This is a genomic window from Labilibacter marinus, assembly GCF_001659685.2.
Lineage (GTDB): Bacteria > Bacteroidota > Bacteroidia > Bacteroidales > Marinilabiliaceae > Saccharicrinis > Saccharicrinis marinus.
The window spans coordinates 1-82741 of sequence record NZ_LXYE02000052.1 but is presented as its reverse complement, the minus strand read 5'-3'; the positions used below and the strand labels follow the sequence as shown (position 1 = coordinate 82741).

General features: G+C 35.9%; 64 protein-coding genes and 2 tRNA genes. 23 read left to right on the top strand and 43 right to left on the bottom strand.

Annotated features, from left to right (window positions below; all coding sequences use genetic code 11):
• Positions 1–455: 455 nt before the first annotated feature.
• From A8L32_RS20290 to A8L32_RS20270, 5 genes are all read right to left on the bottom strand, one after another.
• Positions 456–3377 carry an Ig-like domain-containing protein gene (locus tag A8L32_RS20290; protein ID WP_143525180.1) on the bottom strand — a complete coding sequence of 974 codons (2922 nt, stop codon included), beginning with the start codon at positions 3375–3377 and terminating at the stop codon, positions 456–458.
• Between the two features lie 409 nt (positions 3378–3786).
• The gene (locus A8L32_RS20285) at positions 3787–7875 is read right to left on the bottom strand and encodes a hybrid sensor histidine kinase/response regulator transcription factor (protein WP_071797489.1); all 4089 of its coding nucleotides are present in this window, start codon (positions 7873–7875) and stop codon (positions 3787–3789) included.
• A gap of 80 nt (positions 7876–7955) precedes the next feature.
• On the bottom strand, positions 7956–11321 hold the full coding sequence (locus A8L32_RS20280) for a sensor histidine kinase (protein ID WP_083631431.1): 3366 nt from the start codon (positions 11319–11321) through the stop codon (positions 7956–7958).
• 197 nt (positions 11322–11518) lie between these two features.
• A tRNA-Asn gene (locus A8L32_RS20275) sits at positions 11519–11592 on the bottom strand.
• A gap of 47 nt (positions 11593–11639) precedes the next feature.
• Positions 11640–11713, bottom strand: a tRNA-Asn gene (locus A8L32_RS20270).
• A gap of 198 nt (positions 11714–11911) precedes the next feature.
• Between A8L32_RS20270 and A8L32_RS20265 the strand changes: the two genes are divergently transcribed.
• Entirely contained in the window at positions 11912–12889 is a 978-nt protein-coding gene (locus A8L32_RS20265; protein WP_066632938.1) for an adenosine kinase, read from the top strand.
• A 114-nt stretch (positions 12890–13003) separates the two neighbouring features.
• Here A8L32_RS20265 and A8L32_RS20260 read toward each other — a convergent pair whose 3' ends face one another.
• The 4 genes from A8L32_RS20260 to A8L32_RS23565 all read right to left on the bottom strand — a co-directional run bounded on the left by A8L32_RS20260 (position 13004) and on the right by A8L32_RS23565 (position 16104).
• Complete coding sequence (locus A8L32_RS20260) at positions 13004–14275, bottom strand: NAD(P)/FAD-dependent oxidoreductase (protein ID WP_066632935.1); 1272 nt, start codon at positions 14273–14275, stop codon at positions 13004–13006.
• 389 nt (positions 14276–14664) lie between these two features.
• Positions 14665–15075 (bottom strand): DUF3574 domain-containing protein, encoded by a 411-nt coding sequence (locus tag A8L32_RS20255; RefSeq protein ID WP_066632932.1) that lies wholly within the window; start codon positions 15073–15075, stop codon positions 14665–14667.
• A 221-nt stretch (positions 15076–15296) separates the two neighbouring features.
• On the bottom strand, positions 15297–15851 hold the full coding sequence (locus A8L32_RS20250; RefSeq protein ID WP_066632930.1) for a hypothetical protein: 555 nt from the start codon (positions 15849–15851) through the stop codon (positions 15297–15299).
• A gap of 100 nt (positions 15852–15951) precedes the next feature.
• The gene (locus tag A8L32_RS23565; RefSeq protein WP_158027269.1) at positions 15952–16104 is read right to left on the bottom strand and encodes a hypothetical protein; all 153 of its coding nucleotides are present in this window, start codon (positions 16102–16104) and stop codon (positions 15952–15954) included.
• A 722-nt stretch (positions 16105–16826) separates the two neighbouring features.
• On the opposite strand from A8L32_RS23565, the gene A8L32_RS20245 reads away from it, so the two are divergent.
• From A8L32_RS20245 to A8L32_RS20215, 7 genes are all read left to right on the top strand, one after another.
• Positions 16827–17672 carry a DUF695 domain-containing protein gene (locus A8L32_RS20245; RefSeq protein ID WP_066632928.1) on the top strand — a complete coding sequence of 282 codons (846 nt, stop codon included), beginning with the start codon at positions 16827–16829 and terminating at the stop codon, positions 17670–17672.
• Positions 17673–17942: 270 nt separating this feature from the next.
• Entirely contained in the window at positions 17943–18134 is a 192-nt protein-coding gene (locus A8L32_RS20240) for a hypothetical protein (RefSeq protein WP_066632926.1), read from the top strand.
• Between the two features lie 125 nt (positions 18135–18259).
• On the top strand, positions 18260–19075 hold the full coding sequence (locus A8L32_RS20235; RefSeq protein ID WP_066632924.1) for a hypothetical protein: 816 nt from the start codon (positions 18260–18262) through the stop codon (positions 19073–19075).
• A gap of 12 nt (positions 19076–19087) precedes the next feature.
• The gene (locus A8L32_RS20230) at positions 19088–19648 is read left to right on the top strand and encodes a hypothetical protein (protein ID WP_066632922.1); all 561 of its coding nucleotides are present in this window, start codon (positions 19088–19090) and stop codon (positions 19646–19648) included.
• A 187-nt stretch (positions 19649–19835) separates the two neighbouring features.
• The gene (locus tag A8L32_RS20225; protein ID WP_066632920.1) at positions 19836–20195 is read left to right on the top strand and encodes a VOC family protein; all 360 of its coding nucleotides are present in this window, start codon (positions 19836–19838) and stop codon (positions 20193–20195) included.
• A 296-nt stretch (positions 20196–20491) separates the two neighbouring features.
• Positions 20492–21301 carry an AraC family transcriptional regulator gene (locus A8L32_RS20220; protein ID WP_066632919.1) on the top strand — a complete coding sequence of 270 codons (810 nt, stop codon included), beginning with the start codon at positions 20492–20494 and terminating at the stop codon, positions 21299–21301.
• Positions 21302–21553: 252 nt separating this feature from the next.
• The gene (locus A8L32_RS20215; protein ID WP_083631430.1) at positions 21554–23509 is read left to right on the top strand and encodes a sulfatase-like hydrolase/transferase; all 1956 of its coding nucleotides are present in this window, start codon (positions 21554–21556) and stop codon (positions 23507–23509) included.
• A gap of 147 nt (positions 23510–23656) precedes the next feature.
• On the opposite strand, the gene A8L32_RS20210 is transcribed toward A8L32_RS20215, so the two are convergent.
• The 5 genes from A8L32_RS20210 to A8L32_RS20190 form a co-directional block, all read right to left on the bottom strand.
• Positions 23657–24616 carry an AEC family transporter gene (locus A8L32_RS20210; RefSeq protein ID WP_066632905.1) on the bottom strand — a complete coding sequence of 320 codons (960 nt, stop codon included), beginning with the start codon at positions 24614–24616 and terminating at the stop codon, positions 23657–23659.
• Between the two features lie 43 nt (positions 24617–24659).
• Positions 24660–26600, bottom strand: coding sequence for a sensor histidine kinase (locus A8L32_RS20205; RefSeq protein ID WP_066632903.1), 1941 nt, complete (start codon positions 26598–26600; stop codon positions 24660–24662).
• 85 nt (positions 26601–26685) lie between these two features.
• The gene (locus tag A8L32_RS20200) at positions 26686–28932 is read right to left on the bottom strand and encodes a CAP domain-containing protein (RefSeq protein WP_066632902.1); all 2247 of its coding nucleotides are present in this window, start codon (positions 28930–28932) and stop codon (positions 26686–26688) included.
• Between the two features lie 80 nt (positions 28933–29012).
• On the bottom strand, positions 29013–29699 hold the full coding sequence (locus A8L32_RS20195) for an FkbM family methyltransferase (protein ID WP_066632900.1): 687 nt from the start codon (positions 29697–29699) through the stop codon (positions 29013–29015).
• A gap of 7 nt (positions 29700–29706) precedes the next feature.
• On the bottom strand, positions 29707–30636 hold the full coding sequence (locus tag A8L32_RS20190) for an alpha/beta hydrolase (RefSeq protein WP_066632897.1): 930 nt from the start codon (positions 30634–30636) through the stop codon (positions 29707–29709).
• Positions 30637–31037: 401 nt separating this feature from the next.
• Between A8L32_RS20190 and A8L32_RS20185 the strand changes: the two genes are divergently transcribed.
• Positions 31038–31664, top strand: coding sequence for a hypothetical protein (locus tag A8L32_RS20185; protein ID WP_066632894.1), 627 nt, complete (start codon positions 31038–31040; stop codon positions 31662–31664).
• Positions 31665–31771: 107 nt separating this feature from the next.
• Here A8L32_RS20185 and A8L32_RS20180 read toward each other — a convergent pair whose 3' ends face one another.
• The 3 genes from A8L32_RS20180 to A8L32_RS20170 form a co-directional block, all read right to left on the bottom strand.
• Positions 31772–32473, bottom strand: coding sequence for a head GIN domain-containing protein (locus tag A8L32_RS20180; protein WP_066632891.1), 702 nt, complete (start codon positions 32471–32473; stop codon positions 31772–31774).
• Between the two features lie 193 nt (positions 32474–32666).
• The gene (locus A8L32_RS20175; RefSeq protein WP_066632889.1) at positions 32667–33683 is read right to left on the bottom strand and encodes a 2-oxoacid:ferredoxin oxidoreductase subunit beta; all 1017 of its coding nucleotides are present in this window, start codon (positions 33681–33683) and stop codon (positions 32667–32669) included.
• A gap of 2 nt (positions 33684–33685) precedes the next feature.
• Positions 33686–35536: a 2-oxoacid:acceptor oxidoreductase subunit alpha gene (locus tag A8L32_RS20170; protein ID WP_066632887.1), complete on the bottom strand. Its 1851-nt coding sequence runs from the start codon at positions 35534–35536 to the stop codon at positions 33686–33688.
• Between the two features lie 334 nt (positions 35537–35870).
• Here A8L32_RS20170 and A8L32_RS20165 point away from each other — a divergent pair, with 334 nt between their 5' ends.
• The gene (locus A8L32_RS20165) at positions 35871–36383 is read left to right on the top strand and encodes a gamma carbonic anhydrase family protein (RefSeq protein ID WP_066632884.1); all 513 of its coding nucleotides are present in this window, start codon (positions 35871–35873) and stop codon (positions 36381–36383) included.
• Between the two features lie 78 nt (positions 36384–36461).
• Here A8L32_RS20165 and murI read toward each other — a convergent pair whose 3' ends face one another.
• The 7 genes from murI to porG all read right to left on the bottom strand — a co-directional run bounded on the left by murI (position 36462) and on the right by porG (position 43282).
• Positions 36462–37289, bottom strand: a complete 828-nt coding sequence (murI, locus tag A8L32_RS20160) for a glutamate racemase (RefSeq protein ID WP_066632882.1) — start codon at positions 37287–37289, stop codon at positions 36462–36464.
• Positions 37290–37383: 94 nt separating this feature from the next.
• Positions 37384–37902 (bottom strand): OmpH family outer membrane protein, encoded by a 519-nt coding sequence (locus A8L32_RS20155; RefSeq protein WP_066632880.1) that lies wholly within the window; start codon positions 37900–37902, stop codon positions 37384–37386.
• A gap of 36 nt (positions 37903–37938) precedes the next feature.
• Entirely contained in the window at positions 37939–38463 is a 525-nt protein-coding gene (locus A8L32_RS20150) for an OmpH family outer membrane protein (protein ID WP_066632878.1), read from the bottom strand.
• A gap of 54 nt (positions 38464–38517) precedes the next feature.
• A complete protein-coding gene (locus A8L32_RS20145; RefSeq protein ID WP_066632872.1) occupies positions 38518–39030 on the bottom strand; it encodes an OmpH family outer membrane protein in 513 nt (170 codons plus the stop codon).
• 61 nt (positions 39031–39091) lie between these two features.
• On the bottom strand, positions 39092–41734 hold the full coding sequence (locus tag A8L32_RS20140) for a BamA/OMP85 family outer membrane protein (RefSeq protein ID WP_066632869.1): 2643 nt from the start codon (positions 41732–41734) through the stop codon (positions 39092–39094).
• 20 nt (positions 41735–41754) lie between these two features.
• Positions 41755–42498, bottom strand: coding sequence for an isoprenyl transferase (locus tag A8L32_RS20135; RefSeq protein WP_066632867.1), 744 nt, complete (start codon positions 42496–42498; stop codon positions 41755–41757).
• A gap of 25 nt (positions 42499–42523) precedes the next feature.
• Positions 42524–43282, bottom strand: a complete 759-nt coding sequence (gene porG / locus A8L32_RS20130) for a type IX secretion system protein PorG (RefSeq protein ID WP_083631428.1) — start codon at positions 43280–43282, stop codon at positions 42524–42526.
• A gap of 256 nt (positions 43283–43538) precedes the next feature.
• Here porG and A8L32_RS20125 point away from each other — a divergent pair, with 256 nt between their 5' ends.
• Positions 43539–43787, top strand: coding sequence for a hypothetical protein (locus A8L32_RS20125; protein WP_066632865.1), 249 nt, complete (start codon positions 43539–43541; stop codon positions 43785–43787).
• 227 nt (positions 43788–44014) lie between these two features.
• Here the strand turns inward: A8L32_RS20125 and A8L32_RS20120 are convergent, their stop codons facing one another.
• From A8L32_RS20120 to A8L32_RS20105, 4 genes are all read right to left on the bottom strand, one after another.
• The gene (locus A8L32_RS20120) at positions 44015–45274 is read right to left on the bottom strand and encodes a T9SS type A sorting domain-containing protein (RefSeq protein ID WP_066632863.1); all 1260 of its coding nucleotides are present in this window, start codon (positions 45272–45274) and stop codon (positions 44015–44017) included.
• A 329-nt stretch (positions 45275–45603) separates the two neighbouring features.
• Positions 45604–46902 (bottom strand): IS1380 family transposase, encoded by a 1299-nt coding sequence (locus A8L32_RS20115; protein WP_066632861.1) that lies wholly within the window; start codon positions 46900–46902, stop codon positions 45604–45606.
• A 176-nt stretch (positions 46903–47078) separates the two neighbouring features.
• A complete protein-coding gene (locus A8L32_RS20110; protein ID WP_066632859.1) occupies positions 47079–48482 on the bottom strand; it encodes a receptor L domain-containing protein in 1404 nt (467 codons plus the stop codon).
• Positions 48483–49351: 869 nt separating this feature from the next.
• Positions 49352–51238, bottom strand: a complete 1887-nt coding sequence (locus A8L32_RS20105; RefSeq protein ID WP_066632856.1) for a carboxypeptidase-like regulatory domain-containing protein — start codon at positions 51236–51238, stop codon at positions 49352–49354.
• Positions 51239–51636: 398 nt separating this feature from the next.
• On the opposite strand from A8L32_RS20105, the gene kbl reads away from it, so the two are divergent.
• Positions 51637–52824, top strand: a complete 1188-nt coding sequence (gene kbl, locus A8L32_RS20100) for a glycine C-acetyltransferase (RefSeq protein ID WP_066632853.1) — start codon at positions 51637–51639, stop codon at positions 52822–52824.
• A gap of 223 nt (positions 52825–53047) precedes the next feature.
• Here kbl and dnaJ read toward each other — a convergent pair whose 3' ends face one another.
• The 7 genes from dnaJ to A8L32_RS20065 all read right to left on the bottom strand — a co-directional run bounded on the left by dnaJ (position 53048) and on the right by A8L32_RS20065 (position 61171).
• Positions 53048–54217 carry a molecular chaperone DnaJ gene (dnaJ, locus tag A8L32_RS20095; RefSeq protein ID WP_066632851.1) on the bottom strand — a complete coding sequence of 390 codons (1170 nt, stop codon included), beginning with the start codon at positions 54215–54217 and terminating at the stop codon, positions 53048–53050.
• A 24-nt stretch (positions 54218–54241) separates the two neighbouring features.
• The gene (locus A8L32_RS20090) at positions 54242–54835 is read right to left on the bottom strand and encodes a nucleotide exchange factor GrpE (protein ID WP_066632950.1); all 594 of its coding nucleotides are present in this window, start codon (positions 54833–54835) and stop codon (positions 54242–54244) included.
• Positions 54836–55017: 182 nt separating this feature from the next.
• A complete protein-coding gene (locus A8L32_RS20085; protein ID WP_066632849.1) occupies positions 55018–55560 on the bottom strand; it encodes a TlpA family protein disulfide reductase in 543 nt (180 codons plus the stop codon).
• Between the two features lie 238 nt (positions 55561–55798).
• The gene (locus tag A8L32_RS20080) at positions 55799–56329 is read right to left on the bottom strand and encodes a TlpA family protein disulfide reductase (protein ID WP_066632847.1); all 531 of its coding nucleotides are present in this window, start codon (positions 56327–56329) and stop codon (positions 55799–55801) included.
• 410 nt (positions 56330–56739) lie between these two features.
• Positions 56740–58044, bottom strand: a complete 1305-nt coding sequence (gene murA / locus A8L32_RS20075) for a UDP-N-acetylglucosamine 1-carboxyvinyltransferase (protein ID WP_066632844.1) — start codon at positions 58042–58044, stop codon at positions 56740–56742.
• Between the two features lie 26 nt (positions 58045–58070).
• Complete coding sequence (locus A8L32_RS20070; RefSeq protein WP_066632841.1) at positions 58071–58709, bottom strand: DUF4290 domain-containing protein; 639 nt, start codon at positions 58707–58709, stop codon at positions 58071–58073.
• Between the two features lie 167 nt (positions 58710–58876).
• The gene (locus tag A8L32_RS20065; protein ID WP_066632838.1) at positions 58877–61171 is read right to left on the bottom strand and encodes an ATP-dependent helicase; all 2295 of its coding nucleotides are present in this window, start codon (positions 61169–61171) and stop codon (positions 58877–58879) included.
• Between the two features lie 148 nt (positions 61172–61319).
• Between A8L32_RS20065 and A8L32_RS20060 the strand changes: the two genes are divergently transcribed.
• The 7 genes from A8L32_RS20060 (at position 61320) to A8L32_RS20030 (ending at position 68243) form a co-directional block, all read left to right on the top strand.
• Positions 61320–62060 carry an energy transducer TonB gene (locus tag A8L32_RS20060; protein WP_066632836.1) on the top strand — a complete coding sequence of 247 codons (741 nt, stop codon included), beginning with the start codon at positions 61320–61322 and terminating at the stop codon, positions 62058–62060.
• A gap of 187 nt (positions 62061–62247) precedes the next feature.
• Entirely contained in the window at positions 62248–63030 is a 783-nt protein-coding gene (locus tag A8L32_RS20055; RefSeq protein WP_066632835.1) for a LuxR C-terminal-related transcriptional regulator, read from the top strand.
• Positions 63031–63264: 234 nt separating this feature from the next.
• The gene (locus tag A8L32_RS20050; protein WP_066632832.1) at positions 63265–63990 is read left to right on the top strand and encodes an energy transducer TonB; all 726 of its coding nucleotides are present in this window, start codon (positions 63265–63267) and stop codon (positions 63988–63990) included.
• 208 nt (positions 63991–64198) lie between these two features.
• Entirely contained in the window at positions 64199–64942 is a 744-nt protein-coding gene (locus A8L32_RS20045; RefSeq protein WP_066632830.1) for a LuxR C-terminal-related transcriptional regulator, read from the top strand.
• Between the two features lie 125 nt (positions 64943–65067).
• Positions 65068–66324, top strand: a complete 1257-nt coding sequence (locus tag A8L32_RS20040) for a gliding motility-associated C-terminal domain-containing protein (protein WP_066632827.1) — start codon at positions 65068–65070, stop codon at positions 66322–66324.
• Between the two features lie 31 nt (positions 66325–66355).
• Positions 66356–67483 carry an acyloxyacyl hydrolase gene (locus tag A8L32_RS20035; protein ID WP_143525179.1) on the top strand — a complete coding sequence of 376 codons (1128 nt, stop codon included), beginning with the start codon at positions 66356–66358 and terminating at the stop codon, positions 67481–67483.
• A complete protein-coding gene (locus tag A8L32_RS20030; protein ID WP_066632824.1) occupies positions 67473–68243 on the top strand; it encodes a GIN domain-containing protein in 771 nt (256 codons plus the stop codon). The genes A8L32_RS20035 and A8L32_RS20030 overlap by 11 nt, the downstream gene beginning before the upstream one ends.
• Positions 68244–68252: 9 nt before the next feature.
• Here A8L32_RS20030 and A8L32_RS20025 read toward each other — a convergent pair whose 3' ends face one another.
• Positions 68253–69428 carry a putative Ig domain-containing protein gene (locus A8L32_RS20025; protein ID WP_066632821.1) on the bottom strand — a complete coding sequence of 392 codons (1176 nt, stop codon included), beginning with the start codon at positions 69426–69428 and terminating at the stop codon, positions 68253–68255.
• 206 nt (positions 69429–69634) lie between these two features.
• Positions 69635–71791 (bottom strand): elongation factor G, encoded by a 2157-nt coding sequence (locus A8L32_RS20020; RefSeq protein WP_066632819.1) that lies wholly within the window; start codon positions 71789–71791, stop codon positions 69635–69637.
• A 413-nt stretch (positions 71792–72204) separates the two neighbouring features.
• On the opposite strand from A8L32_RS20020, the gene A8L32_RS20015 reads away from it, so the two are divergent.
• Both A8L32_RS20015 and A8L32_RS20010 read left to right on the top strand, forming a co-directional pair.
• On the top strand, positions 72205–72573 hold the full coding sequence (locus A8L32_RS20015) for a DUF190 domain-containing protein (RefSeq protein ID WP_066632817.1): 369 nt from the start codon (positions 72205–72207) through the stop codon (positions 72571–72573).
• Between the two features lie 64 nt (positions 72574–72637).
• Entirely contained in the window at positions 72638–74230 is a 1593-nt protein-coding gene (locus tag A8L32_RS20010; RefSeq protein WP_066632814.1) for an alkaline phosphatase family protein, read from the top strand.
• Here A8L32_RS20010 and A8L32_RS20005 read toward each other — a convergent pair whose 3' ends face one another.
• From A8L32_RS20005 to mutY, 6 genes are all read right to left on the bottom strand, one after another.
• Entirely contained in the window at positions 74231–74962 is a 732-nt protein-coding gene (locus tag A8L32_RS20005; RefSeq protein ID WP_066632811.1) for a geranylgeranylglyceryl/heptaprenylglyceryl phosphate synthase, read from the bottom strand.
• 45 nt (positions 74963–75007) lie between these two features.
• The gene (locus A8L32_RS20000; RefSeq protein ID WP_066632808.1) at positions 75008–75634 is read right to left on the bottom strand and encodes a 4'-phosphopantetheinyl transferase family protein; all 627 of its coding nucleotides are present in this window, start codon (positions 75632–75634) and stop codon (positions 75008–75010) included.
• Between the two features lie 6 nt (positions 75635–75640).
• Positions 75641–76225: a gliding motility lipoprotein GldD gene (gene gldD, locus A8L32_RS19995; protein ID WP_066632806.1), complete on the bottom strand. Its 585-nt coding sequence runs from the start codon at positions 76223–76225 to the stop codon at positions 75641–75643.
• Positions 76226–76231: 6 nt separating this feature from the next.
• Positions 76232–77566: a gliding motility-associated protein GldE gene (gene gldE, locus A8L32_RS19990; protein ID WP_233145512.1), complete on the bottom strand. Its 1335-nt coding sequence runs from the start codon at positions 77564–77566 to the stop codon at positions 76232–76234.
• A 21-nt stretch (positions 77567–77587) separates the two neighbouring features.
• Positions 77588–78091 carry a single-stranded DNA-binding protein gene (locus tag A8L32_RS19985; RefSeq protein ID WP_066632801.1) on the bottom strand — a complete coding sequence of 168 codons (504 nt, stop codon included), beginning with the start codon at positions 78089–78091 and terminating at the stop codon, positions 77588–77590.
• Positions 78092–78328: 237 nt separating this feature from the next.
• The gene (gene mutY / locus A8L32_RS19980; RefSeq protein WP_066632799.1) at positions 78329–79384 is read right to left on the bottom strand and encodes an A/G-specific adenine glycosylase; all 1056 of its coding nucleotides are present in this window, start codon (positions 79382–79384) and stop codon (positions 78329–78331) included.
• Between the two features lie 123 nt (positions 79385–79507).
• Here mutY and A8L32_RS19975 point away from each other — a divergent pair, with 123 nt between their 5' ends.
• Positions 79508–79792: an HU family DNA-binding protein gene (locus A8L32_RS19975; protein ID WP_066632791.1), complete on the top strand. Its 285-nt coding sequence runs from the start codon at positions 79508–79510 to the stop codon at positions 79790–79792.
• 269 nt (positions 79793–80061) lie between these two features.
• Positions 80062–81612, top strand: coding sequence for an Rne/Rng family ribonuclease (locus A8L32_RS19970; protein ID WP_066632946.1), 1551 nt, complete (start codon positions 80062–80064; stop codon positions 81610–81612).
• The last annotated feature ends 1129 nt before the right edge of the window (positions 81613–82741 follow it).

Genomic DNA, 82741 nt, shown 5'->3' with positions numbered 1-82741 from the left:
AATAAATGTCTTCATATATATACCAGGCATCACAAAAAAAAGACGATTCTCTTTGTCATGCGGTGGTTGATAGTTACCAATAAGCCTTTAGAGGGTGTCGTTGTTAATATCTATCATAAGATGACCTTCTTGGTGATGAGGAGTTGACGGTACAGCGTATTGATTCTATAGCTTGAGTATAACTGGTAATTATTTGAGTTCTATTCTGAGATTAGAAATTAACCATTATGGCTATTTACCATATAGTTATTCATCTAGTTCCTGACTGAATCCTTCCCTTTCTTTAAAAAGAGTTGGTTAATTTACAGCTTTTTACTCAACACCAATACTTTAAACTATAAAAAATAGGATGCCAATACTGACATCCTATTCGTTTGGGATTTACTCATTCTTAGGTTAAGTTACTATTTCCCGTTTATGTAATTATTGCCCTAAAAAAAGCAAAAGCCGAGGAATTATTTCTTAATCACCTTTTGTACAATTATTTCACCAGATTTCATTTTAAGATTTAGCAAATATAGGCCTGCTTGTACATGACTGGTTTCAAGGATATCACTTTGCTGATTAACCATTTTTTTTGTGATGCTGGCACCACTGATACTGAACAGCTGTACGCTTGCAATTTCGCTATCGCTTTTAATGTTAATGTGGTTCGTAAAAACGGTTGGATATACCTTAGTATTACTTGAAACGCTGTTTATATCGGTTGTTTCAGATACGGAAAAAGGAAGCTTGATTGGGTCATACTGATTTTGCCAGTTTCCACCTGGAGGCAAAAAATAAATGACCCATCTATAACTTTCAGCCACATCTAATCCCGGATTAATAGGTACGGTAATATTAATCGTTCCGTTAGTAGCAGGTTGAATACCGTTTATACGTTTAAAACCATTGGTTTCGTTTCCCGCTCCAACTATTTTATGAATGGTTGTTACAAAGTCAACTGCTGTAGCACTGGTATAAATTACCTGAATGGTCATTTCTGTGGCCGATGGGTCAACTATAGTGGGTGCATTATGGCTAATGATTACAGGTTCTTCTACAGGTTCTGGCTCTTCACCGCCATTATCGGGGTTAGGGTTTGCATTGGCCGAACAAATATTTAGGCTTACCCAACGTCCGCGGGCAGTAGCAAAACCATCTCCTTCAGGAACTAAATTATTAGAAACCTGATTTGAAGTTACTCTGATGATATCCCCATTCTGAATAGCTACAGGCTCATCGTTGATCACTAAATCTTCGTATGTATAAGGAGCTGTAGCTGTACCATGAATTCTTGAGGCCTGCTTTTCTCCCACTTTTGTTCCGTTAATAAAAACAGCATAAGTACATTCTCCATCGGGTTCGCCAACCGCTTTAACTGTAAATGTAACATCTCCATCGGTTCCCGTGTAAGGCTCTTCAGCCGCAATATCTTGATTTATACCATTAGTACCGCCACAACCAATCACTTGTTCGCCTTTGTTAATACCATCGGCAGGACTATTAGGAATAGTTCCCTTAGCAGCAGGATCGTAACCACTAACAGAAGTCACATCAAAATCGTGCGCATTAATGGCAGCACAAATCTCTACAGGAACACCACCTGGCCTCATGTATATAGGAGAATTAGTTGCCAAGTCTTTTCTCTCGCCAACCGTAACAGCTGCGCCTTCTTTGTAAAATAGATAGTAATCTACACAAGTGCGTTGCGCTCTACCGCTTACTGAGAATGTATATTCAACACCAGCTTTAAGTGCATATTTCATGGTTTTCTTTGGCGAGCCATGATGCGGCTCTCCTTTTACAAACTGTCCCCAATCGCCTTTTAATGGGGTGCCTCCATCGTGTCCTCTACCATAAAACTTACACCATGTTGTTAGCTCATCTTTAGTCGCTCCACCTGTTACAGCATCAAAATCACCAGCCATTTTCACATAAATATCGTTGCATTTATCCCATTTGGCTCCTTGTAAATTCTGAGCCATTCGACCCGTTAAGTAGTATATACCAGTAGATCTGGGCGTAAACTTATACACCAAAATGTCTTGTCCCGATCCATTGCCATCTTCGGTACCGCCAGTATACTCAAGGTAGGTGTTGTTTATAGGATTTGGCGATGCGGCATCCTTAATAGGTAATACGTATTGCGACCATTCAGGCGTTCTTAGTACCCATTTTTGTAGCGGTGAGTTGGTTGATTCAGCTTCAAAACAAACATAGTCTTCTCCAGCATAATAATCTGCTGCTTCAACAACGCCAATCTGAAATTCGGCTCTTGCTGTTTTGTTTCCTTCAACAGTAGTGGCTGTAATAGTTGCATAACCAAGCTTTTTGCCCGTCACCAAACCAGTGTTACTTACTGTTGCTACTGTGCTATTGCTAGAACTCCACGTTACATTTTTGTTAATCGCTGTTTCTGGCAGAACCGTAGCAGTAAGTTGAAAAGTCCCATCAATTTCTTCAATATGGTATGATGTTTCGTTTAAACTAACACTCATGGGTTTGGTTGGATCGATAACAACCGGGATAACATCTGGGCCAATGTAGTCCTTTAGTTTCACTGGATTCCCCATTTCGTCACCTGTTACTAAATAAAAAGACATTCCAGCATCGGAATAATCAGCGGCGGAGTTGGCGCCTTTGCCTGTATGGTTTTGGTATACCCAATTTACATTAGGATCCTGGTGTGTATTCATCCAATTCCAATCGGCCATAGTGGATGCTTTAAACTTATCGTTTGAAGAATATACGTTAGGAGGCGTTCCGTTTTGGTCGCTTATTCTTTTAAAATTCACCTTGCTACCAAATGAAGTATTCATCATGTTCCATGTCCAACCATCATGATCGGTAGTTTCAGGATCTTTGTGCGATTGGCCATGATTATTGTTCCAGTCCGAGTGAGAGATGACGGTTACATAATTTAGAGCATCAGGATTTGTTCCGTTAGCAATGCGTAAGCCTTCACCAATTACATGCATAGGTCCAGCTCCAATAATAAATAATGGATCGGTTGCTGTAGATTTGGCAATTTCGGCTGCCATGGCAGCATAAGCTGCAGCTGGATCTTCCACTGCTGCCATAAAAGTGGCGTCCTGAAATCCAAATTTTTGTTGTCCTCCAAGCGCAACAGTATGCATTCTGTCCAATTGGTCGGAAGTAGTTTGGTTACTGCCCCAAATATGATCGGCATAAGTATAAAGCACTACTTTATCTTGTAAGCCAGCTTTGGCCAAAATCATCAATGCCATTTTGGTGGCATTAATATCATCGTGATCATGCTCATTTCCATCCGAGCTTAAGGCAATTCGTCCTATTCCTTGCCAGGTATTTGTGCCGCCAGCAAACACCTGGGTCATGATTGCCATACATAACATGAGTAGTAAAGTCTTCTTCATTTTTTCTGTTGTTTTAGTAAATGGATTTTTAAGGGTGAGTAATGAAACGTATAGGTCTGCTTACCTTTAAAATAATCTGCTTGTCGGAATGCAGATGAGATACATCAACCTTGAGTTAGTTTCAAGAACTCTGAGAGCCAAATGTATTTTTTACCAAGAGAACTAACCAACGGTAAATTCCTGTAAACACCAAGGGTTATTTTGTAATACATTGATATGCAGCAGTTAGACTATAGGGGATGTTTTATCGTTATTTAGAGCGGTAATTTACAGGAGGGTTTTTAAATGGTATTTAATACTTTAATTATGTCTTATGAAAATTAAACATTGTGGGTTCTAAGATAACTTAATGATATCGCTTGCCTTACATTGGATTTGGATGCAATGCTTAGGTATCAAAAAAAGATGCTTAATTATTATGTTGTTTTTTGTAAGCAGAAGGTGATAGTGAAAACTCTTTTTTAAAGTGCTCACGAAAATGCTGAAGGTCGGAATAACCCACTTCGTAAGTAACATCAGATACTCTGTTGTGTGGACTCTTTAATAATAAAGCTGCTTTTCGTAAACGCACCAAACGAATAAATTGCACGCATGTTTTTCCCGTAAGGGCTTTTATTTTTTTATTGAGATTGTCTTGAGAGATTTCATATAAAGCAGCCAATTGCTCAACAGTAAAACCCGCATTCGACATATTAGCTTCAATTAGTGAGGTTATCTTATTCAGGAAATCTTCATCGCGTGTGGTAAAAGTTACTTCAGAGGTTTTAAAGAATGGGTTTTCACCAATGTGTTTCCATATTTTTTCTCTGGTTTTTAATATAGCTACACATTGAGCTACCAGTATATCTAACTCAAAAGGTTTTTTAATATAGGCATCAGCTCCCAGTTGAAGACCTTGTAATTTGGATGCTGAATTGCTTTTTGCTGTTAGTAAAACCACAGGAGTGTGACTAATACTTTCGCTGTTTTTAATAGAGTGGCAAAGTTCGTAACCATCCATCATTGGCATCATAATGTCGCTAATCACCAAATCGGGCAAGAGTTCTTCGCATTTTAATAGGCCTTCTTTTCCATTGGCAGCAGCTTCTACTTTAAAAAAAGCACTCAATTTTTCTTCTAAAAAAGTACGAAGGTCTTTATTATCTTCAACTATTAAAATTAATTTTTCTTTGCAATCTATACTCGATTTATCTTCTAGCTTTATGGGTGAACAGTTATTATCTATATCTTCATCTCCATCAACATTTTCTTCAATCGTTTCAGTAATTATCTCGTTGGGTTTATCGTTAACAAAGTGTGCATTCCCTTTTTTAAAGTGCAAAACAAAGCTCGACCCTTCTCCAACTTTACTATTGACTTCTATGCTACCTTTGTGCAGACTGACCAAGCCTTTGCATAAGCTTAAGCCTATCCCCGTACTTTGGATGGTGTTAGAAGTAATATCATCGACTTGATAAAAGCGTTTAAATATGCTCTTTTTATCCTCTTCGGGAATACCTATACCATTATCACTTACTTCAATTTTCACTTCTTCTTGAAGTTCGCTAATAGAAATATTTACTTGGCCTCCCTCATCGGTGTATTTAATGGCATTAGATAGGAGGTTACTGATGATTTTCCCCATCTTATCCGCATCAAACCAGAGCAATACCGAATCTGACTCATGTGTAAATTGAAGATTTATTTTTTTGTTATCTGCTAATAGTTGAAATGAAGTTGTGATGGTTTCGGTAAATACAATAATATCACCTTGCTTTGGTAAGAGTTTCATTTTGTGCTGTTCCAACTTTCTAAAATCCAGAATTTGCCCGAGTAATCGAAGTAAGTTGTCTACATTTCTACCAATAACAGCAAAGTCACTATTAACTTTATCTTTGGGCAAAGTGTCCCATTGCGGAATAACATGATCGAAGTACCCCTTAATAATGGTAAGCGGTGTTCTTAATTCGTGTGATATATTTGTAAAAAAACGGAGTTTTACCTGAGTCAATTCTTTTTCTTTTTGCTTTTCAAAACGCTCCATCAAAAGCTCCTGCTTCATTTTGTTTCGGATTAACGAATAGCGCTTTGAGAAATACACTAAAGTAAGAATCAACAAGGAATAAGCGAAAAAAGCAAGTGACGTTTTATACCAGGGTTTATTGATTTTTATTTTTAACGCTAAGGGTTTTTGAGGCCAAATGCCATCCCTGTTACTGGCTATCACCTCTAAGGTATACTCGCCTGGATGCAGATTCGTATATTTAGCAAAGCGCGACTGTGCATTTATTTGAGTCCATTTTTCCTCGAATCCCGTCAATCGATATTTATATTGTATTTTTTCAGGAGCCTGATAATGCAGTGCCGAAAAGTACGCGGTAAAACTATTTTGTTGGTACGACCTAGTAATGGCTTCATCTAAGTTTTGGTAATTTAATAGTTGTGCTCGATTTAATACAACATCCTCATAATTCGGCGAACCCGCTAATATCATTTGCGTAAAGACTACCTCAGAGATTGTTGTATCGGTTTTTAGTTGCTCAGGATAAAAAGAATTAAATCCATTGTTTCCTCCAAATAGTAATTCTCCCGATTTTCTTCTGGTAGCAGCCAATTCTCTGAACTCGTTATCCTGCAAACCATCAGACGTGCTATAGTTGGATATTTTTTGAGTAGAAGGATTTAAAGAGCTGATGCCTTTATTGGTAGATACCCATATTTGATGAGCTTTGTCCTCAACTATACTTTTAATGTTGTTGTTGGGCAGGCCATCTTTGGTGGTCCAATGTAAAAACGAATCACTCTCTTCTTGGTATTTATTAAGACCTCCACCAAGCGTTCCTATCCAAATTTCTTTGTTTTTCGTTTCAAGAATGGGTAATATATAATCGTAACTCAAACTTGTACTATCCTTTTGACTATGCGTATATAGCTTAAACTTAGGAAGTGCTTTATGGCGTTGTTCAGGGCTAAGCATATTCAAACCCCTATTGGTTCCAATCCAAACTCTTTTTTTTGAATCAACACAAATGCTTCGAATTAGGTTACTGGCCAGTGTAGGAATTTGCTTGGTTAGAAAGCGCTTAAAAACATCATGCATATAATCATATCTGATAAGGCCTCCTTCGCTGGTGCCTAGCCATAGATATTGCTCATCTGAATCAATAGTATGAATAGGATGGGTAATTTTGCCGAATACCTTTTCCAAATTTTTAAGGTATACCCTTTGGCCATTGAGTGTGTATGTTTGTACATTTATTGGGTAAGCAGTACTAGCAATAATGTAAATACTATCGCCCATCTCAAACTCATGAAAACAATTGATGTTGTTTATAGTTTTTTTATCATCGGCTATTTCAAGAGGGATTTTGTTATAATCTGTTATGTTGGAGGAGAAATAACTGATGCCGCCACCATCTGTTCCCATCCATAGGTTGTTTTTTGAATCCTCAAAGAAACATTTGATATGATTGCTCTTAAGGTTGTTGCTGGTCAGTTGCTTTTTATAGAGTTTAAATTTATTGAGTTGATGACTTAGCTTTATAACTCCACTGTTAGCAGAGCCTAGCCAAAGCATTCCCATTTTATCTTTAAATATGCACTTTATAATATTACTGGCGAGCTGATCGTTGGTGTTTTCTTTGGTATAAGTGGTTACTTTTTTAAATTCAAGGGAATTTTCGTCCAGCTCTACATAATGAAGGCCGTTTTTGCTAGCTCCCCAAATATGTGTATCGTCCTCAACTAACAAAAAAGAGTATTGAGTAAAAGCTATTCTTCTTAATTTAAACTTTTTGTTTAGGTAAAACAATTTACCCAAACAAGAAATCAGATATCCTTCTTTAAAGGGTTTTATATCACTTACATTCAGCCATTTTTTAACTTCACTAAATTCCACTTTGTTTTCTAGGAGGTTGAGTTTAATATGTGTTAGGCTATTTGAAGTACCCATGAGGTATTCACTGTTAGATATCTTTTGAAAACAATTGATGGCAAAAGCATTTGTGTCTATACGGTAATTATCTCCTATTTTAATAGGTTCAAAACCTGATTCTGAAATCCGTAAAAGAAAGATGCATTCCTTAGTAAAGATGATGGCTTTATCATCGAAAAAGTCGATTCCAATAATTTTTTCTTTTTCAATAAGGTTAATGGAATCCTCGTTAATGGTAATGTTTTCTATATTTTCGCTTTTGTAACGTATGATGTTTAAACCTCTATCCGAAGTGCCCACCCAAATGTTTTTAAATTTATCTTCGGCAATGCATTGTATCAAATTGCTGTTTAGGGCCGCACCCTTTTCGGTACTTAAATGGTACGATTTAAAATCGTAACCATCATACCTATTGAGTCCATCGTAAGTGCCTAGCCACATAAAACCTTGGCTGTCTTGTAATATGCAGTTGACATCGTTTTGTGATAGGCCGTCTTTAGCAGAAATGCTTTTAAAAGCAACTTCTTGCGAGAAGCCTGAAAAGGTGCTGAAAAGGATTAATATGAGAAGAAAACATCTTGTCATTCAAACATTTCTTTATCAGATTGAGATTTCTTTGTTATTTACAAGTATAACAAGAAAATATTGAAAGTGTGACAGAGGAGTTAACTATCAGACTTTAATTCTTTAGGCAAGTAGAAGAAAAATTGAGTACCTTTGCCAGGTTCTGATTCAATCCATATTTTACCGCCTAAAATTCCAATAAGTTGCTTTACAATACTTAACCCAAGGCCAATGCCTTCGTGAAATTCTTTGCCTTCTTGTATTTTTTGAAATGGGGAGAAAATGTGTTCGTGATGTTTTTTGTCAATTCCAATTCCTGTGTCTTCAACGATAAATAAGTAGTATTCATTTGGCAATATTGAATCCTCTGTTGGTCTGCCTTCCAAGTGCATATGAGCATCCTCTTGCGAAAGCACCTTTAATATTACATGTCCTTTTTCAGTAAACTTTATGGCATTATTTAGTAGGTTAATAAAAATCTGTTTTAATCGTTCAGGATCTGAATGTATCAGGCAATCCCCATCCACAGAACCGGTATCAATTTTATAGTTTACGGCTTTATTAGTTGTTTTAAACGAAAGTGTTTTAAACGCAGTTTGACATAAATCTGAAATGCAAAAATCATGAAGCGTAAGTTGTATTTCACCTGCTTCAATACGTGATATATCAATAATATCATCAATGAGTACCAATAGGCTATCACTACTTTTTTGCACCATAGATGCGAATTCGGCTCGCTCTTTAGCACTGAACTCATCGCTGACCAGTAATGTTGAAAAACCAACAATAGAATTCATCGGTGTGCGTATTTCATGGGATAGGTTTGCCAAAAAAGCTGATTTTAATCGATCAGAGGATTCTGCCTTTTCCTTGGCTTTTTCTAAGTCCACTGTTCTGTCCCAAACTAGGTCTTCTAGGTAAAGTTTGTGTCTTTCAAGCTCCGATTTTTGTACAATAACTTCCTCACGACTTTCTTCTAATTCGGCATTGACTTCCTGAAGTTGTTGTGTTCTTTCAGAAACACTTTGTTCGAGTTGTTGTTTGTGTCTAATTAAATATCGGGTTCTTGCTAAAAAGATTAAATAAAGAACTAATAATGGGATAAAAATAAGCAGCAGTTTAAAGACAATACTGTCTCTAAAAGTGGGTTTGACTACTATAAATAATTTATCCTCTCTGTTGCTCCATACCTGGTCATTGTTACAAGCTTTGGCTTTAAGTGTATATTTACCAGCAGGCAACTCACTGAAAAATTTATAATCGTAAGCATAAAGAGTGTCCCATTTTTCTTCAAGACCATCCAGTTTCCATGCAACCATATTCTTCTCAGGACTAATATAATTTAGCGCTGAACAATAAAATGAAATTTGTTTTTGACTTGTATTTAGTTGGAGGGTATCTCCAGGAATATATTCAAGTTTATACTGTTCATCTGGATTACTCGATCCACTTTCGTTATCGACATAGAAAGAATTTATATCGGTAAATGGCTTAGTTTTATTGTAATTAAAATGATTGACATTAAACTCAATAAATCCACCAAAACCACCCAGTAAAACATGGCCATTATTACTACAAAACGAAGCTCCATCATTAAATTCTCGACAGAACGTACCATCCAATCTTCCGTATATTAAGGCTCTGTTTTTATCAGCATCGTAACGTACTATCTTATTATTGGTGTTCATCCAGTAATAACCTTCATTGTCTTTTATGATTTTGTACACATTTGAATTAAGGTTTTCATTGGAAGATACTGCGGATATTTTTTTAGACTGAAGATTGAACTTAAGTAAACCTGCACCATAGGTTCCTAACCAAAGTTCATCATTGCTATGTGGATAAATATCAATAACTAGGTTGTGTCTTAGAACATTGCCTACAGCTACTTTTACTGTAGTAGAGTATCTATTAAACGCCCCACTTTTGGGGTTTAATGATATTAAATAGCCATTTCTATCGCCAATCCAAATGCCTCCTTTTTTATCAAATTCAATACATGAGGTGCGAATTCTTCCATTGGTTTTATAATTCTCAGGAAAAGGAAATACTTTTCTCTCTTTTGTAGTTTCGTTATAACAAATGATACCTGCTCCTGTTGCAAACCATAAGTCACTATTATGCTGAGTTATGCCTGTTATAAAATCGTAGTTTTTATCAGAGAAGTTATCATCTCTAAAGCTAGTTGTTTTAATCTCATGATTTTGAGGATTGATTTTAATTAATCCTTTATTACTGCATAGTAAAATCTGTTTCTCTTTGTTTTCGATACCAGCCCATATGTTTCCATAGTTTTTAGGAAGCTTTTCAAATAACTTAAAATTTTTTCCTGTTTTTGAATAAAACAAACCTCTGTGCGACCAATACCAGTATGTATTATTGGAATGTTTTAATAAAAAGAAGAGATTATCTGTGCTATTGTCTTTACCTGTTTCTGCAGAAAAATGCTTAAAATGGGATGTAGAATAATCAATCATGGACAAGCCATCTTTGGTACCAGCCCAAATTAAAGGTTGATTTTTGGATCCACATAATGAGCTAACCGAATTGTTAACCAGTGATTTTTTATTTCCTTCTCCAATAAAGTGTTTTAATATCTCGCCTTTGAGATTAAGTATATAAATGCCTTTGCCATTGGTGCCTACCCAAATATTTTGATGGGCATCAACCAAATGAGATCTAATTATAGCGGGCTTAAACTGATCATCTACAATTACTTGTTTGCTATTTTTGGATGAATCAAAAAGTGTTATTCGCCTGTTTGTACAATATAAAATGGAAGTGTCGCTAATTGCAGAGAATGAGATAACTTTATCTGTGCTTACATAATGGCGTAATTCTAGCTCTTCAATTTTTGAATCATTAATAACGGATATATCGCATTGATACATGCCTTTAGAGGTCGCTAGTAGTATTTTTGAACCAACTTTTTTTATGTCTTCAACAGCATAGTTTGAAGATCCTTTCATCAGGACATCGGTATATTCATTGGTGTTTAGATTGAGAACCTGCAAGCCTTTGTTTCGAGTTCCAATAAATATATAGTTTTTGTACCGTAGTAGGCAGTGCACGGCTGACATACCTTGATGATGTTCTTCGTCGTTCCTTCGTTGATAATTGGTAGACTTAAAGGAGGAGGTGTTAAATTGGCTAATGCTACCGAAGTCTGTACCCACCCATAGAATCTTTTTATTGGGATCGACATATAGGGCTGTGATATTATCCTCAGCAATGGAGGTGGAGTCGGAGGCGTCGTAATTAAATACATCGAAGTACTGACCATCATACCAATATAAACCATGGTTGGTTCCTATCCACATATATCCTGTCGAATCTTGCACAATGCATTGTACCAAAGGGTTTGTTAAACCTTCGTATTCTCCAAAATTAGTAAAGTTAAACTGTTGCGATTCTGTATAGGGTAAATACAAGCAACATATTAAAAGTCCAAGTAACAGTTTTTTCAATGTCAGGGATTTTACTATTTATCAACCAAGTGACCGTATTTATCTCCGTAACGGCAATATTTACTTAAGGTTACATCTTAAATAATAAAGACCCACTACAGGCCTTTAATTTACGAATTTTAAGTTGAAAATAATAGGAGGGCTAAACATCAAAGAACAAAAAAAGCCATCCGAAATAAATCGAATGGCTTTTAACGCTCCTCCTTCAGGACTCGAACCTGAGACCCTCTGATTAACAGTCAGATGCTCTAACCAGCTGAGCTAAGGAGGAATGAGTACTTTACCTAAGTAAAGTAGTAATATATATGTTTGTTATAGCTCCTCCTTCAGGACTCGAACCTGAGACCCTCTGATTAACAGTCAGATGCTCTAACCAGCTGAGCTAAGGAGGAGTATATTCTAATATACATGTTTCAATATAATCAGTTTCTCTTCGGTTAAAGAGAAATCTTCTACACTTGAATAGTAGCCTCGTTTGACGTACCGTTTTTTTCAAATGCGGAGCAAAAGTAATAGGATTTTTGAAAGTATGCAATATCTTTGTGAAAAAAATTACAAAAAAATAACGAATCAATATTAGATAGCTGATTATGAGTAAAGTTCTGGGAATGGGAAATGCACTTGTTGATATTTTAGCAAGGATGAAAAGCGATGATTTACTGGGAAAACTAAATTTACCGAAAGGAAGCATGCAATTGGTAGATGCAGAGACGTCTTCGAAAGTTCTGGAAGAAATAGCTGATTATACCAAAGAACAAGCTTCGGGAGGTTCCGCTGCTAACACCATTCATGGTTTATCTTGTTTAGGTGTTGATACCGGATTCTTTGGAAAAGTTGGTAAAGACGAGTTGGGTGCATTCTTTAAAAAGGATATGAGCGAAAACAACATTGAGCCTAAGCTTTTAGAAAGTGATAATGATTCTGGTAAGGCTGTTGCTTTAATTAGTCCTGATTCTGAAAGAACTTTTGCCACCTACCTTGGTGCTGCTGTAGAACTTAATGCCGATGAAGTAACAGAGGAGTTATTTAAAGGGTATTCTCACTTTCATATTGAAGGGTATTTGGTATACAATCAACCACTTATTGAAAAGGCTTTACAGTGTGCTAAAGAGGCTAAACTAATTGTTTCTTTAGACTTGGCTAGTTTTAATGTGGTAGAGGATAATTTGGCCTTTTTAAAGGACATGGTGGCTAAGTATGTAGATATTCTTTTTGCCAACGAAGAGGAAGCTAAAGCGTTTACCAATAAAGAAGGCCAGGCCGCTGTTGACCAAATGGCTGAGGACTGTAATATTGCCGTGCTTAAACTAGGTAAAGAGGGGTCGCTTATTAAGCACTTAGGCGAAACCTTTGAAGTGGGTATTATTGAGGCCGATAGTATTGATACTACGGGAGCTGGCGATTTATATGCGGCTGGTTTTATTTACGGACTTGTAAACTTTATGCCATTAAATAAATGTGGTGAAATAGGTGCCTTGCTATCGGGTAACGTAATTGAAGTGGTTGGACCTAAAATGAATAAGGAACGTTGGGATAAAATCCGTATAGAATTAGCGAAGATAAAATAAGCTTATAAAGGTTGAAAAGTATCTAAATAATATAGGCTTAATGAGCTATTAAAGGCAGAAGTGAAATCACTTCTGCCTTTCTTTTTATCCTTAATTCGACTATAAAATTAATACCTACTGTTTTTTAAATGGTCTGATTAATACTCTTAAAGATTGGTCGCGAGAGAAGTAACCTGAGGCCCAATTGATAAGAATAAACAAACGGTTTTTAACACCTACAATGGCCATTAGGTGAACCAACAGCCACATAAACCAAGCTATAACACCCGAGAAACTAAAGGAAGGTAGATCAACAACCGCCATATTACGACCAATGGTGGCCATAGATCCTTTGTCTTTATATTCGAATGGTATTTCAGTCTCTTTTATAAGATTTTTAGATAGGTGTACGGCCTGCTGAATAGCCACCTGTGCTACCTGCGGATGACCACGTTCAAATTTCTCAGTCTCCATATACGAAATATCACCCACTGCATAAATATCATCCTGTCCTTTAATTTGGTTGGTTCTATCCACAGCTAAACGATTACCTCGCACATAACAAGAATCATCAATACCATTGATGCGCTTGCCTCCTACCCCTGCAGTCCACACTAGGTTTTGCACCTTATATACAGAACCATCTTCCAGCGTCATATCTTCTCCATCGTAATCTAATATCTTGGTATTTAGATGAACTTCAACACCTAGCTTAGTTAAAAATTTATAGGCATCCTCACTGGCTTTATCGCTCATTACACTCAGCAGTTTGGGTGCAGCCTCGTATAGGCGAATTTTCATTCTACTGAAATCCAACTCTGGATAATCTTTGGGTAATACATAGCTTTTTAATTCGGCAATGGCACCCGAAAGCTCCACGCCTGTCGGACCTCCTCCAACAATTACCATAGAAAGCTGCTTGGCTTGCTCTTTTCTGTCATCGGTTAAGATGGCTGCTTCAAAGCTTTCTAAAATTCGATTACGAAGATTGATAGCCTGGGCGGTAGATTTCATTGAGATACTATTCTCCTCAATATTTTTATTACCAAAGTAATTCGTATCCACCCCAGTGCTTATTACCAACTTATCGTAAGTTAGCTCTCCTGCACTGGTAACAATTGTTTTAATATCGGAACGTACTTCTAACAACTCTGTGTTACGAAAGTGTAAGTTGGCGTGTTCGTGAAACACTTTACGGATGGGAAATGAAATATTACTTGGTTCCAATCCTGAAGTGGCTACCTGATAAAAGAGGGGTTGAAACTGATGAAAATTCCTTTTGTCAATCATCACTACCTGAAAGGCTGATTTAGCCAAGTTTCGGGCAAGCTTTAAGCCTGCAAATCCTGCTCCAATAATAATGACCCTTTTCTTTCCGTTGTTCGGCAAATTAAAACTGTTCTCCATGTGTCTAAGCTTTTCTCTCAATATTATCCGGTCATAATAACTAGATAATATACACTAATATTTGTCTGCGTTTTTTTGTAATATCAACAGAACTAACAAGGAAAGAAATTGTTTTATCAATTAGAGAAATTTTTCGTTAATTAAAGTTAAGGGAGGAAAAAGGAACTTGGAAGATGGAAAAAAAGAAAGGAAAGAAAGAAACAAAGTGTGCAAAATTAGTGACATAAAAACGCAGTAAATCAAATAGCTAAAGATTTAAAATATGGTGAATATTGGCATGTTAGGTCAATAGGAGAGTGATTTAAACGCGGCAAAACACAAGGGTAAAAGGCAGATTATTAAGCCCTCCTTTATGTAACGATAGGTATTATGACGGTCACTACTTATTCTTACTCACTATAATCTCTGATAATTTTATGATGTACTTCGAGTACACTCTCCTGATTAAATTGTGTTTTGTAGATATGGATAATGGAATCGAGTTTGTTGAATTCTGCTGAGCTATCCTCGTGAATGTAAATAATGAGTTTAGAGTTTTCGCGATATTTTTCGCCACTTGCGCTTTGCCAATAGCCCTGAGCATCTACCTGCGTATAGCCACTTAATGCCTCATCTAAAGTTTGCGTTTTAAAACTATTCCATTGGTCTGGAGTAATCTCGTCTGTTTTTGTGGACAGACCAAAATATAAATCGGTTTGTATATGTTGGTGCTGCGTGCAACTTGATATCAGCAGAGGTAGAATAGCTACGCCAATCAATAGCTTATTTTTTATCCTAGCCCATGTTTTCTTTTTAATCATCTTAGCATTTATGTGTTTCGCTTTAACATTTATCCAATACCGATTGTTTACGGACTTTTACAAGGCTATATCAATCTAATTCATTTTTTCAGCTATCTGTGTCAGATGACTAGCTAAGTGTGTCTTTTTCCAGCTAAGCTTGTCAGAAAGCCATCTATGTGTGTCAAATTAGCTTCTATCCATGTCAAATCTTTATCTAAGTATGTTATTGGCTCAACTACTTATTCTTGTATCTGCTCCAAATAAATCATTCTGGATTCGTCTATTTGCTTGCTGCTCCATTCTTTAAACAGGGCTGTTTCTTGCACGGAGAAAGCCATAAACATACTATCACTTTTGGCAAGCTCCATTTCGGCTCGCATAAATAAACTGGACATGGATATTCTATCATTCCGAAAACTCCAACACATTGAAAACATTTTTGGCGACACCCTATAGATATCTCCTTGACGAATGGGAGCACTTATGCCAAACCAACTTTTAGGCACCCAAACATCATCTATACCTAACATTAACTGGCCATTGCCTTCAATGCTATTGTACATCTCATCAATATCCTTGGCGCAGGTAAAAGTATTAATGCCTGTAATAATGGCTTCGAGATGAAGCATGATACAAGGGTAATTTATTTCGTCGAGTTCTATATTCCAATCGTTAAGCGGATCCTTAAATTGTACCGAAAAATATAAACATCGCATCATGGTATGATTATCTATTACTTGTTCGGCATCTATCATTAAGGGTATTAAACCTGTTGAATAAGGTATGTGACTCATGTTTTTAAATAAAATACATTGGTTTACGAAAAAAATAAACCGCCGGCAGCCTTCCCCATCCATTGGTTACCATTCTGCCAGCGGTTTTTCTCACGGGTAGTTATACTTCGGTATTTTCTTTGGCTGCTTTTTTAGATACGCCCATTTGAGCCACTACTTTAGAAAAAGTAAATTGCTCCTTTAGGGCTTGTGCAATAGTTTTGGATGCCAATAACATGTCTACATCCTTGTAGTTGTAATTACGAGTTGACATAGTTTTAATAAAATGCGATTTCAATTTTTCTTAGGTAGCTATTGAGTATTCCAAAGTTACGGACAGTCTCAATACATTAAGAGCGCTTCGTTTTAACGAAGAGGGATTTCTTTCTGTTTTTTATAGTTGAATGAAGTAAAAAACAGCACCGGTTTTTTACTTTGTTTTTAGATGTATTATCATTTCATATTGTTTTGGGTTTTGTTTAGGCTACTTCTAATATAGATATATTATTGTATAATACAAAAAGTAAAAACAAAATACTTCATCACCCTTCAGCAAGCAACATATTAAAAAACGAGCCCTGATAAGGGTTAAATGTAAGTTACAGCTCATTGATATAACGTATACAAAATATAACATGCATCTTATTTATTTTCAGTCTTTATAAAACTATTAAAGCCTACTTAAAATCGCCCACGGCTTATTATTACTATGGATAGATTAACTATTATAGTAGCTTTTACCAAAGGAATAAGTGCGATAGCCTACCATTTAAGGGTATTAACAATAATATTAATTGTATATTGAAATTTTAGAGCAAGAAGAGGAGTTGAAGGAGGAGATTGGGATGAAATGTAGGACTAATTAAGAATGAAAGATATTCCTTGCCGTAAGTTTCAACCTTGCGGCAGTTTTCTTTATAAAACACAGTTTCCTTATAAATGTAATATCAAATTATTTTATCTTGCAGCAATTATAGTAACTAAACTTAAACCATTATGCATAAACTATTACTACTTGTAATTCCTGTACTATTATACAGTTGTTCATCGAAATCGCAACAACAACAACAACAACAACAACAAGTTGCCAACAAAGAATACTGGGACGTGTATATGGCGGAGTACGAAAAAGGTACTGGATCCGTAACCTTAAATATGGGATTGATAAACAATGTTCCCATTAAAGATTTACCCTTTGTTTTAATTACGGGGGTTACATTTAACGATTGTAACAGTGATGGTTTCCCTAGTAAATCTGAGTATAATAATTTATCTCAGATTTCTGACGATGTTCAGGCATTAACTTCTACTTTAAGTAAAAACAACCTAGTTGGTACTTTTACTTACCAATGCGAAAGACTCGATTATATATACCTAAATGATACTTCTAATATTAGAGAGAAGCTAACTGCACTATATACGACCAAATATAAAGGATACAAGTATTATATTAATATAAGACATGATTACAAGTGGGAAGGGTATTTAGAATTTTTATATCCTAATGAAGAAATCCGAGAGGATATGTCGAACATGCAAATTATTCAGCAACTGTTAGCTTCAGGCGATGATTTAAGCAAGGCCAGACAGGTGGATCATTGGGTATATTTTTCAAGTTCGAAAGACAGAGATAATTACGAAAAAAGCATGCTCAACAATGGTTTTAAGGTTGAAGAAAAAAAGAAACTTGATGACTATGATTTACCATATAGTCTGCAATTTTCAAGAACTGACTTTGTTGACCCGCAAACTATTAATAAAATAACCCGAGAATTAAGAACACTAGCCTCAAAGTTAAACGGTAACTATGATGGATGGGAAACCTTTGTTATAAAAGAATAAGATAAACTATTGCGAGAAACCAAGCGCAGATATGTGCTAATACATTATCTATAATATAGGTCCATTAAAGTATCCTTTTGTCATCCGTTAAAGCCTGATATTATAAGATCTGGCATCAATCGAAACGTATATGGAATCATTTGAAGATTTACAAGATCAAATAGTCTTGAATTAAAACTGAAGGACTGTAGGTCTGCTTTAAAAAAGGATAGAGAAAGAATTGACTATTATATCACTCGGTTTCAAAGACCCCAAATAGTCTTTTATAATGTGTTTTTACATCATCCAGAAAGTAAAACTGGGTATGGTAACCTTAGAATTGTTTTTAAAGATCAGGATGATTTTTTAATTGACGATTGGATATACCTACCAGAAGTGGAAATAGAAGAGGATGATTTTGATGAGATGGAAATAACACCCATTTCGATGACGCTGGAAAAGGAAAGTAAAAAAATGCAATAGGATAATTCAAACAATAAATATAAACCACCTCCCCTCTCCTACGTCGAGGTACTCCTCCTTTAAAAGGAGTAGAGCTATTTAACTTAGAGAAAAAAGACTATAAAGACTAATAAATAAGATTAGGTATGTTATATGTTGCAATAGTTATATATGTTTTATTGGTTCAAGGGCCACGATTGGTTTTAAAAAGTCAATATAAAGAATGGCAAAATAATTTCAGTTGGAACATTCCTATATTAAAATTAACGCCGCTATTAATTAGTTTCTGTATCGCTTTTTTAATGATATACGCTCTTACCAAAACTACAAAACTCACTTACATACAAAATAAAGATGCCATTTATGGTTTAAGCTTTAATAGTGCCATGAAGGATATTGGATTTCGAGATGGCATGCAAGTAATTACGCTTGAGGGCAAAAATGTCGTTCGTATTTCCGACATTGTAGCAGGTATACTTTTACACGATGGAGATGTAAATATTGAAGTAGTAAAAGATGCAACAAATCAGACTATAATTATTAAACAGAAGGATAAGTTAAAAATGCTATCTCACCCTAGCAAGGATTTCGTTTCACCCATAAAAAGTGATCAAGTAAAAATTACTGAAGAAAAATTAGGGTTATCTGATGCGATAAATGGTTTTGGGTCAATATGGCAACATTCTCTTCTTATAATCAATCCAACACCTGTAAACTATCAGCAAATTGGAGGATTTGGCACAATACATAGAGGTAGCACTATTTCGCATATTACCATGCTTTTAGTGCAAGGACTATTAATTCTCGTTATTCTAAACCTTTTGCCTTTTCCTGGTTTTAGCATGGGCAATTTTATTATTTCATCCATCGAAACTAAAAGAAAGAAGGAATATAGCATTGTTTTGAAAAATACTTCAGCCGTGATTTCTATAATTATAGTTGTACTATGTATTTATTTATAATAATTTAAGAAGATGATAGAAAGAGTTCCCATACGACGAGATGAAACCAGCATATACTACCATCATAATGTAAGGTTGGCTGAAGAATGGGAAAAGTTTGCTCAGAAAATGAATGGAACGATTACAGGATTAGTAAATGGGCAAACCCTTGAATTAGAACTTAATTTCAGGCACAAAAATGCTGATATAATAGTTAATGCATCACGACAAATTACTAGTATATCTGGAGGGACTACTCCAAAATCTAATCTATCAAAACATACTTTTATACTTTTCAAGGGACTAAATATGGGAGATTGTTCTTGGAAGATATATCCTAAGCATAAATTATTCCACTTTATTTTAGGTTTATTTACTCATGTTTCATCATTGCCTTACAACAATAACTATTCGCTACTAGGTAGCAAAACATATGAGTTCAACAGAGTTTTACCAAAACCTCTCTTTACAACAATTGATGAAGTCACCGATTTAAGAAGTATTCATGGAAGCAGTGGCTCATTGAAAATTGCATACTTTAATATGATAGGTGTAGCCAACTTACAAAAACTAATAAAAGCTATTTTAGAATAAGACAAACTGAGGACATGTAAAAAGGTGCAAGTGTAAAGATATAAACAGGAAAATACCAGGCCACATCATGACAAATTGAATAGCTCTTTCCTATCCTATATTCTTAACAATGTCGCAATTCTACAATTTTAGGAAGTGAGCTCGCCATACATTTGTATTATTAATTATTCACTTAATAAACGATGCAATGACAAAACTAATTTCGTGGGTCGAAATCCCTTGCGTAAACTTTAATCAGGCAGTAAGTTTTTATAGCAAAGTGTTAAAGGTAGATCTTCAAGTTGTTGAATGCGAACAGGAAAAGATGGCTTGCTTTCCTGGTGGTGAGGGCGCTATTTCTTATGCACCTAACTTTAAGCCCAGTAAAAACGGGGCTTTGGTCAGTTTTAATGTTGAAGATGATATGGACAGAGCATTACAACGAATAAGTGATCATGGTGGCAGTATTATTCAAGGTAAAACTAAAATTGAAGCTGAAGGTCGTGGCTACTTTGCCATCTTTATAGATAGCGAAGGAAACCGGGTTGGCCTTTATGGTAATGCCTAGTGTTTGCCTTTAAAGTCAACACTTGGTTATGCCTGCCATAAAAACATTATTTTAAGAAAGTAAAAGTCAAACTTTGCTTGCTTTTACTTTCTTCCTATAGCCGAAGAAAGGTAAACAAAGAAGCCCACCGCTTACCCACTAGTTCTTAATTTTTAATGGGCCGAAGCTAGCTTAGTGATGTCGAAAAATCGATCTGCAAGCTTTCATGGTTAAATACATTTACCTTGCTGCATTAAGCTTTACGAATACCGCGTTATATCAAAATCATTAAATTTGTAATTCATATTTAATTCGCCATGCAATACAACATCTCTAAACCATCTCCATATCTCTCTCAATACGTTAAGCAGTATTGGAGTTTAGATAGTAATGTTGTAACAGGGGAATCACATATTCAACGCATTGTGCCCAGCGGTTTATTTGAACTCATCTTTTATTTAAACGACAGACCTGAGGCCAGCGACCACAAAAAATCAATTACCGAAAATGTAATTATCACAGGTCAGCTCAAAACACATCACGATTTAAAAATAGTCGGTCGCTTGTCTCTTTTTGCCATTTACTTTCTGCCCCAAGGGTTATCAATGTTTTTAAACCTTCCTATTAAGGCGCTTTTTAACCAAAGCGTACCATTAAAGGATGTAATGAAAGAGGTAGTAAATCAATTAGAAGATGAGTTATATGCAGCACCAACATTTAAAGGTCAAATTGCAGTGGCCGAAAAATTCTTAATCAAACGACTACAGCAAAAAGAGAGAGAGTACAAATACGATAGAATTAGATATGTAGTTAACGAAATTAATAAAACTAAAGGCCTGGTGGAGATTAACGAATTGGCTGAACAGACTTTTTTAAGCAGAAAGCAATTTGAACGTACCTTCTCCGATATAATAGGAAGCTCGCCAAAGCAGTTTAAAAAAATCGTTCGTTTCCAAAATGCCATTCACATAAAATCAAAAAACAAAAATTTAAGCCTGACCGAAATTGCCCATCAGTGCGGATATTTCGATCAATCACATATGATTAATGATTTTAAATCCTTATCAGGTATGTCACCCAAGCAATTTTTTACAAATGAAGAACCTTTTTCGGATTATTTTAATTGAAGAAACACGTAATTGTGCAATTTTTCTCTTTTCGTACACTCAACGCTTGATTTGCATTAATCACTAAAAAATACCGCCCTCGATACCCCAACTCAACTATAAAACATCCCTACCTCACCCTACTTAACAAAACAACAAAGGGTAAAATAGTGGATTGACCAGGTAAGTTTCAGGATATTATCCATTTGCTTATGCGCTATTATTGTAGCGGTAAAAAACATTTGGAAAACATTTCTTGAAATTTCAATTCCTATGAATCTAAAATTAAGCACATTCATTGTATTGTTGATGTCAGCCATTACGCTGACGACAGCACAAACGGCTGGAACACGCCCTAACATTTTAATAATTTTAGCCGACGATTTAGGTTATGCTGATGTAGGTTTTAACCGCGACGCCAGCTATCCCGAAGATAGAGGAGTAATTCCTACACCGCATCTGGATGCTTTGGCAGATTATAGTATAATTTGTAGCAATGCGCATGTGGCACACCCTTTTTGTGGCCCCAGTAGAGCAGCTATTATGACAGGAATGTATCCGCATAGAATTGGTGCTCAATATAACTTACCTAACGATATTACCGACGATAAAGGCATACCTGTAAGCGAAACTTACTTTTCTACTTTAATTGATGAAACAGGTTATAATACCGCTGCATTTGGCAAATGGCACCTAGGTTTTGAAGAAGGAAAATATCAACCAATGGATAGAGGTTTTGACGAGTTTTTTGGGTTCTTAGGTGGTGGCAAGGCGTATTTTCAAAGTGAATACGATAATATCTGGTACAAGTGGAGTAACAGCAACGCGAATCACGCCGTCCAATATAACGACCCGAATCAATGGAATACCGCCAAAGGAACAGTAAAAAACGAATACCAAGATCCTTTGCAAAGAAACCGAGAATACGTAGATAGAAAAGAGTTTGCTTTGGATGAATACCTAACGGATATATTAACAGATGAAGCCATTGATTTTATCAACAGGAAAGCTGCCGATGCCGATCCTTTTATGATGTACTTGGCATACAATGCGCCACATACACCTCTAGAGGCTCCTCAAGAAGAGATTGACGCTTTTAAATTAGCTAACCCAAACTTTGAGAGCTTGATTAGAAACAGTACTTACATTACAGCATCTACCCCAGTGACTAAAGAAACCGATCCGGTTAAAAAGCAAGCTCTCATTGATAAGTTTGTAGATGCTCGTATTACCTACGCTACCATGGTGACCAACATGGATACCAACATAGGAAGAATAGTGGCTAAGCTAAACGAAACTGGCGAAATGGATAATACAGTTATCGTATTTTTTAGTGATAACGGTGGTTATACTTATAGTAAAGGCGCAGTTAACTATCCACTTGCAGCTTTAAAAGGAAGTGTTGATGAAGGTGGACATAGAGTTCCATTCTTTGTACATTGGCCCAATAAAATAACGGAACAAGCTCATTATCCTTATCAAATAAGCTCAATGGATTTATACCCTACTTTGGTGAGTTTGGCTGGAGGAACAGTTCCTGCAACTAAAACCATTGATGGGGTAAACTTTATGGATAAGATGATTGCAGGTGAAGATGCTCGTCCTGGAGAAGTATTACATGTGTTACGTCCTCAAAACGGTTTTCATAATGCTGCTATCATTTCGTACCCATACCGTATTGTGCGCAAAGGCGGAAATGGCCAATGGAAATTATACCACGTAGATGTGAACCCAGAACAACAGTTGACTGGTGTGGTGGATAATACAACTGCCGATGCTATTATTGCCGAACTTGAGCGCAAAGGTGCTGATTGGGTAAGAGAATTTGCAGATGTAAAACCTGCTTGGTTCGATCATGATCGTGGTGATGGTCATCCACATCGTATACATTGGTTTGGCGAAGATTTAGCCGGTAATACTGCCGATCCTATTTTCCCAGGTTTCCACAATACCTATAACGACCCTACTTTAGATGTTGAAGACATTATTACTTCTTTATACCACATTTATCCAAACCCAAGTAACGATAGCTTTCATATTACATTTGATACTTCCATCAATAACTTGGAGCTTTCTCTTTATACTACTTCAGGTAAATTAATTAAAAAGATAGAATCGTCTTATGTGCAAGAAACAAGCGTTGATGCTACTGAACTCAAAAGCGGCATGTACATTTTAAAAGTTAAAGCCGATGATAATTTAACGATTGAGAAAGTGATTAAGATTTAAGCGTTTTGGTGCTTATGGAGAAGGACGAAACGCTAATCGTGATACTTCCTAGATACTGAACACGAAAAAACTATATCCTAAATAGGCTTCCCTTTGTTTTTATGAGCAAGGGGAAGTCTGCATGTATATTTACACTATGTTCGTATATCACAACAAAAACAATAACCAAAGCGGTATGGTTATTAAAGAGATAAGATGAGATAGTAAAACAGTACCGCTCATGAGTTTTTGATCGGCTCCGTATAGCTCACCCAATACTAAGCTAGATATAGAGTTGGGCATTACAGCAACAATTAACATGACGTTTAAATACGGATGGGATGGAAACAAATATTGGAGAATAACTACTCCTAATAAGGGAATAATCAAAAGGCGAAATAACATCACCGACCAGTAGTCAACCTGCAATAACTCCTTAAACTTTATTTTGCCCATTCGTCCACCTACCATAATTAAAGAAATAGGAATAGCAGCCTGTCCTAATTGGTAAATGGTTTTTTGGGTGTAATTAATAAATACACTTTTCTCTAATACTTCAGGTAAGGTGAGATTAAAATAATGCAATATTAATAACACTACTAAAGAAAAGTAAATACTAATTAAGGGAGGAGATAAAAGGTGTTTCAAGTTTTCGAGCTTAAAACCTTCCTCCTTTTTGTTTAGGATAGACATACCAATGGTCCATACCGAAATTTCTGCACCCAAGGTAGATAATATCAGTGCAGCCATATGTTGCTCGTCGTATAACTTGGCTATTATAGCCAAAGGTAAAAACGAAAAATTATTGATGGTCATCTGAAACAAAATAGCCTTACGCCTTTGTAAATCTTTGTGCTTAAAGAAACCTAAGAATATCAGCCCTACCACATAACCAATAACACATAAAATAAAAACAGACACAGGTAATTGCCACGACTCAAGCACTTTTTCAATACTATACCCTTTGGTAATAGAACTAAAAATTAGCGCAGGGTACAACACCTTAATAATAATCTGACTAAGATCTTTAAGTGTAGCCTCGCTAATAATATTTTTACGAATGAGAAGATAACCTGGGATGATCATCAGGAAAACCGTAAAAACATTTAAAAATAAAGTTTGAAACATGAAATTACCTTTTTGCCCTGCAAAGGTATAAGAATATACTTAGCTAATGAGCAATTGCAGGAACATATGGCAATTGAAAGTAAAATGTAGTACCAACGTCAGACTGCGATTCAAGCCATATTTTACCACCCATCATTTCTACAAACGATTTTGAAATAGCTAAGCCCAAACCTATTCCTTCCTCATAAGCTAAGGTGTGATCTTCTACTTTTCGGAAGCGTTCAAAAATAACTTTCATCGCCTCCTCACTAATACCTATACCAGTATCCGTTACATAAAACATCAATTTAGCATCATCCATGTCGTAGCCAAATTTAACCCCGCCCTCTTTAGTAAACTTCATGGCATTTTTTATCAGATTCATTAAAATCTGCTCCACCTTAACCGTATCCATTAATATATGTGCCTCCAAGTCGTTTAAGCCTTTATGCAGGTTAAATTCCAGCTTCTTACTTTTGGCGGTTAAATGAAAAAAATTGAAGATGCCATCCAGAATCTGATTTAATTTAACTGCCTTAGCATGCACCTCTACCAGCCCAGCCTCAATCTTTGAAATATCTACCAACTCTTCTATAATAGAGAGCATTCGTTTTCCACTATTTTCAACTACTTGAATATATTCTTGCTGCAACGGTTGTGGTAGGTTTTCATGCTTTAATAAATCCGCAAATCCCATAATGCCGTTCATGGGCGTTCTAATTTCGTGACTTAGGTTTGCCAAGAAAACGGATTTTAGTTTATCACTCTTTTCCGCTTTATTCTTTGCTTCTGCCAATAGTAGGTTTGTTTCTCGCAATACCTCATCTGTTATAATCAATTCGTCGTAACTGGCCTGCAGCTTTTCCTCTGCTACTTTCCTTCGTCTAATAGAATAGAGTAATAGCAGTATAACGACTACAAGAGCCGCAAACACAACGCCCATACTCATAAAGGTATTCTTATGGGTCACAAAAACTGAAATATTCTGGTTTATGATGACACGGTTTTTAGGTAGAACATCTTTATCAATATTAAATTTGATTAATTGTTGCTCGTCAAATTTAAAAATCATCGGGCTATTTTTAATCGGAATGTCCTTAGCCTTTGTTCCGTTTAAAAATGAGCTAACCAATTGAGCAGACTCTTGCCCTTGAAATTGCGGACTTGTTACTTTACCTCCAACCACACCCATTCCTACTACATCCCAAACACAATATACAGGCAAGCTCGTAAAACTGGTTACTAAATCTATACTTTCCTCTGGCGAAAAAACGGTTTCATCTGGCATTCGTAAATACATGGACCAGATAACAACGGTGTTTTTAGCTAAGCTATTTAATTGCTCCTTTAATTTTTCAGGAGACAAGTTTGTGAGGTAACTAATCTTTAAATCAGTATCCTCATACTTTTTAACACGTTGTATTTTATTTAAGAATTTAATTCCCGATAAGGTACTATCTGAGATAAATGCAATGTTTTTTGCTTTTGGATGATTCTGTAAAACCATATCTACAGTTCCTTCAATATCATAGGATTCGTAGATTCCTGTATAATCCTTTTCTAAAACTAAACGATCTTCTACAAAATCGTTAATGCCACAAAAAGCTACTGGTACATTGGGGAAGAGTTCTTGCTTATATTGAACTAAAAAGTTGAGTGCATGATCGTCTGACGAGATAATAGCATCAAACTTTATCTTTTCATATTTATGTTTTAATTGCTCTTTATACTGCTTAAAATAAATACTGTCGGACACTGTTTTGGTATCCATATAATTAACATACAAAAGCACATCATCTCTATCTTTAAAACCTTGCTTAATACCATCCATAATTCTATCCGTCCAATGAAAACCTGGATGGTATGCATGCAAAACAAGAATGCGTTTTTTGCTTTTTATATTCGTGATATCCTGTGATGAAGTAGCGCTTAACAAAACGCTCTGATCAAAACATAATACGCAAAAACACATCAAGATGAAAACCGATATAATACGCTTAATCATATATTAATATTCCTGTTTTAATTTCGGAAGATAGCAAATTACGGATAGTTTACTTGAAACGCAATGAAAATTAGTTCATGCGATATTACTTGTTGCATTCTTTACAATAAATTTCTTTCATCTTAGGATACCTTAAGTTCTGAAAATTAAGATCTACCCACGTGCACCAACGTTTTTTATTAAAGCGAAATGCGCGACTCATTATCTTATTTAACTCCTCCTCTTTTAGTCGGGATGGATAGGCCATACTGGTTTGAGCTAGAATAAAGGCCGCCTCCTCATTAAATCCCTTTTGCTTAGATCGCTTTAAAAGCATTTCAATGGTTAAATCATATCGACTCCAACTATTATAAAACAAACACAAATCTATTTCATCCTGTATATCAAGTGCCATTTGTTTAAAATATTTCTCTATGAAACCGAATGAATAGTTTAGTCCCTTAGCGTCATTATTCTGTCCAAAATACTTTATGGCAGTTAAGTGATAATTTAAAATCAATTGATTAAAAGCCTGGATGCCCTGAAATTCGCTAATGATATCTTCAATTTTATGCGGGTTCACAATTTTCTCAAACACTTTGTTACTCACATCCCAATCGTGCAATATGTAAGAGACTACCTGACAATATAAAATGCTTAAATTGTATTTAGCATCTTGGGTTAAATCGTCTGGATGGTTGAGCCAATGTCGTAAAAACAAAACGCTCTGCTCTAAATCAAAATCATATATTTTAGATAAAATGGCAGCCGTATTCTGCACCAATTCAGGTTTAGATAAAATAAATTCCATTTCCGACGGATGGAACAAATAGAAATGAAGACTATTGTTTTTATAAATTTCGGCCAATGCTCGATTGCTTATACCAACGTTTGATTTATGGATACCCGAATGGAAATTCTGTTGATAATACAAACTATCGGAAGGATTTAACTTGCCTTCGTAAAATATGGTAGCGTATGACCTGCGTTGAATATACAAAAGAGAGTCCCAATTATGAAGGGTATCTATACTCACAAATTTTCGTAGCTCTTCATGGCTCTTTTTTCGCATATCATTTAAAGCCATAAGTTCCAACTGAAAATCCATCGTCTCCCAGTTTTCCTTGGCTTTTACTGTAGTCGGTACGTTATCAGAACCGAATAAATCTTTTAAATAGTTTTTAATGTAGGATGCTCTTTCTTGCTGCAGTATGCTGTTTTTAACAGAATCACCCTCAATAGAACTATAACTAACTATTTCAACTTCTTTTAGCTTTCCCTCTAAAGCAAGGCTTTCATTTTCTCTAACAGGGGAAGTCATACCTCTATCAAAATCAAAATACATGGTTTCGCTATTAACAATGCCCCATTTTAATAAAGGGTATTGTTTGGAGTGCATAATTCGGGGTTCTATCTCTTGCAAAGAATATCGGCCACGAGGGATAGTTATGGGTTGATTATATCTACATACTTTTCCATTAATAATATATATCAAATTAGGCTTATAGTCTTTTTCATGAAACTCATCAGGAATGGTACCTACTTCTGAAATAAATCTAAATTTACTTTCTGCGGTATTATTTTTAAACAACTCATCTCTGTAAACAGGTTTCAGCATTACGCCATCATACACAGGAGAAAAGTCGATGATATTTTCACTTTTGCATGTAAACTGGTCGCGAGTAACCAAATCAATGGCAATACCATCTTTGGCATTGGGTATCATCTCATCAATCAAACTTTTGGAATGGTAATACATCTCTACCTTGTTTCCATAGGTTTGTAATGAGTTACCCATATTAATCACAAAATTATCCCTCGATTGCAGAAACTTATTACAGCTGTTATCTGCAGGCTTTACTCCAAACGCATTATCCGATTTCTGTCCGTTAATAACAATTCCTTTAGTAGCCATAACATGGGTGGCATATAACATCCCTCGCGTACTTCGAGCAAAACCAAATCCACCTAACTCATAATTGGGGTGGGTCATATTAGCATAATGGCCAGGAGATTCTTTCCAACCAGTAAACATTTCTTGAGCCAAAGCATCCATCATATCATCCTTTAGGTGCTTCTTCTTATTTTGTACGTATAGAATATTTTCTCCTACGAGTTCAAAATTGCTGGCAAATTTCTTTACTCGTAAACTTGGCGTACGAAGCTTTGATGATGATTCTTTATGCGAGAGGCGATTTACCCGAGCCATATAGCTTGAATGAAGTTGAGCAGCTTTAATAAGGTTGCTATCCTCAGTCAACACTTCCAGTTTTTTGCTAACTCGTAATTCATTTACCTTATTAAAAAGTGCATCGGAAAGGTAATTTTGTTCGTGCGTAGATAACTGAGCCATAACACTTACCTTTATTAACAGTAAGCAAACAATAAATAGAGTCCTCATTAATGTGATGTTTGGGAAGGTAGAGAAATCAATTACTTTTTAATAAAAGACACTTCTTCAAAAATATCGGAGATACCAAATATATGATAATCCTTGGCTTTCATTTTTTCAATTAACTCAATGGTTCTTTGTTTTCCATCTTCAAAGAAACGCTCATGAAACTCAATGGCTATTTGTTTAATATCAATGTTGGCATTCAAAACGCCATCAATTACATCGTACTCGGCACCTTCAATATCCATCTTTAAAAAATCGATGCATGTGTGTCCTAGCTCCTGAGTAATATCAATAAATGACTTCATTTGTACATCAATCATATCCGTATCTGAAACCGCATTATTCTGATGCAGACTGCCCGAAACATGTTCTTTGTTTTTAGGTAGATGAAATTGCATGGTACCCGACTCTTGAGCTATTCCATATTCATTCAAAGAAAATTCCTTAGGTAATTCTTGTTTTTTGCACCAATTGATAGACTTTGGGGTAGGGTCAAATGCAAACACTTTGCAACCGTGCTCTTCAATCATCTTACGGTCGAAGGTAATATCCTCTCCAACACCAAAAGAGTACACTATAGAATCTGGATTTAATAAACGATGTGCCACATAAAAACCGCCACCTCTGTTTCCATACCACTTTTTAGGTACTCGTGCCGACCTTTTAATATGACTATATTTTCCTTTTAATATAAAGTATAAACGTGTAAGTTTTGAATTCATGCTCCGATTAGTTTAAAACAAAACTAACAATTATTGGCAGTAATTCTGGATGCAAGGCTAAATTTGCTTTGCTGTATGTCTGCATGTTCTTCATTCTATCTAACTCAGCAGGCTTTAATATATGATTCATTCCTTCAATAATGGCTATTTGCGCCTTAGGTTGTGCCTGGTAAAGCATTTCTGCATCTTTCACGTCAACCTGTAAATCTGTAGTTCCCTGAACAATTAAAACAGGCTTATTTAATTTAGCAAGCTCTTTAGAAGGATTATATTTAAACCAAGAAATGAGATAAGGCTGAACGGAAGCACGGAATAAATTAAACAGCATGGGCGGTATTGAATCTACAGTTTGTCCATTTTCTAAATCCACTAATATAGTATCTACTTGGGCAGATAACATAGGTGCCTGACTTGCTACTTGTTTGCTTATAGTATTTGAAGCCATACCTCCAATTCCTGCCAAGGAAATAAATTTATCAACCTCTTTATTTTGTGCGCTTAACATTCCTATTAACGAGCCCTCACTATGCCCAGCTATCAATATATCTCCAAAGCGTTCATCGCTTTTATATTTATCCACCCATGCCGAGGCATCTTTTACAAAATCCTCAAACCTTAAATCTTTTTCGGTAATTACAGCGTCTTTACTTGCTGCCACTCCTCTTTTATCAAACCTTAAACTAGCAATCCCTTTATCCATTAGTCCCTCTGCCAACATTTTTAGGGAGTTATTCATCATCATAGGATTATTACCATTTCTATCGGTTGGACCCGAACCTGCAATAATAATTACCAATGGAGGTTGTTTTGCTTTCTCAGGAATCAGTAGCGTGCCTTTTAAATCGCCTTTGGAAGTGTTTAAGCTTACTTCGTTTTGTGCTATAGCAGAAAAACTAAATAATAGGGCGATACAAAAGCTTAAGAATATCTTTTTCATGAGGAACGTATGGTTTGTGTTAATTTATAAACAGGGGTTTAAAACATGAAAATTAATTAATTGTAACAATATAACTACAAATATTAAGGCTTTCTTCCAACACTCATTAACATTTTGAACAAATGCCCCTAAATTTTTAACAACTTAAAGTTGAATCTCTAATCATTTGTTAAAACTAGGCCGTTTTGTTAATCTCTGTTCTCAATGTTAATTTAATGTTATCTGTATGTTTCCTTTTTATTAATTAAGGACGTTTTTATCTTAATCCCTTAAATAAAATTAAAAGCACTAGTCCACACCCCCTTATTTTGCAATCACCTCAAACTGAATATCTACTTTTGAAATGTCAAACGGAAGTAATGCTTGACACAAACAAGTTTAATAAATAAAAATCATATATAATGAAAACAACAAATTTTGTAAAAAGACTAGCATTGGGAGTAATGTTTGTTTTTGTATTAGGTTCAGTAGCATTTGCAGGTGAAGGTGAAAAAGGAAAAAGCGATATGCAAATAGCTCCTTATTTAAATACTGATTATTCAGTAATCTCATTATCTAACAAAACAGATAAAACAGCGGTTTTTAAAATTGTTGATGACAATGGCGAAGTTTATTACAAAGAGTGGGTTAAAAAAGATGGTTTATCTCAAAAAGTACTTGACTTTGCTCATGCAGAAGACGGAACTTACAGAGCTATTCTTAAAGTAAATGGTAGCGATGATTTAACTGAGACCTTTATTATTAAGAATCATAAATTAGTTACACCAAAACAAGAAGTTAGCGAAGAGGAATTAAGAGCATTCTTTAACCTTGTTGAAAACACACTTTACGTAAGTCACATTACTTTTGGAAGTAACTCTTTTGGTATTTCAATTGCTGATTCTAACCGCGAAGATGTATTTGTAAAAAGCGTTGAAGGAAACTCTACTTACTCAGGAAAATTTGATATCTCTGCTTTACCAATCGGGCAGTATACTGTAAGTATTAACTCAGGAGATTCAAAGTATAGCTATGAGTTCCAGAAGTAGTCTGCAGGAAATTAGAAAGTTTATATCCCCCAACAAACTTTATTATATATGTGTATCTCTTTTTAATTAGAGATACACATTTTTTTTGCTTCTTACTTTAGCGAAGATTAAAATCGAGAGACATCACCACCACCAGATTCGCTAATCTTTTTATCCTTTGGCGAACCAGTATAATTAACATCACCACCACCACTGGCTTTAGCAGTCAACGATTCCGATGCATAAACATCTACATCTCCACCACCGCTGGCAGAAGCTGTAACATGTTTTGCTTTGAGTTTTTTGGCATTAATATCGGCTCCTCCAGAAGCTGATGCAGTCATTGTTTCTGTGGTTCCCTCCACCATAATATCAGCACCACCACTACAGTTCATTTTCAAAGTAGTGGTTGCTACAGAAAGGTAAATATCTCCACCACCGTTTGAATTTAACGTTAGCAAGTCTGCCTTGATGGGTGAATTACCTCTAATGTCGGCGCCGCCACTAGCTTTAAGATGTTTATATTCCGGTGCACTCACATATACTTTACGTACATCTTTTCCGTTCCATCTAAAATTACCTTTTACGTATACCTTCAACGTTCCTCCTTCAACCTCAGTTATAATTCTATGAATTTGGTCTTTGGAAGCTTCCACTTCTACACTCACTTGATCTCCTTGAGTCAAGTATACATTCACTCCCGAAGAAGCTGAAACAGAATGAAAGGATTCTACTTTACGAACTTCTCTTTCTGTATTTTGATTACCTGCAAACAGGTTAAGTCCAATAAGAACTGCAAAGGCGGATATTACTAATTTAGCTTTTGTCATAACGATATTATTAAAATAAGTCTTTCTATTACATGTGACGCTCCGATAAAATGAAAAGTTACAACAAAACTTTTTTTAAATGAAAAAAGGATTGCTCATTAGAACAATCCTTCATGTATACCTATTGTATAGTTATACCGCATGAGCTATATAGAATTAGTTATAAACTCATGAAATTTAATACTCCTCTTTACTATTTCACCTCCCAAACATCTCCAGCATTAACCAATTCTTCAAAAGATGAAATATTGGTTTGAGCTTGTACTTCTTTTAACTGAAGTTCTACACTCTGATCGTAACTTAAGCCCTCTACCGAGCGAATAACGCCCAGCGCCACGGGTAATTCAGGATAATCCATATTGGCCAACTTACGATGCATCGAAACATGATAACTCTCTGCATCATGAACCAAAATATCTTCTAAAGTATAACCATCTTCTCCAATAGTTACCGCTTTGATATCCATACCATCTAAAACTAAACCTTTGTCTTTATTAGCACCAAAAACCATTTTCTCGCCATGGTGTAAAACAATTGTCCTGTCGGCTTTATGCTTTTTATCAGTAATGGCCTCGTGGGTTTTATCGTTATAGATAACGCAATTCTGCAATACCTCCACAATAGAGGTTCCTTTATGCTTTGCAGCTTCTTGCATCACTTCTATGGATAATTTCAACTCCTTATCCACGGTACGTGCAAAAAACTGACTCCTGGCTCCTAGGGCTAATTCACCTGGACGAAAAGGGTCTTCAACTGTACCAAAAGGCGATGTTTTTGAAATAAATCCACGCTTAGAAGTAGGTGAATATTGCCCCTTGGTTAAACCATAAATCTGGTTATTAAAAAGAATGACATTAATATCTATATTTCTACGGATAAGATGGATAAAATGGTTTCCTCCAATAGCCAAAGCATCTCCATCGCCTGTAATTTGCCAAACATGTAAGTTTGGATTGGCTACCTTAACTCCTGACGCCACCGCTGCTGCCCTACCATGAATGGTATGAAACCCATAGGTGTTCATGTAATAAGGAAAACGAGAAGAACAACCAATTCCTGAAATAACGGCTACTTCGTGCGGCAGCACTTTTAAGTTAGCCATAGCTTTTTGAACCGCATTAAGAATGGCATGGTCTCCACATCCTGGGCACCATCTTACACTTAAATCACTTTTAAAGTCGGTATATTTTAATTCGCAATGTTCGCTCATGACTATTCCTCCAATAATTTTTTAACATGATCCTTAATTTCAACCACTGTAAATGGTAACCCTTGCACTTTATTAAATTGTTTGTAATCAATATCAGGGAAATTCATTCGTAAATAGTTGACAAACTGCCCCAGATTTAATTCACACACTACAATCTTTTTGTATCGCTTAAGAATGTCATAAGTGTTTCGTGGTAATGGATTAATATAATTAAAGTGAGCCAAAGCTACTCCTACGCCTTCCTCTTCCAGCTCTTCAACCGCTGTAAATAAATGACCAAATGTTCCACCCCAACCAACAACTAGCAAGTCACTTTCGGGAGTTCCTAATACATCTTGCTCAATAATATGGTCTTCAATCTTTTTAATTTTATTCTGACGATAGTCAACCATCTTTTGGTGGCTCATGGCATCATAAGAAACCCCTCCTGTATTTTCGTCTTTCTCTAAACCGCCAATACGATGCATCAAATCAGGTGTTCCAATAGGCACCCAACTTCTTACTAAGCTTTCTGGGTCTCTATGGTAAGGCATCCAGGTATCCTTTTTATCTTCAGCTACTCGCTTGGGTTTAATGGTAGGATAGTCTTTTAAATCAGGAATCTTCCATGGCTGGGTACCATTGGCTAAAAATCCATCAGTCAATAAAATTACAGGCGTCATATGTTCCACTGCTATTTTGGCTGCATAAAAGGCATACTCAAAACAGTTAATGGGCGAAGATGCGGCTATCACCACACAAGGACTTTCCCCATTTCTACCATACAGTGCTTGCATTAAATCACTTTGCTCCGTTTTGGTAGGCAATCCTGTAGAAGGACCTCCACGTTGAACATTTACAATAACCAATGGTAATTCTGCTATTATAGCCAAACCAATGGCTTCACCTTTTAATGCTAACCCAGGACCAGATGTAGTCGTCACAGCTAAATCGCCGGCAAAACTTGCTCCAATAGCTGTACAAATACCTGCAATCTCATCCTCTGCCTGAAAAACTTTTACTCCTAAATCTTTTCTGGCAGATAGCTCTTGCAGAATCTCCGTAGCTGGCGTAATAGGATAAGAACCTAAAAACAACTCCAAACTTGCCTTTTGAGCTGCAGCTATTAATCCCCAAGCAACAGCCACATTACCATTTAAATTACGGTACTTCCCTTTTTTAATCGATGCTGGGTTTATATGAAAAGAAGGCGTTACGGCCTGTATAATTACACCATAGTCGTAACCTTCCTTTAATACTTTCAGATTAGCTTCCACCACAATGGGGTTTTTAGCAAATTTCTTTTTAATAAACTCTTTAGTATGCTCCAATGGGCGATCGAATAACCAATACACCAAACCTAAAGCATACATATTTTTACTTCGCAGAATACTCTTCTTATCCAGACCCATATCCTTTAAACTTATTTTGGTAAGCTCAGTAATAGGTGCCTTTATAATATTATAGTCTCCTAATTTATCCTCTGTAATTGGATCATCCGTTTGATAACCTGCCTTTTCCAGATTTCGATCATCAAAACTATCCACATCCATAATGATAGTACCTCCAGGTTTAACCCACTTAGAGTTTGCTCGCAGTGCTGCTGGATTCATCGCCACCAAAACATCAGCATAATCTCCAGGAGTATATACTTCCGTATGTCCAAAATGAACTTGAAAGCCAGATACACCTCCAATGGTTCCTTGAGGGGCTCTAATTTCCGCAGGGTAATCTGGAAATGTAGAAATATCGTTGCCAAAAACCGCTGAGGTATTTGAAAACAGGGTGCCGGTCAGCTGCATGCCGTCTCCGGAGTCGCCCGAAAACCGAACAACAACCTCGTCCCGTTCGATTACTTTTGAACTTCTGCCCATAATGATTATAAAACTTTTTCAGGATTTTTTCATTCAATCTTCAAGTGAATCTTACTTCACTAAAAACTGATTTGCGTTAACTACCAGTAAAGGTAATGGCTATAAAACAACAAAAGCTTGACAGACGTCAGTATTTATCGGTGAAAACCAATATTTTATGATTTTATTTGAGTAACAAATACAATTCCAAATCATCTTATAGCAAGAAAATTAGTAGGATATAGGTTTATTAATACCTAAAATAAAAAGTGAAGGAGTGTTAAGGAACATATTATTTGCCTGTAAAAACACTAATTTTGCCACACTATCAATTAAAAAACTAATAACATATATAATGGCTTTAATTAAAGAAGTAAGAGGGTTTACGCCAAAATTTGGCGAGAATGTTTTTTTAGCAGAAAATGCAACCATTGTGGGTGACGTAGAAATGGGCAATGACTGTAGTATTTGGTTTAATGCAGTTTTACGCGGTGATGTAAACTCTATTAAAATTGGTAATAAGGTTAATATTCAGGATGGATCAGTTTTACATACGCTTTACCAAAAATCAACCATCGAAATTGGCGACAATGTATCTATCGGTCATAACGTAACTATACACGGTGCTAAAATTAAAAATGATGTATTGGTAGGTATGGGAGCAACTGTGCTTGATGATGCTGTAATTGGAGAGAACTCTATTATTGCTGCTAATTCACTTATTTTAAGTGGAACCCAAGTAGAACCTAATAGCATTTATGCTGGTGTTCCTGCTAAAAAAGTAAAAGACATTGAGCCTAACCAAACCAAGGAAATGATTAACAAAATAGCCAACAACTACCTGATGTATTCAAGTTGGTACAAATAGTTATTGGTCATTAGTCATTAGTCATTGGTCATTAGTAATTTCATAACCATTTTACTATTGACCATTGGCAAGTGACTATTACAGATGAATATGTTTTACTTCAATATCTTCTTTTAAAAAGTACCCTGCCGTTTGTTTAAACTTGTCCACATTCTCTGTAGTATAAAAAGTTAGCTCGCCATTTTTTCTACAACGTTCGTCCATTTCTGGATGACGCTTTAAATAATCAACCAGACTAGTAGCTACAATATCACCTTGCGAAAGAATAGTTGTATCTTTAGGCATATAAGCCTTAATTTTATCTTTTAATAGAGGATAATGAGTACATCCTAGGATGACAGTATCTATATCTTTATTTTGGCTAATTAGGCCTTCTATATTCTTTTTAATAAAATAATCTGTTCCCTCAGAATTTGCTTCTCCATTTTCTACCAAAGGTACCCACATCGGGCAAGCCTCTTGATACACAGTAATAGCAGCTGACTGCTTCTCTATTTCCATGGGATAAGATAAAGACTGAACCGTACCAATAGTACCTAAAACACCCACTTTATTCGTTTTTGTATATGAAGAAATCACCTCTGCACTGGGTCGAATAACACCTAACACTCTTTTTTGGGGATCAATCAAAGGAAGATCTTTTTGCTGAATAGTTCTTAATGCCTTTGCAGATGCCGTATTACATGCTAAAATAATTAAATGGACCCCCATAGAAAAGAGCTTTTTAACCGCCTCCAAAGTGTATTGATAAACCACATCAAAAGAACGCGTACCATATGGTGTACGTGCATTATCTCCCAGGTATATAAAATCGTAATCTGGCATTTGCTTACGAAGTTTATCTAGCACTGTAAGGCCACCGTACCCAGAGTCAAAAACAGCTATTGGTCCTATATTATTATTCATTTCAATTATAAGTTGAAAGTCTATTTTTAAAGCACAAAAAAAGGATGGCTATAAATAACCATCCTTCAAATATATAAATTTTATTTGCTGCTACTTATAATGCAGGTGTCGCTAATTTAGCTTTTACTAACTCGGCAACATCTGTACTTTTTTCTGAATGATAAATAACCACTCTAGAACTTACATCAAAAATATAGATAAATCCATTTTCTGAACCTACTTCATCAATCGCTTTTTGTACTTTTTGAATGATTGGTTGAAGTAGTTGCTGTTCTTGTTGTTGTAAGTTTTGTTGCGCTAGCATTTGAAAGTTTTGTAAACGCTGACTAATTTCTTGAATCTCTTTTTCTTTTGTTGCACGAATTAACTCAGGTAAAGAATCTCTTTTTTCCATGTAATCTGTGTACTTAGAATCTAATTCTTCGTTCATCACTTTAAGGTTTTGCTCTAATTTTTGAGCTTCATCCTGAAGTTTTTTATCTGCCTCAAGTTTTGCTGGTAATGCAGCAACTAATTCTTGAATGTTTACGTGACCGAATTTTAAATCCTGCGCAAATACGCTTGAGCTAACAACAACAGCCGCTATAACTAATAGTAATTTTATCGATTTCATATTCTTAGTTTTTTAAATTCCTAGATTAATAATTGATTATTGAAGACCTAACTTTGCCTTAACTAATGCAGACACATCAACGCTTTTTTCAGACTTGTATACTGTAAGTCCACCTACTTCTTCAAATATATATAGAAAACCATTTTCGGCTCCTACTTCCTGAATAGCGTTACTAACCTTATCAAATACAGGTTTTTTAAGCTCTTGTTCCTTTTGCTTCAACGCTTGCTGAGAACTTTGGTAAAAGTTTTGAACCTTACCGTTACCTTCTTGAATTTGCGTTTCTAAAGCAGTACGCTCTTGCGGAGTTAAAGCACCACTTTGCATTTTAGTTAGATAATCGGTTTGAAGTGCCTTAAGGCTTTCTTGCATATCCGTTAATTGCCCCTCTAACGTTTCATATTCAGCCTTTAGCTGAGTATCAATCGTCTGCAATTCAGGCATGGTTGATAGGATAGCTTGTGTGTTCACGTGCCCAAATTTAAGCGCTGTTTGCGCCGAAACTGCCATGGTTGAACCCATAAGAGCTAAGCCAATAAATAAATGTTTAAGAATTTTCATATAGTTTGTATTAGTATTGCATCAGTGATAAAATAAAGCATCACCCACAATCATCTATTTTTTATATCCAAGTTTTTCTAGTACGTCGTCGCTAATATCGTATTTTGCATCGGAAAATAAAACTACTCCACCAGAAGCTTTATCAAAAATGGCTGCGTAGCCATCATCCTCAACCATTTCACGAATGGCATTATAAATGTCATCCTGAATAGGTTTAACCAGCGCTTCTCTTTTTTTACCCAGCTCTCCTTCTGGTCCAAAGTATCTGGTTTGTAATTGTCTTGCTTGTTTTTCCTTTGCTACAATTTCTTCTTCCTTTTTAATTTTCATCTCGTTAGATAAAAATACACTTTCGGTTTGGTAATTCTGGTACATGGTTTCTACCTCGGCATAAACGGCTTCAATTTCTTTTTGCCATTTTTGCGATGCTTGGTTTAACTGATCATTAGCCGCTTCGAATGCAGGAATATTTTTTAAGATATACTCTGTATCTACAAAGGCATATTTTTGCGCTTTTAAGCCTAGGCCTACAAACATTACTATCGCAATTAAAGCTATCTTTTTCATGTGTCTTAATTTTTTGGTTAAACAATAAGTTCAACCCTATATCTCAAAAATCAAACCATTTTTAAAACTGCTGTCCCATTACAAAGTGGAACTGACTTCCATTCACTTTACTATTCGTATTAGAAACATCATCAAATCCATAACCCCAATCAATTCCCATCAATCCAAAAATTGGTAAGAATATACGAACTCCAACACCTGCTGAACGTTTTAAATCAAATGGACTATAATCTCTAAAATCGCTCCATGCGTTACCTGCCTCAAGGAAAGCTAAACAATATACCTGAGCCGATGGCTGTAGCGTAAGAGGGTAACGCATTTCAAAGGTTAATTTGTTATACATGTTACCATCATAACTACCGTACTCATCCCTTGGCGTCAGTGAGGAGTTCTCATAACCTCTTAATCCTATAGTTTGACTACCATACATACTATAACCAGACATTCCATCACCACCAAGCATAAATTTCTCATACGGAGAACGAACGTACTCATTGTAATATCCTAAGAAACCCATTTCGTATTTACCCATGATAACTAACTTCTGGCTTTTATCAAGTGCTTTAAAAATTGATCCTTGAGTAGTCCACTTATGATATTCAATTAAATCATATAATTGTCCTTGCGCTTCTGCTCTTTCATCCGCGTCTGTTGATTTAGTCATTTCATATAATCCTTCATAATCCTTATCTAACCACATAGAATATGGTGGAGTAAACTCAAGCCCAATGGAAAAATTAGATCCACTACGTGTATATAAAGGGTTATCAATAGAATTACGCGATAACATCAGTTTGAAATGCAGATTCTGCGATATTCCATTCTGCATCACAAAACTTTGCCAATTTTGAATATCGTAATGCTGATAACTTACTTCTGTATAAAGTGAGAACCAGTCATCTGGCCATGTTAAACGCTTACCAAAACCAACAGATACACCAGATATTTTCATATGCATATCTATCTCGGAATCATCATAAGTTACACTCTGACCATAACCACCACCATAGCCTCCACCGTAACCACCGCCATAACCACCACCGTAACCATAACCATTATAGTTATTAAAGTTGTTTTGGTATTGATTAGAAACACTTGATTGAATAGAGCGATATGCAGAAACAGTTAAAGAGTTAGGACGCTTACCTCCTAGCCACGGCTCCGTGAATGAAAGACTATATGATTGATAGTACTTACCATTGGTTTGAGCTCGTAAAGATAAAGTTTGTCCATCACCAGTAGGTAAAGGTTTCCATGCTTCTTTATTAAAGATGTTACGCATCGAGAAGTTAGAAAACTTAAGTCCTACAGAACCTACAAACATACCTGCTCCCCAACCTCCAGAAAGCTCAATCTGGTCGTTTGCTTTTTCTTCTAGATTATATACTAAATCTACCGTTCCATCTTCTGGGTTTGGCTGAACATCGGGCTGAATATTCTCTGGGTTAAAGTGCCCCAATTGAGACAGCTCACGTACCGTACGAATTAATTCAGCTTTGCTAAATAACTGTCCTGGTTTTGTTCTTATCTCACGACGAACTACATGTTCGTGTGTTTTGGTGTTACCATTAATAACAATATTACTAATGGTTGCTTTTTTTCCTTCGTAAATACGCATCTCTAAATCAATGGTATCTCCGTAAACTTTTATTTCGATAGGTTGAATATTAGAGAAAAGATAACCATGGTTCATATACAAGTTATGTACCGCATCATCATCCTGATACAAACGCTCATCTAATAACTTTTGGTTAAAGATATCTCCTTTTTCAAGTCGTAAAACCGCACCTAAGTATTCTCCAGGGTAAATACTATTACCAATCCAGCTAATATCACCTAAATAATACTGGCGTCCTTCTTCAATGCCAATTTTAATATCAACGGTATTATCATCATTCCGGGCTATTGAGTCATACTCAATAACCATATCACGATAACCTTGTTCGTTATACTTATCAATTAAAGCTATTAAATCCTCTTTGTAGGTTTCGTCAATAAACTTTTTGGTACGGAAGAAGTTTACAACTTTACCTTTTGCATTGGTTTTTTTCATGGCACGATTTAAGCTTTGGTCAGTAAAAACCGTATTGCCAACAAAATCCAAACTGCTTACTTTTACTTTCTCTTTTTTATCTACTGTAATATCCAGATATACGTGATTTATCTTAGTAGTATCATCTTTTTGAACTACATGAACTTCCGTATTATAAAAACCTTTACCCACAAAATAATCCGTAATATACTTCTCTGATCGGGTAATTAAATAAGGTGTTACCTGGCTACCTTTCATCATGGCTACTTTTTCAGCAACCGTTTCCATCTCTGATTTTTTTAAACCATAATAATTGATTTCCGATAAGCGAGGACGTTCTTCCAGTTCAATTTCAATCCATATTTTCCCAGACTCAATTTTTGTCGCTTTAACTTTTACGTCAGAAAATAGTCCATGATTCCAGAATTTTCTAATAGACTCTGAGATCTCTTCGCCAGGAACCGTAATTTTTTGTCCTACGGCTAAACCAGAAAGGTTAGCCAATATTTTAGGGTCATAATTTTGTATACCTGTTACATTAATCTCGGCTATTTCGTATTTTCGGGGAGTTCCGGAATAGCTGATTACAGGTACACTCTCTTGACTCTGAGCAAATGATATTGTGGGGAATATGGTGAGAATGATTAAGAAAAGTGTAAAGTGCTTCAACATTATATGGTTTCTAAATTGTTCTATTTCTTTAATTGTTCGCTTGTTTTGCCAAAGCGTCTTTCTCTCGACTGAAAGTCCATTAAGGCCTCATAAAAATCTTCTTTCTGAAAATCGGGCCATAAGGTATCACAGAAATACAACTCTGCATAGGCCAATTGCCACAGTAAAAAGTTACTTATTCTTAACTCGCCGCTGGTTCTAATCATTAACTCAGGATCAGGAATATTAGCTGTTGTTAAGTTGTTAGAAATAGTTTCCGCATCAATCGCATCCACATCTAACTCATTATTTTTTACTTGTTCTGCTATCTTTTTAACCGCATCAGTAATCTCCCATCTAGCGCTATAACTTATAGCAAGGTTTAAAGTAAGACCTGAATTTTGGGAAGTTTTTTCGATACATTCTACCAGTTTTCTTTTTACTTCTTTAGGCAAAGTATCAATACATCCAATCACACTCAAACGTACATTGTTTTTCATGAATGTTTTTGTTTCAGAAGTAATTGTGGAAACCAAAAGAGCCATCAATGCATCCACTTCTAACTTGGGCCTTTTCCAATTTTCAGTTGAAAAAGCGTAAAGAGTAATGTATCCAATCTCTAATTCACCTGCTGCCTCAAGTACAGCACGAACAGCCTTAACGCCACTCCTGTGTCCAAAAACCCTGGAATTACCTCTCTTTTTTGCCCATCTCCCATTACCATCCATAATAATGGCAACATGCTCTGGCAGTCTTTCTTTTATCAGTTGGTTCTTTACTGACATATATTTTTTGTCTTTGCCTTTTTTTTTAATATCCTCCGTTACACTGGCCCTTTTTCCTAAACAAGCTAAACGTAACCATTACTGATGCAACAGAATACATATCTGTATTGTGAATTTTACCTGAGTTATTAAAACCATAAGGATCACTTGGATTAGGAATACCAGGACCAAATCCTGCTTGTTCTTCAATATCCAAATCATCCACAAAAGTTTTGCGAAAACTCCATTCCGCACCCACTCTTATCCACTTGTTTAGTTTATACTTGGCACCAATACCGAATGGCAAAGATAATATAAAAACCGTTTGATTTGTATCATTTCCACTTTCTGTAGAAATTCTTTTATAAACCGTTGTACCTAAGCCCAATAAAAGATATGGGGTAAACCTGGTATCGCTTACAAAAGCATGATCGTAAGATTTAAAATTAAACTCCATTTGCACGGTACCATCCACCAAAAAATTATTGAATGAATAAGGTACATCCCCTTCTGGAAAAAAGGCTTTATCTGATGGATAACTACCTTTAATTCTACAAGCTCCGAGCGTTCCCTTCACTGCATACCTATCCGTAAGCACATATCGTCCTACGCCTCCAAAAGCAAAACTGGGCTGATAAAATTGAGTTTGCGGATTCAGATCTCCTAAATAATAAGAAGTTCCTAAATACCCACCCAACTCTAATTTATCTTGAGCCTTGCTAAAAGTAAGCGTAACAAACAGACTCGCAAAAATAGCGACAGCCTTTAACCTAAGTTTAACTTTATAAATTGACTTCTTACACATGCTTATAACACGCTTAATTATTATAGTTTATGTACTAAAAACACCAAAGATGGCAAATGTAATATTAATATTAAACCTGAGAATTAATATTTACACAAAAAAAGGCCTTTAGAACATTCTAAAAGCCAGCTTACAGTATATAACCTGTTTTTTGTGTTTTTATTGTAAGAAGGAATGGTAAACTGGAAAATGGGAGCAACGGTAGTTAAAATGTTACACGAAAGATTGGTGCGACAGCGGCGGGGCTTTATCATTTATGGTAAAAGCCAACGAGTATTTTATTCCTTTAGGAGATTTAATTGATGTAGATGCAGAAATTAAACGTTTAGAAGAGGAATTAAAGTACAATAAAGGTTTCCTTATTTCGGTAAGCAAGAAGCTAAGCAACGAACGTTTTGTAAACAATGCACCAGAAAAAGTGGTAGCCATTGAAAAACAAAAACAAGCCGATGCCGAAGCTAAAATCAAAGCTTTAGAAGAAAGCATCGCTAACTTGAAAGGGTAGTTTTAAGACACAAGTATCAAGTAGGAAGTTTCAAGACTGCTACAGCATAAATATAAAACACAAAGGCCGCATTTTGCGGCCTTTGTTGTATCATGTACGTACTTTCTCCTCCTTTAAAAGGAGGAGTACCTCGACGTAGGAGAGGGGAGGTGGTTGAAATGAATCTCGCAGTCTGAGGTGTGACTATAAGCAAGCTGTAAATGTCACCCTTTGACTACAAACGAATATTATTTCTTAATAATTTTTTGACTAGATAATATATAGTTGTTTCTAGATATAACAACTATATATATACCTTTATTCAAACTGCTGATATTATATTGATACTCAGAATTAATTTCTGAGCTTTTAAAAACGGGAATTCCTGATAAATCATAAATACTAATGTATGATCCAATTAAATCTTTTCCTTCAAGCCAAAAATAATCTTTTGTACTTGTAGGGTATATACGAATATCTGTAGCTTTTTTGGTTTTAACATAGGTGTACTCTGTTATACTCTCATAGTTTAATCTTGGTCTAAAAGTATCATCCCAAGCGTTTTTCCCTATCTTCCATATGTTTTCAAAATCCCAAGTTGGAAAGTTGCTTTTTCTTACAAATCCTGAAGTATTTATGTCTTTAGACTTATCAGCATTACGAGGTATAGCTCCAGCAGTAGAAACCCCGGAGGTTTCGCTATCCCAAAAACAATCAGAAACATCCATGCCGTAGGATCCAGCTACACCTATTAAGGCTCCTGAGTATTGGTATGCGGTTACCTGACTACTAGAATAACAATTACTCATGGTTAAGTCTAAACTCGCCATACCAACAACCCCTCCAATGTATCTAGTACCAGAAACATTAGTTGAAGAGTAACAATTGGAGATATTCACTCCTCTGGCATGTCCAACAACCCCTCCAATATTTTCATCTCCAGTTATACTTCCTCCTGTTACAAAGCAATTTCTTACAGTAGCCACACGCTCATTATACCCATAGGCAAATCCAATTAAGGCACCAACTGAGTTACTTTTATATTCCCCTCCAATAATTTTAGGGTTAACAATGCCAAGGTTCTCAATTGTTGACTTCAAATAAACCTCACCAAATAATCCTAATATATCATCATCACTTTTGATGTACAAGTTTGATATAATGTGACCATTCCCATTAAATGTCCCATAAAAAGGATTATTTCCAATACCTATAGGCGAAAAACCACTGCCTCCATTATTATAATCAGGATTGGTTTCTGTTTCTGCTGCATCAATATCTGCAGTAAGGATAAAGTGCTCTTTCCAGAAAGAATGGTTTTTAGAAAGATAGTGTAAGTCAGCTAAATCCGCTATTTGGTATGGATCACCTTCCGTACCATTACCATAATTATTGCTTTGGTCTGCAAAATTTCCGGCAAAAGTTGCCGTGGTTTGTAAAGAGATTGATAATATTAAGATAGAAAATACTCGCTTAGTGTATATTCGAAAGGTTTGATTGTAGTTCATAACTTAATAATGATGTTTAGATAATTAATTTTGTGCAATTATAATTAATATTTTCGGATTCATTAACTGTTTGCTTTCTCTAACGCCGGTGCGCGATTCCACCTAAAATCCGCATGCCAAAATTCGCATACTGATTTTCTACAATCTATCGTGCTTTTAAATTTTTTAGCGGCTCTCCGCTATCAATCTCAATCCAACTCCAGTCAATACTCAACTGAAATTATGAATTTAGGCTGCTTGGGTGAGCTCAACGGCATAGTATTCCCTTTAGGGCTTAAGCCTATTACCTTTCTCTATTTAAAATTTGCCCTGTTCATGTTTGATTTATTTTAAGTTTTAAATCCAGTTGAGCCATACAGTCTCAATTTTCTTGTTCTGCCTGAGCAAACCCATTTGCCAGGCACGCATATAAATCTGAAGATGAATTTCTTGATCCTGAAGTGCGGTGACAAAACCTTCGTTAGACCAGAAAATTTCTCGATCATATGTACATATAGGTTCTTGCACATGGCCATGACTATCAAGAATACCGAATTCTGTTCCAGTTTTGAAAAAGGCATTCTGTCCCAGCCAAAATCATTCTTCAATACATCAAATTCTCTTTCACGCGCTCCTCTGGCATTGTAAAAAAACACTACTTCGTCATCTGTCATCTCAAAGTCGTTGGTCATAATTGCGCTATAGTTATATGCTTCGCCCGTGAACAGGTTCAGTTGCCCATCCCGTCTGGCTTCTTTGGTGACCACAATCCTATATTCCTTTAATGAGTTCGTTTTCTCTTTGTTCCCTTTTGCATAGCGTACAAACGGAGTAAAAGAGGTAGAGCCCCAGAACAGGGTATCGTCTCCAACTTTTATTTCCTCCCATTCTTCAATTTTTGTAATTGCTTTCTCCAAAGTTTCCGTCATCCATGCTTTCACAAAAATTCGATTGGTGCACTTCTCCATCGACTTGATGATGTTGTATGTGTACGATGCAGAATCTGCCCTTATTACATCAATGGTAATCCCTGCCTCTTCTAGCAGGGCTGCCATCCTGTCGATTGTTTCATGTTGCAAAATATGGGCATTGCTTTTTCCATTCCTGTTTTCTACATATACAACATGCCGGCCAACCATACCTACTCCGGGGCAATATCCGTTTTCTTTTTTATAGGTAAGTTCTGCATCCGCTTTCTCGGTAAATATTATGGTATTGTCATAATCCAAAATCACATTGCCTTTTTCGAAGCCTGGCAATAGAGAGAGCATTTGCAGGTTTAGCCGGTTCAGCTCATCTGTCAAAGAGAACAGGTGCTCTTTCTTGTCTCTTTTTGCCACAAATAATTCTGCAGGAACAGCCAATGATTTTAACCTGTTTAAAACTCGGTCTAGACTAGGTACTTTTATTAACGGATTGTCTCTAAAACTTTTCCGCAAGTTAACCGACAGATCCTCTGCACAGTCTCCTCCACAGAAGAATACAGACCAATAGGACATGACTATGTCAAACCAATTATATGTTGACTGTTTGGGTAACATGGGTAAATTTTCTTCCAATAGTTTATCAATTTTTAATTTAATCGTTTCTTCTATTATAAAGTTCAATCCTCCAAACGGCGATATTGCTGGGCTATTTAGTATCTTCATATCGGTATTTTGTTAGCAACACCAATTTAGGTGAAAATACTTTGGCTGTAAAACTTTATTGAATAGAGTTTTACAGCTTTTTTAAACCACTACCTGCGGATTTTAGGGAGGACTCGTGCGATAGCAGAGGATACGTGCAGGAGCTGTGCAAGATTGAGGGGGATGAATGCCCTTTGCTAATTATTACAATTGTTAATTACATTATCTAATATTCTCTCATCTGCTTCAGAGTCTTTATTATTGCGTACACTAATATTATTATAAATTAACTTACCACTAGTAAAGAGCTTATACAAAGGACAATAATCATCTAGAAAATCATTTGACCAAATAGCTAAATACGTACACTCTGTTAAATTTTCTAAACCTGCTAATGACATTAATGTGTTATTATTAACAATACTTAACTCTCCACCTATAGTTTCTAAATTATTTAATCCATCTAATGTACGCAGTGCTTTATTCTCTTTTATCCATAAAAACCCACCAACAGACTTTAAATTATTTAATCCATCCAATGACACTAAAGATGAATATAAGAAATCTAGATCCCCTCCTATTGTTGTTAAGTTATTTAAATCAGATATGGTTGTTGATTTTAATGGACGAAAACTTGCATTACCTCCAATTTTATTTAATTTTTTCAAACCATCTATATTATTAGCATCTATTTCTACATCACCATGAACCACCTCCAAATTACTTAACATATTCAAATCATTTATCACCCCATTAAAATCACTTATCCATAAATTGTTTAACTCCGTACATGATTGTAGTATCTTAGGTAAGTTAGTAGATACAAATTGCTCACTATCAACCCAGTATTCAAAACCTGAGATATCGCCTTCGACCTTATCCAATATTGTTAAATCTGATAGTTTCCTATTATTAATTATACTTAAATTACCATTAACTTCTTCAAGGCTTTCAAAAAAATCCAAATTCTCGATTTCGTCAGCACCTTTTATATAAAGACCAGTGTTAATTTTTTGCAACTTTTTTAAAAAACTTAAATCTTCAACTCCATTTTCAATGATTAAGAAGTCTATTTCTTCTAGGTTAGATAAAAAAGAATAATCTTTGTAATTATTTTTATCCAATTCTTCTTTACTTACTTCTATATCTCCATTAATTTTGGTAAAACCTTTTTGCTCGAAATAATGAGCCCAAGTTCTTAAAGACATATTATATGAATCCCATGATGCACTCGTACTTTTAGGTGTTGTAAAAGTTCTTATTTCACTAGAATCAACTAAACCAGAACTGCTGGTTGCTAATATTCTCCAATAGTATTTTTTACCTGCCTTAAAATCATTAGTATAAATTTCAGACTCACGAAATTCACGAATCCTTTTTTGGGGTGGGTAAATTGTATCTGCATGCAAAGTATATGTTACTCCAGCACTACTTTCATCTGAAATATCGAAACATATATCCCCGAACATAATATCTTCAATTTCTGCGTTGTTCTCAGGTGCAAGTAACGATGGCACAACAGGGGGTTTATCCTCCTTCTCACATGCGGTAAATACCGCTAAAGCCATAGCCAAAATGACTAATAATTTATTTAACCTCATAATGTATAGTATTAATTGTGTTTTTGTTGATTTGTATCAGATATTACCTACGTGTTATGCTTAATAAGGTTAGGCGCATCTATTCTTTTTTTTCTCCCACTCGTGTGGATTTAACGCAGCGCAATTCCTGAAACTTTATATTGAGTTACCTATGCCTTATAAAATAATACCAATTGCAATATGAAATTGGACTTAAATAAAATTAGACATTTTGGATTTAGACAAGGCGGAAAATTAAAGCATAGCCATAGCAGTGGTGAAATTTTATAACGATGGATAAATCCTAAAGAATATATTTACATGGCTCATTTCATGTTATTATTGATATAACTCACTTCCGATGCTGGTGCACGTGTCCTCACGCGTTCTTTTAGTACAACTTCTGCTTACTTATCACACGAGAGGACTCGTGCGATAGCAGGGGGTAGGATTGAAATACGATTTTTTAATGTTTTGAATCATATACTCTGTTTTTTGCCCATTGGGCGGGTTAATACTTACAGCCAGGCGGCTGCGGAATAATTCCTTGTATTATAGGTTGGTGTTTAAGTTTATGATTTATTATGACTTATTGCTTTTGCAACAATGGTATTACTTATTTACTTAATATAAGGTTACAAACTATATAACTTTGTTTCGTTTTTTACACTGGCTCCACTCAGCGAAGGCTAGTGCGCGTGTCCTCACGCGTACCTATGTACAACTTCTTATTTATTACACGATAGGACTCGTGCGATAGCGCAGGGTTTTTTGTGTTTTTATTGTAAGAAGGAATGGTAAACTGGAAAATGGGAGCAACGGTAGTTAAAATGTTACACGAAAGATTGGTGCGACAGCGGCGGGAATGTTTTTTACCGAGCTCGCAGTATTTAAAAACACATACTTATTCCTGCACTAACTGACCAATTATTATTTGTTACACCACTAATTCCTGAATCTACTCCATCAATCTGATAGCTGATATCATCTTGATTTAAGGCTTCGTTAGCCTGGGTTCTGAAAACTCCTTTGGCTTCTTTCATATAGATGGTTTCTTGAGATTTGTTGGCCCAAAAATAATTTGCACCCACATTTAAATACCACAAGGCTTTTAACTGAACCATCAAATTAAATCCTGTTTCGTAACCATGCTCTTTTAATCCAGTAAAAGCACGTACTTTATCTGTGTTAAACTTTTTGCCTCCAAATTTAAACTCGGCGTCTGAATTACTAGTGCCCAAGCCTTGACCAAAATTGCGCCAAGAATATCCTACAGAAAAATTACCGTATATATTTTTACCTACCGTTTTTATTGGGAGTCGGAGGTTGTAACACAATGCATTACCTGTGTAATAATAGGCGTCGCCTAAGGATAAGTTTAATTTATAACCAATGCCATGATAAGGTGTAAATTTATACAATATCAGCTGCTCTATGTTCAGCGCAGAACTTGCCCCATCCAATTGTTTACTAAAATTAAGATGCTTATAAGCCAAATTTATATGAGATGCTTGCATTGAATAATCTGAATATCCTACTCCCCATACTACTTCGAGCCTATTCAGTGTTTTTAGCAGAGTTTCTTTTTTATTCGGCTTTGGAGCAGATGTATTAAATAATTCTTTTGCCACAACAGTATCAATCTCTATTGCATTAGGCATGGTGGCATAATCTTTCCAATTACTTTGGGCGTATTCAGTAGCTTCGAGTGTGGGTACATAGGTAATAGGGGTTTGCTGCTGAAAAGGAATCTTATCCACCGAATCCTTTTGCATGGAAGTAACTACATTTTCCGATATTGAATAATAAGTACTATCTCTGTGAACAAGCCTTTCTTTATAATAGGATGATTGATAATAGAAAATAGAATCTTGTATGTTGTAATTTACCACAAAATCAAAATCCTTAGCTTTAATGTCGCGGTGTATTCCCAACAAATCATTATACCTTTCTTCTATCCATTTAGCGGTGGGCTTTAACTCTACCTTTATATATCCTAAGCTTTTTACATCGATATAAAACTTACCTGTATAACGTAAATTTTTATCCTGCTTAGGCCTAAAAGCTATTACATATACTTTTCTATTGTTATAATATTCTTGACCTACTAAATCATAATTATAATCTTTATGAGGTTTCAGGTAATCTTCACGGTTCTTAACCTCATCGTCTCGATGAATTCGATGCAAACCTCCATAATAAACATATCTAAAACCATCACTTTGCTCTACCTCATTATACTTTCTGGTTTTAAGAACTTCAATGGTTCCATCTGCTTTATTTTTATAGGATGGCTTATAGGCCTGCAACACTGCCTCGTTAAGTCTAAAATATTCCTTCTTATTATTCTGAATACCGCCACGATGAAAAACTTCATAAGAAGTAGGAACGTCAGGATAATTCTCAGGAATTAAATTGTAAGCTTTTCGCAGAAAACTGCGCAAGGTACTATCAGGCATTACCACCACCTCGCTAATGGGAACCACAGAAGGCTTTAATACAATATTGGGATTTTGCTCCAGCAGACTTTGCTTAATTTCTTTTGATTCAAATCCAATACAACTAAAGCATATTGTATATTCCTTATTTGGAGGAATCTTTAATTTATAATTGCCATCAGCATCAGATACAGTTCCATTATAGGTTCCTTTTAGGCTTATGTTGACAAATGGAAGCGGAGTGTTATTGCCTTTGCTAAAAATAGTACCATCGATTGTTATAGAAGATGCATTAACGTAAAAAGCAATAAGTAAAAGAAATAGAGTAAAAAGCCTCATGGAATTAAAAAGTTAAAGATTTTCGATTTGGAAGCAACAATTATACCACAATAATTACAATTAACCTGTCCATCGAGACTGTTTATCGCTGTATTTCCTCCCTTATTCATAGTAATCTTCTAAATACAGTTTGTACATCTTCGATAATGCTTCGATACAAACTATGGTTAATCTCACATCAAACTCAGACTAAACTCACATATCTGTGAGTTTGGTCTGAGTTTGATGTGTATTTCGTCAGTATATATACCGAGTCAGTATTGGACAAACATCGAACATGAATCCTCCTTAATAATGGCGCAATAATTATTTAAGCTTAGCTCTATCATAAAGTTGGTGTAAGTCATTTTTTTAATCCAAATAGGTGCTTAATTTTGGGTAAAACTAAATTTTAGCATATGTACGGAGATTTTAAGGATCATCTTATAAAGGAGATAGATCAGATTAAAGAATCGGGTTTATATAAAAACGAGCGTATTATTACATCGGCTCAGGGAGCAGAAATTAAAGTGAGTACAGGAGATAAAGTACTGAACTTTTGTGCTAATAATTACTTAGGGCTTTCATCGCACCCAAGAGTAGTAAAAGCAGCACAAGAGGTAATGAATACACATGGTTACGGCATGTCGTCGGTTCGTTTTATTTGCGGAACGCAGGACATTCATAAAAACCTGGAACAGAAGATTGCTGATTTCTTAGGTACGGAAGATACCATTTTATATGCGGCTTGCTTTGATGCCAATGGTGGTGTGTTTGAACCTTTACTTTCTGCAGAAGATGCTATTATATCTGATGAATTAAACCACGCTTCTATTATTGACGGAGTGCGTTTATGCAAGGCAGCTCGTTATCGATACAAGCACGCCGACATGGCCGACTTAGAAGAGCAGCTAAAAAAATCGCAGGATCAGCGCTATAGAATTATTGTTACCGATGGTGTTTTTTCTATGGATGGGGACATTGCTAAACTGAACGAAATATGCGATTTAGCGGAGAAATACAATAGCCTGGTTATGGTGGATGATAGTCATGGTTCAGGTTTCATTGGAAAAACCGGTAGAGGAACCCATGAATACCATAATGTAATGGATCGTGTTGACATTATCACAAGCACCCTAGGAAAGGCATTAGGTGGTGCATTAGGCGGTTTTACTACTGGTAAAAAGGAAATTATCGATATGCTCCGTCAGCGCTCTCGCCCTTATTTATTCTCTAATTCATTAGCTCCTGCTATTGTTGGTGCAGCTTCTGAGGTGTTTGACATGTTAACGGAGTCAACCCAGTACAGAGATAAGGTTATTGAAAATGCCGCTTACTTTAAGGAAAAAATACAGGCTGCAGGTTTTGATATTAAACCCACTAATTCTGCCATTGTAGCGTTGATGTTATACGATGCTAAACTATCGCAAGAGTTTGCTGAGAAGTTATTGGCTGAAGGAATTTATGTGATTGGCTTTTACTACCCTGTAGTGCCTAAAGATCAAGCGCGCATCAGAATTCAAATATCGGCCGCTCACGAAAAAGAACATCTTGATACAGCCATTGAAGCTTTTATTAAGATAGGTAAAGAACTAAAAGTGATATAGGAGGTGGCTTTTAGCCTTTAGCTATTTGCTGTTGGCAAAAGAACAGGAAAGGTAGCCTCCATCCTCGCATCTTTGATGCGGTACTTCCCCGGCTACAAAGCTAAGGGAAGAACTAAGAGCATTACTAAAAAAAACAAACCCCAATTTGCGATGCAAATTGGGGTTTTATATTTTGTAGCTAAGAGCTAAAAACCAATAGCTAAAAAAAACTTTGCTTTTTTTTCTAAAACATATCTCTCATTTTACTGAAGAAACCTTTTTCCTGAGATGTAGGTCTTGGCGTAAATGAATCTGAGTCAGCCATTTTTTCCATTGCTTTTTTCTCATCCTTAGATAAATCTTTTGGAATCCACACATTGATTTTTACTAACAAATCACCTCTTCCGTAAGCATTTACTTCTGGTAAACCTTTACCTCTCAATCGCAATACTTTACCCGGCTGCGTTCCTGCTTCAATCTTCACTTTTACTTTACCTTCTAAAGTAGGTATTTCAACTGGTGCTCCAAGTGTAGCTTCTGGAATACTAATAAATAGGTTATACAATAAATCTCTTCCGTCACGCACTAGCTCATCATGATCCTCTTCATGTATCAACACCAATAAATCGCCATTGATACCTCCTCTTCGTGCAGCATTACCTTTTCCTGAAACAGAAAGTTGCATACCCTCTTCCACTCCGGCAGGAATATTGATCGAAATCACTTCCTCATCTTTCTCAATACCCTCTCCAGCACAATGCTTACACTTGTTGGTGATGATTTTCCCTTCACCTCCACAAGTAGGACACGTTGATGCCGTTTGCATCTGACCTAAAATGGTATTTGAAATGCGAGTCACTTGCCCGGAACCATTACAAGTAGAACAGTTACTATGAGAAGCACCTCCGTCAGCTCCTGAACCACTACAGTGGCTACACGGAACATATTTTTTTACCTTTATTTTTTTCTCAACGCCATTTAATATTTCATCCAGCGTTAGGCTCACTTTTACACGTAGGTTAGATCCTTTGTTGACACGTTGACGACCTCCACCGCCTCCGCCGAAACCGCCAAAGCCACTAAAACCTCCGAAGCCGCCTCCGCCACCGCCTCCAAAAATATCGCCGAAATGCGAAAAGATATCATCCATGGACATACCTCCGCCACCATAACCACCGCTTGATGCACCACCTACACCGGCATGACCATACTGGTCGTAACGCGCCTTTTTTTGGTCATCACTAAGTACCTCATAAGCTTCAGCTGCCTCTTTAAATTTCTCTTCGGCTGCTTTATCCCCAGGGTTCTTATCCGGGTGAAATTGCATCGCTTTTTTACGATAGGCTTTTTTAATTTCACTAGCCTCTGCACTTTTTGATACTTCTAAAACTTCGTAATAATCTCTTTTCGACATAATAATATGGTATCTAGTGCTTAATTATTCTCCTACAACAACTTTAGAAAAACGCATCACTTTATCGCCCAGCGTATATCCTTTTTCAATACAGTCAATTACTTTCCCTTTCATGTCCTCTGTAGGCGCTGGTATTTTAGTAATTGCCTCGTGTAAATCAGTATCAAAATCTTTTTCTTTCGCTTCTATTTCAATCACTCCATTTTGCTTAAAGAATTCCTGAAATTTATTATAAATCAAGTCAATACCTTCTTTCACTGCATCTAAATCAGAAGCTTCACTTAGGTGAGCAATCGCTCTATCAAAGTCATCTACAACAGGAAGCAATCCTTTTAGTAATCCTTCTCCAGCACTTTTAGTTAACTCCATGCGCTCCTTTAAGGTACGCTTGCGATAATTGTCGTACTCTGCACTTAAGCGAAGGTATCTATCGTTTAACTCAGAAACCTTAAGAGATAGCTTTTCTACTTCGCTTTCTTCTGTTTGCTCAGTAACTTCTTCTTCCGATGCTTCCTCTACTTGCTCTTCTGTTGCTTTTGCAGATTCTGTTTCGTTATTCGTTACTTGCTCCTCAACAACTTCCTCTTTCTTTTCTTTTTTAGATCCTTTACTTGCCATTATATTATTTCTTTTTATTGTTCTATTTTGACGAGACATGTTTTACAATTACTTTGCCAAGCCAATTATTTGGGACAAATTGACAGCCTTTTGCAGCATTGCACTTAACTATTGTCAGCATACAAAAACAATGGCAGTACACAAACTGCATACTGCCATCGAAATTTATATTAAATATTTTCTTACTTCTTTTTAGCCAGCTTTTTTAAAGCAGCTTCTAAATATGGGCCACGCAATCCCTTTGCCACAATAATACCATCTCCATCAACCAAATAATTATCCGGAATACCTCTTACTCGATAAATCTCTGCAGCTTTCGATTTCCAACCTTTTAAGTCGCTTACATGATTTGGCCACACCAACTCATCGGCTTTAATGGCTTTTTCCCAACTTTTTTTATTGGAATCCAAGGATACACTTAAAATAGTAAAACCTTTAGCGTTTGAAAACTTTCTATCCTTGTAATCTTCATATGCCTCCACCACATGTGGATTTTCTTTTCTACAAGGCCCGCACCATGAAGCCCAAAAATCTATCAATACCAATTGGCCTTTTAAGGAAGACAAGGAAATAACATCACCCTGAGGCGATAGCATCTTAATTTCTGGAGCTTTGTTGCCAATCTCTAAACCAACCTTTCCATTATTTTGCGCATGAGCTGAAATTGCTAGGCACACAATAAAGCCTAATACAACTGTCGCTCTCTTTAAATCTACCTTCTTCATAACTCGAAACTTAAATGTTTTCAACTTTTTATAATCTCAAAACAAACACAATCTGAATATTGTTTGCAAGCATAGTCGCAACAATAACGAATTACTGACAATTCAAATTGGATGAATTCGATTTCAAATTTAAAAGAAATGATTCAGGGTGCAAATAAATGCGCCCTAAACCAATTCTTTCAGCAAACTTAGTTGTTAACTAAATATCTTAAAATCGATAAAATCTTAAAAAGGGAAATTAATTTCTTTGAAGGTACTCTAGCGACTCTGTCACTTTGTTGATACTTGAGCTATACGCCACTAAGCGGCCTTCGCCATCAATAAGGAAGTTGGTTGGTTTTTGTACCTCAAAGCTTTTTGCAATGTCAGACTCAGCACCCATGTAATCGCAAATATGCAAAACATTTGTAAGTCCGTCCGCTTTAATAGCTTTTGCTAAAGGCGATCTGAAACGATCAAGAGAAATGGATACAACAACAAATCCTTCTCCTTTGTGAAACTTGCTGTTAGCAAATTTCTTTTGAAGCATCATCTTTTGATGATTCTCCACACGTGATTCTCCATCAAATGAAGCCCAAAAGTCAATTAAAACCATTTTACCTTTCAATGATTCTAAATCAAAATCCGACCCATTCAATAAGCTAGTTCTTATCTCTGGTACTTTATCTCCAATAGCTACACCAGTATTTGGTTCTGGCATTCCGTTATTAAAAGATAAAAACACAAACCCGGCTAAAACAACTAATATCAATAGTTTTAGCTTTCTCATACACACACAATTTTGGTTAATACTCACACTGCAAAGTTTAAAACTTTTTCAGTGCCATCCATCTTAAATTAGATTAACATCATCGTTTTCATGACAAATGTTAGTAAAACGGTCGGCGAAAGTATGTTCAAAAACATTAACAACCAAAATTATTTTCTTTTGAATTATAAAATAAATGTGTATTTTTATAAGCTTGGTTCAAAAATAACACTACACAACACTACAGCACTAGCTCTCAAATTGCACTATTTCAGACCAATACAACTTTTAAGTGATTTATAAAAATAGACAAAACATGCGCCTGTTAAACAATGTTAACAAACGTAACCTATCTATAAGTAAAGTTCAATAAAACAAAAAAGGGCTCCGATACAGGAACCCTTTAAATATTTTTGACTCAAAATAGAGTATTAAACTCTTTTTATCTTAGCTCCTAAATTCTGTAATCGTTTATCAATATCCTGATATCCTCGATCTATCTGTGTGATATTCTGAATGGTACTTTTGCCTTTTGCAGAAAGCGCTGCAATTAACAAAGCTACACCTGCTCTAATATCAGGCGAGGTTAAGGTAGTTCCTCTTAACGAAGTTTCCTTGTTCATTCCAATGACAGTGGCTCTATGTGGATCGCATAGTATGATTCTGGCTCCCATATCAATTAACTTATCCACGAAGAACAAACGACTCTCAAACATTTTTTGATGAATAAGAACACTTCCTTTTGCCTGCGTGGCAATAACCAAGAATATACTTAGTAAATCAGGCGTTAATCCAGGCCAAGGCGCATCGGCAATAGTCATTATAGAACCATCAATAAAGGTTTCTATTTCATATTCCTCTTGTGCAGGAATATAAATATCATCCCCTTTACGCTCTAGCTTAATACCCATTTTACGAAAAGCCTCAGGTATAATACCCAATTCATCGTAAGCACAATCTTTAATGGTAATTTCAGAACCTGTCATAGCAGCCATCCCGATAAAACTACCAATCTCAATCATATCAGGTAATAATCTATGTTTACAACCTCCTAAGCTTTCAACTCCTTCAATATGCAGAAGATTAGAACCAATACCTGTAATGATAGCACCCATGCTTACCAACATTTTGCATAACTGCTGCAAATAAGGCTCACAAGCCGCATTATAAATAGTGGTTTTACCTGGAGCAAGCACGGCAGCAAGCACCACGTTAGCCGTACCTGTTACTGATGCTTCATCTAACAACATATAGGTTCCTTTTAAACCATCTGTTTCTAGACTATAAAATATTTCGTTTGGATTATAATGGAATCGCGCACCTAACTTTTCAAAACCAATAAAATGAGTATCCAGTCTACGTCTACCAATTTTATCGCCACCAGGCTTAGGAAAATAAGCTTTTCCGTAACGCGCCAATAAAGGTCCCATAATCATGATAGAACCACGCAATGAAGATGCTTTTTTACGAAACTCTATGGATTGTAGATAATCTAAATCAACATTTTCTGCTTTGAAAGAACAAACATCTCTGCTGATTCTATTGATTTCGACACCTATATCACCTAATAAATCGATTAGGTTGTTAACATCAACAATATCTGGAATATTGCTGATGATTATTTCTTCTTTTGATAGTAGCGTTGCACAAATAACTTGAAGTGCCTCATTCTTTGCTCCCTGAGGAGTGATTTCGCCAGAAAGCCTATGCCCTCCTTCTATTTCGAAACAATGCATTATGGGTGGATTATAATAATTAAAGATTAGTTTCTTCTATCATCTTGACGCTTAAAAGTGCGTTTTTTATTATTATTGTTGCTGCGACCTCTATTTTGGCTATGACTATGATTAGAGTGATGCTCTCGCTGCTCTGGAATTTTAATATCATCCGGAATTTCAAGTGCTCCTCCAGACATAGCTTTAATATCATTAAAAACGCGCTCGTCACCAGGAAAATCTTTATTCCAGGTTATCAAAGACTTTTTCATGTTGTTAGCAATCAGCATAATTAAATGCTTTTTATGCTCACCATCTTCCATTTCAGTAGCTTTGTCTATCATTTGCTCAATAGTACGACCGTAATGCTTATACTTAATGCGCTGATTGTTATAAGGCATTTTTTTCGGACGCTCGTATAGCGTTTCTTTCTCAGGAAGTTCAAAAGGTGTTTCTATCCCTAATTTAAAATCAGACATGATAGCTAAATGATCCCACAACTTGTGTTTAAAATCATTTACATCACGCAAGTGTGGAAACATATTTCCCATATTTCCGATAATGGAATGTGCACACTTTGTTCTTTCGTCCATATCTTCGATAGATACACAATGATCTACCATTTTTTGAATATGACGACCATACTCAGGTAAAAGTAACTTTTTCCTATTCGAATTATATTCCATAATTAACTATATAATCTCTTCTCTAAATCAATCTTTATGAGACAATTTCAAAACCTAAAACATCAATAAACTTAATCTTAATAATGTAATCGATTTAGATTTTGGGGGTATTTATCTTAAATAGTGCAGTAAACATGTGTATATCATGCAGTACTATGGCTACAAATCTAACCCAAAATTTTAAGTTTGGCAAATTTTAAAAGTAATTGTTTAACTCCTGCATTATCGAAGTGTACAGTGGCTTTTGCATTGGGCATTTGTCCATCGATACTTACAATTTTTCCCTTGCCAAAACGAATGTGTTCTACGCTCACTCCCGCTTTAAGGTTACCTGCTGTTCCTCCTGAAAAAGAACTTGGCTTGGCGGCTGCCTGCTCACTGCTTACTTTCTTAAAATTATAACCTGGCTTTTGCGCTGGCTGAGAACTACCAAAGGAACGTTTTTGGGTAGGCTTAGGAGCAAATCGGCCTGGTTTATCCTGTATTTTTGCTTGGTCGCCGCCGGCAAACTCAATAAACTCTTCGTTTATATCTGCAATAAAACGACTAGGCCTACAAAAAGCGGATTCACCATACTTATAACGTGTACGTGCAAAAGAAATAGTAGCATTATCCTCGGCTCTTGTCACCGCCACATAAAACAATCTTCGTTCTTCCTCTACGCCTTGCTCGCTATCTAAAGTCATAGTTGAAGGAAATAATCCTTCCTCTACTCCCACCACATATACATTTTTAAACTCTAAACCTTTGCTGGAATGAATGGTCATTAAAGTTACCTTATTAATATCATCCTCTCCTTCATTATCCTGATCTGTTAATAAAGAAACCCCTTCTAAGAAGTTAACCAGCCCATTCTCCCCGCCTTCTTCAATCTGGTTATTGGTGAACTCCTGGATACCATTTAAAAGCTCTTGAATATTCTCCTGACGCGCCACTGCTTCGGGTGTTCTGTCGTGATATAAATCTTTCATCATACCACTTTGGGTAGCTATTTCCGTCACCAAATCAAAGGCCGTTTGCTGACTAGCACCCGCTGCAAAACCATTTATTAAACCCACAAATGAGTTCAATTTTCGCTGCGTTCCGGAGTTAAATAACTTGGCCGTTCCTTCCAACGAAATCATCACCTCCCACATGCTTTTTCCGGAAGCTGAAGCAGCCCCTTCAAGTTTATCTAAAGTGGTTTTTCCAATACCTCTAGCCGGATAATTGATAATACGTTTTAAGGCTTCCTGATCGGCTGGATTAATGGTCACACGACAATAAGCCAACAGATCTTTTACCTCCTTACGCTGATAGAAACTTAAACCGCCATATATTTTATAAGGCATATTGCCTTTTCTAAGCGCCTCCTCAAAAATACGCGACTGCGCATTGGTGCGATATAGAATTGCAAAATCCTGATAATCGTAGTTATGCTTAAGTTTCTTTTCTTTTAAGTCATTAATCACAATGTACCCTTCCTCAATATCCGAGTAGGCATTGTGAATCTTTATTTTGTTTCCTGTATCCTTTTCAGAGAATACATCCTTTTTTATTTGCTTTGAATTTTTAGCAATAATGCTATTCGCTGCATTTACAATATTCTGTGTAGAACGATAATTCTGTTCCAACTTAAACATTTTATAATCGGGGTAATCATTCCTAAAGTTTAGAATATTTTCGATTTTTGCTCCCCTAAAACTATAAATACTCTGTGCATCATCTCCTACTACACAAATATTACCGTGCTTTTCGGCCAGCTTTTTAATAATAATATACTGCGAGTAATTGGTATCCTGATACTCATCAACCATGATATACTGAAACCAATTTTGATATTTCTGTAGTACCTCTGGATGATCTCGAAACAGGATATTGGTGTTTAATAATAAATCATCAAAATCCATTACGCCTGACTTATAACACTGACGCATATAACGTGTGTATATTTCGTATACCAATCCTTTACGGGATGCTTGATCTTCGGACATACGGTGCTGATCGCGTGCATAAGCAGCAGGCGTTACTAAATCGTTCTTTGCCGCCGAAATCCTTCCTAATACAGCACCTACTTTATATTCCTTGTCGTTCAGTTTCATTTCCTTTATAATGGACTTCAACAGACTTTTAGAATCTTGGGTATCGTAAATGGTAAAGGAAGATGGATATCCGAGTTTTTCCGCTTCGCTTCGTAAAATTCGTGCAAAAATGGAGTGAAACGTACCCATCCATAAATTTTTAGCTACATCGCCTCCTACAATAGTAGCAATACGCTCTTTCATTTCTTTGGCCGCTTTATTAGTAAAAGTCAACGATAAGATACGATGAGGAGCTACTCCTTGCGTAAGTAAATGAGCTATTCTAAATGTCAACACCCTGGTTTTACCAGATCCTGCCCCTGCTATTACCAAAGATTGCCCTTCGGTAGTGACTACTGCTTCTTGTTGCGCTGGGTTTAACTGTTCGAGATACTTTTGCACTAACTTCCTTTTTTTTGATGTATCGCAAAGATATAGAAAATACTTCAGCAAGAATAAGCATAAGACACTATCCTCAGCACTGAGTATTTACAAAAGGACCATACTTACATATATTTGATCTTGCATTATTCATTAAAACAAAAACATCATGAAAGCAATTGGATTTATAACAGGATTGTTTCTGATATCCATTATTTGCCTTGGACAGGAACATCAAAGAATTGAAGAAATTGAAGTAATGGCTCCTACTTTTAAAAGTTCATCAACCACTGCTGAAGTTAATGGCATTGCAACCACTCCTCTAGCTGCCTTTTTATCTACTGACCTTGCTGATCAAGCTAGATCTATTGATTTTACTGGAGGTAAAGTTATTATTGATTTTACTGTAAATGCTGATGGCACATTATCAAATTACGCTATAAAAAACTCTGTTTCAAACAGGAACGATAAAGCAGTTTTAAGTGCTATTAAGTCAACTTCAGGCTCGTGGCTACCTGGGCAAAATAACGGCGAGGCCATTGCAATGGAAAAAAGAATTGTTGTTAATTTTTACGATACAGAAGGCGTAACTCTTCAACAACAAGCTGTAGCTTACTACTCAAAAGGACTTAAAAAATACTACCGGGCCAATGAATGGTCAAATTCTCTTTTCTCATCCAAGGATAAGCGTAATAAAAAAGTAAATAGAAAACTAAAAACTGCGCTTACATCATTTAATCATGCATCAAGATATCAACCCAACGAACCATGCGTGATTCATTATCAAGCCTGCACTTACGATATGTTAGGTGATGAAATTAATAGAGATTTGAAATTTTTAGAATTAGAAGAATTGGTTAGAATGTACAGTTCTAATAACGCTGAAACTATCGCATTCAAATTTGATTAACTAAGCGATTAAACCAATGATAGATAAAAAATTAAACCGGTAAATGCAGTTTAAAGAAACAAAGCGAACTTTAAACTGCATTTTTATTTGATTATTAATATTGACAAACCAATCAAATTGAAATAACTTATACCATCGAGCTCAAAGCAAACATAACTTTTACAACAAGTGCGTGAAGGGAGGCATCATGAATAAGTTTTTTTCATACAATGATTTAATCTGCTTAATAGAAACACTTTCGGGGAAAGAATTTATTTCTACAAATTACACGAAGGAAGGTATTGAATTAGAAGAAATACAAAAGTTAATATGTTTCAACAATCAATTCTTCCATATCATACAATTTCCCGCATTTAAAACGCTATATATTTCACCTAGCGTCTCGGACGTTCTTGGTTATCATCCCAAAGAAATGACTTTACGTAAACTATACGGCCTCATTCACCCCGAAGATTACCCTATTGCATTACTCGCAACAAAAAAAATGTGTGAATTCGTAATTGATAATTATAATAACTTAAAACCCTTTAAGAGTGTTATGTCCATGGATTTTAGAATCATGCATAAAGACGGTCACTATATTAGATTATATAATCAGAATTGCATATTCAAAAAAGATACAGACGATAAGGAATTTAAAGCACTTGCTTTAAGTACCGACATCAGTCATCTAAAAAACAATGTACAAATGGAATTCAATTACACCAATAATGGAGATGGAGTTTCATGCCCATTCCCAGATCAAGAATTGTCAGAGTTTTCCTCCTTATTTACACATCGCGAAAGACAAGTGCTTGCCCTGTTAGCTGTTGGTAAAAGCAGTTCTGAGATTGGCAAAATGCTTCGTATTAGCAGACATACGGTAGATACGCACAGAAGAAAAATGCTATCCAAATCACACCTTGGAAATACAACGGAATTAGTTGCCTATTCAATTTCAAACAATTTAATTGATGAATCTCACTTATAAAAACCTACCATTCTGTTAATGTATGTTAATTTTTAAAATTCATAAAAACTCTTTACCTTTACTATCAAGCATTTAAAAAACACTACTCAACATTGAGTATGGACAAATAAAAGAGTTTAAGGTACTTTTATATTGTCTTTGATTAAAAACCTAAGTAATACATCACCTGGAGCCTACTATAATTTAGGTCCTCCAGATTTTTAAATTCATCAGAAACTTTAAAAACCAGATGTCATGAAAAGGATTTCATTATTAACAGCAGCATTAGTTATTACATGTTTGTCATTTGCTCAAATGACAAGACTATCAGAAACCACCGTTGAATCGCCAAAATTTACAGGAAGCACTAGCTTTACAATTGATGAGAATTCTAATTGTTCACCTATCTGCCAGTATTTAGGTACACAACTCGAAAATGAGTTTATATTAGATGAAGGTGTTGTATCCGTTTTATTCACCATCAATTCAGATGGCTCGGTAAGTAACTTAAGTATTGAGAATTCTGTTTCTACTCAAACAGATAAAGCCGTAGCTTCAGTAATTTCTGAAACATCCGGCATGTGGCAACCTGGTATGGTAAACGGAACACCAGCAGAAATGCAACGCAAAATCTTTGTTAGTTTTTACGATCCAGAAAACGGAACGCCAATAGAACAAGGTAATGCTAGCCTTCAGTTGGCTATTAAAAAATACAATGCGGCAATAGATGCACAACAAAACATTAGCTTGTCAGCAGAAAGAGCTGAAAAAAAATCCACTAATCGCTTAAACTCTGCCCTAGCACTACTAAAAACTGCTGAACGCTTTTTACCATCAGAACCATCAGTCGTATTCTGGCAAGCTAAAACGCACGAACTAAATGGTGATGAAATGATGAAAACTCAAAAGCTAAATGAATTTTCAAGCTTAATTGATCCTAATTATCAAGCCACAGTTGAAGTGGTTGGTGTACCTCTATAACAATTCAAGCTCCTTATTGCCCACCTTTAAGGTGATCCAATTTTAATTGTCTGTTTTTAACAAAATCTTATTCAATAATACAAAAGTTTATACCTGCTCAATTCTTTTATCAGGATTGGGCAGGCTATAATCATATATCTGAATGCATGTTAGCGAACACTAACAAAGTCAGATATATTAAACATTCACTTTTGATAGCAAGAAGATTATGGATTTAATAATGGACAAAGTTCATCAGAAAATAATTAGTGAAATTGATCAGGTTTACACCGAGGATCAATTATCTAATGGAACATTCAACAAAACTAGTAACATAGCGGAGGATCTTACTATTGCCACTAAAAAGCAATTTACTTTTATTACTAGATTTCCTCATTTTTCATTAACACACATATCTAAAGAATTCAAAGAAATTTGCGGTCAGCATAACGACCTACTGAACATTAGAAGTATTTTAAACATCATCCATCCACAAGATATTGATATCGTAGCTTCTTCCTACAAAAACGCATGCCAGTTTATCTTAAACAATTATTCCAACCTTCCGTTAGGTGCAGATATTTTCTCTATTGAGTTTAGAATAAAGGATATAAATGGCAACTACATTAAATTACGAAACACCAATACCTTACACGAAAAATTGAATTGGGAAAAAGGCTTTAAACTCTTTAGCGAGTGCTCTATAGTTTCATCATCTAATGATGTAAATAATATTCACACCTCAAAAGAAAAGAGCTTAAAACGGGAACACATATTAATATTTACAGCAAGAGAATTACAAATTTTACACCTATTGGCACTTGGCAAAAGCAGCTGCGAAATTGGACTCGATTTAGAAATTAGCAAACACACCGTTGATACCCATCGCAGAAAAATGCTGGCAAAATCAAAACTAGCTAATACAGCAGAACTTATCGCAACGTCCATATCCAATGGCTTAATAGTTAGTTGAACTAAAAAGTCACTAAACTATCTTGATTATTTGAATTTCAATATTTACCTGATTTGCAATTTATTTTCCGCAAAACCGTTTAAATAAATATCTTTGAAATCTCAAATAATCAACAAGGGTTTGTAATGAATACTTTTTTCAAATATATTTTATCATTCACGTTGCTTCTGGCAGCCACATGTGCTTCAGCTCAAATCATATCCACTGGTCATACCGATACTCAGGAGACAAAATATACTGAGAATGATTTGATCTATTTATATCCTAATGTTGAAACAGGTGCATTAACAGCAACACCACCAGTAGGAGGAATCAATGTTACCTATACTTGGGAAAAATATAATTCTGGCAATTGGGATGTAGTGATGACAGGAACAGAACCCAGTTTAACTGACCTGAGTGATGGCGGATATAGAGTTACGGTAAATAATAATGGCACAATTGATAGGCAAGATGTATGCTGGACTTTTCAACCAGAAATATTAAGCCTAAAAGCAGATTCACTTTTTAGCAATTGTAACAACATTCAATTAATTGCAGATATTAGTACAAAAACACTTGAATATTACAACCCTAGCAATGGTGACTATTACACAGTAGACTATAATATATCGTATAATTGGACATCAGAACCAAGTATAGAAGATGCCATTCCGGATAATTCGCAACCGCTTATTGAACCTCCATACGAGGAAATGTTTTACTACGTAGATGCTTCAGCTTTTAATGATGCACACAAACTTACAGGTGAAAGTCTGCATTACAACGAAGAGCCTATTGCAGTTAAAGCCATATTTACATTTAATGTTTTAGATAGAGAAAACGAAAATGAATTGCCTGAAAACACAGAATTTAAAAACATAAAGAGTTACACAGGGTCAGCTGGTATCATTTGCTTCATTAACGATTCGGCCAAAGGTTTAAATAAAAGCTATCAAATAGATTTTAGAACAGATGATGGCGAAGAAAAACCAAGTGAAGATGATTTAATTGAGGTCAGGTTTGATAAAATTGGGACCTATCATATGGATATATCAGTTAAAAACGATGTGAGTGGCTGTAAAGATACCGAGTCGCTTGGCCCTATTAAAGTAGAGGAAATCTATTTAGATGCACCCAACGTTTTTACACCTGACGGCGATGGCACCAACGACAAGTTTATGGTGGTATACAGCTCTATAAAAGATTTTAAAATGGTCATCTTTAATAGATGGGGTCGCAAGGTATTTCAAACCACTAACCCCGGCGATGCCTGGGATGGAAAAATTGCGGGCAAAGATGCAGCGGAAGGTGTATACTTTTATGTGATTACGGCTACTGGATTTAACCAAGGCGAGAGTCGTAAGTTAGAAAACTCACTACACCTGTTCAGAGGTAACTAGTCTTCTTTTTTCATTTAATTACAAAACACCATTGAATACCTTCATTAAATCAAACCTCCTTGTTTCAATAATTATTATCCTTTGTCAAACCTGTTTTGCACAAAGCGATAGTACCGAAACACATCAATATATTACTGCTCGTTACCATAAAGGCATTGTGATTCCTCATCACTCCAGCATGCTTTATCTTTTAGAGGACTACGTAAGTGGTTTTGAAATAAGCTATGGTAGATCTAAGTTTAAAAGCGATTCTTGGGAAAAATATTTTAATTACCCCGAAATTGGATTGGGCTTTTATTACGGAACCTTTGGCAATAAAGAAGTATATGGACATGGTATGGCTCTTTTTCCATACATCAATTACAAAATGGCCAGAACACCAAAATTCTCGCTTCAAAACAAAGTATCTATGGGCTTAGGTTACGCTTCTGAACCTTTCGATCTACAGAGCAACCCGTACAATCTGGTTTCTGGTTCGCATTTTCATGTATATGTTGGTTTTGCGCTTTTGGCTGATTACAGAATAAACAAACAATTTTCACTGGCTTTAAGTGGTGCTGTAAACCACCTTTCAAATGGCGCTACCCAAAAACCCAACCATGGCATAAATACAGTTTCGGCAAGCCTTGGATTGAAATATCATTTTAATCCTGCACTTACTCCAATAACTGAAAAGATAAAAGCTCCTAAAAGTAAAATGAAGGAATTTATTGCTGTAGCAAGCGTTGGAACAAGTCAGGCAGAAATGGGAAATCCTAAAATATATTGGAACAGCAGCTTAAGCCTGAACCACATTTGGCACCTAAATGCACGACGAGGAATTGGCCTGGGCCTAGATGGCTTATACATGCCTATTGCATCCTACATATGGAGACCTTACGAAGAATACAAGGAAGGTTCTGAAATTGCTAACGCAGAGAAATGGGCATTGGGAACATTTTTAGCATACCATGTGTATTTGAATAAAACTACTTTAGTCATGAATCTTGGTACTTATTTGTATTCAGGAGTAAAACCGCCAGAACCTTTGTATTCCAGGTTAGGAGTTAGATATAACATTAACGATCATTTAGTCGCTAACTTTAGTGTAAAAGCAAGTTTTTTTAAATCAGAATTTTTAGAGTTCGGTATTGGATACAGAATAAAATATGGAAACTAATATGAGAAATTACCTAAAACTCAACATACTGTTATTATTCATCTTACCATCATGCAGTTATATAGAATCACTGTCTCCAAAAGAAGGAGAAATAATTCAAGATGAAATACAAGTTTCTGATTTTTCAGAAATTGTAGTAGATGCATCTTACCACATCGTTTTTTGTAATAATGAATCTTCCTCTATTAAAGTAGAAGGCTATGACTATCTTATAAAAGATATGAACTGTTACAAGGAAGGCAATACTTTGTACCTAAACCACAATAAAAGACCGCTACTAGGAAAGAATCATTTAATTACGGTTCAAATTTCTTCTACTAACCTTAATCAGATAACCATTAATGAACCGAGTCAGTTGAGTACTGTTGGGTGTTACAATGCTGAGAGGCTTAACATTGTAACAAATGGATCGGGTGCATTTACCGAAGCCTTGTTAGACATAAATGTAAACAAGCTTAACCTAACTTGCTACGGGCTAACGAATATAGGCAAGTACATACTTAAGGGAGAGGCCGATAATTGTTCGTATCGGATAGAAGGAGGTGTAGTTGTCGATGCAATTCATTTAAAATCGAAAAATACCAATTTAAACCATCGCTCAATGGCAGATATTTCAGTAAATGCTTCGCAATCATTAAATATTAAAATGTACTCTCAAGGAAATGCCTGTTATTGTGGAATGCCTGCTGAACTAAACATTGACTACATTAATCATCCCTACTTTGATGGTAGTGGAAAGGCTATCCCGGTTGAAGAATAAATTAGGCTTTTACTCAACTATAAGTCTAAATTTACAAACAGCAGAATCTCCAGCCGAGTCTTGTGCTTTTAATGATAGGTGATACGAACCAGCCAGATCTGTTTTTCCCTGGATGGAATTATTTTGAGCACTAAAATGCAACCATTCAGGCAAAACCGTAGAGCCTTCCATAGTTAGCGTATAACTTAAAGTTTCATTTCCATCATCATCAATAAATACATTGTCTTTGAACTTGTATTTAAAATCATCTCCCTTTTTACAGGTTATAGAATCAATAGAATCGTTTAAATATGGAGTAAAATTGGTGCTTCGAAATCGATCAATAAATGACGATGATATCCAGTACAGATCTTTGTTAGAACAAAATGTCATGTACTTTCCATCAGGGGTTATGTCACCTGCACTCTCATCGTACGACGTATTGATTTTTGGCCCCAAATTTTTAGGGTTCGTCCAACCACCATCCACTTTCTTGTATGAGATATAAATATCATTTTGCCCCAAACCTCCTTTTCTGGTAGATTTAAAAATAAGATAAGACTCATCAGGTGACACGAAAGGATCGCCCCATGTTCTATCCGTATTTGCTCCATTAATTGGATAAGGTAATCGAACAGGCTTCATGTACTTACCATCTTTAAATTGACTTCTACATATATCACCTTCTTTATCCGTTGCATAGTACAAAGAACCATCTTCCACAACACAAGGATGAAACTGCCCTTTATGCATATTAGGGGGAGCTCCAAGGCTCCGAGGTTCGTTCCATTCAAAATCTTTTCTACTTACAAAACTCAAATCGAGTTCACCCACTTGATTGTCTGAATGATTACTATATAAATACAAAACATCATTATCTATAGGAGAAAAGAATGGCTCCCCAGTATACCTTTTATGAGCAAAAGTGGCTTTTTGAGGTACAGACCACACCCCATCCTGGTAAGATGTAATTAATATATAATTGGTATCGCGCTTGGGCCAATGCTCTATATAAAAACATGCAGTATGTAAGTCTTTTGAGAAAGTAATACATGGCTCCCACCTATCTGGCAATGAAATAAAAGAAGGTGCAAAAAGAATGGCAGAGTCACCTGGAGGTGTTTGCCCAAAATAAAGGTGATCCGTTGATTTTGAACAAGCCGATATAACAATAACGAAAACTACTACAGAAATCTTCTTTATCATGTTCGTTTCTTATTGATTAATAACATGATATAAATGTAACTACATTCGTAAATTTTGCTTTTACTCTTTTTACCTTTAAATGGGACTATTTTAACCCATTTACAAAAAAACATCCGGCACAAACCACTATGCCGGATGTCACTTTCAACAATTAACCAAACCTATTAGAAATCGATTGTTCACTTAATCCATTTCTAAAATTATCATTATACTTCTTCCAGTTCTTTTTGGTAGTCATTCAATAACAAACCTTGCACATCGTGCGGAACTATATCATACTGTGCATATTTTAATGTAAACATAGCTCTACCACCTGTTATCGAACTTAAGGAAGTTGAATATTTATCCAGTTCCTTTAACGGTACCTTAGCATTGATTACCTCAAAGCCTTTTTCGCTACTCATGCCTTCGATAAGCGCTCTTCGGCCTTGTAAATCACTCATTACATCACCCATTCTGTCGGATGGAACTTTTACCTCCACATCATAAACAGGTTCTAGAATTTTTGGCCCAGCATTTTTAAAGGCGTCACTAAAGGCGTGTCGACCAGCAAGCTTAAACGAAATTTCGTTAGAATCCACTGCATGCATCTTACCATCATACACACAAACGCGAATATCACGAGCGTAAGAACCTGTTAGGGGACCTTCTTCCATTTTTTCCATGATACCTTTTAATACGGCAGGTAGGAATCTTGCATCAATGGCTCCACCAACAATACAATTGTAAAACATCAGCTTACCACCCCAAGGTAAAATTACCTCTTCGGTACCTCTCACATTCATTTTAAACTCTTGTCCGTTAAAACGGTATGAGGTTGGAGTAGGCATTCCTTCTGTATACGGCTCAATAATCATATGAACTTCACCAAACTGACCAGATCCTCCCGACTGCTTTTTATGTCGATAATCTGCTCTAGCAGCTTTTGTAATCGTCTCTCTGTAGGGGATTTTAGGACGTAAAAATTCAAGGTTTATTTTGTCGTTATGCTCAATTCTCCATTTCATGGTATTTAAATGGAATTCTCCTTGACCAAATACGAGGATTTGCTTTAACTCCTTAGAGTACTCAACCACTAAGGTTGGATCTTCTTCGTGCATGCGATGGAGTGCTTCTCCAAGTTTCTCGTCATCATGCTCGTTAACTGGTTTTACAGCGGCTCTAAACTTATGATCGGGGTAATGAATAGGCTCAAATGCGTAGGTACACCCTTTTTCGTTTAAGGTGTCGTTTGTTTTTGTTTCTTTCAGTTTAACCGTTGCTCCAATATCACCAGCTACTAATTCGCTAATTTTTGTTCTGTTATTTCCAGCAATACAATATAATTGAGAAAGGCGCTCTTTGGAATCCTTGGTCATGTTCATTAAATCCATGCCCTCGCTTACCTTTCCTGACATTACTTTAAAAAATGATACTTCTCCTAAATGAGGTTCAATACTTGTTTTAAACACAAAAATAGATGCTGGTCCATCGGCACTACAAGTAACCTCTTCTGCATCTTTTGTAATTGGTTTTGGCATTTCAGATACAAATGGAACGATATTTCCTAGAAATTCCATTAATCTTCTAACACCCATATCTTTACCTGCAGCCACACAAAAAACGGGGAATAAATCTCGTGCAACTAGGCCTTTATGAATTCCAGAACGCATCTGATCTTCATCTAGCGTACCTTTATCGAAGAATAACTCCATCAGGCTCTCATCATTCTCTGCAGCAGCCTCTACCAAAATATTATGTAATTCGTCTGCTTTTTCTTTTTCTTCTGCTGGGATATCTAAAATCTCGGGTTTGCCTCCATCAGGCCCCCATTTATACATTTTCATTTTTAACACGTCAACCAAGGCATTAAAATCAGCACCCACATTTACTGGATACTGCACAATAACCACCTTACTACCAAAACTATCCCTAGCTTGGTCAATGGTTTGTTCAAAATTTGCCTTTTCATTATCAAGCTGATTCGCAATAAAAATTACTGGTTTATTATATTGCTCAGTATATCTAAAAAGGTTTTGTGTTCCTACCTCCACGCCTTGAGAAGAATTTAATAACATTAAGGCTGTATCGGTAACATTTAAAGAAGTAATGGCTCCTGTAATAAAATCATCTGAGCCTGGACAATCGATAAAATTGAGTTTTTTATCGAGCCACTCGGCATACATCACCGATGAAAATACTGAGTAACCGTATTCATGTTCTACTTTGTGATAATCTGAAACCGTGCTTCGGTTTTCGATATCGCCTCTACGACTGATAACACCACCCTCAAATAACATAGCCTCGGCGAGGGTGGTTTTACCCGAGCCCGAACTTCCAAGAAGAGCTATGTTTTTAATTTGACTTGCTTGATATACCTTCATAAAACATTAGAATTGCGGCCAAATCAAAAAGAGTCAAATAATCTACACAAAAAGGGTTTAACACAGCCTCACATTGGGGCTGTTAGGAATCACCGTAACTGCATCAATATTTGAATTTGAATTTTGACCATGTTAGTAAATTAAGGGATATTAGAAAACACTTAAAATTTGGTTTAGGGATTAAACATCAAAAGAAACGCGTTTTCTAAGGATACGTCTTCAAAATTAATAATATTTAGATAACAATCAAGTAATTTGCACTCAAATTTAGTGTTGATACTAAGTATTTTGCATTCATATGCACAGGTTCAATAAAAATCTTTTTTTAAGTTGATTGTGTGCTATAATAGTTGTAATTTGAAGTAGCCTATGGTTTGGCTTACTTTAATCAACACAACTAAAAACGGGACATTATGATATTAGAGGGGAATGCTAAAAAGCTTAAGATAATCATTCAGGAAACAGAAAAAGTATACCAGCGATCACTATACGAAGCCATTGTTTTTGCAGCAAAAAAATATACCCTAGCCGGGTCAACTGTAACTAAAGGTATTGCTGGCTATGGTGCCAACGGCCTAAATAACTCATCTAAAACTTACGAGCTTTCAGCTGAAGCACCAGTAATTATTGAAATTATTGACAAAGCTGAGCGAATCGAAGATTTTTCGAAAGTGGTTTCTGGGCTAATAGACAAAGCTAATGGGGCTGGCATTGTGTTTATTGAGGATGTGGATGTAGTTTCTTATAGAAAACATGAAGAAATAAAAGAAAGTCTCAAGTAGTTTGATTTAAATTTGAGATATTGCGGTACACTGCTTACTTTTGGACAAGTAAAAAAATGCCTACATGAAGTTATCGCTTGTCCTTATTATATTTCTGTATTCAATACATTCTCTATCTGCTCAAAACGATTATGAAGTTCAACCTCCTAAATTGGTGGTGTTTCTTAATTTAGATGAGCTAAGAACTGAGCACCTCATTACCTTTCGAGAGAAGTTTGGGAAATTTGGTTTTAACCAACTGGTTAACAATGGAACCTTTTACCATAAAGGCGATTTTAAAACAAGCACCTATTTTAGCGGAACCAAGTTGGTGAATATGCATACAGGTTGCTACCCTTCAACACATGGTATAATTGGCGAAAGCTGGTTTGCCTCCAACAAAGAGAAGGAGGAACATGCCAGTTCTTTTATTACGGTGGATGAAACCGCTCAGCCCGATTCTGGTCGTATTGTTTTTCCTCACTTACACGCTTCTACGATTGCAGATGAGTTAAATATCTTCTACAAAGGGAAATCTAAAATAGCAGCCATCTCATTGGTTCCTGAAGATATGGCTTACCAAGGTCATGTAGATGAAGATTTATCATTCTGGTTTAACCGTACCACGGGAGAAATGACCAATAGTCACGACTCCATACCTAAACCTTGGGTGGCGAAATATAATAGCATGAAATTTCAGGATATCTATCTGGATAGACATTGGGGACCATTAAGGGAGTTAAGAAAATATCAGGAGTTTGTTTCTGAAAACCCGATTAAACCTCGCCATTTTATGTACAATAAAAAAAGCAATAACCCTTTAACGCCTTATCAAAAGATTATTGGTTCGCCATCGGGTAATGTGTTGCTTAGAGATTTTGCAGCCGCTTTATTAATTAATGAGGAATTGGGTAAGGATGAGTATACCGATATGTTAAGTATTTCGTTATCGTGTAATCCTTTTTTAGAAAGGCCGCAGGAAATGTTCGACATGGAGCTGGAGGATATGCTATTGCGAATGGATCTTCAGATAGAATCGCTTATCCAGCTCATTAAAGATAACGTTGGATTAGAGCATACTTTATTTGTTTTAAACTCTACCCCTACCACAGGATGGTTACCTGAAACACTGGCAAAGAATAAGGTAAATACGGGCATTTTTAATGGCAGAAAAACAGCTGCCTTACTCAACCTATATCTGATGGCTATTTATGGCCAAGGGAAGTGGGTAAAAGGCTATCACGACAAGCAGTTTTATTTTAACCATAAATTACTGGACGAGCAAAAAATAACCATAGAAGAAATTCAGGATAAGTCGGCTAAGTTTTTATTAGAAGTATCGGGTATTGAAAAAACCATTACTGCCTACCACCTGCGTGTAAACGAATATACTACTGGTGCTTTTAGCGAGTTTCAACAAAACTACTTCTATGGCAGGTCGGGCGATTTATTTGTAGCACTAAAGCCAGGCTGGACAGAAGAGATTCATAATACTAAAGAAATTAAGTTTGAGCAGAAGTGTTATGCACCTTTAATTTTCTTTGGCTGGAATATTAAAACCGCTCAACTTTTTGACCCCATCGATATGATTGATGTAGCTCCAACTATTTCAACCATATTGGAGATTACTGAACCGAATGGATGCATTGGAAAGCCATTAAAAGAAATCGTTCAATAACTAATACGAATCCACCACTGCTTTAAAATCCTTTAGTAAGGATAAATCTTTTTCAAAGGCGTTACCTACAACAATAATGTCGGCACCAGCTTCACAAGCTTCTTGAACTTTTTCTTTGGTGTTTAAACCACCTCCAACAATTAAAGGGATAGAAATATTTTCTTTAACAGCAGAAATCATATCAACAGGAACAGGCGATTGCGCACCGCTACCTCCTTCTAAATAAATGAGTTTTTGTCCTAACATTTCTCCAGCCATAGCGGTAGCCACTGCTATTTCTGTTTTACTAGCGGGTATTGGTTTTGTTTGGCTCATATATTCTACCGAAGTGGTGGTGCCTCCATCAATTAAAACATAACCTGTAGAAAGAACCTCCATCCCGCTTTCCTTAATAAACGGAGCCGAAGCCACGTGATTACCTATTAACAATTCTGGATTTCTCCCTGATATTAATGAGATAAATAAAATACCATCGGCATTGGGCGTAAGCTGCAACAAATTGCCAGGAAACAAAATAACAGGTACGCTCAAGTTTTCTTTTAGTATTTGTACGACTTGCTCTATTTTACTAGCAACCAAACTTCCACCAACCAATATTAAATCAGGATTGGCTGTTTCCATAGCCGTAATAATCTTCAGTAAGTTCTCCTTCGGAAACTTATCTGGGTCGATAAGTACAGCAAATAGTTTTTTGCCTTCTTTTATCTTAGTATGTACTGTGTTTAGAATCATGTATGTATATTCCTTTTACAGATGGCTATAAAACGTAAAGAATGATTAACAATGGTAAACCATAAAAAAATCATCACTTGTAATATATTCAAAGTCCATGGTTTTATGGTCCTCAAAACTAAATGTGGCACTTATGTTACCCTCTTTATTTAAATTGAACGGATGGCATATAAAGTTGACATTAAAAATACTATTCTTTCTGTCGTACATTTTATACATGCTCTCCTTTAAAGACCACATAAGGGTATAATATTCTACCTTTTGATTTTCTGGAATAAACTCCGCTTCCTTTTCGCTCACAAAACGCTTGTATACTCTTGCTACTCTTTCGGAAGGGTGCTCAATGTCGATGCCCGCATACTCGCCTACAGAAAATGCTACAGCCACATATCCTTTGGTGTGACTAATGCTGATGCGGTAATCCTTATTTTTTAATATCGGTTTGCCTGAATCTAAATATTCAATAATGGGTTCCTCGTTAATCACCTGTTTAATCAGGCAACGCGATGTTAAAAACTCTTTCTTTCTATTGTCTAATCTGTAAGAGTCCACCTTCTCCAAATCATCTGCCGACAATTGAAGCATACTAAAAAGCTCCTCCAAGGACTCCTCCATTTTCCATACCACCACCAAACCTTGGTTCTGCGTCTTTTTTCTTAAAATTTCAGCCATGTAATTCTAAGGCGTTTTTTTCCATTCAAATGTTTCCATCAAATGTATGATATCAGCAGTAACAAAATCAACCACAGGTGCTAATGAATCTTTATTCGGAATGGCGTTAAAATACAAGGAACCTCTCACAAAGTGATAATTACTATCGGTTAGATGAAATTGCACCGACGAAGCGGCATCTCCTTGAATATCATACAAAGTACCAAAAACCCTTTTCTCCGGAGAAATAAAAATCTGCTCTCCTATGGCATCTGCCTTAATGGAATGCTTATAGGCAAGTTTTCGGCTATCCTCTAACATCACATTTAAATTATCATCAATGGCTTTATAGCTGATGTGAACCGTGCCATTTAATTTAGGGTAGTTTAAGTTATACCAGAACTCCTCAGCATCGTGCGAAACATTATCATTCAACAATTGCGTGTAACTTGGATATTCGAAGGTATAAGGCGCCGCTTGGTCCATCACTTTATATTCATGCTCTGGAAACGAGATACGATAATATGCTCTTGGCTTTGGTGTGCCATGCTGCTTGCACGAGTACAGCATTATTGCACACAAACAACTGGCTATTAATAAGGTTTTAAACATTGATTATTACTTTTTGGCTTTATTATTCTTCAGCTCAAATTTAAGCTTTCGAATTCTTCTTGAATCTACAGAAACAACTGTAAAACAATATTTCTTGTATTGAATCTGTTCGTTTTTATCAGGTATCTCCCCTTTAATTTCTAGCATTAAGCCAGCTAATGTTTCTGCCTCGCCTTTTACTTTTTCAAATTCGGTTTCGTCAGTTTCAGTTACCTTATGAAAATCGTTTAATAACGTTTTGCCTTCAAAAATAATACTGCCATCTGGCTGACGAACATAGAAAGACTCATCATCGTCATTCTCATCCGTAATCTCACCCACTATTTCTTCTAAAATATCTTCCAACGTTACTATTCCAGAAGTTCCACCATACTCATCTACCACAATAGACATATGAATTTTGTTTTGCTGAAATTCTTCCAACAAATCATCAATCATTTTAGTTTCTGGAATAAAATATGGCGTACGCATTAACTCCTGCCATTTAAAGTCTTTGGTTTCATCAAGGTGCGATAGCAAATCCTTTACATACAAAACACCTTTCACATTATCCGGTGTGTTTTCAAATATAGGAATTCGGCTGTAGCCAGATTCTATAATGACTGCCAATACTTTATTATAGTCTGAGGTAATTTCAATATCGATAACATCAACTCTTGCCGTCATAACCTCGGCTGCATTTAAGTTACCAAACTTAACAATTCCCTCCAGCAGTTCTTTTTCTTCGGTAATTTCATCTCCAGTTAATTCGAGGGCATGCGATATATCATCCAGAGATATAGAACCCGTTTTTTTTGCAACTCGTCTATTTACAAAACCCGTTGTTCCAACGAGAATGGCGCTTAAAGGTTTAAATATGCCTTTTAATACCAATATTGGATAAGCCATGGCTTCGGCAAATCTGCGAGAAAAACGGGATGCATACACTTTGGGTAATATCTCACCAAAAAATAAAATTAACCCAGTAATACCAACAAGTTCCACTGTCAGCTTTATCCAACCTTCATTAAAAACAAATAATGATTTAGTTATAAAGGCCGATAGAATAACGATACCCACATTTACAAAGTTATTACCAATTAATATAGTAGCTAACAATTGCTCGGGAGCTTTTAGGTGTTTTAATATGATGCGACTGCTTCTACCGTCGTGTTCTTCAATATCCTGAAGATCGGCTGGACTAAGCGAAAAAAACGCTACCTCCGAACCCGAAAGTAAGGCAGAAAACACCAACAACAGTATTAATGTTAGTATAGCAAACGTTGCCCCAGCAGTTAGAGGCAACAATTCCATTAAAGTAAAATAGGGTTGAATGGATGAAATAACCAAATCTGTTTCCAAGAATGCAGAATTAAGTGAATATTAGAATGGTAAATCGTCCTGTTCAGATGACTCTCCTAAAATATCATCATTAGGCGCATTCGCAGCTGGCGATTGTGGCGGTGATGAAATGGGCTGTTGGTTTTGAGCAGGCGACTGTACTGGTGTTCCATAACTAGCCGCTTGTCCTTGAGCACCTCCCGGATTATCCGATTTACGACCTAATAACTGTAAGTTATCTACATAAACTTCAGTTGTGTATCTTTTAGTTCCTTCTTTGTCATCCCAAGAGCGGGTTCTTAATTTACCTTCAATGTAAATTTGAGTACCTTTCTTCACATAGCTTTCTACAACTTTTGCTAAACCTCCCCAAACTACAATATTATGCCATTCGGTTTTCTCTGGAATTTGCTGACCAGAACTAGTTGTAAAACCACGTTCGGTTGTTGCAATTGTAAAATTGGCTACCGCTCTATCATTTTCAAAATATCTAATCTCAGGGTCTTTCCCTACGTTACCTACTAGAATAACTTTATTTACTGACATAATAATTTGCTTATTTTTGGATTGATAAAAATACAAAACTTCCTATCCAATACAAATATTAAAATCAGAAGTATATAATAATATCTTATTGGTTTTTGGAATTTAGATTAGACTCTACATTTAGGCTCTCATATAACTCTATTACTGAAACTTACAAAACCACATAGGTACTTTAAGAACATACAAGTCTACCTGTTTGTATGATTACTATTAAAATAAACTTCTGCATCGGTAATTTTATTTATCCCATTCTTCCCAAATATTGCTTAAAGGTTTAGGAAACGCAAAGGAATTCAATTCAGAGTGATGCACCAATTGGTAACCATCCTGTGAAAAGCTTTCTAAATTATCTAGCTCAATAAAAAGCACCTTAATAAACAAATGCCTATGCGTTAAAATATGCTTTACATTATCTTCTTTACGTATTTTAATAGATTGTAAACCAATAAGCTCAACAAACTCTGTTTGCTCTAAAACACTCTGCACACTGCACTTTCGTGAATGTTCTAATAATGGAAATTGATACAATCCTTTCCAAATATCATTTTCGTTACGACGTTGAATTATCGTATTACCCTCTTTATCTTTCACAAATAAATAAGTCAGATACCTTTTCTTAATCTTTAAGGTTTTCTCTTTTATAGGAAGTACATCTACCTTACTGTTTTTAAGTGCCCAACACGATTGTGCAAAAATACAGGTGTCACACTTTGGCAACTTAGGTGTGCAATGCAAAGCTCCAAACTCCATAATGGCCTGATTAAAATCTCCATAACTATCACCATCATTTAACGATTGAGCCAGTTCTTCCACTTCTTTCTTACCATTGGCAGTATTTATTGCCGTTTCTATTCCATAAATTCGAGTTAATACCCTAAATACATTTCCATCCACCACCGTTTTTTGCTCATTAAAACAAATAGAACTAATAGCCGCTGCTGTATATGTTCCCACTCCTTTTAACTGTAGCAAACCATCATAAGAAGTCGGAAAAACACCTTTCAACTGCTCAGAAACAAATTTGGCCGCTGCATGCATATTTCTAGCCCTAGAATAATAGCCCAAGCCTTGCCAACATTTAAGCACCTCATCTTCTGTTGCATTTGCCAATTTATGTACCGTAGGAAAGTTCTCTAGAAAATTATAATAATAACTTAATCCTTGATTTACACGAGTTTGTTGCAATATAATTTCCGACACCCAAATACAGTAAACCTCCGTCGTTTCGCGCCATGGAAGGTCACGTTTATGGTCTTTATACCACAAAATCAAGTCACTACTGAACTTACCCATCTCGTTTTTTTTTATCAAAAATAGACTTTTTGTTTTTTTATTTTTCGAATTCGTTATATCTTTGCAGTCTGAATTTTAGAAAATTGATGTAATTAGTTGATAATTAAATAATTTTAAAGAGAGATGACAAAGGCTGATATTGTAAACGAGATTTCAAAAGATACCGGAATTGAGAAGGTTACAGTTCAAAAGACTATCGAGGCTTTTATGGAGACTATTAAAGGTTCGTTAGTTAAAGGGAAGAATGTATATTTACGTGGATTCGGAAGTTTTATCGTAAAAGAGAGAGCTGAGAAAACAGCTCGTAATATTTCTAAAAACACAACTATCATTATCCCTAAACACTTCATTCCTGCATTCAAGCCTTCAAAGAGCTTTGTTACTAAGGTGAAGAACAACGTAAAGTAATTGGTTATTAATAGTTAAATTTTTGTAGTATGCCAAGCGGTAAAAAAAGAAAAAGACATAAGATTGCTACGCATAAGCGTAAGAAAAGGCTTAGAAAAAATAGGCATAAGAAGAAGTAATCTTCGAAATCTTATTGTGAAAACATAATAGAGAACAAACATCAGGAGTTAACTCCTCGTTGTTTGTTCTTTGTTTTATGTACAAATTGAAAAAATCCTGACAACGAAGTCAGGTAGAAGTTCTTATTTATATTGAAAATACCTACTAAAGTGAGTGCAGAACTATTTGTTGATGTATCTCCCGAAGAGCTTTCTATTGCATTGCTCGAAGAAAGAAGGTTGGTAGAGTTAAGACGCGAAAAAGTCGATATTCAGTTTACCGTTGGCGATATTTACCTAGGTAAGGTAAAAAAAATTATGCCAGGACTGAATGCTGCTTTTGTAGACGTAGGATACGAAAAGGATGCATTTTTGCATTATCTAGATCTTGGACCTCAGTTTCGTACCCTGAAGAAGTTTCTTAACATGGCCAAAACCACTAAAAAGGGAGGCGTTGACTTAAACAAAATTAAAGCTGAAATGGATATCGATAAAAACGGTACCATATCAGAAGTTCTCTCAGTAGGTCAGGAAGTTATGGTGCAAATTGCCAAGGAACCTATTTCAACAAAGGGACCAAGGCTAACTTCTGAATTATCCATTGCAGGACGTAATTTAGTACTGATGCCGTTTTCGGATAAAGTTTCTGTGAGTCAGAAAATTAAATCTGCCGAAGAAAGAAACAGACTGAAAAAACTGTTAATCAGTATTAAACCCAAAAATTTTGGAGTAATCGTCCGAACCGTGGCCGAAGGCAAAAGAGTTGCCGAGCTGGATAAGGAATTGAAAACCCTTACCCGTCGTTGGGACGAATCCACTGCCAAATTATTTAATTTAAAGTCACGTGCACTTGTTGTTGGAGAAATTGGCCGTACCTCAGCCATTCTTAGGGATATCATGAGCCCTTCTTTTAACAGCGTTTATATCTCAGATCAAGAGATGTGCAAAGAGGTCAAAGAATATGTGGGCTTGATTGCGCCCGATCGAGAAAAAATTGTGAAAGAATTTAAAGGAGACGTTCCTTTATTTGATCAATTTGGAATTGAAAAACAGATTAAATCACTTTTTGGAAAAACAGTTTCTTTTAAAAGTGGTGCATATCTTATTATCGAACACACAGAAGCACTTCACGTTATTGATGTTAATAGCGGAAACCGCTCTAAAAATGCAAGCAACCAAGAAAACAATGCCTTGGAAGTAAACCTTGCAGCCGCCGATGAAATTGCCCGACAGTTGAGACTTAGGGATATGGGTGGTATTATTGTTGTCGATTTTATTGATATGCAAAAGTCGGAACACAGGCAAAAAGTGTTTGAGAAGATGAAGGAAGCTATGACTCCTGATAGGACAAAGCATAACATCCTTCCGCTAAGTAAATTTGGTCTCATGCAAATCACACGCCAGCGAGTACGACCAGAATTGGCTATCGAAACCGATGAGTCATGTCCTACCTGCTATGGAACAGGTAAAATTGCACCAGCTATCCTACTTGAAGAGAAGTTGGAAGACAGCATTAAAAAAGCTGTTCAAATACAAAAGATTAAAAAATTGACCCTGAAGGTTCATCCTTACTTGGGAGCTTATCTAACGAAAGGTTTCCCGTCCATATTTTTAAAATGGAAGTTCAAATACGGTTTTGGACTTAAGTTGATTCCTTCCGCCTCATTAAGCTTTTTAGAGTTCAAGATCCTCGATGATAAAGACAAAAAGGTTGACCAATAGGTCAACCTTTTTTATGTTCATCCATAAGTAAGTGAGGTAACTCAGTTTTAATAGTGTGAAAACTGTGTGTGATTCAAAACAAACATACGCTTTGTATATCAGAGTGAGTATTTAGCTACATAAATATTGTCTTATACTCATTCTCAATTTTCGATATTTCATGAGGCGGAAAATCGTTAAATCCTTTAATTATTGCTCTTTTAGAAAACTCCCCATTTCCTTGCTCAAGGAGCCTAACTACGAAGGCAGCTAGGTTATCTGGCATCTCAAATTTATCACCTAAATACCCTTTAAACTCATCTTATTTCTGAAGATAGTTTACCTCGTTTGGAATAATAATCGATGGTATTATTCAAGACATTTACATTATTATCGGAGGTGGTTTACCACTGAATAAAATCGATAAGTAGATGCTAATAGGATTCCAGCACCTTTCTCAGGAGACATTAATCCGTAAAAAGTGGTTATACAAAAATATGAAAAGCAGTCATTATCCTTGAAAAACAGTTATTAATTGATGTATTTTGTGAAAAGCAGTTATTAATCAACGGCTGTAATACAATAAAAAGTAACTATAATGATATAAATTCTATGGTAATAAAGTATGTGATCCGTGAGAACTGACATCGTTTTTATACCCTTAATAATTTATTTGAATGGGTTTTGGCTTTTGGAGGAGGAAGCGAGTATCTATAGGGTAGAAAACTATACACACTCAAAAGCCCGATCATAGTCATCCTATACTGTGTATAGAACTGTGTGTAGCAAAAACAGAAATGTCGCAAATAACTAAAATATAGCTAATTACGACACTTCGTATGTAGCCCCAACAGGACTCGAACCAAGCTATGTAAATAGTACTTATTCAAACAGTTATTCGTATGGATTATTGTAAAACTCCCGAATTACTCACCTATTATTTAATTGATAATAACTTCATTTGTAGTCCTTTGACTTTTACAAAGATACGAAATGACATTTACTTTGTAAACTAAATGGAGTCAAATTATATGAGATATTGGTAAGGATGATTACATGACAACACGATCTTAATCTAGTCAATCAAATACTCGCTAATCACTTCAATTGAAATTCCAGAATACTCTGCGAACTCCTGTTTTGTAATGAA

Bases quoted from the DNA above. Each gene is read 5' to 3' on its own strand.
- A8L32_RS20290 (WP_143525180.1), bottom strand. From the start codon at position 3,377: ATGAAGAAGACTTTACTACTCATGTTATGTATGGCAATCATGACCCAG.
- A8L32_RS20285 (WP_071797489.1), bottom strand. From the start codon at position 7,875: ATGACAAGATGTTTTCTTCTCATATTAATCCTTTTCAGCACCTTTTCA.
- A8L32_RS20265 (WP_066632938.1), top strand. From the start codon at position 11,912: ATGAGTAAAGTTCTGGGAATGGGAAATGCACTTGTTGATATTTTAGCA.
- A8L32_RS20260 (WP_066632935.1), bottom strand. From the start codon at position 14,275: ATGGAGAACAGTTTTAATTTGCCGAACAACGGAAAGAAAAGGGTCATT.
- A8L32_RS20255 (WP_066632932.1), bottom strand. From the start codon at position 15,075: ATGATTAAAAAGAAAACATGGGCTAGGATAAAAAATAAGCTATTGATT.
- A8L32_RS20250 (WP_066632930.1), bottom strand. From the start codon at position 15,851: ATGAGTCACATACCTTATTCAACAGGTTTAATACCCTTAATGATAGAT.
- A8L32_RS23565 (WP_158027269.1), bottom strand. From the start codon at position 16,104: ATGTCAACTCGTAATTACAACTACAAGGATGTAGACATGTTATTGGCA.
- A8L32_RS20245 (WP_066632928.1), top strand. From the start codon at position 16,827: ATGCATAAACTATTACTACTTGTAATTCCTGTACTATTATACAGTTGT.
- A8L32_RS20235 (WP_066632924.1), top strand. From the start codon at position 18,260: ATGTTATATGTTGCAATAGTTATATATGTTTTATTGGTTCAAGGGCCA.
- A8L32_RS20230 (WP_066632922.1), top strand. From the start codon at position 19,088: ATGATAGAAAGAGTTCCCATACGACGAGATGAAACCAGCATATACTAC.
- A8L32_RS20225 (WP_066632920.1), top strand. From the start codon at position 19,836: ATGACAAAACTAATTTCGTGGGTCGAAATCCCTTGCGTAAACTTTAAT.
- A8L32_RS20220 (WP_066632919.1), top strand. From the start codon at position 20,492: ATGCAATACAACATCTCTAAACCATCTCCATATCTCTCTCAATACGTT.
- A8L32_RS20215 (WP_083631430.1), top strand. From the start codon at position 21,554: ATGAATCTAAAATTAAGCACATTCATTGTATTGTTGATGTCAGCCATT.
- A8L32_RS20210 (WP_066632905.1), bottom strand. From the start codon at position 24,616: ATGTTTCAAACTTTATTTTTAAATGTTTTTACGGTTTTCCTGATGATC.
- A8L32_RS20205 (WP_066632903.1), bottom strand. From the start codon at position 26,600: ATGATTAAGCGTATTATATCGGTTTTCATCTTGATGTGTTTTTGCGTA.
- A8L32_RS20200 (WP_066632902.1), bottom strand. From the start codon at position 28,932: ATGGCTCAGTTATCTACGCACGAACAAAATTACCTTTCCGATGCACTT.
- A8L32_RS20195 (WP_066632900.1), bottom strand. From the start codon at position 29,699: ATGAATTCAAAACTTACACGTTTATACTTTATATTAAAAGGAAAATAT.
- A8L32_RS20190 (WP_066632897.1), bottom strand. From the start codon at position 30,636: ATGAAAAAGATATTCTTAAGCTTTTGTATCGCCCTATTATTTAGTTTT.
- A8L32_RS20185 (WP_066632894.1), top strand. From the start codon at position 31,038: ATGAAAACAACAAATTTTGTAAAAAGACTAGCATTGGGAGTAATGTTT.
- A8L32_RS20180 (WP_066632891.1), bottom strand. From the start codon at position 32,473: ATGACAAAAGCTAAATTAGTAATATCCGCCTTTGCAGTTCTTATTGGA.
- A8L32_RS20175 (WP_066632889.1), bottom strand. From the start codon at position 33,683: ATGAGCGAACATTGCGAATTAAAATATACCGACTTTAAAAGTGATTTA.
- A8L32_RS20170 (WP_066632887.1), bottom strand. From the start codon at position 35,536: ATGGGCAGAAGTTCAAAAGTAATCGAACGGGACGAGGTTGTTGTTCGG.
- A8L32_RS20165 (WP_066632884.1), top strand. From the start codon at position 35,871: ATGGCTTTAATTAAAGAAGTAAGAGGGTTTACGCCAAAATTTGGCGAG.
- murI (WP_066632882.1), bottom strand. From the start codon at position 37,289: ATGAATAATAATATAGGACCAATAGCTGTTTTTGACTCTGGGTACGGT.
- A8L32_RS20155 (WP_066632880.1), bottom strand. From the start codon at position 37,902: ATGAAATCGATAAAATTACTATTAGTTATAGCGGCTGTTGTTGTTAGC.
- A8L32_RS20150 (WP_066632878.1), bottom strand. From the start codon at position 38,463: ATGAAAATTCTTAAACATTTATTTATTGGCTTAGCTCTTATGGGTTCA.
- A8L32_RS20145 (WP_066632872.1), bottom strand. From the start codon at position 39,030: ATGAAAAAGATAGCTTTAATTGCGATAGTAATGTTTGTAGGCCTAGGC.
- A8L32_RS20140 (WP_066632869.1), bottom strand. From the start codon at position 41,734: ATGTTGAAGCACTTTACACTTTTCTTAATCATTCTCACCATATTCCCC.
- A8L32_RS20135 (WP_066632867.1), bottom strand. From the start codon at position 42,498: ATGTCAGTAAAGAACCAACTGATAAAAGAAAGACTGCCAGAGCATGTT.
- porG (WP_083631428.1), bottom strand. From the start codon at position 43,282: ATGTGTAAGAAGTCAATTTATAAAGTTAAACTTAGGTTAAAGGCTGTC.
- A8L32_RS20125 (WP_066632865.1), top strand. From the start codon at position 43,539: ATGGTAAAAGCCAACGAGTATTTTATTCCTTTAGGAGATTTAATTGAT.
- A8L32_RS20120 (WP_066632863.1), bottom strand. From the start codon at position 45,274: ATGAACTACAATCAAACCTTTCGAATATACACTAAGCGAGTATTTTCT.
- A8L32_RS20115 (WP_066632861.1), bottom strand. From the start codon at position 46,902: ATGAAGATACTAAATAGCCCAGCAATATCGCCGTTTGGAGGATTGAAC.
- A8L32_RS20110 (WP_066632859.1), bottom strand. From the start codon at position 48,482: ATGAGGTTAAATAAATTATTAGTCATTTTGGCTATGGCTTTAGCGGTA.
- A8L32_RS20105 (WP_066632856.1), bottom strand. From the start codon at position 51,238: ATGAGGCTTTTTACTCTATTTCTTTTACTTATTGCTTTTTACGTTAAT.
- kbl (WP_066632853.1), top strand. From the start codon at position 51,637: ATGTACGGAGATTTTAAGGATCATCTTATAAAGGAGATAGATCAGATT.
- dnaJ (WP_066632851.1), bottom strand. From the start codon at position 54,217: ATGTCGAAAAGAGATTATTACGAAGTTTTAGAAGTATCAAAAAGTGCA.
- A8L32_RS20090 (WP_066632950.1), bottom strand. From the start codon at position 54,835: ATGGCAAGTAAAGGATCTAAAAAAGAAAAGAAAGAGGAAGTTGTTGAG.
- A8L32_RS20085 (WP_066632849.1), bottom strand. From the start codon at position 55,560: ATGAAGAAGGTAGATTTAAAGAGAGCGACAGTTGTATTAGGCTTTATT.
- A8L32_RS20080 (WP_066632847.1), bottom strand. From the start codon at position 56,329: ATGAGAAAGCTAAAACTATTGATATTAGTTGTTTTAGCCGGGTTTGTG.
- murA (WP_066632844.1), bottom strand. From the start codon at position 58,044: ATGCATTGTTTCGAAATAGAAGGAGGGCATAGGCTTTCTGGCGAAATC.
- A8L32_RS20070 (WP_066632841.1), bottom strand. From the start codon at position 58,709: ATGGAATATAATTCGAATAGGAAAAAGTTACTTTTACCTGAGTATGGT.
- A8L32_RS20060 (WP_066632836.1), top strand. From the start codon at position 61,320: ATGAAAGCAATTGGATTTATAACAGGATTGTTTCTGATATCCATTATT.
- A8L32_RS20055 (WP_066632835.1), top strand. From the start codon at position 62,248: ATGAATAAGTTTTTTTCATACAATGATTTAATCTGCTTAATAGAAACA.
- A8L32_RS20050 (WP_066632832.1), top strand. From the start codon at position 63,265: ATGAAAAGGATTTCATTATTAACAGCAGCATTAGTTATTACATGTTTG.
- A8L32_RS20045 (WP_066632830.1), top strand. From the start codon at position 64,199: ATGGATTTAATAATGGACAAAGTTCATCAGAAAATAATTAGTGAAATT.
- A8L32_RS20040 (WP_066632827.1), top strand. From the start codon at position 65,068: ATGAATACTTTTTTCAAATATATTTTATCATTCACGTTGCTTCTGGCA.
- A8L32_RS20030 (WP_066632824.1), top strand. From the start codon at position 67,473: ATGGAAACTAATATGAGAAATTACCTAAAACTCAACATACTGTTATTA.
- A8L32_RS20025 (WP_066632821.1), bottom strand. From the start codon at position 69,428: ATGATAAAGAAGATTTCTGTAGTAGTTTTCGTTATTGTTATATCGGCT.
- A8L32_RS20020 (WP_066632819.1), bottom strand. From the start codon at position 71,791: ATGAAGGTATATCAAGCAAGTCAAATTAAAAACATAGCTCTTCTTGGA.
- A8L32_RS20015 (WP_066632817.1), top strand. From the start codon at position 72,205: ATGATATTAGAGGGGAATGCTAAAAAGCTTAAGATAATCATTCAGGAA.
- A8L32_RS20010 (WP_066632814.1), top strand. From the start codon at position 72,638: ATGAAGTTATCGCTTGTCCTTATTATATTTCTGTATTCAATACATTCT.
- A8L32_RS20005 (WP_066632811.1), bottom strand. From the start codon at position 74,962: ATGATTCTAAACACAGTACATACTAAGATAAAAGAAGGCAAAAAACTA.
- A8L32_RS20000 (WP_066632808.1), bottom strand. From the start codon at position 75,634: ATGGCTGAAATTTTAAGAAAAAAGACGCAGAACCAAGGTTTGGTGGTG.
- gldD (WP_066632806.1), bottom strand. From the start codon at position 76,225: ATGTTTAAAACCTTATTAATAGCCAGTTGTTTGTGTGCAATAATGCTG.
- A8L32_RS19985 (WP_066632801.1), bottom strand. From the start codon at position 78,091: ATGTCAGTAAATAAAGTTATTCTAGTAGGTAACGTAGGGAAAGACCCT.
- mutY (WP_066632799.1), bottom strand. From the start codon at position 79,384: ATGGGTAAGTTCAGTAGTGACTTGATTTTGTGGTATAAAGACCATAAA.
- A8L32_RS19975 (WP_066632791.1), top strand. From the start codon at position 79,508: ATGACAAAGGCTGATATTGTAAACGAGATTTCAAAAGATACCGGAATT.